Origin of the sequence: Psychrobacillus sp. FSL K6-1415 (assembly GCF_038003185.1) — a bacterium.
Lineage (GTDB): Bacteria > Bacillota > Bacilli > Bacillales_A > Planococcaceae > Psychrobacillus > Psychrobacillus psychrodurans.
This window is the reverse complement of the sequence record NZ_JBBOOQ010000001.1, coordinates 1-115,343: the sequence shown is the minus strand read 5'-3', so window position 1 is coordinate 115,343 and position 115,343 is coordinate 1. Positions and strand designations below refer to the sequence as shown.

At 39.5% G+C, this 115,343-nt stretch carries 88 protein-coding genes, 14 tRNA genes, 12 rRNA genes, 1 other RNA gene and 1 other annotated feature (1 of these 116 running past the window's edge); of the genes, 8 read left to right on the top strand and 107 right to left on the bottom strand.

Features of this window, described 5'->3' with window-relative positions; genetic code table 11:
• The 3 genes in view from MKY60_RS00570 to MKY60_RS00560 are tightly spaced (each overlapping or abutting the next) and all read right to left on the bottom strand, a layout consistent with a single transcriptional unit that may run on beyond the window.
• Nucleotides 1–676, bottom strand: the 5' portion of a protein-coding gene (locus tag MKY60_RS00570; protein ID WP_093495413.1) for an ABC transporter permease. The gene continues 107 nt to the left of window position 1, outside the view; 676 of the gene's 783 nt are visible here — the first part of the coding sequence; the start codon lies at nt 674–676; its stop codon lies off the left edge, out of view.
• Nucleotides 669–1,574, bottom strand: coding sequence for an ABC transporter ATP-binding protein (locus tag MKY60_RS00565; protein ID WP_340878696.1), 906 nt, complete (start codon nt 1,572–1,574; stop codon nt 669–671). Before MKY60_RS00565 ends, MKY60_RS00570 begins: the two co-directional genes overlap by 8 nt.
• Nucleotides 1,571–1,768: a PLDc N-terminal domain-containing protein gene (locus MKY60_RS00560; protein WP_093495415.1), complete on the bottom strand. Its 198-nt coding sequence runs from the start codon at nt 1,766–1,768 to the stop codon at nt 1,571–1,573. Before MKY60_RS00560 ends, MKY60_RS00565 begins: the two co-directional genes overlap by 4 nt.
• Nucleotides 1,769–1,919: 151 nt before the next feature.
• On the opposite strand from MKY60_RS00560, the gene MKY60_RS00555 reads away from it, so the two are divergent.
• Both MKY60_RS00555 and MKY60_RS00550 read left to right on the top strand, forming a co-directional pair.
• On the top strand, nt 1,920–2,492 hold the full coding sequence (locus tag MKY60_RS00555) for a GNAT family N-acetyltransferase (RefSeq protein ID WP_340878695.1): 573 nt from the start codon (nt 1,920–1,922) through the stop codon (nt 2,490–2,492).
• A 13-nt stretch (nt 2,493–2,505) separates the two neighbouring features.
• Nucleotides 2,506–3,408 (top strand): EamA family transporter, encoded by a 903-nt coding sequence (locus tag MKY60_RS00550; RefSeq protein ID WP_090570546.1) that lies wholly within the window; start codon nt 2,506–2,508, stop codon nt 3,406–3,408.
• Nucleotides 3,409–3,495: 87 nt separating this feature from the next.
• On the opposite strand, the gene MKY60_RS00545 is transcribed toward MKY60_RS00550, so the two are convergent.
• The 40 genes from MKY60_RS00545 to MKY60_RS00350 form a co-directional block, all read right to left on the bottom strand.
• Complete coding sequence (locus MKY60_RS00545) at nt 3,496–4,788, bottom strand: alpha/beta hydrolase family protein (RefSeq protein ID WP_340878694.1); 1,293 nt, start codon at nt 4,786–4,788, stop codon at nt 3,496–3,498.
• A 93-nt stretch (nt 4,789–4,881) separates the two neighbouring features.
• Nucleotides 4,882–5,283, bottom strand: coding sequence for a hypothetical protein (locus MKY60_RS00540; protein WP_093495418.1), 402 nt, complete (start codon nt 5,281–5,283; stop codon nt 4,882–4,884).
• Nucleotides 5,284–5,295: 12 nt separating this feature from the next.
• Nucleotides 5,296–7,257 (bottom strand): MMPL family transporter, encoded by a 1,962-nt coding sequence (locus MKY60_RS00535; RefSeq protein WP_340878693.1) that lies wholly within the window; start codon nt 7,255–7,257, stop codon nt 5,296–5,298.
• Between the two features lie 74 nt (nt 7,258–7,331).
• Nucleotides 7,332–8,714 (bottom strand): sensor histidine kinase, encoded by a 1,383-nt coding sequence (locus MKY60_RS00530; RefSeq protein ID WP_340928211.1) that lies wholly within the window; start codon nt 8,712–8,714, stop codon nt 7,332–7,334.
• Nucleotides 8,711–9,385, bottom strand: a complete 675-nt coding sequence (locus tag MKY60_RS00525; RefSeq protein ID WP_340878692.1) for a response regulator transcription factor — start codon at nt 9,383–9,385, stop codon at nt 8,711–8,713. The genes MKY60_RS00530 and MKY60_RS00525 overlap by 4 nt, the downstream gene beginning before the upstream one ends.
• A 971-nt stretch (nt 9,386–10,356) precedes the next feature.
• A 5S ribosomal RNA gene (gene rrf, locus MKY60_RS00520) occupies nt 10,357–10,472 on the bottom strand.
• Nucleotides 10,473–10,657: 185 nt separating this feature from the next.
• Nucleotides 10,658–13,586, bottom strand: a 23S ribosomal RNA gene (locus MKY60_RS00515).
• A gap of 153 nt (nt 13,587–13,739) precedes the next feature.
• A tRNA-Ala gene (locus MKY60_RS00510) sits at nt 13,740–13,815 on the bottom strand.
• Nucleotides 13,816–13,832: 17 nt separating this feature from the next.
• Nucleotides 13,833–13,909, bottom strand: a tRNA-Ile gene (locus MKY60_RS00505).
• Between the two features lie 94 nt (nt 13,910–14,003).
• Nucleotides 14,004–15,558: ribosomal RNA gene (locus MKY60_RS00500) — 16S ribosomal RNA — on the bottom strand.
• 135 nt (nt 15,559–15,693) lie between these two features.
• Nucleotides 15,694–15,769 (bottom strand) — tRNA-Ala (locus tag MKY60_RS00495).
• A 13-nt stretch (nt 15,770–15,782) separates the two neighbouring features.
• A tRNA-Pro gene (locus MKY60_RS00490) sits at nt 15,783–15,859 on the bottom strand.
• Between the two features lie 5 nt (nt 15,860–15,864).
• Nucleotides 15,865–15,941, bottom strand: a tRNA-Arg gene (locus tag MKY60_RS00485).
• Nucleotides 15,942–15,956: 15 nt separating this feature from the next.
• A tRNA-Leu gene (locus tag MKY60_RS00480) sits at nt 15,957–16,045 on the bottom strand.
• A gap of 15 nt (nt 16,046–16,060) precedes the next feature.
• Nucleotides 16,061–16,135 (bottom strand) — tRNA-Gly (locus tag MKY60_RS00475).
• A gap of 17 nt (nt 16,136–16,152) precedes the next feature.
• A tRNA-Leu gene (locus MKY60_RS00470) sits at nt 16,153–16,237 on the bottom strand.
• A 24-nt stretch (nt 16,238–16,261) separates the two neighbouring features.
• Nucleotides 16,262–16,334: transfer RNA gene (locus MKY60_RS00465), tRNA-Lys, on the bottom strand.
• Between the two features lie 6 nt (nt 16,335–16,340).
• Nucleotides 16,341–16,416: transfer RNA gene (locus MKY60_RS00460), tRNA-Thr, on the bottom strand.
• Between the two features lie 13 nt (nt 16,417–16,429).
• Nucleotides 16,430–16,505: transfer RNA gene (locus tag MKY60_RS00455), tRNA-Val, on the bottom strand.
• 24 nt (nt 16,506–16,529) lie between these two features.
• Nucleotides 16,530–16,645: ribosomal RNA gene (gene rrf, locus MKY60_RS00450) — 5S ribosomal RNA — on the bottom strand.
• A 121-nt stretch (nt 16,646–16,766) separates the two neighbouring features.
• Nucleotides 16,767–19,695: ribosomal RNA gene (locus MKY60_RS00445) — 23S ribosomal RNA — on the bottom strand.
• A gap of 235 nt (nt 19,696–19,930) precedes the next feature.
• Nucleotides 19,931–21,485: ribosomal RNA gene (locus MKY60_RS00440) — 16S ribosomal RNA — on the bottom strand.
• Together the 16S, 23S and 5S rRNA genes with 11 tRNA genes alongside form the textbook arrangement of a ribosomal RNA operon.
• A 527-nt stretch (nt 21,486–22,012) precedes the next feature.
• The gene (gene lysS / locus MKY60_RS00435; RefSeq protein WP_340928209.1) at nt 22,013–23,503 is read right to left on the bottom strand and encodes a lysine--tRNA ligase; all 1,491 of its coding nucleotides are present in this window, start codon (nt 23,501–23,503) and stop codon (nt 22,013–22,015) included.
• A 176-nt stretch (nt 23,504–23,679) separates the two neighbouring features.
• The gene (gene dusB / locus MKY60_RS00430) at nt 23,680–24,705 is read right to left on the bottom strand and encodes a tRNA dihydrouridine synthase DusB (RefSeq protein ID WP_340931051.1); all 1,026 of its coding nucleotides are present in this window, start codon (nt 24,703–24,705) and stop codon (nt 23,680–23,682) included.
• A gap of 2 nt (nt 24,706–24,707) precedes the next feature.
• On the bottom strand, nt 24,708–24,875 hold the full coding sequence (locus tag MKY60_RS00425; RefSeq protein WP_336286020.1) for a helix-turn-helix domain-containing protein: 168 nt from the start codon (nt 24,873–24,875) through the stop codon (nt 24,708–24,710).
• Between the two features lie 2 nt (nt 24,876–24,877).
• A complete protein-coding gene (folK, locus tag MKY60_RS00420; protein WP_093496493.1) occupies nt 24,878–25,399 on the bottom strand; it encodes a 2-amino-4-hydroxy-6-hydroxymethyldihydropteridine diphosphokinase in 522 nt (173 codons plus the stop codon).
• A complete protein-coding gene (folB, locus tag MKY60_RS00415) occupies nt 25,396–25,761 on the bottom strand; it encodes a dihydroneopterin aldolase (protein ID WP_340928207.1) in 366 nt (121 codons plus the stop codon). The genes folK and folB overlap by 4 nt, the downstream gene beginning before the upstream one ends.
• 5 nt (nt 25,762–25,766) lie before the next feature.
• The gene (folP, locus tag MKY60_RS00410; protein WP_340931050.1) at nt 25,767–26,624 is read right to left on the bottom strand and encodes a dihydropteroate synthase; all 858 of its coding nucleotides are present in this window, start codon (nt 26,622–26,624) and stop codon (nt 25,767–25,769) included.
• 2 nt (nt 26,625–26,626) lie between these two features.
• A complete protein-coding gene (gene pabC, locus MKY60_RS00405) occupies nt 26,627–27,463 on the bottom strand; it encodes an aminodeoxychorismate lyase (RefSeq protein ID WP_340928205.1) in 837 nt (278 codons plus the stop codon).
• On the bottom strand, nt 27,464–28,054 hold the full coding sequence (pabA, locus tag MKY60_RS00400) for an aminodeoxychorismate/anthranilate synthase component II (RefSeq protein WP_241600563.1): 591 nt from the start codon (nt 28,052–28,054) through the stop codon (nt 27,464–27,466).
• Nucleotides 28,051–29,430 carry an anthranilate synthase component I family protein gene (locus MKY60_RS00395; protein WP_340931049.1) on the bottom strand — a complete coding sequence of 460 codons (1,380 nt, stop codon included), beginning with the start codon at nt 29,428–29,430 and terminating at the stop codon, nt 28,051–28,053. The genes pabA and MKY60_RS00395 overlap by 4 nt, the downstream gene beginning before the upstream one ends.
• Before the next feature lie 195 nt (nt 29,431–29,625).
• Entirely contained in the window at nt 29,626–30,549 is a 924-nt protein-coding gene (gene cysK / locus MKY60_RS00390) for a cysteine synthase A (RefSeq protein WP_093496489.1), read from the bottom strand.
• A gap of 431 nt (nt 30,550–30,980) precedes the next feature.
• Entirely contained in the window at nt 30,981–32,360 is a 1,380-nt protein-coding gene (locus MKY60_RS00385) for a Glu/Leu/Phe/Val family dehydrogenase (RefSeq protein ID WP_093496488.1), read from the bottom strand.
• 119 nt (nt 32,361–32,479) lie between these two features.
• Entirely contained in the window at nt 32,480–33,403 is a 924-nt protein-coding gene (locus MKY60_RS00380) for a peptidyl-prolyl cis-trans isomerase (RefSeq protein ID WP_241600565.1), read from the bottom strand.
• Nucleotides 33,387–34,268 carry an Hsp33 family molecular chaperone HslO gene (gene hslO, locus MKY60_RS00375; RefSeq protein WP_090570851.1) on the bottom strand — a complete coding sequence of 294 codons (882 nt, stop codon included), beginning with the start codon at nt 34,266–34,268 and terminating at the stop codon, nt 33,387–33,389. The genes MKY60_RS00380 and hslO overlap by 17 nt, the downstream gene beginning before the upstream one ends.
• Nucleotides 34,265–35,050 carry a type III pantothenate kinase gene (locus tag MKY60_RS00370; protein WP_093496486.1) on the bottom strand — a complete coding sequence of 262 codons (786 nt, stop codon included), beginning with the start codon at nt 35,048–35,050 and terminating at the stop codon, nt 34,265–34,267. Before MKY60_RS00370 ends, hslO begins: the two co-directional genes overlap by 4 nt.
• A gap of 116 nt (nt 35,051–35,166) precedes the next feature.
• Nucleotides 35,167–37,170, bottom strand: coding sequence for an ATP-dependent zinc metalloprotease FtsH (gene ftsH, locus MKY60_RS00365; protein WP_093496485.1), 2,004 nt, complete (start codon nt 37,168–37,170; stop codon nt 35,167–35,169).
• A 97-nt stretch (nt 37,171–37,267) separates the two neighbouring features.
• Entirely contained in the window at nt 37,268–37,810 is a 543-nt protein-coding gene (hpt, locus tag MKY60_RS00360) for a hypoxanthine phosphoribosyltransferase (RefSeq protein ID WP_090570842.1), read from the bottom strand.
• Between the two features lie 18 nt (nt 37,811–37,828).
• The gene (gene tilS / locus MKY60_RS00355) at nt 37,829–39,220 is read right to left on the bottom strand and encodes a tRNA lysidine(34) synthetase TilS (protein ID WP_093496484.1); all 1,392 of its coding nucleotides are present in this window, start codon (nt 39,218–39,220) and stop codon (nt 37,829–37,831) included.
• 489 nt (nt 39,221–39,709) lie between these two features.
• A complete protein-coding gene (locus MKY60_RS00350) occupies nt 39,710–42,085 on the bottom strand; it encodes a SpoIIE family protein phosphatase (protein ID WP_093496482.1) in 2,376 nt (791 codons plus the stop codon).
• 226 nt (nt 42,086–42,311) lie between these two features.
• On the opposite strand from MKY60_RS00350, the gene MKY60_RS00345 reads away from it, so the two are divergent.
• Nucleotides 42,312–42,385: transfer RNA gene (locus tag MKY60_RS00345), tRNA-Met, on the top strand.
• 7 nt (nt 42,386–42,392) lie between these two features.
• A tRNA-Glu gene (locus MKY60_RS00340) sits at nt 42,393–42,464 on the top strand.
• Nucleotides 42,465–42,584: 120 nt separating this feature from the next.
• On the opposite strand, the gene MKY60_RS00335 is transcribed toward MKY60_RS00340, so the two are convergent.
• The 27 genes from MKY60_RS00335 to metG all read right to left on the bottom strand — a co-directional run bounded on the left by MKY60_RS00335 (nt 42,585) and on the right by metG (nt 69,616).
• The gene (locus MKY60_RS00335; protein WP_241600572.1) at nt 42,585–43,034 is read right to left on the bottom strand and encodes a DinB family protein; all 450 of its coding nucleotides are present in this window, start codon (nt 43,032–43,034) and stop codon (nt 42,585–42,587) included.
• Between the two features lie 132 nt (nt 43,035–43,166).
• Entirely contained in the window at nt 43,167–44,372 is a 1,206-nt protein-coding gene (locus tag MKY60_RS00330) for an EAL domain-containing protein (protein ID WP_241600574.1), read from the bottom strand.
• A gap of 216 nt (nt 44,373–44,588) precedes the next feature.
• Nucleotides 44,589–45,023, bottom strand: coding sequence for a S1 domain-containing RNA-binding protein (locus MKY60_RS00325; RefSeq protein ID WP_093496479.1), 435 nt, complete (start codon nt 45,021–45,023; stop codon nt 44,589–44,591).
• 139 nt (nt 45,024–45,162) lie between these two features.
• Nucleotides 45,163–45,558: an FtsB family cell division protein gene (locus MKY60_RS00320; RefSeq protein WP_090570827.1), complete on the bottom strand. Its 396-nt coding sequence runs from the start codon at nt 45,556–45,558 to the stop codon at nt 45,163–45,165.
• A 19-nt stretch (nt 45,559–45,577) separates the two neighbouring features.
• Entirely contained in the window at nt 45,578–46,081 is a 504-nt protein-coding gene (gene yabQ, locus MKY60_RS21145) for a spore cortex biosynthesis protein YabQ (RefSeq protein ID WP_241600576.1), read from the bottom strand.
• On the bottom strand, nt 46,078–46,380 hold the full coding sequence (gene yabP, locus MKY60_RS00315) for a sporulation protein YabP (RefSeq protein WP_090570820.1): 303 nt from the start codon (nt 46,378–46,380) through the stop codon (nt 46,078–46,080). The genes yabQ and yabP overlap by 4 nt, the downstream gene beginning before the upstream one ends.
• Before the next feature lie 790 nt (nt 46,381–47,170).
• Nucleotides 47,171–47,461: an RNA-binding S4 domain-containing protein gene (locus tag MKY60_RS00310; protein WP_090570816.1), complete on the bottom strand. Its 291-nt coding sequence runs from the start codon at nt 47,459–47,461 to the stop codon at nt 47,171–47,173.
• Between the two features lie 9 nt (nt 47,462–47,470).
• Nucleotides 47,471–48,928 (bottom strand): nucleoside triphosphate pyrophosphohydrolase, encoded by a 1,458-nt coding sequence (mazG, locus tag MKY60_RS00305; RefSeq protein WP_340928195.1) that lies wholly within the window; start codon nt 48,926–48,928, stop codon nt 47,471–47,473.
• A 13-nt stretch (nt 48,929–48,941) separates the two neighbouring features.
• Nucleotides 48,942–50,555 (bottom strand): putative polysaccharide biosynthesis protein, encoded by a 1,614-nt coding sequence (locus tag MKY60_RS00300; RefSeq protein ID WP_340928193.1) that lies wholly within the window; start codon nt 50,553–50,555, stop codon nt 48,942–48,944.
• 1,066 nt (nt 50,556–51,621) lie between these two features.
• Nucleotides 51,622–52,158: a stage V sporulation protein T gene (spoVT, locus tag MKY60_RS00295; RefSeq protein WP_090570896.1), complete on the bottom strand. Its 537-nt coding sequence runs from the start codon at nt 52,156–52,158 to the stop codon at nt 51,622–51,624.
• An 86-nt stretch (nt 52,159–52,244) separates the two neighbouring features.
• Nucleotides 52,245–55,778, bottom strand: coding sequence for a transcription-repair coupling factor (mfd, locus tag MKY60_RS00290; RefSeq protein ID WP_340928192.1), 3,534 nt, complete (start codon nt 55,776–55,778; stop codon nt 52,245–52,247).
• 61 nt (nt 55,779–55,839) lie between these two features.
• Complete coding sequence (locus MKY60_RS00285) at nt 55,840–56,076, bottom strand: anti-sigma-F factor Fin (RefSeq protein ID WP_241600580.1); 237 nt, start codon at nt 56,074–56,076, stop codon at nt 55,840–55,842.
• A 42-nt stretch (nt 56,077–56,118) separates the two neighbouring features.
• Nucleotides 56,119–56,682, bottom strand: a complete 564-nt coding sequence (gene pth, locus MKY60_RS00280) for an aminoacyl-tRNA hydrolase (protein ID WP_093496474.1) — start codon at nt 56,680–56,682, stop codon at nt 56,119–56,121.
• Nucleotides 56,683–56,771: 89 nt separating this feature from the next.
• Nucleotides 56,772–57,371: a 50S ribosomal protein L25/general stress protein Ctc gene (locus tag MKY60_RS00275; RefSeq protein ID WP_241600581.1), complete on the bottom strand. Its 600-nt coding sequence runs from the start codon at nt 57,369–57,371 to the stop codon at nt 56,772–56,774.
• Nucleotides 57,372–57,447: 76 nt separating this feature from the next.
• Nucleotides 57,448–58,407 (bottom strand): ribose-phosphate diphosphokinase, encoded by a 960-nt coding sequence (locus MKY60_RS00270; protein ID WP_093496472.1) that lies wholly within the window; start codon nt 58,405–58,407, stop codon nt 57,448–57,450.
• 22 nt (nt 58,408–58,429) lie between these two features.
• Nucleotides 58,430–59,800 (bottom strand): bifunctional UDP-N-acetylglucosamine diphosphorylase/glucosamine-1-phosphate N-acetyltransferase GlmU, encoded by a 1,371-nt coding sequence (glmU, locus tag MKY60_RS00265; RefSeq protein WP_093496471.1) that lies wholly within the window; start codon nt 59,798–59,800, stop codon nt 58,430–58,432.
• 260 nt (nt 59,801–60,060) lie between these two features.
• The gene (gene spoVG, locus MKY60_RS00260; protein WP_090570788.1) at nt 60,061–60,348 is read right to left on the bottom strand and encodes a septation regulator SpoVG; all 288 of its coding nucleotides are present in this window, start codon (nt 60,346–60,348) and stop codon (nt 60,061–60,063) included.
• A 193-nt stretch (nt 60,349–60,541) separates the two neighbouring features.
• Nucleotides 60,542–60,913, bottom strand: a complete 372-nt coding sequence (locus MKY60_RS00255; protein ID WP_090570785.1) for a RidA family protein — start codon at nt 60,911–60,913, stop codon at nt 60,542–60,544.
• On the bottom strand, nt 60,891–61,742 hold the full coding sequence (purR, locus tag MKY60_RS00250; RefSeq protein ID WP_241600582.1) for a pur operon repressor: 852 nt from the start codon (nt 61,740–61,742) through the stop codon (nt 60,891–60,893). Before purR ends, MKY60_RS00255 begins: the two co-directional genes overlap by 23 nt.
• Nucleotides 61,743–61,797: 55 nt before the next feature.
• Entirely contained in the window at nt 61,798–62,664 is an 867-nt protein-coding gene (gene ispE / locus MKY60_RS00245; RefSeq protein WP_340931048.1) for a 4-(cytidine 5'-diphospho)-2-C-methyl-D-erythritol kinase, read from the bottom strand.
• A gap of 470 nt (nt 62,665–63,134) precedes the next feature.
• Nucleotides 63,135–63,308: a small, acid-soluble spore protein, alpha/beta type gene (locus tag MKY60_RS00240; protein WP_093496470.1), complete on the bottom strand. Its 174-nt coding sequence runs from the start codon at nt 63,306–63,308 to the stop codon at nt 63,135–63,137.
• A 131-nt stretch (nt 63,309–63,439) separates the two neighbouring features.
• Complete coding sequence (gene veg / locus MKY60_RS00235) at nt 63,440–63,703, bottom strand: biofilm formation stimulator Veg (RefSeq protein WP_090570777.1); 264 nt, start codon at nt 63,701–63,703, stop codon at nt 63,440–63,442.
• A gap of 153 nt (nt 63,704–63,856) precedes the next feature.
• The gene (rsmA, locus tag MKY60_RS00230; RefSeq protein ID WP_093496469.1) at nt 63,857–64,735 is read right to left on the bottom strand and encodes a 16S rRNA (adenine(1518)-N(6)/adenine(1519)-N(6))-dimethyltransferase RsmA; all 879 of its coding nucleotides are present in this window, start codon (nt 64,733–64,735) and stop codon (nt 63,857–63,859) included.
• Nucleotides 64,720–65,298, bottom strand: coding sequence for a ribonuclease M5 (gene rnmV, locus MKY60_RS00225; protein ID WP_090570771.1), 579 nt, complete (start codon nt 65,296–65,298; stop codon nt 64,720–64,722). The genes rsmA and rnmV overlap by 16 nt, the downstream gene beginning before the upstream one ends.
• Nucleotides 65,299–65,384: 86 nt before the next feature.
• On the bottom strand, nt 65,385–66,596 hold the full coding sequence (locus MKY60_RS00220; protein ID WP_093496468.1) for a G5 and 3D domain-containing protein: 1,212 nt from the start codon (nt 66,594–66,596) through the stop codon (nt 65,385–65,387).
• Nucleotides 66,597–66,714: 118 nt separating this feature from the next.
• Nucleotides 66,715–67,485, bottom strand: a complete 771-nt coding sequence (locus MKY60_RS00215; RefSeq protein WP_241600583.1) for a TatD family hydrolase — start codon at nt 67,483–67,485, stop codon at nt 66,715–66,717.
• A gap of 184 nt (nt 67,486–67,669) precedes the next feature.
• Complete coding sequence (gene metG / locus MKY60_RS00210; RefSeq protein ID WP_090570762.1) at nt 67,670–69,616, bottom strand: methionine--tRNA ligase; 1,947 nt, start codon at nt 69,614–69,616, stop codon at nt 67,670–67,672.
• A gap of 342 nt (nt 69,617–69,958) precedes the next feature.
• Between metG and MKY60_RS00205 the strand changes: the two genes are divergently transcribed.
• A complete protein-coding gene (locus MKY60_RS00205; RefSeq protein WP_090570759.1) occupies nt 69,959–70,234 on the top strand; it encodes an AbrB/MazE/SpoVT family DNA-binding domain-containing protein in 276 nt (91 codons plus the stop codon).
• Between the two features lie 39 nt (nt 70,235–70,273).
• Here MKY60_RS00205 and rsmI read toward each other — a convergent pair whose 3' ends face one another.
• The 19 genes from rsmI to ffs form a co-directional block, all read right to left on the bottom strand.
• Complete coding sequence (gene rsmI / locus MKY60_RS00200; protein ID WP_093496496.1) at nt 70,274–71,152, bottom strand: 16S rRNA (cytidine(1402)-2'-O)-methyltransferase; 879 nt, start codon at nt 71,150–71,152, stop codon at nt 70,274–70,276.
• On the bottom strand, nt 71,152–71,415 hold the full coding sequence (locus tag MKY60_RS00195) for a GIY-YIG nuclease family protein (protein WP_090570757.1): 264 nt from the start codon (nt 71,413–71,415) through the stop codon (nt 71,152–71,154). Before MKY60_RS00195 ends, rsmI begins: the two co-directional genes overlap by 1 nt.
• Nucleotides 71,402–72,148: a tRNA1(Val) (adenine(37)-N6)-methyltransferase gene (locus tag MKY60_RS00190; RefSeq protein WP_340928189.1), complete on the bottom strand. Its 747-nt coding sequence runs from the start codon at nt 72,146–72,148 to the stop codon at nt 71,402–71,404. The genes MKY60_RS00195 and MKY60_RS00190 overlap by 14 nt, the downstream gene beginning before the upstream one ends.
• A gap of 63 nt (nt 72,149–72,211) precedes the next feature.
• The gene (gene yabA / locus MKY60_RS00185) at nt 72,212–72,565 is read right to left on the bottom strand and encodes a DNA replication initiation control protein YabA (RefSeq protein ID WP_241600587.1); all 354 of its coding nucleotides are present in this window, start codon (nt 72,563–72,565) and stop codon (nt 72,212–72,214) included.
• Between the two features lie 12 nt (nt 72,566–72,577).
• Nucleotides 72,578–73,408, bottom strand: coding sequence for a PSP1 domain-containing protein (locus MKY60_RS00180; protein WP_090570747.1), 831 nt, complete (start codon nt 73,406–73,408; stop codon nt 72,578–72,580).
• Nucleotides 73,401–74,408 (bottom strand): DNA polymerase III subunit delta', encoded by a 1,008-nt coding sequence (holB, locus tag MKY60_RS00175; RefSeq protein ID WP_340928188.1) that lies wholly within the window; start codon nt 74,406–74,408, stop codon nt 73,401–73,403. Before holB ends, MKY60_RS00180 begins: the two co-directional genes overlap by 8 nt.
• Nucleotides 74,409–74,530: 122 nt before the next feature.
• Nucleotides 74,531–74,971 (bottom strand): YaaR family protein, encoded by a 441-nt coding sequence (locus MKY60_RS00170; RefSeq protein WP_090570741.1) that lies wholly within the window; start codon nt 74,969–74,971, stop codon nt 74,531–74,533.
• 24 nt (nt 74,972–74,995) lie between these two features.
• Nucleotides 74,996–75,325, bottom strand: coding sequence for a cyclic-di-AMP receptor (locus tag MKY60_RS00165; RefSeq protein WP_090570738.1), 330 nt, complete (start codon nt 75,323–75,325; stop codon nt 74,996–74,998).
• A gap of 45 nt (nt 75,326–75,370) precedes the next feature.
• The gene (gene tmk / locus MKY60_RS00160; protein WP_090570736.1) at nt 75,371–76,012 is read right to left on the bottom strand and encodes a dTMP kinase; all 642 of its coding nucleotides are present in this window, start codon (nt 76,010–76,012) and stop codon (nt 75,371–75,373) included.
• Nucleotides 76,013–76,014: 2 nt separating this feature from the next.
• Nucleotides 76,015–77,436 (bottom strand): aminotransferase class I/II-fold pyridoxal phosphate-dependent enzyme, encoded by a 1,422-nt coding sequence (locus MKY60_RS00155; RefSeq protein ID WP_340928187.1) that lies wholly within the window; start codon nt 77,434–77,436, stop codon nt 76,015–76,017.
• A gap of 1,618 nt (nt 77,437–79,054) precedes the next feature.
• Nucleotides 79,055–79,170: ribosomal RNA gene (gene rrf / locus MKY60_RS00150) — 5S ribosomal RNA — on the bottom strand.
• Nucleotides 79,171–79,350: 180 nt separating this feature from the next.
• Nucleotides 79,351–82,279 (bottom strand): 23S ribosomal RNA (locus MKY60_RS00145).
• Nucleotides 82,280–82,514: 235 nt separating this feature from the next.
• Nucleotides 82,515–84,069: ribosomal RNA gene (locus MKY60_RS00140) — 16S ribosomal RNA — on the bottom strand.
• Between the two features lie 353 nt (nt 84,070–84,422).
• Nucleotides 84,423–84,680: a pro-sigmaK processing inhibitor BofA family protein gene (locus MKY60_RS00135; protein ID WP_090571073.1), complete on the bottom strand. Its 258-nt coding sequence runs from the start codon at nt 84,678–84,680 to the stop codon at nt 84,423–84,425.
• A gap of 59 nt (nt 84,681–84,739) precedes the next feature.
• Complete coding sequence (locus tag MKY60_RS00130; protein WP_090571071.1) at nt 84,740–84,955, bottom strand: YaaL family protein; 216 nt, start codon at nt 84,953–84,955, stop codon at nt 84,740–84,742.
• A 14-nt stretch (nt 84,956–84,969) separates the two neighbouring features.
• Nucleotides 84,970–85,566, bottom strand: a complete 597-nt coding sequence (gene recR, locus MKY60_RS00125) for a recombination mediator RecR (RefSeq protein WP_090571068.1) — start codon at nt 85,564–85,566, stop codon at nt 84,970–84,972.
• A gap of 12 nt (nt 85,567–85,578) precedes the next feature.
• Nucleotides 85,579–85,899, bottom strand: coding sequence for a YbaB/EbfC family nucleoid-associated protein (locus tag MKY60_RS00120; protein ID WP_093496787.1), 321 nt, complete (start codon nt 85,897–85,899; stop codon nt 85,579–85,581).
• A 14-nt stretch (nt 85,900–85,913) separates the two neighbouring features.
• Entirely contained in the window at nt 85,914–87,662 is a 1,749-nt protein-coding gene (dnaX, locus tag MKY60_RS00115) for a DNA polymerase III subunit gamma/tau (RefSeq protein WP_340928186.1), read from the bottom strand.
• A 150-nt stretch (nt 87,663–87,812) separates the two neighbouring features.
• Nucleotides 87,813–88,080, bottom strand: an RNA gene (ffs, locus tag MKY60_RS00110) — signal recognition particle sRNA large type.
• A 224-nt stretch (nt 88,081–88,304) separates the two neighbouring features.
• Here ffs and MKY60_RS00105 point away from each other — a divergent pair.
• Nucleotides 88,305–88,397 (top strand) — tRNA-Ser (locus tag MKY60_RS00105).
• A 179-nt stretch (nt 88,398–88,576) separates the two neighbouring features.
• On the opposite strand, the gene MKY60_RS00100 is transcribed toward MKY60_RS00105, so the two are convergent.
• From MKY60_RS00100 to MKY60_RS00090, 3 genes are all read right to left on the bottom strand, one after another.
• Entirely contained in the window at nt 88,577–89,245 is a 669-nt protein-coding gene (locus tag MKY60_RS00100; RefSeq protein ID WP_093496789.1) for a deoxynucleoside kinase, read from the bottom strand.
• Between the two features lie 3 nt (nt 89,246–89,248).
• Nucleotides 89,249–89,881 carry a deoxynucleoside kinase gene (locus tag MKY60_RS00095; protein ID WP_093496790.1) on the bottom strand — a complete coding sequence of 211 codons (633 nt, stop codon included), beginning with the start codon at nt 89,879–89,881 and terminating at the stop codon, nt 89,249–89,251.
• 105 nt (nt 89,882–89,986) lie between these two features.
• Nucleotides 89,987–91,123 (bottom strand): glycosyl hydrolase family 18 protein, encoded by a 1,137-nt coding sequence (locus MKY60_RS00090; RefSeq protein ID WP_093496791.1) that lies wholly within the window; start codon nt 91,121–91,123, stop codon nt 89,987–89,989.
• Nucleotides 91,124–91,199: 76 nt separating this feature from the next.
• Here MKY60_RS00090 and tadA point away from each other — a divergent pair, with 76 nt between their 5' ends.
• Nucleotides 91,200–91,673 carry a tRNA adenosine(34) deaminase TadA gene (gene tadA / locus MKY60_RS00085; RefSeq protein WP_090571050.1) on the top strand — a complete coding sequence of 158 codons (474 nt, stop codon included), beginning with the start codon at nt 91,200–91,202 and terminating at the stop codon, nt 91,671–91,673.
• Between the two features lie 22 nt (nt 91,674–91,695).
• On the opposite strand, the gene serS is transcribed toward tadA, so the two are convergent.
• The 3 genes from serS to pdxS form a co-directional block, all read right to left on the bottom strand.
• A complete protein-coding gene (gene serS, locus MKY60_RS00080; RefSeq protein ID WP_093496792.1) occupies nt 91,696–92,970 on the bottom strand; it encodes a serine--tRNA ligase in 1,275 nt (424 codons plus the stop codon).
• Nucleotides 92,971–93,025: 55 nt separating this feature from the next.
• Nucleotides 93,026–93,244: a binding site (T-box leader), on the bottom strand.
• A 23-nt stretch (nt 93,245–93,267) separates the two neighbouring features.
• The gene (gene pdxT, locus MKY60_RS00075; protein WP_241600630.1) at nt 93,268–93,861 is read right to left on the bottom strand and encodes a pyridoxal 5'-phosphate synthase glutaminase subunit PdxT; all 594 of its coding nucleotides are present in this window, start codon (nt 93,859–93,861) and stop codon (nt 93,268–93,270) included.
• A gap of 1 nt (nt 93,862) precedes the next feature.
• Entirely contained in the window at nt 93,863–94,756 is an 894-nt protein-coding gene (pdxS, locus tag MKY60_RS00070) for a pyridoxal 5'-phosphate synthase lyase subunit PdxS (protein WP_093496794.1), read from the bottom strand.
• 101 nt (nt 94,757–94,857) lie between these two features.
• Here pdxS and pdxR point away from each other — a divergent pair, with 101 nt between their 5' ends.
• Nucleotides 94,858–96,270: a MocR-like pyridoxine biosynthesis transcription factor PdxR gene (gene pdxR, locus MKY60_RS00065; RefSeq protein WP_340928185.1), complete on the top strand. Its 1,413-nt coding sequence runs from the start codon at nt 94,858–94,860 to the stop codon at nt 96,268–96,270.
• 30 nt (nt 96,271–96,300) lie between these two features.
• Here the strand turns inward: pdxR and MKY60_RS00060 are convergent, their stop codons facing one another.
• The 12 genes from MKY60_RS00060 to dnaA form a co-directional block, all read right to left on the bottom strand.
• The gene (locus MKY60_RS00060; protein WP_093496796.1) at nt 96,301–97,635 is read right to left on the bottom strand and encodes a serine hydrolase; all 1,335 of its coding nucleotides are present in this window, start codon (nt 97,633–97,635) and stop codon (nt 96,301–96,303) included.
• 142 nt (nt 97,636–97,777) lie between these two features.
• On the bottom strand, nt 97,778–99,244 hold the full coding sequence (gene guaB, locus MKY60_RS00055) for an IMP dehydrogenase (RefSeq protein ID WP_090571033.1): 1,467 nt from the start codon (nt 99,242–99,244) through the stop codon (nt 97,778–97,780).
• A gap of 658 nt (nt 99,245–99,902) precedes the next feature.
• Nucleotides 99,903–100,018, bottom strand: a 5S ribosomal RNA gene (rrf, locus tag MKY60_RS00050).
• Nucleotides 100,019–100,205: 187 nt separating this feature from the next.
• A 23S ribosomal RNA gene (locus tag MKY60_RS00045) occupies nt 100,206–103,134 on the bottom strand.
• A gap of 234 nt (nt 103,135–103,368) precedes the next feature.
• Nucleotides 103,369–104,923, bottom strand: a 16S ribosomal RNA gene (locus MKY60_RS00040).
• 263 nt (nt 104,924–105,186) lie between these two features.
• A complete protein-coding gene (locus MKY60_RS00035) occupies nt 105,187–106,293 on the bottom strand; it encodes an HD-GYP domain-containing protein (RefSeq protein ID WP_340928184.1) in 1,107 nt (368 codons plus the stop codon).
• A 133-nt stretch (nt 106,294–106,426) separates the two neighbouring features.
• Nucleotides 106,427–108,952 carry a DNA gyrase subunit A gene (gene gyrA, locus MKY60_RS00030; protein ID WP_093495577.1) on the bottom strand — a complete coding sequence of 842 codons (2,526 nt, stop codon included), beginning with the start codon at nt 108,950–108,952 and terminating at the stop codon, nt 106,427–106,429.
• Between the two features lie 28 nt (nt 108,953–108,980).
• Complete coding sequence (gene gyrB, locus MKY60_RS00025) at nt 108,981–110,903, bottom strand: DNA topoisomerase (ATP-hydrolyzing) subunit B (protein WP_241598651.1); 1,923 nt, start codon at nt 110,901–110,903, stop codon at nt 108,981–108,983.
• Between the two features lie 93 nt (nt 110,904–110,996).
• Nucleotides 110,997–112,112 carry a DNA replication/repair protein RecF gene (recF, locus tag MKY60_RS00020; protein ID WP_093495576.1) on the bottom strand — a complete coding sequence of 372 codons (1,116 nt, stop codon included), beginning with the start codon at nt 112,110–112,112 and terminating at the stop codon, nt 110,997–110,999.
• 1 nt (nt 112,113) lies between these two features.
• On the bottom strand, nt 112,114–112,341 hold the full coding sequence (yaaA, locus tag MKY60_RS00015; RefSeq protein WP_090567932.1) for a S4 domain-containing protein YaaA: 228 nt from the start codon (nt 112,339–112,341) through the stop codon (nt 112,114–112,116).
• A gap of 347 nt (nt 112,342–112,688) precedes the next feature.
• Nucleotides 112,689–113,825: a DNA polymerase III subunit beta gene (gene dnaN, locus MKY60_RS00010; RefSeq protein WP_090567291.1), complete on the bottom strand. Its 1,137-nt coding sequence runs from the start codon at nt 113,823–113,825 to the stop codon at nt 112,689–112,691.
• 174 nt (nt 113,826–113,999) lie between these two features.
• Entirely contained in the window at nt 114,000–115,343 is a 1,344-nt protein-coding gene (dnaA, locus tag MKY60_RS00005; protein WP_090567294.1) for a chromosomal replication initiator protein DnaA, read from the bottom strand.

Below are 115,343 nucleotides of genomic sequence, written 5' to 3'. Positions count from 1 at the left end.
TGTCAAAACTTCCAGTTAAAATTTGTCCTGCATACATTGGTAACTTCCAAGGTGAAATGGTCCAGTAAGCACCAAGCAGACCATCCACTAATTGCAGGACTACCAACAAAAAAATTGATATAACAGAAGCAATTCCTGTAGGAAAAGCCGAACTGGCACAAATAACAACACTAATTGCAAATAATAACCAGATGCTATACGTTCCTAAGAATCCAATAAACGCAACTGCATCTACTGCTCCATACAAAATATACGTATAATAGACATTTGCTAAAAGACCAATACATGCGCTTCCAATAATTAAGATACACATAATGGCTAGCTTACTAAACACATAACTAGTATAAGCAATCGGTCTTACATATAACATAGTTGCTGTTCCATTTCTGCGTTCTCTAGCAATGATTCCTGCAAATCCAAACGCTACAATTAACATCCCTATAAATTGATACTGACCAATTGTTGACATAATTATTTGTTCAGGTGTGTAATCTGGCAATGGAAACACCATATCACTTGGCATATTTCCAACAGCATTTAAAATTTGCGGTAAATAATGATACATTAATGGTTCGGAAATACCGAATAAGATAAATACAAGTGGTATCCAAAGAATCTTAAAGTTTCGTACATTTTCACGCCACTCTTTTTGAAATAGTATAGAGAAATTATTCATGCTTATTCACCACCTGTAAAAATATTTCTTCTAAGCTGGCTGATGCTCGCTCTACCCTTGATAATCGTAAGTTACTATTAGCAAGTACTTGTAATACCTCATTCATCAGTGGTTTGTTTTCCAAAAGATGAATGTAAACAATCTCATTCTCCTGTCTAGCAGGCCATGGAGCGATTTCGATAAACTTTGCTGCTTCCTCCGAATCCGAAAAGAGAATTTTAAATAATGGATTTGCATACTTGTCTCTTACTTCCTTTAACGATCCTTGCTCCACTAGTTGCCCTTTTCTTAAAAATAACAACTGGTCGGTCATTTCCTCTGCATCATTTAAAATATGGGTAGAATATAAAATGGTTGTATGTTCTTGTAGTTCTTTTAATAAATTCAAAACTTCTCGTCTTCCCACTGGATCCAAGGCAGAAACAGGCTCATCAAGTAAAAGTAACCCTGGTTTATGCACAATTGCTTGGGCTAAACCTAGTCGTTGTTTCATCCCACCAGAGAATGTTCCTGTTTTTTTATTTTTAGCATCGCCTAAGCCAACAAAGTCTAATGTTCTTATTGCTTGTGATTTAGTGAATTTTCCATCTAGTCCACTCAACTTTGCTACCATTTCAATAAATTCAAGTGCTGTTAACCACGAAAAAAATTGAGGATATTGTGGTAAGAATCCTATCTCTTTTCGACTATCTCCTTTTAAGTCCCCATCAATCACTACTGTTCCACTTGTTTGTCTTAATAGTCCGGCTAGTATAGACAGAGTAGTTGTCTTTCCAGCACCGTTTGGTCCAATTAAAGCGGTTGCAGTGTTTTTATTTAGTGAAAAAGTAATTTGATCTACTGCTTTTTCATTCCCGTAATCCTTTGTTAGCCCCTGAACATGAAGTAATGTTTTCATTCATTTCGTCTCCCAACTATAAAATAAATAACAGGTCCAATGATACTGATTAAAATAATAATAATCGCCCACATCCACTTTGATCCATTGGTATTCTTTACGCGTAACAGATCAATCAGTGCTACCACGACTAATAATAATTGAATTATTAGTACAGGTAAGATGAGCAACCAAGGTACTGAATCCCATTCCACTGTTATTCCCCCTCTCTCTTCTATTCTACTACATATAGAACAGAGAAGTTTCAAATATTTTCAAATCTTTCTATTATTATTTACCCTCTACTGACTTTAAGTACTTTAAGAGTCGCTATGGTATAATGAAAAGTTGGAAGGTGAATATATAATGGAAGTATTGATTAGAAAAGCTTACAAAGAAGATGCAACCGAGGCTATCCCACTTATAATGGAGGCTATCGGAGACATCTCGAGGCAGATGACTGGAGAAACAGAAAAAACTGCCATATACAATGAATTTATACAACTATTTACACGTACGGATAATCGACACTCTTATTTAAATACGTATATTGCAGAAATGAATGGACATGTCGCAGGGGTATTGGTATTTTATACTGCCGAGCAGGCAATTATCCTAGATGCAAATTTAGAAGCATACCTTTCTAATAAAAAAGGTACTGCTGTCACAATAGACCCAGAAACTGCACCTGGAGAATGGTATATCGATACAGTTGTAGTTGACCCGACATATCGTGGACATGGTATAGGTACAAAATTATTAAGCTACGCAGAGCAATTAGTGAAAGATTCTGGGGGCGGGAAACTATCCTTGAATGTGGAGCTTGAAAAAGATGCTGCTATCCGCTTGTATAATCGTTTAGGATTTGTTACCCTATGTCCTTGGACAATTATTGGTGAGCCTTTTCATCATATGGTGAAAACCGTTTTCGCAGATTAAAGGAGAAATTTTTATGAAATTATGGATTTATCCCCTAATGGTTGTGTTTGCAGCAAGCAGTTATGGGACTTTATCAACTATGGTTAAACTAGCAATCGGAGATGGCTACACGGCTTCGGAAGCGATTTCTAGTCAATATATCGTTGGATTTCTTTTGGCATTAGTAATATATTTACTAACGCAACGAAAACTGCCTCGTTTATATGGAGGCTTTAAAATTATTTTATTGGCAGGTGTGTTTACTGCTACGACGGGAATCGTTTATGGTATGTCACTTATATACCTACCTGCTTCCCTTGCAGTTGTTATGCTATTCCAATTTACATGGATTGGAACGCTAATCGATTGTATTATTAGAAAAAGACTTCCATCTAGAGCAGAGACGATTTCTCTTATTATCTTATTTTTAGGTACTATCTTAGCTGCTGGAATACTGGATGTCGACTTAAGTGGAATTGACTGGAGAGGCTGGGTTTATGGTTTTGCTGCTGCTGTTTCATTCTCCTTGAATATGAATGTTAACACTAAGCAAGTCGAAGGCATGAATACAACAACTCGTTTATTATTTGTTTCCTTTATAGCAGCACTAATGATTTCCTTCTTCCAAAGTCCGGAAATTATGTGGAATGGAAAACTATTTACGGAGCCATTACTGTTTTATGGACTAGCCCTTGGATTACTAGGTATCATCATCCCAATTTACTTCTTTGTTATTGCAGTACCTAAAGTGGGAGGCGCGGTTTCTTCTATATTAAGTGCCATGGAGTTACCAGTGGCTGTAATCGTTTCAGTACTTGTGTTAAGCGAGGCATTATCATGGCTACAGATTTTAGGAATAGTCGTGATTTTAGTTGGTATGTGTATTCCAACATTAGCCACTATTTCGAAAAACAAAAAGCGACAAACCGCTTTATAAGCGTAAACAAAAAGAGTCTAAATTCATATGCGAATTTAGACTCTTTTTGTTTTTTAATTGTTTCTCATTTTATAATCAACTGTTACTTTATTTCACATGTGCTTGTAAGTAGCTAACTATACCATCTATTAAGCCCTCCGCTAACGGAAGATCCGGATTTGAATAGGCAGCGATATTTCCTTCTCTATCAGCAGGGGCTTCTTTCAACACATGGTTCATCTTATCAACAATGAGTAAATCTGAATCTTCTTTTGCTTGATGTAATAGCTCTGCATCTTTTATGGGGACTTGAATATCTAAATTTCCATTTACTATTAGTACTGACCTAGTAAACTTTTGCAGTTGTTCCGCTGGGTCATATTGAAGCCAGGAAATCATATATGGTTGAACCGATAGGCGGAATACACTTTGCAATTCCTGACTTACTGTCTTTACTTGCTCACCTTGTTTTAATTTTTCAAGAATATTAGTGGATTCTTCCAATAGGTTCTCTGGAAGTTGAGCTTGTAGTTGTTCAAGAAGTATCTGATCAATTGGTCTACCAGCTCCAGCAATGGAAATGAACGTATCTGCATCTGCTTTATGGCTAGCCACCATTCCAATTAAAGAGCCCTCGCTATGGCCAATTACTCCAACCTTTGAAAAGCGTTCATCACCTTTGGCAAACTGGACCCATGCAGTAGCATCATCAATATATTGGTCAAATCGTAAATCTTCTTCCCCGCCCGCTAAGCTCGTATTGATTCCAACTCCCCGCTTGTCATAGCGGATAGTTGCGATCCCATTACCTGCTAACTCCTCAGCAAGCATCTTCAAACTATTATTTTTTCCAGGCAATGCTATCGAGTTTCCGTTTCGATCAGTAGGACCAGAACCAGCAATAATAACCATAAGAGGGAAAGGTCCTTCTCCTTTAGGAATTTCCAATTGACCAGACATGGTTCCATCTTCTACCTTCACTTCTATCAACCTATCTTTTTCTACTTCTTCCTCTTTACTTCCCTTCACCAATTTAAAAGGAAATGCCTGCCCTTGCTGAGTAAATGTTCCCGTTATATTTTCTTGTTCCACTTTACCATTAAAGGTTAAATTCTGACCTTGAATATTCATGCTAAAAAAAACGTCCGATTCATCTAGTTTCACATTTGTTAGTGGGTAATTGCTTACTCCTTGTACTGGAATACTAATCTTCCCTTTATCTAATCCAAACTCAATGATAATTGGTAGGGGTTGATTGGGAGTATCAATGGTCCCTTCCCATACACCTTCTATGTTTTCTAATGAACCCATCTCTGACGCCTCCTCTTTTTCTTTAACACACGCAGTAAGCAATAAAAAGACAATTGCTAACGAACAAAAAACAATTGATAATCTCCTCATACTAATTCCTCCACTTCTGTTATACAACTAATATAACAGAAGTGGAGTGGATGGTAAAGATAGTAAGTTTAAATAAAATTGCAGAACTACAGATTAAATGGCGCTTCTACTTTTCTCTACTTTAAAAGTCACTAAAACAAATATAGCAAAACTAATCAACAATATCGTGCCGCCTACAATATACGTGATCAACGCAAAGGTCTCATCTATTTGGAAAGGGTGTATAAACTGTAAATACATACCCGATGTCAATCCAATTGCTCCTATAATAGCGGTCGTACCATGGATTGCTACTAGCTTAGGAGACTTAATCTTATACAGTTTATAAAATAGCCCATAAACAAACAATGATAACCATCCCACCAATAAAATATGGGCATGTATAGGACGGAGTGCATAAGATCCCGCCCCTGCCATATGAGAACCTAGATAGGCCCCCAGTAAACCAAATAATGCTCCTGCACGTATTAATCGTAAACTCCATTTTTCTTGCATAATCATTTCCCCCTATTTTTTAATCGTGATTGATAATAACGCTGGTAATAATAACGGTCGAACGATAAACGTATCCAACAGTACACCAACTGCGACGGCAAAACCAAATAGTTTAAGCTCCATGACTGGCTGTGATATTAAAACAGCAAATGTACCCGCAAGTATTAATCCTGCAGAAGAAATAACACCTCCTGTTTTTTCAACCGTTTTCGCAATCGCTTCCTGTTCCTCATACTGTTTGCGTTCTTCTTTCAATCTACTCATTAACATAATTGAATAATCTACCCCTAGCGCTACCAAAAATACAAATGTGTAAAGGGGAATTCGATAACTAAAAGACGTATACCCAAAGAAGAAGTCAAAAGTCCATGTGGAGAATCCTAACGCTGCTCCGAAGGACAGTAAAATGGATAACATCATCAACATCGATGCTCGAATCGATCTAGTTTGTAAAGCAAGCATTAATCCGATCAATACCGTCATTAACCCCATTACGAGTGCCGTATCTCTCTTGTTAATATTACGAATATCTACCTGTTTTACTGTCTCTCCACTTACTAAAACCTGTTGATCTTCTAATTTTTCTCTAATCGTTTCCACTTCATTTAGAGCTTCTTTGCTATAAGGATTTACTTTTAATATGATAGAAAACTGTGTGTACTTATTACTTTCTGAAGACGATGGCCTTACCTGACTAACAAGTGGTCTATCTTCTAATTTCTCTTGAACATCTGCAACCACTTTCTCGTCTTTTGATTTTATTAGAATTGTCGTTGGAGCTATTTCTCCTTCTGAAAATGCTTCTCCTAGCTTTGTAAAACCTTCTCTGGAAGATAACTCTTCAGGGAAAGATGCCAGCAAATCATATGAATAAATAATTGTAGTTGAATGCCAAGTGCCAATCCCTAGCAGTAACAGGATCGGTATCGCTACTGTCCATGGTTTTTTCGTACTAACATTACCGGCATTAGCCCAAATTTTAGTTTTAGCTTCTTTCTTTTTTGGTACTTTCACTACCGCAAACAACGCTGGTAATAATGTAAGTCCCGCGATTAACATGATAACTACTGCAATCACAAACACTGGAGCAAAATTACGATACGGTTCATAAACTGCAATAGCAAGTGTTGCAACACCCGCTAGAATAGTACCTCCACTAAACAATATTGTTTCTCTTGTTCGAGCAAGTGCCACTTTCATATCCTGTTCTTCTTTATAACGGGCATAAAGTAGTAGTGAATAATCAGTAACGACGGCAAACAATAAAATCATCATAATTGAGAGTGCCTGGTTTTCAATCGTAATGGATGTGAATTTCCCAGTAAGACCTATTACTCTATCCACTACTCCATACACAATTCCAGCTCCGATAAGTGGAATGATAGCAAGAATGAGTGAGCGATAAATTACGATTAATATGATAAAAATAATCACTACTGTAGCTAGAAGTAATACTACATCAGCCTGCGAAAAAAGCTCGATTGTATCGCTAGCTATGCCAGCGGGTCCCGTATAATAAGTATTAAAATCTGACGGGATTATATTAGATATGTTTTCTTTTATTTCACTTACTTTTTCATGAATCTCTTTGCTTTCTAGCTGTCCTTCTAAAATTAGTGGCACAAAGAAAGTCTTTTTATCTTCGGATACAAAAGAATCTCGTTGCTCCATAGGAATCTTAGAAAACTTCGGAATACTAGAGTAATTTTGTTCCATTAATTCTAATACTCTTTGAATTTCTTCATCATTGGTAGCTTTATTACTTTCAAAAACAATAATTAAAGGTATTCCTTCGTTACTAGAAAAGTTTTCTTTAATAACTTTATCTGCTTGAATGGATATAGCCGTGTCTGGAAGTCCTGCATTTTTTGATGTACTTGCAACTTCTTTACTGGAAGGAGCAAAGAGTGAAAGTAATCCTACTACCATTAGCCAACTAATGATAATAACTAACCAGTTCCGTTTATTTCTCATATCTGTACCTCCTATTGTATTTCCTTATAAGAGGCACTATACAAGTTGAAAGTGAACGGAAGATGAACAGATAATTACAGCTTTTTTAATCGGATGATTACTTTAGTGCCATGAGGTTCTATACTTTCAAAAGAAAGTTCTCCTTCATGTGATTGAATTACTTCCTGTACAATCGCTAAGCCTAGTCCACTTCCCTCAATTTGCGTTGAACGAGCTTCATCCTCCCTATAAAACCTTTCCGTCCATTGGTTGTATTTTGTCTGCTTATTCCCACTGCCAGTATCTTGAATTGTGGCGATTACACATTCTTCACTTTCTTCTAAAGTAATATGTATTTCCCCCGGAGAACGATTATACTTTATAGCATTAGAAAGAAGATTCTCCCAAACATATTCAAGCATTTCACTTTCACCGTATATATTTACCGGTTTTATCTTTATATTAATAGATATTTCTTTTTCATCGAGTAACCATCTAAACTTTTGAATGACTTCTTTTAACTGTATATCTAGTGAAAAGACTTCTTTTTTTGTACGGCTATTTACTTGATCAAACGAAGTAAGAACTAATAACTGCTTCATAACATTGGAGAGTCGTTTTGACTCTTGTTGAATAATCGTAACGTACTTTAAATGATCATTTCCACTTAGCTCTCCACTTTTCAGTAGATGAGCGTAACCTTGTATATTCAATAGCGGTGTTTGAAAATCATGGGATACCCTAGAGATAAATTCTTTTTTGTAACGATCGCTAGCATCCAGCTGCATTGCCATGTTTCGAACGCTATCTGCAAGTTGTCCTATTTCATCACGCTGATAGACTGGTAACTCTGCATGGAAATCCTCATTTGCAATTCTATTTGTCGCTATTGTCAATTTAGTTAACGGATCAATCATTATCTTCGCAACTATCAACATTGCTATCACACTTAAAATAATCATTATTACTACTAATCCGCCTAACAACAGATGAATCTCATTAAATAAGAATTTAATATTCGGTCGTTGGAACAGGGCATACTTTTTTCCTTCATAGGTAAATGGCACACCAACCGTATTCGTTAATTCATTAGAAAAATAACCGGTAATAAATGTTTCTTTAGGGAACTCTCTCATACCGTGGTACGTTTCCCCGTTTATAACATTTTCAACAATTGATGTATTAATCTCCTCAACGCGAAACTCGCCTCCGTAAGCTCTTTCTTCCCCATCCTCGTTTACGATGTATAACTGATATCCAGTATTGCCAATTGAATGGAGAAAGGGGTCCAGTTCATTTATATTAGCCATATTAATACTTTCAACGATTGATTTCGCGACTAATACATTTTTTTCATCATTCTTTTCCTTTAGATTTTGATGGTAGTATGTATTTACTATCATAAATCCTAATGTTCCACTCGATAACATTATGAGCAATGTTATCCAAACGAACTTACTATATAAAGTTCTCATCATATAGACTCTTCCAATTTATAACCAATTCCACGAACTGTAGTAATCTGAATTGCTGTCTCTAATTTAGTTAATCGCTCTCTTATCCTTTTAATATGAACGCTTAATGTTTGTTCGTCTCCTTCAAAATCAACTCCCCACACTGTTTCTATTAATTGATCTCGAGTAAAGACTTGGTTTGGCTTAGAAGCTAATTTGGACAGTAGTTCAAACTCCTTTAAAGGTAAAACTAGTACCTCTTCTCCAACCTGAACCTCGAAGCTTTTCCTATTAATTAACATATTGCCAATCCGAATATTAACATCACTCGTTTTATCATATCTTCTTAAAATAGCGCGGATACGAAATAATAATTCTTTTGGTTCAAACGGTTTTACTAAATAGTCATCCGATCCAGCAATATATCCTTTTTCTTTATCCTCAAGTTTCCCTTTTGCTGTTAAGAGTAATACTGGAATATTATATTGTTCGCGTATTATTTTAGTTAATTGAAAACCATCCATTATAGGCATCATGACATCTATAATTGCTAAATCAGGGAGTTCATGTTCCAATATGTCTAACCCTTCTTTTCCATTTTTAGCTTTAATAACGCGGTATCCAGATTGAGATAAATAAATAGAGATTAATTCAAGTGTATGTATGTCATCATCTACTGCTAATATTACTACCACTTTGTCCCTCCTATATAAATGTAGTTACTTCATATTCTGTCTGTTAAGTTGTAAAACAGCAAGTAATTAAAATAATTTAATAATCGAATAAAGGAGAGTAACAATAGAACAGTTGAAGGAAATTAAAAACTTTAGTAATAGATAAAAGAGCCGTTACCTATCTCGGTAGCGACTTTGTCTTTGGTGCCCAGTGATTTTTCATCTCCTAATGACAGCTGCACTCGTTCGATTCTCGCGTATGTTATACGCTCCGAGTCTCTCTTGCTTGCTTCCTTGAACTCTTTGCCCCTCTACTTTCTCGCATACATTCTTATAGAGATAGACTGCTTATGGCTTATTTCTAAATACAAAAAAGCCGTTACCGATAATTCGGTAACGACTTTTCTTTGGTGCCCAGCGACGTCCTACTCTCACAGGGGGAGACCCCCAACTACCATCGGCGCAAGAGCTTTACTTCCGTGTCCGGGGCTGCAACAGCAGATGGTCAGCAGATTTCTTCGTCAGCCGCTCTCGTTCAATTCTCGCGTATGTTATACGCTCCGAGTCTCTCTCGTTTGCTTCCTTGAACTCTTTGCCCCTCTACTTTCTCGCATACTTTTTTATAGAGATAGACTGCCTACGGCTTATTTCTAAATACAAAAAAGTCTCTACCAATTACTCGGTAACGACTTTTTCTTTGGTGCCCAGCGACGTCCTACTCTCACAGGGGGAGACCCCCAACTACCATCGGCGCAAGAGCTTTACTTCCGTGTCCGGGGCTGCGAAAGCAGATGGTCAGCAGATTTCTTCGTCAGCCGCTCTCGTTCAATTCTCGCGTATGTTATACGCTCCGAGTCTCTCTCGTTTGCTTCCTTGAACTCTTTGCCCCTCTACTTTCTCGCATGCTTCTTTATAGAGAAAGACTGCCTACGGCTTATTTATTTATACAAAAAAAGCCGCTACCAATTCTCGGTAACGACTTTTTCTTTGGTGCCCAGCGACGTCCTACTCTCACAGGGGGAGACCCCCAACTACCATCGGCGCTGAAGAGCTTAACTTCCGTGTTCGGTATGGGAACGGGTGTGACCTCTTCGCCATCATCACTAGACTCATTCGGCTTTCAATATACGGCGCATTGCGTTGTCAACTTCATTCGATCCTTCAGTCACGTACGTTAGTACGTTCCTTCCTTCTCTCACTTGTTTCCTAGCACTGCTTGTATCTTGAAACCCTCATATATAGAGTGTTTGTTCACTCAAAACTGGATAAACGACATTGTTACGTTAAACAAATTTGGTTAAGTCCTCGATCGATTAGTATTCGTCAGCTGCACGTGTCGCCACGCTTCCACCCCGAACCTATCTACCTCATCGTCTTTGAGGGATCTTACTTACTTGCGTAATGGGAAATCTCATCTTGAGGGGGGCTTCGTGCTTAGATGCTTTCAGCACTTATCCCGTCCACACATAGCTACCCAGCGATGCTCTTGGCAGAACAACTGGTACACCAGCGGTGTGTCCATCCCGGTCCTCTCGTACTAAGGACAGCTCCTCTCAAATTTCCTACGCCCACGACGGATAGGGACCGAACTGTCTCACGACGTTCTGAACCCAGCTCGCGTACCGCTTTAATGGGCGAACAGCCCAACCCTTGGGACCGACTACAGCCCCAGGATGCGATGAGCCGACATCGAGGTGCCAAACCTCCCCGTCGATGTGGACTCTTGGGGGAGATAAGCCTGTTATCCCCGGGGTAGCTTTTATCCGTTGAGCGATGGCCCTTCCATGCGGAACCACCGGATCACTAAGCCCGTCTTTCGACCCTGCTCGACTTGTAGGTCTCGCAGTCAAGCTCCCTTCTGCCTTTACACTCTTCGAATGATTTCCAACCATTCTGAGGGAACCTTTGGGCGCCTCCGTTACACTTTAGGAGGCGACCGCCCCAGTCAAACTACCCGCCTGACACTGTCTCCTACCCGGGTTACGGGTATGGGTTAGAATTTCAATACAACCAGGGCAGTATCCCACCGACGCCTCCTCCGAAGCTGGCGCTCCGGGCTCTAAGGCTCCTGCCTATCCTGTACAAGTTGCACCAAAATTCAATATCAAGCTATAGTAAAGCTCCACGGGGTCTTTCCGTCCTGTCGCGGGTAACCTGCATCTTCACAGGTACTATAATTTCACCGAGTCTCTCGTTGAGACAGTGCCCAGATCGTTACGCCTTTCGTGCGGGTCGGAACTTACCCGACAAGGAATTTCGCTACCTTAGGACCGTTATAGTTACGGCCGCCGTTTACTGGGGCTTCAATTCGCACCTTCGCTTGCGCTAAGCACTCCTCTTAACCTTCCAGCACCGGGCAGGCGTCAGCCCCTATACTTCACCTTACGGTTTTGCAGAGACCTGTGTTTTTGCTAAACAGTCGCCTGGGCCTATTCACTGCGGCTCTTCTAGGCTATGCACCCAAAAGAGCACCCCTTCTCCCGAAGTTACGGGGTCATTTTGCCGAGTTCCTTAACGAGAGTTCTCTCGCTCACCTTAGGATTCTCTCCTCGACTACCTGTGTCGGTTTGCGGTACGGGCACCTATCACCTCGCTAGAGGCTTTTCTTGGCAGTGTGAAATCAGGAACTCCGGACATACGTCCTCGCCATCACAGCTCAATGTTACAGAATGCGGATTTGCCTACATTCACACCTTACTGCTTGGACATGCATAACCAACAGCATGCTTACCCTATCCTTCTGCGTCCCCCCATTACTCAAACGGTGGTTTGGTGGTACAGGAATATCAACCTGTTATCCATCGCCTACGCCTATCGGCCTCGGCTTAGGTCCCGACTAACCCTGAGCGGACGAGCCTTCCTCAGGAAACCTTAGTCATACGGTGGACGGGATTCTCACCCGTCTTTCGCTACTCATACCGGCATTCTCACTTCTAAGCGCTCCACCAGTCCTTCCGGTCTGACTTCAACGCCCTTAGAACGCTCTCCTACCACTGATACCAAAGGTATCAATCCACAGCTTCGGTGATTTGTTTAGCCCCGATACATTTTCGGCGCAGCGTCACTCGACCAGTGAGCTATTACGCACTCTTTAAATGATGGCTGCTTCTAAGCCAACATCCTGGTTGTCTAAGCAACGCCACATCCTTTTCCACTTAACAAATACTTTGGGACCTTAGCTGGTGGTCTGGGCTGTTTCCCTCTTGACTACGGATCTTATCACTCGCAGTCTGACTCCCAAACATAAATCATTGGCATTCGGAGTTTGTCTGAATTCGGTAACCCGGGATGGGCCCCTAGTCCAAACAGTGCTCTACCTCCAAGATTCTAACGTTTGAGGCTAGCCCTAAAGCTATTTCGGAGAGAACCAGCTATCTCCAGGTTCGATTGGAATTTCTCCGCTACCCACACCTCATCCCCGCACTTTTCAACGTGCGTGGGTTCGGACCTCCAGTAAGTGTTACCTTACCTTCATCCTGGACATGGGTAGATCACCTGGTTTCGGGTCTACGACCACATACTCATTCGCCCTATTCAGACTCGCTTTCGCTGCGGCTCCGTCTTCTCAACTTAACCTTGCATGTAATCGTAACTCGCCGGTTCATTCTACAAAAGGCACGCTATCACCCATTAACGGGCTCTAACTACTTGTAGGCACACGGTTTCAGGATCTATTTCACTCCCCTTCCGGGGTGCTTTTCACCTTTCCCTCACGGTACTGGTTCACTATCGGTCACTAGGTAGTATTTAGCCTTGGGAGATGGTCCTCCCGGATTCCGACGGAATTTCACGTGTTCCGCCGTACTCAGGATACACTCAAGAGAGAATGAATTTTGGACTACGGGGCTTTTACCCTATCCTGCGGACCTTTCCAGATCGCTTCGTCTAACTCATTCCTTTGTAACTCTATGTAGAGTGTCCTACAACCCCAAGAGGCAAGCCTCTTGGTTTGGGCTATTCCCGTTTCGCTCGCCGCTACTCAGGGAATCGATTTTTCTTTCTCTTCCTCCAGGTACTTAGATGTTTCAGTTCCCTGGGTGTGTCTCAGATGCGCTATGTATTCACGCAAATGTACTGCTCCATTACGAACAGTGGGTTTCCCCATTCGGAAATCTCCGGATCAAAGCTCACTTACAGCTCCCCGAAGCATATCGGTGTTAGTGCCGTCCTTCGTCGACTCCTAGTGCCAAGGCATTCACCGTGCGCCCTTATTAACTTAACCTAAAAGTTAAAAAGTCTTACACGTTGTAATTACGTAAATAATCACAACAGAATTTCTTGTTGTTTATTGTTTCAATGTCGTTTTATCCAGTTTTCAAAGAACAAAGATTTTGTTCCTTTGCGACGAGTAATCGCAGGAGCAAATAATATAATTTGGTGGAGCCTAGCGGGATCGAACCGCTGACCTCCTGCGTGCAAGGCAGGCGCTCTCCCAGCTGAGCTAAGGCCCCGAAACAAAAAAAGGGTATGGTGGGCCTAAATGGACTCGAACCATCGACCTCACGCTTATCAGGCGTGCGCTCTAACCAGCTGAGCTATAGGCCCTCTTTGAATTTCCATATATTAATATGAACATTCAAAACTGAACTGCAAAACGTTAAGATACGAATAAAGATTCGTATTCCGATATTATCCTTAGAAAGGAGGTGATCCAGCCGCACCTTCCGATACGGCTACCTTGTTACGACTTCACCCCAATCATCTGTCCCACCTTCGGCGGCTGGCTCCCGTAAGGGTTACCCCACCGACTTCGGGTGTTACAAACTCTCGTGGTGTGACGGGCGGTGTGTACAAGGCCCGGGAACGTATTCACCGTGGCATGCTGATCCACGATTACTAGCGATTCCGGCTTCATGTAGGCGAGTTGCAGCCTACAATCCGAACTGAGAACGGTTTTATGGGATTTGCTCACCCTCGCGGGGTTGCGACCCTCTGTACCGTCCATTGTAGCACGTGTGTAGCCCAGGTCATAAGGGGCATGATGATTTGACGTCATCCCCACCTTCCTCCGGTTTATCACCGGCAGTCACCTTAGAGTGCCCAACTGAATGCTGGCAACTAAGATCAAGGGTTGCGCTCGTTGCGGGACTTAACCCAACATCTCACGACACGAGCTGACGACAACCATGCACCACCTGTCACCGCTGTCCCCGAAGGGAAAAGCCTATCTCTAGGCCGGTCAGCGGGATGTCAAGACCTGGTAAGGTTCTTCGCGTTGCTTCGAATTAAACCACATGCTCCACCGCTTGTGCGGGCCCCCGTCAATTCCTTTGAGTTTCAGTCTTGCGACCGTACTCCCCAGGCGGAGTGCTTAATGCGTTAGCTGCAGCACTAAGGGGCGGAAACCCCCTAACACTTAGCACTCATCGTTTACGGCGTGGACTACCAGGGTATCTAATCCTGTTTGCTCCCCACGCTTTCGCGCCTCAGCGTCAGTTACAGACCAGAAAGCCGCCTTCGCCACTGGTGTTCCTCCAAATCTCTACGCATTTCACCGCTACACTTGGAATTCCGCTTTCCTCTTCTGTACTCAAGTCCCCCAGTTTCCAATGACCTTCCACGGTTGAGCCGTGGGATTTCACATCAGACTTAAAGGACCGCCTGCGCGCGCTTTACGCCCAATAATTCCGGACAACGCTTGCCACCTACGTATTACCGCGGCTGCTGGCACGTAGTTAGCCGTGGCTTTCTAATGAGGTACCGTCAAGGTACGAGCAGTTACTCTCGTACTTGTTCTTCCCTCACAACAGAGTTTTACGATCCGAAAACCTTCTTCACTCACGCGGCATTGCTCCATCAGACTTTCGTCCATTGTGGAAGATTCCCTACTGCTGCCTCCCGTAGGAGTCTGGGCCGTGTCTCAGTCCCAGTGTGGCCGATCACCCTCTCAGGTCGGCTACGCATCGTCGCCTTGGTGAGCCGTTACCTCACCAACTAGCTAATGCGCCGCGGGCCCATCCTGTAGTGACAGCGAGATGCCGTCTTTTAACATCTCCCCATGTGAGGAAATGGATTATTCGGTATTAGCCCCGGTTTCCCGGAGTTATCCCAATCTACAGGGCAGGTTGCCCACGTGTTACTCACCCGTCCGCCGCTAAATCAGAAGAAGCAAGCTTCTTCGTCATTCGCTCGACTTGCATGTATTAGGCATGCCGCCAGCGTTCGTCCTGAGCCAGGATCAAACTCTCCATAATAGAGAACTTAAAAAGCTCATTTGTTTTGCTGGCATCATCATTAAATGATGTCAAAATTGTTTTGCTATCAGACTAACAAAGTTAGTTGATAGGCTGTATGTCTTAACGTTTTGCATGTTCAGTTTTCAATGTTCATGGTGGAGCCTAGCGGGATCGAACCGCTGACCTCCTGCGTGCAAGGCAGGCGCTCTCCCAGCTGAGCTAAGGCCCCAAAAAGTAATAACTGGTCGGGAAGACAGGATTCGAACCTGCGACCCCTTGGTCCCAAACCAAGTGCTCTACCAAGCTGAGCTACTTCCCGTTATATGGTGCGCTCGGCAGGACTCGAACCTGCAACCTCTTGATTCGTAGTCAAGTGCTCTATCCAATTGAGCTACGAGCGCAATATTTCATAAAAGTGGTGCCGAGGACCGGAATCGAACCGGTACGGTAGTCACCTACCGCAGGATTTTAAGTCCTGTGCGTCTGCCAGTTCCGCCACCCCGGCACTTTAATGAATCTTTGGAGCGGAAGACGAGGTTCGAACTCGCGACCCCCACCTTGGCAAGGTGGTGTTCTACCACTGAACTACTTCCGCTCGGTTATTAAATTAAATGGTGCGGGTGAAGGGAGTCGAACCCCCACGCCTTGCGGCGCTAGATCCTAAGTCTAGTGCGTCTGCCAGTTCCGCCACACCCGCATACATAATTCACTTAAAAAGTGATGAGCCATGTAGGATTCGAACCTACGACCCTCTGATTAAAAGTCAGATGCTCTACCAACTGAGCTAATGGCTCTAAAAATGGTGCCGGAGAAAGGACTTGAACCCTCAACCTACTGATTACAAGTCAGTTGCTCTACCAGTTGAGCTACTCCGGCAGGAGTAAATATATGGTGGAGGATGACGGGCTCGAACCGCCGACCCTCTGCTTGTAAGGCAGATGCTCTCCCAGCTGAGCTAATCCTCCATGGGAAATATAATTTTATTACAAGCCCAGCGACGTCCTACTCTCACAGGGGGAGACCCCCAACTACCATCGGCGCTGAAGAGCTTAACTTCCGTGTTCGGTATGGGAACGGGTGTGACCTCTTCGCCATCATCACTAGACTTGAATACTTTTGAAAGACATGCTTTATTATAACAACTCTGCAGAATTTTTCAAGGGTTATTTAATAAAAAATTTATTCTTTCAAAACTGGATAAACGACATTGTTACATTAAACAAAATTTGGTTAAGTCCTCGATCGATTAGTATTCGTCAGCTGCACGTGTCGCCACGCTTCCACCCCGAACCTATCTACCTCATCGTCTTTGAGGGATCTTACTTACTTGCGTAATGGGAAATCTCATCTTGAGGGGGGCTTCGTGCTTAGATGCTTTCAGCACTTATCCCGTCCACACATAGCTACCCAGCGATGCTCTTGGCAGAACAACTGGTACACCAGCGGTGTGTCCATCCCGGTCCTCTCGTACTAAGGACAGCTCCTCTCAAATTTCCTACGCCCACGACGGATAGGGACCGAACTGTCTCACGACGTTCTGAACCCAGCTCGCGTACCGCTTTAATGGGCGAACAGCCCAACCCTTGGGACCGACTACAGCCCCAGGATGCGATGAGCCGACATCGAGGTGCCAAACCTCCCCGTCGATGTGGACTCTTGGGGGAGATAAGCCTGTTATCCCCGGGGTAGCTTTTATCCGTTGAGCGATGGCCCTTCCATGCGGAACCACCGGATCACTAAGCCCGTCTTTCGACCCTGCTCGACTTGTAGGTCTCGCAGTCAAGCTCCCTTCTGCCTTTACACTCTTCGAATGATTTCCAACCATTCTGAGGGAACCTTTGGGCGCCTCCGTTACACTTTAGGAGGCGACCGCCCCAGTCAAACTACCCGCCTGACACTGTCTCCTACCCGGGTTACGGGTATGGGTTAGAATTTCAATACAACCAGGGCAGTATCCCACCGACGCCTCCTCCGAAGCTGGCGCTCCGGGCTCTAAGGCTCCTGCCTATCCTGTACAAGTTGCACCAAAATTCAATATCAAGCTATAGTAAAGCTCCACGGGGTCTTTCCGTCCTGTCGCGGGTAACCTGCATCTTCACAGGTACTATAATTTCACCGAGTCTCTCGTTGAGACAGTGCCCAGATCGTTACGCCTTTCGTGCGGGTCGGAACTTACCCGACAAGGAATTTCGCTACCTTAGGACCGTTATAGTTACGGCCGCCGTTTACTGGGGCTTCAATTCGCACCTTCGCTTGCGCTAAGCACTCCTCTTAACCTTCCAGCACCGGGCAGGCGTCAGCCCCTATACTTCACCTTACGGTTTTGCAGAGACCTGTGTTTTTGCTAAACAGTCGCCTGGGCCTATTCACTGCGGCTCTTCTAGGCTATGCACCCAAAAGAGCACCCCTTCTCCCGAAGTTACGGGGTCATTTTGCCGAGTTCCTTAACGAGAGTTCTCTCGCTCACCTTAGGATTCTCTCCTCGACTACCTGTGTCGGTTTGCGGTACGGGCACCTATCACCTCGCTAGAGGCTTTTCTTGGCAGTGTGAAATCAGGAACTCCGGACATACGTCCTCGCCATCACAGCTCAATGTTACAGAATGCGGATTTGCCTACATTCACACCTTACTGCTTGGACATGCATAACCAACAGCATGCTTACCCTATCCTTCTGCGTCCCCCCATTACTCAAACGGTGGTTTGGTGGTACAGGAATATCAACCTGTTATCCATCGCCTACGCCTATCGGCCTCGGCTTAGGTCCCGACTAACCCTGAGCGGACGAGCCTTCCTCAGGAAACCTTAGTCATACGGTGGACGGGATTCTCACCCGTCTTTCGCTACTCATACCGGCATTCTCACTTCTAAGCGCTCCACCAGTCCTTCCGGTCTGACTTCAACGCCCTTAGAACGCTCTCCTACCACTGATACCAAAGGTATCAATCCACAGCTTCGGTGATTTGTTTAGCCCCGATACATTTTCGGCGCAGCGTCACTCGACCAGTGAGCTATTACGCACTCTTTAAATGATGGCTGCTTCTAAGCCAACATCCTGGTTGTCTAAGCAACGCCACATCCTTTTCCACTTAACAAATACTTTGGGACCTTAGCTGGTGGTCTGGGCTGTTTCCCTCTTGACTACGGATCTTATCACTCGCAGTCTGACTCCCAAACATAAATCATTGGCATTCGGAGTTTGTCTGAATTCGGTAACCCGGGATGGGCCCCTAGTCCAAACAGTGCTCTACCTCCAAGATTCTAACGTTTGAGGCTAGCCCTAAAGCTATTTCGGAGAGAACCAGCTATCTCCAGGTTCGATTGGAATTTCTCCGCTACCCACACCTCATCCCCGCACTTTTCAACGTGCGTGGGTTCGGACCTCCAGTAAGTGTTACCTTACCTTCATCCTGGACATGGGTAGATCACCTGGTTTCGGGTCTACGACCACATACTCATTCGCCCTATTCAGACTCGCTTTCGCTGCGGCTCCGTCTTCTCAACTTAACCTTGCATGTAATCGTAACTCGCCGGTTCATTCTACAAAAGGCACGCTATCACCCATTAACGGGCTCTAACTACTTGTAGGCACACGGTTTCAGGATCTATTTCACTCCCCTTCCGGGGTGCTTTTCACCTTTCCCTCACGGTACTGGTTCACTATCGGTCACTAGGTAGTATTTAGCCTTGGGAGATGGTCCTCCCGGATTCCGACGGAATTTCACGTGTTCCGCCGTACTCAGGATACACTCAAGAGAGAATGAATTTTGGACTACGGGGCTTTTACCCTATCCTGCGGACCTTTCCAGATCGCTTCGTCTAACTCATTCCTTTGTAACTCTATGTAGAGTGTCCTACAACCCCAAGAGGCAAGCCTCTTGGTTTGGGCTATTCCCGTTTCGCTCGCCGCTACTCAGGGAATCGATTTTTCTTTCTCTTCCTCCAGGTACTTAGATGTTTCAGTTCCCTGGGTGTGTCTCAGATGCGCTATGTATTCACGCAAATGTACTGCTCCATTACGAACAGTGGGTTTCCCCATTCGGAAATCTCCGGATCAAAGCTCACTTACAGCTCCCCGAAGCATATCGGTGTTAGTGCCGTCCTTCGTCGACTCCTAGTGCCAAGGCATTCACCGTGCGCCCTTATTAACTTAACCTAAAAGTTAAAAAGTCTTACACGTCATGATTACGTAAATAATCACAACTTGAATTTCTTGTTGTTTATTGTTTCAATGTCGTTTTATCCAGTTTTCAAAGAACAAAGGTTTGCTCACTTTGCGACGATTAATCGCAGGAGCAAGAGATGAATCTTCATATAAAAATGAACATTCAAAACTGAACTGCAAAACGTTAAGATACGAATAAAGATTCGTATTCCGATATTATCCTTAGAAAGGAGGTGATCCAGCCGCACCTTCCGATACGGCTACCTTGTTACGACTTCACCCCAATCATCTGTCCCACCTTCGGCGGCTGGCTCCCGTAAGGGTTACCCCACCGACTTCGGGTGTTACAAACTCTCGTGGTGTGACGGGCGGTGTGTACAAGGCCCGGGAACGTATTCACCGTGGCATGCTGATCCACGATTACTAGCGATTCCGGCTTCATGTAGGCGAGTTGCAGCCTACAATCCGAACTGAGAACGGTTTTATGGGATTTGCTCACCCTCGCGGGGTTGCGACCCTCTGTACCGTCCATTGTAGCACGTGTGTAGCCCAGGTCATAAGGGGCATGATGATTTGACGTCATCCCCACCTTCCTCCGGTTTATCACCGGCAGTCACCTTAGAGTGCCCAACTGAATGCTGGCAACTAAGATCAAGGGTTGCGCTCGTTGCGGGACTTAACCCAACATCTCACGACACGAGCTGACGACAACCATGCACCACCTGTCACCGCTGTCCCCGAAGGGAAAAGCCTATCTCTAGGCCGGTCAGCGGGATGTCAAGACCTGGTAAGGTTCTTCGCGTTGCTTCGAATTAAACCACATGCTCCACCGCTTGTGCGGGCCCCCGTCAATTCCTTTGAGTTTCAGTCTTGCGACCGTACTCCCCAGGCGGAGTGCTTAATGCGTTAGCTGCAGCACTAAGGGGCGGAAACCCCCTAACACTTAGCACTCATCGTTTACGGCGTGGACTACCAGGGTATCTAATCCTGTTTGCTCCCCACGCTTTCGCGCCTCAGCGTCAGTTACAGACCAGAAAGCCGCCTTCGCCACTGGTGTTCCTCCAAATCTCTACGCATTTCACCGCTACACTTGGAATTCCGCTTTCCTCTTCTGTACTCAAGTCCCCCAGTTTCCAATGACCTTCCACGGTTGAGCCGTGGGATTTCACATCAGACTTAAAGGACCGCCTGCGCGCGCTTTACGCCCAATAATTCCGGACAACGCTTGCCACCTACGTATTACCGCGGCTGCTGGCACGTAGTTAGCCGTGGCTTTCTAATGAGGTACCGTCAAGGTACGAGCAGTTACTCTCGTACTTGTTCTTCCCTCACAACAGAGTTTTACGATCCGAAAACCTTCTTCACTCACGCGGCATTGCTCCATCAGACTTTCGTCCATTGTGGAAGATTCCCTACTGCTGCCTCCCGTAGGAGTCTGGGCCGTGTCTCAGTCCCAGTGTGGCCGATCACCCTCTCAGGTCGGCTACGCATCGTCGCCTTGGTGAGCCGTTACCTCACCAACTAGCTAATGCGCCGCGGGCCCATCCTGTAGTGACAGCGAGATGCCGTCTTTTAACATCTCCCCATGTGAGGAAATGGATTATTCGGTATTAGCCCCGGTTTCCCGGAGTTATCCCAATCTACAGGGCAGGTTGCCCACGTGTTACTCACCCGTCCGCCGCTAAATCAGAAGAAGCAAGCTTCTTCGTCATTCGCTCGACTTGCATGTATTAGGCATGCCGCCAGCGTTCGTCCTGAGCCAGGATCAAACTCTCCATAATAGTTGGCTTTCGATATGCGGCGCATTTCTTCGTCAACTTCGTTCGTTCAGTCGGTCACGTACGTTAGCACGCTCCCTCTTTCACTCACTTGTTTCCTTGAACTACTTGCATCTCGAAACCCAACAAATAGAACTAGTTTAAAAGCTCATTTTGTTTTGCTGGCATCATCATTAAATGATGTCAAAATTGTTTTGCTATCAGACTAACAATGTTAGTTGATAAGCTGTATGTCTTAACGTTTTGCATGTTCAGTTTTCAATGTTCAGTTCGTTATGTCGTTTTGGCGACTTTAATATCATATCAAATCTCGATATCGTTGTCAACAACTTTTTTTAATTTGTTTTTCGTGTAAGTCACTAATGAAAATGACAACTTGATAACTATACCACCTGTAAATAGTTATGGCAAGTGGTTTTCTCAACTTTTTATAAAAAACTTTTAAAGCTCATTATATACACTATATGTAGACGATTATAAAAAGAGAGCCACTACCAATAGTAGTAACTCCCAATTTCCATTCGTCTATCTTAATCTTTATGGCGCATTGTTGGGAATAACAGTACATCACGGATAGATGCTGAATTAGTTAATAACATCACTAATCGGTCTATTCCGATACCAAGACCACCTGTTGGCGGCATACCATATTCCAACGCTTCTAAGAAATCTTCATCCATTTCATGAGCTTCATCGTTACCAGCTTCTTTTTCAACCATTTGTGCTTCAAAGCGCTGACGTTGATCAATAGGATCGTTTAACTCTGTAAAAGCATTTGCATGTTCACGACGTACGATAAATAATTCAAAGCGATCAGTAAATCGACCGTCTTCTGGATTTTTCTTCGCAAGTGGCGATACTTCTACCGGATGACCAAAGATAAATGTTGGTTGCACTAATGTTTCTTCTACTTTTTGTTCGAAGAATTCATTTAATACATGTCCAACTTCCATAGAAGGTTTCACTTCTACTCCATGTTCCTTAGCTAATGCGTGTGCCTCTTCCTTCGTTAGCTCTGCCCAGAAATCAACACCCGTAGTTTCTTTCACCGCATCAACCATATGCCAACGTCTCCAACCTGGAGCAAGATTAATCTGATCTTCTCCGTAAGTCACTGTAGTCGTTCCTAAAACATCTTGGGCTACATGAGCAACTAGGTTTTCGGTTAAATTCATAATGTCATTGTAGTCTGCATAAGCCTCATATAATTCAATCATTGTAAACTCTGGGTTATGACGCGTAGAGACCCCTTCATTACGGAATACTCGACCAATTTCGTACACTTTCTCTAGCCCACCAACGATAAGGCGTTTTAAATGCAATTCAATTGCGATACGCATATATAGTTCCATATCTAGCGCATTATGATGAGTGATGAAAGGACGAGCTGCTGCTCCACCTGCTATTGTATGTAGCATTGGTGTCTCCACCTCTAAATAACCTTCGTTATCTAAGTAACGACGCATAGCTCGGATTATACGACTTCTAGTAATAAACGTATTTTTACTTTCTTCACTTGTCATTAAATCTAAGTAACGTTGACGGTAACGTTGCTCCACATCTTTTAAGCCATGGAATTTCTCTGGCATCGGGCGTAGAGATTTTGTTAGGAAAGTAAATTCAGTTGCTTTTACAGATAGCTCTCCAACTTGTGTACGGAATACATTTCCACGGACACCAACGATATCACCTAGGTCAGCAGTATTAAATAATTCGTATGCATCATCACCAATTGCATCTTTACGTACATAAATTTGAATTTGGCCACCAAGATCTTGAATATGAGCAAATCCGGCTTTCCCTTTTCCACGCTTAGTCATAATACGACCAGCAATGACTACTTCATGTAGAGTTTCTTCTAGTTGTTCTTTTGTATATTGATCGAACTCGGTAACTACTTCATTACTTAAATGTGAACGCACGAATTTACTACCAAAAGCATCTAGCCCTTTTTCTTGTATTGCAGTCATCTTTTGTCTTCTCACCAAAAGTTGATCGTTTAATTCTTCCATATTAGACATATTCGTCACTCCTCCACTACCTATTATCCGCAATTACATTTCACGTTGCATTTATTGTACACAATTTCTGCATTCTAATCATCTTTTTCTAATAGAAGAAAACTTTTTCTATTATTCTGTTATTGAATCGTAACGAAAAAAGCTGCCACCTATAGTGACAGCCCTTTGTTTTACAATTAGATCACGATAGATTTTACATCTTCATATTCTTTAGAAGATTCTTCTGCAAAGAAACGCAAATAGTCTCTTAACTCTTGTGCAGATTCTGTTTGGTTAATCTTGTTTCTTGCTGTTCCATTTCCGCGAATACCTTTTAAGTACCAAGATGCATGTTTGCGCATTTCTCTAACTGCTATATTTTCACCTTTTAAAGCCACTAAGCGATCAAAGTGAAGTAAGCATATGTCCATCTTTTCTTGTACTGTAGGTTCCGGTTTTAGAAGACCAGATTCCAAGTACTCTACCGTACGATAAATCATCCATGGATCACCAAGTGCTGCGCGACCAATCATCACTGCATCTACGCCCGTTTCATCTAGCATACGCTTTGCATCTTGAGGTGTATTTACGTCACCATTTCCGATAACAGGAATATTCACTGCCTCTTTCACTTGACGTATTAAATCCCAATTTGCATGCCCTTCATACATTTGAACGCGCGTACGACCATGTACAGCTACAGCTGAGCCACCAGCACGCTCGATTGCTTGGGCGTTTTCCACCATATAAAGGTGTTCTTCATCCCAACCAGTACGCATTTTAACACTAACAGGCTTTTTAACGTTATCCACTACTGCCGCTACCATTTCATAAATCTTGTTAGGATCCAGAAGCATTCTAGCTCCCGCTTCACATTTAATGATTTTGTTGACGGGGCAGCCCATGTTGATATCAATGATATCCGCTGACGTATGTTGGTCAACATATTTAGCAGCCTCTACAAGTGTTTCTTTTTCTCCACCGAAAATTTGAAGTGACAGCGGATTTTCACGCTCGTCAATATAAAGCATGCTCAATGTTTTTTCGTTTTTTTGTACGATTCCTTTATCAGAGATCATCTCCGCATAGACTAAACCTGCTCCAAATTCTTTTACAGTCAATCGAAATGCAGAGTTACATATTCCAGCCATTGGTGCTAACACTACTCGGTTATCCATTACGTGATTACCTATTTTAAATGGTTTTGTTGATGCATTTGTCATCATTATTCACCTACCTTTGTTTCTCCCTTTAATTCTCCTACTTGTATATGAAGTAACGAGGCAATTTTTTCTAATTGCTCTTCACTCGGTACTCGTTTACCTTGCTCTATTTGACCAAGTATAGACACAGACATATCCATTTCTTTTGCAAGTTCAACTTGCTTTACCATTTTTAACCTGCGAAATGCACGAATGCGCCGACCCCATCGAATGTTTTCCATAAATGGACGCCTTCTTTCTGAACATGCGCAACATCTGATATTAACCGCTTAGATTGTGGATCTACTAAATTAGCTCGTAATTCCACAAGAGGTATAAGCACGAAACCTCTTTCCATCATCCGAGGATGTGGGATAATAAGGTCCGCCGTTTTCATATTCTCTTCATTATACAACAAAATGTCAAGGTCTACGGTTCGAGGTCCCCAATGAATCTCCCTAGTCCGCCCTAGTCCAGCCTCTATTTCATTGCACTTTTTTAATATTTCATGCGGAGTCAATAAGGTTTCGATTTCCACTACCATATTCAAAAACGCCGCTTGCTCCTCATACCCAACCGGGTCTGTCTCATAAACCGAAGATACATTGACTACATTCACCTGTTCGACCTGTTGCAACAAACCTACCGCCTGCTGAAGATACCCAAAACGATTCCCTATATTTGACCCAAGCGATATAAAAACAGTGTTCATCATAATGTCCCTCTAGTAATATCGACAGCTACAGAAGCATAGTGTCCGACAATTGGAGGGTTCGGTTTTACCAATTGGATACGACAGCCACTAACCTTTGCTGCATATGTATGCAAGATAGACGAAGCAATTTTTTCCGCAACTGCTTCTATTAATAAATATGGTCTACCTTCTACTATTTCTTTGCATAATTCAAAAACCTCTGCGTAATTTACAGTTCCCTCTAAATTATCGGTTTCACCAGCTCTTTTTAAATCACACGCTAAGGTGATGGTCACCCGAAAAATTTGACCTAGCTTCGTTTCCTCTGGTAACGCTCCGTGAAATCCGTAAAATTCTAAATCATTCAAATGTATATAATCCATTTAGATTAAGCCTCACTTTCTGTATAGTGCACTTTTCCAGTCAACACGTCCATCATTTTTGTCATACGAGACATTTCTTTTACATCATGTACGCGTACCATATGACATCCAACCTGAATACCATAACAAACTGTTGCTCCAGTTCCTTCCATCCGTTCATTGACAGGAAGATTCAATACATTTCCAATTAATCGTTTGCGCGATGTTGCCAATAGCACAGGGTAGCCCATATCTACTAATTCCTTTAAATGCTGCATCATCAAAATATTTTGTGTTGTTGATTTGGCAAAGCCAATTCCTGGATCAAGCCATATATGTCCATCTGGAACTCCAGCAACTTTCGTTATTTGAATACTCTCTACTAGATCTTGTTTCGCATTAGACCAGAAATCTGTATACTCCTCATTGTCCCTATTGTGCATCAATATTATAGGAACGCCATATTCTGCTGCAACTTTTGCTATTTTAGGGTCTCTCTTCGCTCCCCAAATATCATTTATCACATGTGCACCTGCGATTATCGCAGCTTTTGCAACTGCTGATTTATATGTATCAATGGAGATTACTGCATTTACCTCTGCCCTTATTGCTTTAATGACAGGTACAACACGGGCGATTTCCTCTTCATCAGAGATAGGCGTATAGCCAGGTCTAGTAGACTCGCCGCCGACATCTATAATTTTCGCACCATCCGCTACCATTTGCTTTGCTCTTGTAACAGCTGCTTCTATTTCATTAAACTTACCACCGTCCGAAAAAGAATCTGGAGTAACATTCAGTATGCCCATTACAATTGTTTCCTTGTCGAAGTTTAATGTAACTCCACCTGCTTCAAATCTGCCACTATTATTATGTAAATTCATCATTAAATCCTTTCTGACTGTATGCATCTTGTATAGGCTTCGTGTAACGCCTTATAAACAGCTCCAGTGTTACCCAAAAACCGAATTTCCTCTATTTGCTTAATCGGAATTATTTCTTGTACTGCATTTGTAATGAAAACCTCATCTGCCTTTTCTAATACTTCTTTCGTGAAGAAACCTTCTTCTATTTCAAACAAAGAACAGTTCATCATCCACTCCCGAGTTGTACCCGCTAAAATACCTGTTTCCAAAGATGGAGTATATACCTTTCCATTAGTCGACCAGAAGATATTCGAAGTTATCCCCTCTGCTACAAATCCTTCCGACGTTAGGAAGAAACCTTCACAAGAAGCTAGCGACTCTACTTCAAACCTAGCGTGTACGTTATTGGCATACTGGTGCGATTTATGACGTATACCACTTTCTGGAGTATTTCTTATTGTATCTAGCCAGACCGCAGATTTTTCTGTGCCCCTAGGTGCGATATGTAATGCCTTCCGATATAAAATAACAGTTGGCTTCTTATAATGCGTCGGTTGAAGACCAATGTCATGGATGCCAGCAGAAATATTCAAGCGAAAATAACCATCCTCCATATTGTTCGCAGCTGTGAGTGCTTCTACAGCAGATAATATATCGCGTTCTTCATACGGCATTGCTACTCGAAAATCCTCAAGTGCCCGACACAACCTATTCCAGTGAGCATCCCATAAAAAAACTTGCCCATTGTATGTACGGAATGTCTCAAAAAAGCCAAGTCCATATAAAAAACCATGGTCATATGCAGAGACCACTAAATCCTCCGCCCGGTAAAGCCTTCCATCTTTCCAAGCCTCCATTTATCTACTCTCCTTTGCAGTTAAACTATAAGTTTCAACAAAGTTACGGATAATCTTTTTCCCTTCCTCCGTCATAATCGACTCTGGGTGGTATTGAACGCCCTCTACTGCATATTTTTTATGGCGAAGTCCCATAATTTCTCCTTCTTCTGTCCAAGCTGTTATCTCCAAACATCCCGGTAACGACTCTCTCTCCACAAGTAAGGAATGATATCTTGTTGCCCTAAAAGGATTTGGCATATCGGCATTTACACCTTCGCTATTATGAAAAACAGGGGACACCTTCCCATGCATTAATCTATCAGCACGGATAACCTTTCCACCAAATGCTTGTCCAATAGCCTGATGACCTAAACAAACACCCAATATGGGAATTTTTCCTGCAAAATGGCTGATTACCTCCAAACTAATACCTGCTTCATTTGGTGTACACGGACCAGGTGATACAACGATGATTTGAGGATTTATCGCTTGAATAACGTCTATGGTTAGCTCGTCATTACGGGCCACCTTCACTTCAATTCCTAACTCTCCAATATATTGAACGAGATTGTACGTAAACGAATCGTAGTTATCAATCATTAAAATCATTTGTGCACTCCTTCTGCCATCGCCTTCGCCTGCCATAATGCTTTTGCTTTATTTAAAGATTCCACGTATTCCGCACCCGGTAGAGAGTCAATAACAATACCCGCCCCTGCTTGAATATGAGCTATCCCATCTTGAATAAACGCGGTGCGGATCACAATATTAAATTCTAAGTCTCCTGAAAATCCTAACCAACCAATTGACCCCGTGTATAATCCTCTACGAACCGGCTCTAGCTCTTCAATTATTTCCATTGTTCTAATTTTAGGTGCTCCTGTGATTGTGCCTCCTGGGAACATCGCCCGAATGATCTCTGCGTTAGATGTGTTAGAACGAAGTGTCCCTTTTACATTAGAGACAATATGCATTACATGGGAGTATCTTTCAATAACCATGAATTCATCCACTTCCACTGTTCCATAAGAGGAAACACGACCGAGGTCGTTTCGCTCTAGGTCGACAAGCATAACATGCTCTGCCCGCTCTTTTTCGTTTTCTATCAGTTCATTTGCTAACGAAATATCTTCCTCATTACTTTTACCACGTGGTCTTGTCCCAGCTATTGGTCTCGTAGATAACTCGGTTCCTTTTTTCTTCACTAATAATTCGGGTGACCCAGAGACAACCGAAAATTCCGGCGCTTGTATATAGACCATGTATGGTGAAGGATTGAATGCACGTAGCGCCTCATACATCGTTATAGGACTTACTTTCAATTGCTTTGATTGTCTTACAGATAAGTTGACTTGAAAAATGTCACCTTGCGCTATATATTGTTGGATTTTTAGTACGGCAGACTCAAACTCACTTGAGCTTACCGATACACTTAATTCAGAATTATCTTCCGCTATTTCCATTGCAGCCCCAGGATAGAATAACCTTAAATCTATTCCTTTTTTAGCAGCTTCCATATATTCTTTCTCTAGTTCCACTAAATCCACATCACATGTAGATAACTTCATTAAAGTGACTATCTCTGTTTCAACATCTAACACTGCCCAGCAATCATATAAATGGAAGTAGATATCCGGTATATGCAAATCATCTTTAGCTAGATTCGGCAAAACTTCTATTTTTCTTGCATAATCATAGCTAACAAAACCTATTGCTCCACCTTGAAAGTCGGGTAAGTCCTGCTGAAACGGCAATTTATAATTAGATACAAGCTTTTCTAAATTCTCTAGCGCTTCTCCTCTACGAACTTCTTGCTCTCCACTTCTCCAGTGAATATGCAGATCACTATCTACCGATTTAGCAACAGCTATTGGATTCCAAGCTGCAACAGATAAGCGACCACCCCTGCCACTTTCTAAAAATACATTATACGACTCATCTTTTGTTAGTGTTTTATATGCATAGAAAAAAGCATCTTTCGACATATGAAAAGTATGTGTTTCCAGTTTGATATTCACTTCCTCAAATCCCCCTAAAAACGATTTGACTTCATCTTAACTTGAAACTACTACTTTTCGCCACTAGAAAAAAGGAATTTACTAAAGCTCCACATGACTGTTATACAAAAAGAGAGGAAGCATTAGTTGCTCCCTCTCTTTACATTTTCTATTCGTTTGCTATTAATCTTCGAATTGGTATAGAGGTGTGCTTAAGTAACGCTCTCCATTATCTGGAATAACCGCTAATACTTTCTTACCTTTTCCAAGCTTTTTAGCTAGCTGAAGAGCCGCGTATATTGCTGCACCAGCAGAAACTCCCCCTAGTATCCCTTCTGACTTTGCTACCTCACGAGAAGTTGCATATGCATCATCATTGGTTACTTCAATAATGGAGTCATAAAGCTTTGTATCAAGAACTTCTGGTACGAATCCCGCACCGATACCTTGAATTTTATGAGGACCTGGTTTACCACCAGATAAAATATTAGAATCTGTAGGTTCTACAGCCGCAATATGGATGTCCGGGAAATGCTCTTTTAACACAGCTCCAGCTCCAGTAATTGTTCCACCAGTACCGATACCCGAAACAAAGCCATCTAACTGGTCAAATGCTTCCACGATTTCAGGTCCTGTTGTTAAACGATGTATTTCTGGATTCGCTTCGTTATTGAATTGCTGTGGCATAAACCAGCCATTTTCGTTTGCAAGTTCCTCTGCTTTTGCAATAGCACCTTTCATACCATCGGCTCCAGGAGTCAGTATAAGATCAGCTCCATATGCTCGAAGTAAGTTTCTACGCTCTAAGCTCATCGTGTCAGGCATAACTAAAACAGCGTTATACCCTTTCGCTGCCGCAATCATCGCGAGACCAATACCCGTATTACCACTTGTTGGTTCAATAATTGTACCAGTTTCTTTTAATTTCCCATCTTTTTCAGCAGCTTGGATCATGGCAAATGCAATACGATCTTTCACGCTACTACCTGGGTTAAAGTATTCTAATTTTACGTATACTTCTGCATCCTCAGGGTTTACTACACGGTTTAATTTTACGATTGGCGTCTTTCCGATTAAATCCAATACAGATTGCGCTAACTTCGTCATTTTCCCACTCCCAATCCCTACTTGTCTAATAGGTTTTATTTTTTATCATACCAATGAAATAGAGGAATTGTCAATAAAGTCACATTATAATATTTTAAATATTTAGCCAAATACATCCACTAACAATTTGTTGAGTGATTTATATATAACCAGCATCAAGGATAATCCGTCCAATAGTTTTTTGAATCAGAGGATTTATATATAATCTCATAGCATTGCATAGTGATTTCACATGCTTATGATCTCCTTAAATAAATCGATTGTCATTTTCATCATCGATGTTTTTTTGAAAAGTGTAATGCACAGTTATTGATTATAAAAATAAAATTATAGACGATATCAACCAGTATGCTAACAAAAGCATAGAAAGTACTTTATACTTCACAACAAGAGACCATCTATATTACAAAGATGGTCTCTAGTAAGTGTTTTTAATATAATTTACCTTGTCTATACAGCACCTCTGAAAGTCTGGAGACCGCGTGTATAAAGGCATTTTGACGTAAAGCAAACGGATCGGAAAAGTATTGAGGGAGTATCGTTTCCATCGTTTCGCTCATTTTTTCAAATAGCTTTTGAAAAACATCCTCTTCAGTCATGAACTGTGTTTCTCTGCCTTGTAACCATTCCAAATAAGAGACAATTACACCACCTGCATTCGCAAGAATATCAGGAATAATGACAACCCCTTTTTTCGCAAGTTCCTTGTCCGCTTCCTGGGTGATTGGTGCATTAGCGCCTTCTACTATGATTGGTGCCTTAATGTCTTTCCAGTTATCTTGATGAATTTGATCCTCTAAGGCCGCTAAGAAGAGCACATCTATATCCATTGTCAGAATTGACTCACGCGTATCAACATTTGCTTTAACACCGATAGATTGTAGTTGTTCCTTTGTTACAGGAAGATCTCCTTTATTGTTAGCTGTAAACTCAACTAAAGTCGGAATATCCAGACCGTCCTCATTAATAAGAGTCACATTGCGATCACTAACTGCAATAACTTTATTTTTTAATTTTTCACAACGATACGCCTCTAGTGCAGTAACTGAACCTACATTACCAAAGCCTTGTATAGCCATTGTTAAAGGCTTACCAGCATATTCAAGTGCCGTTTTAGCAAAGATATTATCTCCACTGTTCATACTTGCTTTATTTTTATTCACAAAGTCATGTATTAAATATCGGAATGTAAAGTAGACACCTTTGCCTGTTGCTTCTCTTCGACCAAGTGAACCTCCGTTGGCAACACTCTTGCCTGTGAAACTCCCAAGATAAGGTTGACCATGATTTATTTTTTTATATTCAGCCATCATCCAATCCATTTCTCTTTCGCCCGAGCCTACATCAGGTGCAGGTATGTCTTTATCAGGTCCTAATACATCATTGAAATTACGGACAAATTTAACGGAAAGTATATGCAATTCTTTTTCGGTTAATGCCTTTGGATTGATGACAATGCCACCCTTTCCTCCACCATAGGGAACATTATGAAGAGCGTTCTTTAATGTCATTAGAAAAGAAAGGTTAACAACCTCGTGTTCATTAACCGATTCATGAAACCGAATTCCACCTTTATATGGACCTAACGCATTATTGTGCTGAACCCGAAATGCTGGTATTCGGACAATTTCACCCTTTTCCATTGGCATTCGAATATACGCTTTATGAATCTGATTTGGTGTAGATAAAATTGCTTCCATCGACTTAAATGCTTGTTCTCTATATTCCCCTTTACAGGTTGGAAGAAAATCTTCCTTCTTTAATAATACTCCAAGTGCTTCCTTGACAATTGGATGGGACACTTGACTCATCCTTTCCACCTCCATGAATTATTTATTCACACAAAAGTTATACCCTTCCATTGTTGAATTAAACGGAAGGGTATGGATAAGTCAGCTATTCTTTTAGAAAGATACTATAGTTCTATTAATCATTCACTATAAACCCAGTCTGCATCGAATTCCTTCCAAAAAGCCTCTTGGGTAACCGATTGTGGCAACTGGTCAAGTGCAAGTTCTCTTCGAATATGGTCTTTTACATCGGCATATGAAAAGGATTGACCTTTAAATACACTTTTCACCATTGATACGGCAAATCTACCGTCACTTAAAGCGATTGGTTTACTCCATTTATCTTTGTCTAGATTCTGAATTGCACTAACTAAAGCTTCATCCACCGATTCATTTCCTTCTGACACGTAACCGATGTCCCCACCGAGACTCGCCGAACTTGCATCAGCAGATCGTTCTCTGGCTAGTCCCTCAAATGATGAACCATTTTCTAGCTCATCCACAACTTCGTTTGCTTCAGCTTCTGTATTGACATAAATGATACTTGTTCGATAAGAGGTCGAAGTATTGTAAAGATTTTTGTTATTTTCATAGAACTCTTTGATTGTCTCGTCTTCAATGACAATATCCTTGGCTAATACTTTTTCTAAAATTAAGCGAGAGCGAATATCCTTGCGCACAACCTTCTCATCATAGGATTGTAAGGAAGTCCCCTCTTGTGTAGAACGGATTAAAGCGAGTTCTAAGTCTACTTCCGAATCCGTTACTTTAATCTTATATTTTTTAGCTGCAGCTTCCATAACCTCTGCATTCACCATATCTAGCAATACTTCTTTCCCATAAATCGACTCCATAGAAGCCATCCATTGTTCCTTCGTAATAACTTTACCTTCTACGGATGCCACTTCCTCTGAATCATCGGTCTTATTCGTATCATTTGGTATTAACCATGCGATAAACCACAACAGATTACCTATTAAAAGGATACTCATCACAACTAGTACCGGCTTAGTTTTTAGACGTTTTTTAGTTGTGGCATTATCATAATTACGCGTTGATTTCATCGATAAATGACTCCAATTCATCTACTGAGTAATTGTATTTCTCCATACAGAAATGACAGTGTGCTTCTGCTCCTCCATCTTCTTCAATCATATCGCGAATTTCCTTTTCACCAAGCGTGATAATAGCATTCCCAAATCTTTCTTTGGAACAATTACATTCAAATGATACAGGAGCAGAGTCTAATATTTGCACATTATCTTTACCTAAAATTTCAAATAGTATTTCTTCCGGGGTTAAGCCTCTTTCGATTAGTTTTGAAACAGGTTCCATATTAGACAAATGTTCCTCAATCACTGTAATTGTTTCATCATCTATTCCAGGCATTAGTTGAATTATAAACCCTCCAGCAGCCAAAATAGAGTTGTCCGGGTTTACAAGCACTCCAAGTCCAACAGATGAAGGAACCTGTTCCGAAACAGCAAAATAATAGGTGAAGTCTTCGCCAATTTCACCCGAAACAATCGGCACTTGACCAGTAAAAAAGTCTCTCATGCCCAAATCTTTTACAATTGTAAGTGTACCTTCTGTTCCTACAGCACGTCGAACATCTAATTTTCCATGCTCATTTAAATCGAAGTGGGTTTGAGGATTAGTCACATAGCCACGCACTTCTCCTTTTGCATTACTGTCTATAATCATTGGACCAATCGGACCATTACCTTCTACTTTCACCGTTATCTTATCTTCACCTTTTAGCATAGCGCCCATCATAAGCGCAGCTGTCATCGACCTTCCAAGTGCAGCAGATGCAGTCGGCCAAGTGCCGTGACGTCTTTGTCCTTCTCCTACTGTATCAGTTGTACGAGCCGCAAATGCACGTACGCTTCCTTCAAAAGCTAAAGCTCTTACTAAATAATCACTCATCTATTATTACCTCTTTCATCATTATTTCTTTGATATATCAAATATAAACCCTTCAATGTTAAGAATGGATCAATAACATCCATTATAGTAGTTTCGCCCCCAATTAAGGAAGCCATACCACCTGTAGCTATAACTTTAGGATTTTTCTTAGATACTTTTCTCATGCGATTCACTATACCCTCAACTTGCCCTACATAACCGTACACTATTCCCGCTTGCATTGCAGCAACCGTGTTTTTCCCAATAACACTCTCAGGTGTTGTCAACTCTATACGTGGAAGCTTACTAGCTCTATTAAAAAGGGCTTCTGTTGAGATACCGATACCTGGAGCAATCGCTCCGCCCATGTACTCTCCGTGTTCATTGATAAAACAATAGGTTGTAGCAGTTCCGAAATCTACAATGATTAATGGACTTCCATATTCATGAATTGCAGCTACTGCATTTACTATACGATCCGCTCCAACCTCGCGCGGGTTCTCATACTTAATATTTAGTCCAGTTTTTACTCCAGGACCTACTACAATTGGTTTTATACCAAAATATTTTTTGCACATCGCTTCTAAGGAAAACATAATAGGTGGAACTACAGAAGAAATAATAATGCCCTCTATTTGATCGAAAGAGATAGCAGCATGAGAAAACAACGCTTTAACCTGCATCCCATATTCGTCTTCTGTTTTCAAACGATCTGTCTCCATTCGCCAGTGATGGATTAGCTTATCACTTTCGTAAACCCCTAAAACAATATTAGTATTTCCCGTATCTAAGACAAGTATCATCTAGCTTTTCCTCACTTTTTTGTTGAGTTTCCCACACATCATACCATATAAAGAGACCAAGAAAAAAGCTGATTGCCTCGAGTATAAAGGAGACAATCAGCTTTTATTCTTATCTATTAATCTCTACGTTCTTCTTGAACTGGGCTTTCTACTTCTTTCAGTGAACCTTCTTCTTTTGGCAAATCACTAATAGAAGGATCAGCAGGAGTACCTACTGCATCCGATACTTCCTCTTCTTTTTTAAGCTCAATAGCTGCTTTTTGATCTAACTCATCATATGAGCGTTCAGGAAGTGTACCATGCTCTTCTAGATGTTTAATCTGAGCAGCATCTAGTGTCTCTACCTCTAATAACGTTTTAGCGATTAATGTTAATAATTCACGTTTTTCCGTTAATATTTGTTTCGTACGAGCATATTGATCTTTAATCATTGTTTGCATTTCTTGATCAATTTCATAAGCAATTGCATCTGAATAGTTTTGTTCTGAGTTGAAATCACGACCTAAGAAGACATTGCCCCCTTGCGCTTGACCGAATTGCATTGGTCCAAGCTTGTCACTCATTCCATATTCTGTAACCATTTTTCTAGCAATGCCCGTTGCGCGTTGGAAATCATTATGAGCTCCGGTAGAAACTTCACCGAAAATAATATCCTCAGCTACACGACCACCAAGTAATCCAGATATTTTATCTAGTAACTCTGGTTTTGTCATGAAATAACGATCTTCTTTAGGAAGCATTACTGCGTAGCCACCTGCTTGACCACGAGGAACAATCGTCACTTTATGTACGATTTCAGCATCGTCTAAAGTTAAACCAACAACCACATGTCCTGCTTCATGGTATGCAACAATATTTCGTTCTTTTTCAGAGATGACTTTTCCTGATTTAGCCGGACCTGCAATAACTCTGTCCGTAGCTTCATCAATATCTCGCATATCAACTTTTTTCTTATCTCTTCTAGCCGCTACTAGAGCTGCTTCGTTTAATAAGTTCTCTAAGTCTGCTCCAGAAAATCCTGGTGTGCGTTGTGCAATCGCTTTTAAGTCCACTGACTCGTCAAGTGGCTTATTACGAGCATGTACTCGAAGTACCGCTTCACGACCTTTAACGTCTGGGCGACCTACAGTAATTTGACGGTCAAAACGGCCTGGACGAAGAAGTGCCGGGTCTAAAACGTCTGGTCTATTTGTTGCAGCAACGATAATAATACCTTCATTTGCACCGAAACCATCCATTTCAACAAGTAATTGGTTTAGTGTTTGCTCACGTTCATCATGACCTCCACCAAGTCCTGCTCCACGTTGACGACCAACTGCATCAATTTCATCAATAAAGATAATACAAGGTGCATTTTTCTTCGCATTTTCAAATAAATCACGAACTCGAGAAGCTCCTACTCCGACAAACATTTCAACGAAGTCCGATCCACTTATAGAGAAGAACGGCACACCTGATTCACCCGCAACTGCACGAGCAAGTAATGTTTTACCAGTACCCGGAGGGCCTACTAAAAGAATCCCTTTAGGTATACGAGCTCCAATTTCCACGAATTTACGTGGATCTTTTAAGAAATCTACTACTTCCACTAGTTCAGCTTTTTCTTCATCTGCACCAGCAACATCATTAAATCTAACTTTTTTCTTATCATTATCGTACAACTTCGCTTTACTCTTACCGAAGTTCATCACGCGGTTGCCACCGCCTTGTGATTGGCTTAATAAGAAGAAGAATAAAATAATAATAATTAAGAACGGCAATAATCCTGTGAAGAATTGAACCCAACCACTTGTTTTAGGCGTTTCTTTGTATTCCACGTCTACAGAATTGGATGTTGCCAACGTATAAATTTTCGTTTGTAGTTCTTCGCTATTATAAGGGAGAATCGCTAAATATTTCTCTCCTTCTTTATAGCCTTTCATTTCACCTTCAGCGTAATACACACCCGCATCAGGTTGTAAATCAACAGTTGTTATTTCTCCTTTTTCTAAAGAAGTCATAAATTCGTTAAAACTAATATTTTTGGTTGTTGTATTACTCGTATTAAACGTAGCAAAAATCCCAACGATCACAAAAAATATTAATAAGTATAATATGGCGTAGCGCAATGCTCGATTCATTCCCAGCCTCCTCACAAGGTAAACAAAAAACTAATGATAATCTTATCACACGAATTTTTGGACGTACAATGAAAAGCCTTCCAAACTAGGGTAAAAACTAAAAACTATAAACTTCTTTCTTCAATACGCCTACATATGGTAAGTTACGATACTTTTCTGCATAATCTAAACCGTATCCAACTACAAATGCATCTGGTACTTCAAAGCCAACGAAATCGGCTTTTAAGTCTACTTTTCTACCAGTTGGTTTGTCTAATAATGTAACGATCTTAATCGATTTTGCTTTACGATATTTGAAAAGATCAACTAAGTAACTTAATGTCATCCCACTATCGATGATGTCTTCGATTATTAGAATGTCTCGACCTTCAACACTTGTGTTTAAATCTTTTACAATTTTAACTTCTCCAGAAGAAACAGTTGCATTTCCATAACTAGATACATCCATATAATCCATTTCAATATATGTATCTACACGTTTCATCAAATCGGACATGAAAGGCATTGCACCTTTTAAAATCCCAATTGCAAGTGGGTACTGATCTTTGTACTCCTCCGTTAACAAGGCTCCTAATTCACGTGTTTTTTGATTAATTTGATCCTCAGATAACAAGACTTCTAAAATATCCTTTTCTAACATGGTTAATCCTCCTATGGGTTAATAACTCTTTACGTGTAATACAAAGTTTTGCGTATTTCTATTCTTTTCAAATTGAGACCCGTAACGAAGACCTATTACAGCCATTATATCATTTTTAGCAGATACAAGCATTGGCCAAACCAATCGTTCTTCGGTCGAAACTTTTTCATCAATAAACAATCGTGAAACTTTTTTTTGAGTAGACATCCCTTTTAAATGGATTCGATCTCCTTCCATTTTCGGTCGTACAGAAAGAGGTAAAGAATCATTTTCCAGTTGGATAAACCATTTTTCATCGGAAGGAACCTGCTCGTTTAAGTTTCTAGTCAGGTATATAGAATAACCAGCACCAACTGCTCTCCAACAATCTTCATCAATTATTTGACTTTGAAATGGTAGAGATTGTAGCGGTTTTGAGGAAAACTGGACTTGACTGTAATGACGTATGAGGAAAAAATCTTTGGGCAAATGAATCACTGCATTACCATCCTGCTCATTACAAGCAGTTAAAATGGATTCAATTAGGCGATTATTTAATAGCGTATTGGAGCTATCATACAGATACTTTAATAGTATTAGAATCACTCTTCTTTGTAAAGCAACTGGGACCTCGCTAAACTGTTTTGTATCCATAAAAAAGCTCGATTTGCTTTTAATTGTCACAAGCTGATCAAATTTTTCTTTAGCAAGTGTCTGTAAAAAAGTATCATCTTGTTGTTGTTTTTCTACGAACGTCCGGATACTATCTGCCACATGCAAATTTTCTTGACGTAGAAGAGGTAACACGGTATGACGTAAACGATTTCTTGTGTATGTATGTTTATCGTTACTAGGATCATGTCTGAAGGATTGCTCCTTAAACTGGATAAAATCCAAAATCTCTTCTTTTGTCACACATAGGAATGGGCGAATGATACTTCCATTAGAAAAAGGTCTTGTTATCGGGATTCCTTTAAGAGAAGACGCCAAAGACCCTCTTACTAATGACATAATTATTGTTTCAATTTGATCATCTGCATGATGCCCGAGGACTAACTTATCAAAATGCTCTTGCTTCATAACAGTGTCAAAGTAAGCGTACCGTTCCTCACGACATATTACCTGAACATTTCCACCCTCTAACTCCATTCTAGAACGCACTTCAAGTGTAGTTCCATAGAAAGGTAAGTCCAACCTTGTAGCTACTTGTTCTACGAATTGCATATCTTCGGCAGACTCTTCTCCGCGAAGCTGGTGGTCGGTGTGAACAATCCCTAGCTGTACGTTATATATTTCTTTAAGTTCATGAAAAATAAGAACCACAGCAATGGAATCTGCTCCACCAGAACAAGCTAAAAGAAGACGGTCTCCACTTTGAATCATCTGATACTTATCTATATACTTTTTTACTTTTATAATGAAAGGATGCATCTTTTCACCTCAATTATTGATCATGCTTCTTGTAAATAGTCCGCCAGTACTTGGACTATGCGGACATTTACTCATCACTCGCTTTTTACTTCTCAAGAGCTTAAGATTTTTGGAAAGGCAAAGGACGCCTTTCCACGAAATTCTTCCAGCGCCTGTGGGCCCGCACGATGCGGGTCATGCAGTCGTCGCGACACGATGTCGCGAACTTAGACTGCCTTCCCCTAGTAGGCGCTTCCGCTTTTCTTTTCTGGCCAGCTGCAGGTGCCAGCCTTTCGAGTCGCTTCAGACAGACGGTTAAGGCAAAGAACGCCTTTACCGTTTGTCTTCCAGCGCTTGTCAAGGCTAACAGGCACCTTCCGCTTTTCTTTTCTGGCCAGCTGCAGGTGCCAGCCTTTCGAGTCGCTTCAGACAGACGGTTAAGGCAAAGAACGCCTTTACCGTTTGTCTTCCAGCGCTTGTCAAGGCTAACAGGCACCTTCCGCTTTTCTTTTAGTGTACCATTTTTTCTTGGTATTTGGCTGTTTGACGTGGTGTGAAGAGGGACCATTCTGGTACTACATGCTCTACTTGCATGAAAATAACAGTACGATCGTCCCCTGGTAGTGAGTATGTCTCTTCTAACATTTTCACAAAACGTTCTGCATTCATGGATGGGTCCTGTAATATTTTTTGATAATATTGCTCCTGTTTTTCGACAGTCGTATTCCCTGAGAATACACCATCTGATAGCATGACCAATACATCTCCGTCTTTCAGGTCCATTTTTCTAGCTTCAATCGAGAAGGTCGGCAGGAAACCGAATGGGACGTGTTTGCTTTCTATTTTTCTCATTTCATTTCCACGTATGAGATATGTCGACATACTTCCAGCCTTCCAAGACCATAACTCCCCTTTTTGCAAATCTATCAGCGCCAGATCTACTGTCGCATAACTATCATTGTCGTTTTGTAAACTCATCATGTAATGGAGGGTATGCATTGTTGTTTCTGGATCCATTTTTTTATTTAAACATTCCCTCATAAACTGCATGACACGTCTACTTTCCCGGTGTGCTTCCACATCATTCCCCATTCCATCCGATAAGATAACCGCCATTAAACCTGGGTGTAACGGGAACACCGCGTGGGCATCACCCGAATAGATTGTATTTTTACTAGAGGATGTATACACATCATGCGTAATTTGAAAACGAACGGACGATTTACAGGTCAATTGAATATGTTCATATGGGTGGTGGATTTCTTTCATAGCCGTAATTTCAAACGGTTCATTCCAAAGTTCATATAATAGAGGCACTATTAAACGTTCTCCTACCATTTTTGCTCGTGCTTCAATAGGTAAACAACAAACAATCTCCATTTGTCCAATCTCTATGTTTAATACGTCTATTTGAAAGAAGGGTATATTTGCTTGTTGAAGTTTTTGTTTAATCACTTCCTCATGAGACGAGTACATTGTTATATTATTTTCCAAATTGTTCATTAGTTCACTCATGTGATTGCCCATATCTTTCAGTTTGAGTGCAAACATCTTTTTTCCGTGCTGTAATTCATATGTCAGCTGTTGTTTGGCTTCTTTTTCCTTCAACTCATGCATCACTTGAATTGGTTTTACACATTTATACTGAATTCTAGTCTCTGTTTGCATTCTAGATTTTTTAGGCTGTTCCTCCCACTCTTTTATCAATGCTGGCATACCGTTAGATTTCTCTCCCCAACACTTTTCGTATTGAAAACACGATTGACAAATAGGTAGTGGCTCTGTTTTTTCATCTTTTCTCAAAGCTTTTGAGTCAAATCTTTCCGATATAAATCTGGTAATGAAGTCGACAAAATGCTGGAATTCTTGGAGCTGATGATTTACTTTTTCCGTCATCCACTTTTGTCTTCTTAACAAAACACTTGTTGTATCCGGATATAACTGATTCCTCAATTGCTTAATCCATGAAGAAGGAACAATAAAAAATAATAGTGAGGCGATAACAAGCGATCCTATATAAACAGAGTCTAGAGGTAGTGTACGGTCATATAAAATAAAGAAAAACGTTGCGCCTAGCATACTAAAGGCTTGCCACAGTCTTCCAAATGGCTTATGCAGTCCTGCTAGGAAGCCTGTAACCGCGTAGACTGCAATCATTCCACTAAAGCTAAGTTTAGATATACTTAATATCGTACCTGAAAGCACCGCAACTACAGTAGCAAGTTGTACACCACCAATAGCTGCTGACACTGCAATTACTAGATGGGCTGCCATCAGCGGAATCGAAACATATCCAAATATATACGAAGACATTCCAGTTAAAACAAGTGCTCCTATGAGCAATGCCGCCCCCATTCTTTCTACCGTCCACCTTTTATGCAACAAGTCTGGAAACGGAAGGAATAACTGAAATAAAAATATTGTCATGAATAAACTTAATAAGCCTTCGTATGCAATAGCTAACCAAATAGAAACTGGAATCTCTCCACCATACGAAATAAACTGCCATACAATCTGTATACATACAACATCTAACAGTACAAATATAGGTAAAGGAATTTTATTAATAAATCGATTTTGATAAAATGGAAATATTAATGCCTGAATTGCATGTATAATTACTTGTCCAAACCCTAGAGTAAAACTACCCAGTATAGCACCTACAACTGTCCAAGGTACAAAGCGTTGAAACCTTAGATTAACTAAAGCCCATAGGGGGAGAAAAAACGGAACTGAGGCCTCGAACAATACAACCTGTGCTAGAAAAAATGAGAGTAGTAGGAAAACTATAGAAAAGAAAAGAGTAATTCTTTTAGCTTTAAAACCCTCCGTGATTCTTCTCAACGATATACTGCGTTTTTGTTCCTGTTCATAAATCGTCTTCAAAGCGAATACCTCCTATTCAACTATTGATGGAAGTATACCTATTATCGTCTCAAAAAGTATGTCTGTTTCTGACATGTATCTCAAATAACTTTTCGACGTCATCAGCTAATAAACTAAAAAGTTTAATTATTTGGAACAAACTTTCTTTTAATGTTTATAAAATTCCTTTAAAGAAGCATTGACACTTCGACAAAACGATTGTAATATATAATTTGTTCGGTAAAACGGCGGCCTAGCTCAGCTGGCTAGAGCGTACGGTTCATACCCGTGAGGTCGGGGGTTCGATCCCCTCGGCCGCCATAATTCCGGCCCCTTGGTCAAGCGGTTAAGACACCGCCCTTTCACGGCGGTAACACGGGTTCGAATCCCGTAGGGGTCATCTAATAAAAAGCAGTTCCTAAACCTATGTTTAGGAACTGCTTTTTTATTTTTGGATATATACAATTTGTCGAAGTCCTAAATAAAACCTCACAATCGGAAATCGAGGTTGAATCGCTACTTATACGGAGGAGATTTGTTCTCTGTGATGGTCGTCATGCTCTAAAAAACCGGTGAAGTAACTACGAATAGAGGATTTACTTTCTCCAATGTAAAAGGCTTTGTCCCATTCTATTTCATTCGTTTGCTGAAGCTTTTCGATAATATGTTGACGTTGTTTTTTTGCAAAAGAAAGGGTTTCTTTAAATGCTTGTTCATGCGCAAGGGCTGCGGCTTTTGCGTTAAATGTTTCGAAATCTGGAAACCTTTCAAGCTTTTCACCTTCTTTCATATTAGGCAAACGTTGTTCTAGAGTAAATCGATCCCATTCTGCAAGATGCATTATTATCTCATTTGGTGACCATTTCCCTTTGGCATATGGAGCATTTGCTTTCATTTCGTCTAATGTAGTCAAAGTGTCAAGCCACTGGATATATTCACCATGCGCTCTAAGTAGCTCTTCTTTTTTCACAGGATAACCCCCATTTATTTATATACCTTGGCCAAAAGTATAGTTATATAGTGAAATCTGTACAACGCTCAATTTCGCTTTAGTCAATCCGTATTTTTCAAAGGAGACAAGTAATTATGGAAGCGACTAAGCCTACCTAAAAATATTATGTCTAAACAAATAGTCGTACGATATATCAATAAACAAGTACTCACTATTATTAAGAGGGATTGAGAAAGTACGCATCATTTCGCCCGTAACAATGTCACTATACATGTCCGAAAACTCACCACTTTGGTCATTACGCATTTTTATAATAGTTTTTAAAAAATATGGACGCCAACTCCAGTTTTTATTGACTGCATCTTCTTGCACATCCCATTTTTTGTCGACACGCATAATATTAGGAGAAAGTTGGAATCCGTCTTCATCACAAATATATATTCGGAATGAACAATCATCTAGTTCTTCTGCAAGTAATAATAATTGCGCTACATTTTCGCTATTCGGATTTATAAGCTCAACTGCTTTTTCTAACATATTTTGCAGGTTTTTCAATTCATTGTATTTTTCTTCAAGTAATCGCTTTTCTGTCGTAATAAATTGTTGACACTTCTCTTTGAAATGATCTTTTAGCGAATCTTTTAAAATTATGTCTCTCTGAGCATCCGCTAGATACTTCCCTTGATAATATCGCCCTCCATTTTTCCATGCAAATTGAAGTTGATGCACACTATCAATTCCTTCAAACAACATATTTGCTCCCATTTTACGAGCCAGCGATCCTAAGGAAGCAAATAAGTCATTTTGCGCACTCCACGATTCATAGGTCAGTTTTTCTATATTTACTTTTAATATATTTGGTGACAACATTTTTATATAATCTATATGACTTTCAGAACCTACTTGATTTATAGCTATTTTCATACCGTATGTACGGTAATATCTGAGTATATTACTAAGTTGGCTAAAATCACCTTTATAATCATGTTCTGAAAGGACAAGTACAATTCGTGAAAGTGAATCCTCTGAGACATACTCATTTAAAATATTGAAGTAACTCTCTCCATAATCTAGTATGAGTAAATTTGCGTTGCATGGTAAATATATATCGTAGTCTTTTGTCTTTTCCATTAACTCTGAAAGGGCTAAACGAAGTATTTTATGTTCAATTTCAACACGATACTCTACTGGAATATCCTCATCATATGCTAAAGTGTTTAAATTAATAAGCTTTTCTTTATTAATAAGCTTTCCTAAAACTTCATAAGCAACAACAATATGTTCGTCCGCACTAAAAATTGGTTGATAATATGCTTTTATATGTTCTTTATTCGTTAGTACATCAATTGCATCCAACTTAAAAACCTCCTTGAAAGATCAAAGAATACCTATGTGAGTTAGTCTCATAACAAATTAGTTATGAAATTGATTTATGTTTATATAAATACTAGAGTTCACCTTACTTTAAGGATATGCTGAATCTCATATTTTGTGTACAAAAAAAGGTGTTAGCAAAGCCAAACACCTTTTCATCTATATGACATTTTTTCTACTTTTAAAACAGACAGCAAATTATCCTCTTTTAGCGCCTCTGCCACCGCGCTTAGATTCTGTCGCGCGCTTTAACGTAGACAAACGATCTTCGCTATCCTTCAAGAATCTAGTCATTTTTTGCTCAAAATTCTCTTTCATTGGACGATCGCGATCATTTGGACGATTATTGCCACCACGTGGACGTTGAGGACGTTCGGGTCTCTCTGGTCTTTCCGCTTGAGGCTTTGCTTTTCGAATAGATAATCCGATTTTGCCATCCGCTTCAACATTCATCACCTTAACTTCAACAACATCTCCAACCTTCAGATGCTCATTAATATCTTTTACATAATTGTCCGCCACTTCACTAATGTGAACTAGACCTGTTGAGCCTCCTGGTAGTTCGACGAATGCTCCGAAATTTGTGATTCCTGTTACTTTACCTTCTACCTTGCTGCCTACTTCAATTGACATAAAAAAAATGCTCCTCCTTAAAATTTAAGCGACTCTTTTTCGAACTTATATGCTTTTTACATACAAATCCCTACCCTTATTATAGCTAACAAAAAAAGAGTGTCAATAAGACTACTCTTTTGCTTTTGGTTTTTTAAAATTATTTTTCCTCTTTACCAGGTAAAGTGAATATAATTTCACCCTCCTCTGAAAGGAAATACTGCTTTCTTAATAGTTTGCCAATGTACTCATCGTCGTTCAACTTTGAAATTTGCACTTTAAGCATTTCTTGCTCTTCTTTCACTTGCTCCAACTCTTGAGCCACTTGTTCTTTTTGCAATTGTTTTTCTTCATATGCACTTTTACTGTTCAGTAAGGTAGATATTAACAATCCAACTAGTGCAACAGATAAAATTGTAAACATGAATAATCTTCTCGCTAAACGAACCTTTTTTGCTTTATTTCGATTTTCTTGGCGTTCGATAGAGCGAACATAATCAGTATTAATCGATGCAATTTGTTTCTTTACAGGTACGTTTCTTTGCTTCTCACTCATTTTGCTCTCTCCTATCAAACTATTTCATTTTTTTAGTGTACTTTCTATTATAACGCATGTTTGGCTTTTTCTGAAGGGCCAAATGCCACGTTTTTTGAAATAAAAAATGAAATGGTTTGAAAATAAATGAGATAAGCGTCCATATAAGCAAAAAAGTTTTATTAACTACTAACCAGATGAAACAAATTATCCACCAAATTGGTTGGATGATTAGGCGTAAAAAGATTCTACCAATTAGACGAAACACTGGTTGAAATAATTGATCGTATAAGAGAATACCTACAATTTGTGCAAGCGGATCATAAATTCTCCATACGCCATCTCGTACTTCAAAAAGTACAAAAAAAGAACATAGTCCAAGTGCAATCCAAACAAATATTTCAAGAACAATACGATATTTATAAACGTAGGAACGCCTAGGGAAACTTCCCGTTACAAAGCGCGTCCCTTCGATTATTGCCCCTACCAATATCCCACTAAAGACCATTAGTAACAGACTAAAGAATTGTAATGAGAGTGTCATCCGAATAATTTATGAAGTAATCCTCTAGCGCCGTCTAAACTTTGCTCTTCATCATATTGCATCGCCCGAACGATTCCTTCCAGTGTTAGTAATCCTTTATCAACATCCAGATGGACAATTTTTAAGTCTTCTCCCTTGATGTGAAGTATACCTTGAGAAGTTCTCACATAAAATTCTTGTTGATCGAATCTTTCAATAGATTTTACAGATGTCAGGTCCATACGTTTACGATTTCTAAGAGAAATCAAGTGGTCCCCCGATGGAATTGTGATAGTTTGGTTTTCTGCTTGATATTGCATATATACTCTCTCCTCTCCTTGTCCTACTTTATTGTATGCGCATAAAAAAAAAGCATGACAACTACCATGATTTTTTTCTAATTTTATAAGAAACTATTTAATTTCTATTTGGTATTACTAAAGATTCCATTGCACTTGGAAATTAAGGGATCAATTCTACCGAATATAAATACTTCTGATTTCCATTTCAGGTGGAGCATTCCGAGGGGTGAGATGAGCTATCACCTTCACTAACGCGTCGTTGTGATAGCTCATCTGTTTCACTTATCCCGCCGGAGTCGCCAACTTTCACTCAATCAATCAGTGTGTAATACTCCACTATAAGATATAGCATAGCTTATCACTTAGATAATAAGATTAGTCCAAGTTAATGTAGGGAAAAACCATTTGCGATCATTGTTGACCTAGAAATGCGATTATTTCATGATGAATGAAGGAATCAGACTTTCTTTTTACTAGTGGAAAAAAAGAGAAGCAGTAAGTATTTGCCTCATAAAGAAGCAAAGTAACTCACGAAATTACATCTTCGTGAGCTTCCCCTATGAATAGGCAAGTATCTTATCTCTAGTTATCCAAACATGCACTAACCTGTTTTTTAGCTTTGTAGGATGACAACGGACAGGCAAACGCCATAAGATTACCGAAAAAAAGTGATATTGGATGTGACGGACGTCACAACCAATATCACTAAAAATTCACTCGGTAATCATATAGCAAAACGTTTGTCCAAAGCACTTCGAAAACATTAGAAACAAGTTTTGACCTTAAAGGAGCTAGAGTGTTTTTCTTATTAATCTTCATCATCAATAAATTCTGGATCTACTTTTTCTAATCTCTCTTCTTTTATAATCGTAAACATCAATGAAGCTTCTTCTTTTTTTGCAGAGTCTCTAACCGCATCAACCGTTGCAGTTACCACTTTTTGTCCGAACCTAATTGACAATTCATCTCCGGCTTTCACATCTGAGCTCGCTTTTGCTACTTTTCCATTAATTGTTATTCTACCTTGGTCCGCCACTTCTTTTGCTAATGTTCTACGCTTTATAAGTCTGGAAACCTTTAAATATTTGTCTAATCTCATTTTTGCTCACTACCCCTCTAATTTTTTTGCATCTTTCCAATATTGGTCTAGCTCTTCTAAGGTATAATAGGAAAAGTCGCCTTTTCCGTTCTTTACACTCTGTTCTATAAATTGGAATCTGCTTTTAAACTTCTTATTAGCCTGAATCATAGCTTGCTCTGGAGATAAACTATAAAAACGAGCTAAATTTACAATTGTGAATAACACATCACCTAATTCATCTACTTGAGAGTCCTTCGTACCCTCTGCTAATTCTATCTTCCATTCGTCCAATTCTTCCTCGAACTTTTCCCAAGCACCAGAAACATCAGGCCAATCAAAACCTACCTTCGCAACTTTTTTTTGATAATTAAAAGAAGTAAGTAAGGATGAATCAGTTCGCATTTCCCCTTCTAACAATGAATCCGCAGAGTTTCTATTTTCTTCGGATTTTATTTGTTGCCAATTACGCAGAACATCCTCTGTGTTATCTGCTTTTACATTACCAAATACATGAGGGTGCCTACGAATCATCTTGTCTGCAATAGAGTTCAATACATCCTCCATACTAAAGTATCCGTTATCTTCTCCTATTTGGGCATGTAAAAATACTTGTAACAGGACGTCGCCTAACTCTTCTACTATATGATCATCATCCTCCTCGTCAATCGCTTGCAGAAGCTCATACACCTCTTCTACGGCATACTTCTTTAAAGTTGTATGTGTTTGTTCCTTATCCCAAGGACACCCGTTAGGACCACGCAGTTCTGCTACAATTTGACGAAGAGTTTGCCACTCTTTTAAGCGATTTTCTTTTTCATGAATTGGAGGAACATATAAGGTAGTTAAATTATCTAACTTCATCACTCGGTCCAATTCAAATAATGGAACTTTCGTTAAACTTTCGGCAGTAGATCCTGCAGCAGTGACAATCGTTACTACATAATCATCAGGATATTTTTCCATTAGTGTCAGCTTTACTTCAGATGCACTAAATGCGTCATATACCTGTCCAATAAGCACATGTGCATTCATTTGAACTTCATCACGCTTGAAGCTAGTACCGTCAAGTAATTGAAAACCTTCAATTGGGTCAATTCGCAAAGCACCAAAAATGGGGTCTAGAAAACTTTGGCCACCTTCTATACGAATTTTAACCTTCTCTTGTTTTTCTGCTTCTATTAAAAGCTGGACTGTTTGTTCGGCAACTAACGGATGACCAGGTACAGCGTATATAATTGAATGCTCCTTTGCTAACTCTAGAAGTTGGCGTACAATCTCTTCATAGACACCTTCGAACTGGTCATTTTTTTCATATATAGCATCGAAACTTGTAAAGGATAGGCCTTCTGCTCTTAATTCCTCCAAAACTGGGTGTTGCTCCGTTCGAACATATAAATATTGGGCGGACTTTAACTTTTTATATATACCTAATAGCAACTGTTCTAAATCACTTGCTCCAAGGCCAATTATCGTAATTTCATTCATTTTACTCACAACCTTACTTTTCTTTATTTAACCAAAGCTGAAAAGTAGCCATCCTTCTGCCAAATGGCAATAAAAACCACTCTTTTTCTGCTATCACACGTTTTTTTGCTATGTTTACTAAAAAAACTGTGGCACCGAGCATAACTGCAGTTAGCGAAATTACAATCGATTGAATTCTACTAGAGAGATTATCAAATAATACAGCATCTCCTAATATTATATAAGCTACCACACACACTATCATCAAAATAGATGCTTTTAAAATTCCTTTATAGAAAACTGCTGGAGCAAATTGGATATTCCAAGTCTTTTTAAAATAATAACACATTAACACATAGATAATCGCTAAACTAATATTCCCTGAGATAGCTGCTCCTAATACTCCATACGTAGGAACTAGTATGCTATTTAATAGCCACTTACTCAAGACCCCGAGCAACAAGAAAAGTGTAGGAATCTTTACCATTCCACTACCCTGTAGCATAGCCATTAAAGTAAGGATTAAAGACATCCATACAATTTGAAAAGAAAAAACCATTAAAGTCGTAGATTCCTCTTTTGTTTGAAATAGCATCTCATTGACGTATGGGAGTACAACAATTAGCCCCATCGCTGCAGCAACTCCAAACGTAAAAGCTACGCGATACGTTAGTTGCATGAATGGGACTGCCGTTCTACCCGAACCTTTTCCCATCCGATGTGCTACTAATGGAACGATAGCTAAGGAAAGTGTAGAGGCTATGACGATCCCTAATTGCACAAGCGGTTGCCCTCTATCATAGACTCCTTTTTTCTCCATTGCCTGATGTTTATCCATTCCACTTTCTACAAGAGTCTGAAAAACCGTAAACGAATCGACCAGCTGAAACAGTAAGAATAGTAATGCACTGATACTAGCACTTATACTAATAAGTGTTAAATTTTTTACAATTGTCCAAATTGGAACATCATCTGTTTTAACCGTTTCCTTCTTTGGTCGTTTCAAAGATTTCCAATAAATAGAGGAAAGTAGTATGACACCCGCAAGTTCTCCTGCTACTGCACCGTACATAGCCATACTTCCAGCTTTATATAAATCAAAACTATTGGAAATGATAAGCCACGTACCAAATAAAATGACAAAAACACGAACCGCCTGCTCCACCACTTGCGCATAAGCGACCGGTTGCATGCGCCCATCTGATTGAAAGTCTCCCTTGAGCACAGCAAGCATTGGCATCAGTAAAATTACGTAGGATCCAGCTTTCAATAACTGGGCAAGATTTGCATCACCCATAGCTTTTGCAAGGAACCCAGCTCCCATAAACAATAAAATAAAAAATATAATAGAAATAAATCCAATATAATAAAAAGCTATCCTCTTTACCCTTGGAATAGCGTAGTCTTTCCCAAGTACTTTATAGTCCGACAAAATTTTAGACAAAGCTACTGCGAAACCAAATGAAGTCCAAGTAGTGATAATGCCGATGAACGGATACACTTGTTGATAAATATAAAACCCTTCATCCCCCACTAAATTTTGAAAAGGCACCCGGTAAACGGCACTAAGTAATTTGACGATAATAGCCGCAATCGTCAGCATAGCTGCACCCTTCATATAAGTTTTCATATTCCAGTCATTACCCATAACCAATCCTACTCCCATAATACGATAGGAATATTATACTCTAGAAAAGCGCAAGCGCCTATGTTTGCACCGAAAAGCGTTGGAAGAATGGCGATAAAGGCGTACTTTGCCTTTATCCGACATTCTGAAACGTCTCGAGGTGCAAGGCGCTGGAGACTAGACACTATAAGAAATGCGAAAGGCGCCCGTTTAGTTGTGAAATGCGCTGGAAGGATTTCAGGGAAAGGCGTACTTTGCCTTTCTGAAAACCTGAAGCGACTCGAACAACTGGCGACTGGAGTCTGGACACTACTAGAAAAGCGCAAGCGCCTATGTTTGCACCGAAGAGCGTTGGAAGAATGGCGATAAAGGCGTACTTTGCTTTTATCAAAATAGATAAACCGTGTAAAGAAACCCAGTTTTTTAGTTCAAAATGAATCAGTTTCTTGCGTTTTCGAAGTGCTTTTGGACAGACCTTTGCTATACTATAACCGATTATTTTAGAGAAATATTGGTCATGACTGACGTCATAACCAATATTACTTTTCGCGGTAATTTTATGGCGATTGTCTATGCGTCGCCCTTCTACAACTACAGGAACTGCTTTAGTACATTTTTGTATAATGAAAGAAAAGATACATTCTAATTCATTGAGTAAGCTCTCGAAGATGCAATTTCGTTCGCTATTTCGCTACTTTATTAGATAGACAATAACTATCTCTCTTCCTCCTCCATTACAGAATAGTATCTATAATTCAATAGTCGAATACCTATTTTATTATTATCATCTAAGCAATAGGCTTTGCTAAATCTAATTGTTGGGTTCTACTCATTCCATTGATTGTAGTGAAAGGTGGCGACTCCGGTGAGAACAGCACGAGCTGAAAGCCCCGCAGAAACGTAGTGACGAGGAGATTGAAGCCTTGCCCGCGGAAAGCGTCCAACTGAAACGGAAATCAGTAGTATTTCCCAACGACCTATACTTGCTAGTTCTTTATTTAATTACTTTTCACTTATTATTTCTAAATTAACTTAATGGACCTAAAACAAAAAAAGTCTTCCTCTTTTGTAGAAGAGGAAGACTTTTTTAACTTTCCATTTGTTTTGCCAAAAAGTTTGCAGCTGTTTCAATTGACTTTAGCTCAGATTCTCCAATAAAGTGTACTTTTGAAATAATAAATACAGCTCCTATTGGATCTCCCGAAGCAATAATGGGTGCAATACAATAAGATTTAACTGTTTCTACTACTCCAGGGACCCATTCAACCGAGTTTTCATGTTTCTCCATTACAATAGAGCGCTTACTAATAATGTCTTCTACATCTGGACTTAGTCTGCGATTCAAGTAATCCTTCTTTGATAACCCAGCTGCTGCAATCATTTCATCACGATCACTTATTAATACAGGGGTTCCTAAAGTTTCATATAAAGTATCCGCATATTCCTTCGCAAAATCTCCGAGCTCACTAATAGGTGAATATTTTTTTAAAATTACTTCTCCTTCTCGATCCGTAAAAATTTCCAATGGATCTCCTTCTCGGATACGAAGGGTTCGACGTATTTCTTTTGGAATTACCACTCTACCTAAATCATCAATACGACGTACGATGCCTGTTGCTTTCATGTAATATGCCTCACTTTCGACAGATTGGAAATTAAAGTTCATTTCTGCCATAGTATGCATCATATTACCAAAAAATATGCAAAGAGCTATTTGACGTCTGCTATTTCTTTTTTAGCTTCCGGTAATAATCTAACCATATCTTCTAATACATCGAATGAATTGAATTTACCTGTTTTACGTTCATCTATAGTCAGTACAAGACTGCCATTGTCCATATTAAAGCCAACCGCACGTCCGTATTTCATAGATTCTTCTACCAGTTTTGCTCCATCTATAGCCTTAGTTCCCTCTGCATTTAAAGAAATTGAAATAATTTTATTTATTTCTTTAATAGACTCTACACCAACTGCTATACCCCAAATTTTCATACGTGCAATACGTAGTAACGTTTCTGCCTCGAGAGGTATATCTCCAAATCGGTCTTGTAATTCATCTATGAGGTCGAAGTACTCTTCTTCTTTTTCCATTGCTTTTACTCGTTTGTACATTTGAATCTTTTGATAACCATCCGGGATATATTCATCAGAAATATAAGCATCAGTAGAGAGTGCTATTTCTATGTCTGGTAAATCCTCTTTTTTAATACCAGTACGTTTTTCCGCAATTGCATCCTCCAACATTTGCGTATAAAGATCAAACCCTACTGAGTCTATAAATCCATGTTGTTGAGAACCCAGCAAGTTTCCAGCACCCCGAATAGACAAATCTCGCATAGCAATCTTAAACCCAGAACCAAGCTCTGTAAATTCTTTAACAGCCTGCAATCTTTTTTCTGCCACATCTGTCAATACCTTATCTCGTTGATGCATTAAATAAGCATAAGCAACACGATTGGAGCGGCCTACACGACCTCTTAATTGATACAATTGTGATAGCCCCATTTTATCGGCATCTTGAATAATAAGTGTATTTACATTCGGAATATCAATGCCTGTTTCAATAATGGTCGTAGTAACTAAGACATCGTATTCTCCCTCTATAAAGCTGATAATAATGGACTCTAGCTCCGTTTCACTCATTTGACCATGTGCAAACCCTACTCTAGCAGTCGGTACTAACATTTGTATTTCGTCCACTTTTCTCGTAATATCTTCTACCCGATTATACAGATAAAATGCCTGTCCTCCACGTGCAAGTTCCCTTTCAATCGCTTCTCGAACTAGAGCACCATTTTGTTCCATCACGTACGTTTGAACTGGAAAACGATTTTTGGGGGGAGTTTCAATGACAGATAGGTCACGTACACCAATCATCGACATATGTAATGTACGAGGTATAGGTGTAGCAGTTAAAGTCATGACATCTACATTTGTTTTCAGTTGCTTAATCCGTTCTTTATGTTTTACACCAAATCGTTGTTCCTCATCTACAACAAGAAGACCTAAATCGTGATACTCCACATCTTTAGAGAGAATTCGATGTGTACCTACTACAACATCTACTAATCCTTTTTTCAATCCACTAATCGTTTCACTTTGTTGTTTTTTGTTTCGGAAACGGCTTAGTAAACCTATTTCAATCGGAAAATCTTGAAAGCGCTCTATCATTGTTTCATAATGTTGTTGTGCCAATATAGTTGTAGGACATAGAAAAGCCACCTGTTTTCCTTCCATGACAGCTTTAAATGCCGCTCGTATTGCTACCTCCGTTTTACCGTAACCTACATCACCGCAGACAAGGCGATCCATCGGTCGAGCTTTTTCCATATCTTTTTTCACTTCTTGAATAGTACGAAGTTGGTCATCCGTTTCCTCGTATGGAAATGCCGCTTCAAAGGACTGCTGCATTTCACTATCTGGTTCAAATGCATATCCAACTTCTGCTTCTCGTTTGGCATATAGCTTTATTAGCTCATCAGCAATGTCTTGGACTGCTGCTGAAACCTTTGTTTTGGTCTTCTTCCAATCTGCACCACCCAGCTTATGAAGCTTTGGATCCTTTTCGCCAGATGCAACATACTTTTGAATAAGATCTATTTGATCTACTGGAACAAATAGTTTATCCTCCCCACGATAACGGATATGAAGATAGTCTTTATGAATACCATTAACAAGCAATGTTTCAATTCCAATATATTTCCCAATACCATGGTGTATATGTACAACATTATCTCCAGGTTTTATCTCGGAGTAACTTTTGATACGCTCAGCATTCGTTACCTTTTGAGCTCTCGCTTTTTTCTTATGCTTTTGTTTAAAAAGTTCGGAATCGGTAATAACCGCAATTCGTTGTAATGGAAGTTCAAAACCGGCTTCTAGATCACCCTCCACGATAAAAATACCAGGTGATTTCATATCACCCTCAGTAGCACCAATTTGCGAAGTAATCTCGTAATCTTCTAACACTGCGTGTATTTTTTGGATACGTTCTTTGCCATCTGCAAGTATAAATAAGCGGAACTTTCCTTGGGTAAATCGCTCCATTTCATTTTTTAATAAATGCATTTGACCATGGAAGTTTTGCATTGGTTTACATGAAAAACTAATATTCTTTTTAATCGTAATTCCCGAAAAAGTACGAGAAAACAAAGAAAAGTACAACTTTTCGTTAGAAAACATCTGAATAATTTCTTTAAGACTGAAAGAAGGTTTTACACGGTGTACAGTTTTTCCTTCTTCTAATAAAGAAAGAATCCAATCATTTTCTTCTCTTTCTAGTGTCTCTGTCACTTCTTGAACTCTGCCAAGCTCGTCAAATAAAACCATTCCATTTTCGTTAAAATAGTTTCCTAAAAAACTATTACTCTCTTCCAATAAAGACACATACTTCATATATTCTTTTGGTTGCTCACCTTGCTTTAACAACTCAATATCTTGTTGAATATTTTGATAGAAAAGATCTTTCACTTCAGGAATTTTAACTTTCTCCAAACTCTCCGCTAGTGCCTCTTCTAACTTGTGGGCTAGAAGAATTTTCTTTTCATCGGTTAGTACGTATTCGGTGGCTGGTAAGATTCGTATATCTTTCCTCTTTTCTAACGAGCGCTGATCTTCAGCAGAAAATGTACGAATGGAGTCAACCTCTGTATCAAACAATTCAATACGAATAGGATTTTCTAGGTATAATGGATAAATATCAATAATTCCGCCTCGTAAAGCGAATTCTCCAGGAGCAGTAACCATCGGCTGTCGTACATATCCCATATTCACCAATCTTTGTAAAAAGGAATCTAAACTAATTTCTTCACCTTCCGTAATAGACATGCTACTAGCTTGCCAGTCTTTCTTAGTTGGCATATGCTTTTTAAGACCAGCGATAGGAACAACATAAACACCCTTATCGTGTGTTAACATGTGGTCTAATGCTTCTAGTCTTTGTGCACGAAGTTCAGGACTAGTAATAGATATATCAGCTGCAATTAGCTCATCCGCTGGATATAATCGCACAAGGTCCTCACCAATTAGTTTTACTAAATCCTCAGTCAGTTTTTGAGCATGAAGGAGGTTAGGCGTTACGATCAGTATAGCTTTCTCCCGTGTTCTATATAACATGTTAGTAAAAACTGCTCTAGCACTAGAAGTAAGACCTGTTATTAGCTGTTGGTCTCTACCACTCTCTAACTCTTTTACTAGCTTTTGTATTTGTGTATCTTCAATCAATAAATTACTTAAAGGTTCCATCTGTGTACCCCCAATCTAAATAGAAAAAGGCTTTGTGCACGAAATCGTGCCAAAGCATTACCTACTGTATCCATTTTTTTAACGCATAATAATTTGGGAACTTTTGAAGGGAATCCTGACACTCTTCACAAATACATTGCACAGTGAAATCTCCCTCTGCTCCATTTTTAATATATATATGTTGTTCTTCTTGAGTAATCTCATGTTTTTTTAAAAACTGGTCATCTATGCTATCAAATGGCAACTGCCCGATTTCTGTTTCACAATGGCGACATTTATAACGTATTGGCATGGCCATAAAAACCTCCTTTTTAGGAAGTATAGACCTGTTCTTCACTTTTTATGCACCATTGTATGTATTCATTACATCTAAAAATTTTTTTCCAAACCAATCTTCGCAAGCATCTGCACTATTCTTCACGGCCTGTATCATTTCTATTTTTTCATTTTCGTTAAATTTAGATAGTACATAGTCGGGAACCTTCATCCCATTATTAGGACGGTCCACCCCAATGCGGATTCGATTAAATTCTTGGGAACCTAAGTGTTGGATGATCGATTTAATACCATTATGTCCACCTGCACTACCTTTTTGTCTTAGACGTAGCTTTCCAACCTGTAAGTCTAAATCATCATAAATAACGACTATTTCATCATCATTCACTTCGTAGTAATCCATCATAGGTACAATACATTCACCCGAGAGGTTCATATACGTTAACGGTTTTAAAAGCATAACCTTTTCCGTACCGATATGACCGATTCCAAACATTCCATTAAACTTAGACTGTGTAAGTGGTATATTTAATCGATTAGAAAGTTCATCAATTACATGAAACCCAATATTATGGCGAGTACCTTCATATTGTTTTCCAGGGTTTCCAAGACCAATGATAATTTTCATTTTCGTTCCATTCCTTTATTACAAGTTTTTATTAATCTTACCATATTCAAAACAAAAGAGGTTGCCTTAGGACAACCTCTTTTGTTTAATTATTCTTCTGTTGTTTCTTCTGTCTCTGACTCAGTCTCAGTTTCCTCGGTTTCTGCTTCCACTCGAGGTGCTGAAACTGTAACTAATGTAAAATCGTCATCGTTCGATATTGGATATCCAACTTTATCTCTAACATCTGCAACCGTTAATGTATCTCCAATAGCCATGCCAGACACGTCAATATCAATACTATCCGGAATATCTGAAGGCTTCACTGTAATGGTAATTTCACGATTTGGCTGTTGAAGCATACCACCCTCTGAAACACCAACTGAATCACCCGTCACATTAACCGCAACATTTACTTCTAACTCTTCTTTCATATTGATCGCTAAAAAGTCAGCATGAATCATTTGTCCTTTTAGAATATTCATCTGATAATCACTCAACACGACGTTTACTGATTTACCATCAACATCCAGTTTTATAACACCATTACGACCAACCTCACGAAGTGTTTTTACGAAGTCTTTTTCATTAACTGCAATGGACTGGGATTCTAGTTCAAAGCCGTATACAATCGCTGGGATAAACCCACTGTTTCGAAGCTTTGCATTCTCTTTTTTATCACGCTTTTGTGTTTTTACAACTGTACTCATAATATTCTCAATCCTCCCGAAGTGTGTTCTATAAATATAAATACCCATCTTCGGCAAAATTCAAACATTTCTGAGATCAATCAAATAACGTGCTAACTGATTTCTCTTCGAAAACTCTTACAATTGCATCGCCCAATAATTTAGCAACAGACAATTCTTTAATCTTTGGTGACATTTTATCATCAGCTAATTGAATTGAGTTTGTAATTACTAGCTCTTTAATAACTGAGTTATCAATACGTTCAATAGCCGGGCCAGATAAAACTGGGTGTGTACAGCAAGCATAAACTTCTTTTGCTCCGCTTTCCATCAATGCAGCGGCTGCAATAGAGATTGTTCCAGCTGTGTCAATAATATCATCGATTAAAATAGCCGTTTTTCCTTCTACATTACCTACAATATTCATAACCTCTGCCACGTTTGGTCGTGGACGACGTTTATCAATAATCGCGATCGGTGCCTTTAAACGATCTGCCATTTTACGGGCACGCGTTACTCCACCATGATCAGGAGAAACAATTACTAACTCCGCTGGATCAAAGTTCTTACCTAAGAAGTAATCGGATAATATTGGAGCAGCAACTAAATGATCTATCGGAATATTAAAGAATCCTTGAATTTGAGGAGCATGTAGATCAAGAACGATTGCACGAGTTGCACCTGCAGTTGTTAGTAGATCCGCTACAAGTTTAGCTGTAATTGGTTCACGAGCACGTGCCTTTCTGTCTTGGCGTGCATATCCATAGTAAGGGATTACCACACTAATTGTGCGAGCTGAAGCTCGTTTTAGTGCATCAAGCATAATTAATAATTCCATTAAATGCTCATTAACAGGACCTGAAGTTGATTGAACAATGAATACATCACATCCGCGGATACTTTCTTCGATATTAATCTGTACTTCACCATCACTAAATCTAGTTACTGTACTTTTACCTAGAGGTACTCCTACTTCTTTTGCGATTTCTTCTGCTAATTCCTTATTGGAATTTAGTGTAAAAATTTTCAACTTCGAATTTGCATATTGTTCTGGCATGATAATCCTCCTGGATAATGGGTTATTTTAGATTTAGTTTGTTAACGTAACCATCTTTGTTTTCCTGTCGTGCTCTACCAATTGCAAGTGCTTCATCAGGTACATCCTTTGTAATAGTTGAGCCTGCAGCTATATATGCTTTTTTACCAATCGTTACTGGTGCTACTAAGTTAGAATTACAACCAATAAAGGCATCGTCTTCAATCTTTGTGATAAATTTATTTTTTCCATCATAATTCACTGTAATTGTTCCACAACCAACATTGACGTTTGCTCCAATCGAAGCATCTCCCATGTAGCTTAAATGAGATATTTTACTTCCATTGCCTACTGTGGACTTTTTCACTTCTACAAAGTTACCAATCTTCACATCATCTCCAACATCGGATTGAGGACGAATATGGGCAAACGGACCAATAGAGGTATGGTCTCCAACTTCACTAGATAATACAACTGATGAGTGTATCGTTGTTTCATCACCAATTACACTTGATACGATATGGCTATTCGGACCAATCGTACAGTTCATGCCAATCGTTGTTTTTCCTTCAATGATAACTCCAGGTTGAATAACTGTATCTGCTCCAATAACAGCTTCACTACTGATGTATGTATTTCTCGGGTCGATGATTGTGACGCCTTCACGCATATGATGCCTTGCAATACGTAAACGCATAGTCTCTTCTGCTTGAGATAAAGCAATGCGATCATTTACGCCTAGAATTTCCTCGAAGTCCCTTGCAGCATATGCTGAAATAATTTCATTTTCTTTTTGTAAGATTTCAATTACATCTGGTAAGTAATATTCACCTTGTGCATTATTATTATTAACTAACTTTAATGATTTAAATAGTGCTTCATTGTCAAAACAATACGTCCCTGAATTAATCTCACGTACAAGCTGTTCCTCTGTAGTAGCATCTTTTTGTTCAACAATACTTTGAACACTTCCATCCACAGAACGAATAACTCTACCGTAACCATTTGGGTTTTCTGCAATTGCTGTTAAAATAGTTGCTTTTGCTCCAGTTGCGTTATGATGTTCTAACAAATCATTCATTGTTTTTGCCGTGATAAGTGGCGTATCTCCACAGATAACAATAGTTGTTCCTGTTAGATTTTTTAGCACTTCTTCAGCCTGTAAAACAGCATGTGCTGTCCCTAGCTGTTCTTCTTGAAGAGCATATTCACTTCTCGTCCCTAGTCCACGTTGCACTTCTTCCGCTCCGTGTCCTACGATTGTTACGATTTTTTCCACACCAAGCTGTTCCATATTTGCTACAACATGTTCTACCATTGGCTTCCCACATACAGGATGTAATACTTTATACAAACTAGACTTCATACGTGTACCTTTACCGGCAGCTAATACAACCGCATAAGTATTTGTCATTTTTCAAGTTCCCTCCCGTGGGCTAATTTACTCTTTTGACTATAGCCGAAATGAGGAAAGATTTCAAGGAAATATCTCTTGACAAATACATGACAAAACAAGTACTATAGTTGAATTTCTTGAAGAATCGTCTAAATTATACTTGTTTTTTTAAAGTTCTAGAAAAACCCAGCTTTTTTGGTGTTATAGTTTTTATTATTATTTGATAATTTGACAACAAAAAAACCATCCCTTTTAAAGAAATGGTTTTTACTTTTCCTTTATACAGTAGGTTCTCCGACTTTTTCTTCAACCTCACTACTTAAATGATAGGCATATAGAATAGCTTCTTGAATTTTCGTGCGCGTTCCAACATTAATCGGGTGAGCGATATCTCTAAATTCACCTTCTGTCGTCCTTTTACTCGGCATCGCTACAAACAAACCATTATTTCCATCTATTACTCGAATATCATGCACAACAAATTCGTTGTCCAACGTAATGGAAGCGATAGCCCTCATACGGCCATCAGTCACTACTTTACGTAATCTTACGTCCGTTACTTCCATTCTCTCACCACCCTTTTTCAAAGTTACAAATATCTCTATCTATTTGTTATTCCACAAAAACTTCTTAATTCCTTCTTTCAAATAAGAATATTTTTAATATTTTAAATAATTTATTCTTGCTTGTACAAACCTTGCGCTATAAATAGACAAATAAAAAAGGCGTTCTCCGAGGAAAACACCTTTAAGCTAATCTTTACACTTCTGCGATTACTTCGATTTCTACCTTAACATCTTTCGGTAGTCTTGCAACTTCTACCGCAGAACGTGCAGGTTTGTGACCTGCAAAATGTTTTTCATAAGCATCGTTAAATTCAGCGAAATCATTCATATCTTTTAAAAACACCAAAGTTTTTACTACTTGATTTAAAGACGAGCCAGCTTCTGTCAGTACTGCCTCTAAATTAGCAAAAACCTGCGCAGTCTGTTCTGTAATAGAGCCTTCCACTACTTCTCCTGCTGGAGTTAATGGGATCTGACCTGAACTGTAGAATATTCCATTCACAATCATTCCTTGTACGTACGGACCAATTGCTGCAGGTGCATTAGTTGTTGATACTGCTTTCATCTAAGTTACCACCTTTCTCAAAATAATTCCCTTGTGTTAAAGCAATTGTACCATCTTTTTCATTGACCTCGTGAAGCTTAACTAGAGATAAATGACCATTTACCAATTGTTCCCCTTGATGCTCTGCTTCTACCAGCACAGCAATTCCAGCTAACTCACAATTAAATTCCTCTAATAAACTTTTCATCCCATTAATCGTTCCTCCAACTTTCATGAAGTCGTCAGTGATTAAAACACGTTGTCCCTTCTCCATACTTCTTTTAGAAAGAACCATCGTTTGGATGCGGCGTGCCGAGCCAGATACGTAATTTATACTAACTGTCGGCCCCTCTGTTACTTTACTATCTCTACGCACAATGACTACAGGGACATTTAAATGTCTCGCTATTGCATGTGCTATTGGTATACCTTTAGTAGCTACCGTCATAATCGCATCAATTTTTGCATTAGCAAATGCAGATGCGAATACTTTACCGATTTTATTCATCAGCGATGGATTTCCTAATAGGTCCGTCATATATAAATACCCACCAGGTAATAAGCGATCCACTTTTGAAAGCTGTTCCATTAATTCTTGCGCTATTTCTACGATATCTTCTTCTGTCATTGTTGGTATGAACTTGACTCCACCTGCGGCTCCGGGAACAGTAACAAGTAAACCTCTGCCTCTCTCTTCAAATGTTTCCTTCACAATAGTTAAATCCTCACTTATCGAAGATTTAGCAGATTGATATAAAGAAGCAAAGAATGTCAAAGGGATTAATTTATGCGGATGCTCCATAAGATATTGAGTCATATCTACAAGCCGTTCACTTCTTTTCCATTTCATAGTTTCACCTCCAAATACGAATGTTTTATAGAAAACTTACCACAAACATCCGGATTTAAGCAAGTGGTTCTCTATCACCCATTAAGCGAACTGCATATACCTCGTCGCAAAATCCACGAAGACCATTATATATTCTTTGGACTCTTGTCTCATGATCGACTATCCCAAACACAGTTGGACCGCTTCCACTCATCAATACAGCGTCTGCACCAAATTTTTTCATTTGGTCTTTTAAACCTGCCACCTCTGGATATAGTTTTAGAGTTACATCTTCCAATACGTTTCCGACAGAAGAACACATTAGATCAAAGTCTTTCTGTTGAATAGACTCAATCATTAGAGCAGTGTTTGGATGTTTTATTTCATTTATTTTTAGATTTCCATAGATGTCCGCAGTTGATACCCCAAGTGTCGGCTTCGCAAGGACTATCCAACAATTAGCTGGAGAAGGGAGTTCTTGTATCTTCTCTCCTCTTCCTGTTGCTAAAGCAGTTCCTCCGTACACACAAAACGGTACGTCCGAACCTATTTTAGAACCTATTTCAGCAAGTTCATCCAAAGAAAGCCCTAACTTCCAAATTACGTTTAATCCTTTTAACGTGGCTGCTGCGTCACTGCTACCTCCAGCTAGCCCAGCTGCTACGGGAATGTTCTTTTCGATTGTAATAGAAACTCCTTTTTTCACTCGATAGATGTCTTTTAGAATCTTTGCGGCTTGATATGCTAGATTCCGATGATCATTTGGAACAAAGCGATCCACAGATAAAATATGTATAGCTCCATCTTCTCTTACCTCTAATCCTATACGGTCTGCTAAATCCACAGTAGTCATAATCATTTCTACTTCATGGTAACCGTCCGGACGTTTATGTAGTACATCTAATGTTAGATTTATTTTAGCAGGTGCTTTTACGTAATACATTCCATCTGCTCCTTTTCCCAAATATGTTGTCCCCTATTTTAACACAGTGCATTAGGTATGCGGAAGTGAGATTCAGCTTCCCTAACTGGTAAAATAATTGAACTATTACAGAGATAAAGCATAGCTTATTAATAATCTATATTGGAAATCTATAAGATTACCTCTCCATAACCTTCTATAAATTTCATAAACTAGAAAGGGCCTTAAAAAAGTAACTAGAGAAATAAACACCAGAAGTAAAAATTTCTGGTGTTCTCTTTTTGTATTAGATTAAACACACATTAACTTAATTATGGCGTTAAGCTATGCTAAATTTTATTGGGCTACACCTTATATTTAATCCAAATACCACGCACAAAAATTTTAAAAAGAGAAGACGGATTGCTCCGTCTTTCTTTGTGCTAGTTGTTCTTTAGTTTTGTCTCTCGTGTGCATTAGTACTTCTATGAATACTGATGGAATATGCTTCTTTACTTTGGTGATTTCGTTTGCTGTTCAGCCATTTCAATTGCTCGTTTTACCATATTACCTGCATCACGTGATTTAATTCCTCCCCAGCCCTCGGTTTTGACTACCTCATAAAATCCAAGATCTTTGGCTATCTCTTCTTTTAATTCTTTAGACATTATCCCTTTTCTAGACATAGGTGAATCCTCCTTTGGAACAACTAGCTTTTTTAGTATGTCCGCAATCCAAAAGAAAACCCCTATTCTAATAAAAAATTAGAAAAGAGGTTTTTAAAATTATAAAAATAAGAAATAAAAGTTCTAAAAAATCATTTTACAACTATCAAATTATTTGCTTCATCAAAAATAGTGATTTCTACTGCTTCGGTCAAAACATCTGCATAACTATAAGATACACGTTCAAAAGAGTTTTCATCTTGATCCAAATCGATAACAAATACTGCATGATATGTCTCTCTAAGTACACCTGCACGCTCTATTGTTTTCTTCCGTCCTCCGTTTGCTTTTAATTGCAAACGTTTGCCTAAATGATGATCTAATGACTTCTTAATATCAGCTAAAGTTTTTGGCATTTCGCATACACCTCACTGATTACTATGTTACCACTGTTTTTAAATTTTGTCAAACAAAATATTTTATCAATCATTCTATACAGTTGTCAACGTTTTTATTTAATAGCTATGCTCACTTTTTTATAAATATTACTTATTTTGTAACAAGTAAAATTAATGAAATTCTTCATATAGTTCATTTGATAATTTTCCGAACTCTTCTATACTTAATGTTTCTCCACGTCTTGTTGGATCAACGCCTACTTTTCCTAAAGCTTGTATGATAATATCTTTTTTCGATTTCCCGTTAGGTAGTGATGATTGTAGATTATTAATAATTGTTTTTCTTCTTTGAACAAAAGAACCACGAGAAACTTTAAATAGGAATTCTTCATCGATTACTTGAATTGGCGGTACTTCACGGCGAGTAAGTTTAATAACTGCTGAATCTACGTTTGGTTGTGGCATAAACACTGCTTTAGGAACAATCATTGCTATTTCCGCCTCCATATAGTACTGAATAGCAATAGACAAAGAACCATATGCTTTAGTTCCAGGTGATGCAGTGATTCGGTCTGCCACCTCTTTTTGCATCATAACAACCATACCACGTATAGGTAGACGATCCATCAACAGTTTCAACAATATTGGTGTCGTTACGTAGTATGGTAAATTTGCAACTACCATAACATCCTTATAGTTTTGAAGCTGACTTTCAAACATTTGTTGAACATCCACTTCTAAAATATCCGCATGAATAATTTCTACGTTGTCGTAAGGTGATAAAGTATCTGCTAAAACAGGTAACAGTCTTTGATCAATTTCAAAGGCTACTACTTTTCCTGCGGTTCTCGCTAAATGCTCCGTTAATGCTCCAATACCAGGTCCAATTTCAATTGCAGCAGATTCTTCCGTAAGTTCCGCATGACTTACAATATTACGTAAGATATTCGGGTCAATTAAGAAGTTTTGCCCTAAGCTTTTTTTGAATGAGAACCCGTATTTCTTTAGTATCTCTTGTGTACGTATTGGTGTTGCTATATCTTTTTGCATATATTATTTTCCTCCAAATTGAGTTGTGCAATTGCTTCTTCCACTTGTTGTTGACTAATTTGAAAAATAGATAGTCGTTTCTGTAGCTGTTTTCCATTGGTATATCCAATTTTCAATAGTTCTCCCAACCTTGTTCGTCTTTCCTTCGAATGGGGATGACCAATTAATTGCCCATCAACTAATATCGAAAGAGGTATTTCGATAAACGTTTCTTTGTCTGATTTTGGGGTATAAACATTAGAAAGAGCAGCGCGAATATCTTCGTCCTTTGCGTGTTCGATCCCTAATCCTTTTCCATTTTTTGCTATCGTTTTTTCTTTGGACAAAAATGCGTGTTTCACACCCGGAACCTGCTCTTCAATAATAGCGCGAATTCGTCTTCCTGGGTAATCTGGATCAGTAAATACAATGACACCACGTTTATCTTGAGCATGTTGGATTTTTATAAGTGTTTCTTTAGATATAGCTGAACCATTCGTTTCAATAGTATCTGCTTCTACAGAACGTTTTATAGCTGTTGTATCATCTTTTCCTTCAACAACTATTATTTCTTTTATTTGCAACTGGTTTTCCTCTTTTCCGTTTTTCCACTATATCTATCATAACGCAAAAAAGCTTTCCCAATCAACGAAAGGGAAAGCTATTAAAGTTAGTTTAAAACTTTCACGCGTACTTTTTGACGACCAAAGTCATATGCCTTCGATTTAGAGGGCATAAATATGTCAATCTTATTTCCTTTGATAGCTCCTCCAGTATCTCCAGCTACCGCATAACCATAGCCTTCTACCCATACTTTTGAGCCCAGTGGAATAACACCAGGATCTACTGCAATAATCTTCAAATTTGGATTAGATTTCAAGTTAACCCCTGTTGCAGTTACGCCAGAACAACCGTTACAACTAGCAGTATAAGCAGTTGCAGTGACATAAAATTCTTTCCCTGTGGATGGAGTTGCTGACGAATTTGCTCCACGTGAAACACTAGCAGTCACGACTTTCGTTCCGACTGCCACCACTTTTTTGGTTGGCTCTTTAATAGTCTTCTCGCTCACCATATTACGAGAGACCTCTTTACCGTTTTCTTTCACTACTTCATAAGTCCGTGAAACAGTTCCATTTACACCATCTTGTACTACTTTTTCTTTCCCTTTTAGTAGCGAGTCTTCTTTTTTCGTTTCTACCGCAAAGTTTGTTTCTTCCTCAACTACATCGGTGACCTTTTCTACTCGCACTACTTGTATTTCAGAATTCGGGACTACTAATTCATCCATTTTCTGTTTTACTCGGTCGAATTCACTCAATTGAATGTTATATAGTTTTAAAAAGTCAGCGACCGTAGTCGAAGTGGACCATACCTTCTTCTCTTCATTACCATCTAAAAGCGTTACTTCAAATGCTTTTTCAATAGCAATTTTGTTTTTAGGTCCAACCTCTGCATCTGCAGCAGGTGTTATCGCATCATGTTCAGTAACTGAAACATTTGCCTTTGCGAGTATTTCTGAAACTAAGTCATCAGTAGTTGTAAGTGTTTGAATTTCACCATCTACTGTGATTTCTATTTGTCTTGCCTGCTCCCACTCAATCGACAAATTATTTTCGATTGATGTGTTCACTGAGGGATGTAAAAAGTCTTCCTTGGCTACTACTATTTGATGACTATCTAATAATTCACCAACTGTATTTGCATGTGTTAATATATCTTGTTGTTCACCATTAACTGTTAAAGCAACAGTTTTCTTTGTTCCTTCGAATAAAACGAAAGAAACTACTGCAAGAAACAATAGTAAAGATACTACAGTTACTATGGTTTGCTTGCTCCTCAATGAATGAAAGAACAGGTTTTTCATGGAATTATTTGACATGAAAAACGCCTCCTTGTTCACTGAAGTGATTATATAGAGTCCCAAAGAGGTTGTCAACAGTTAAGGTTTTTTTTGAAATTTAGGACATATAAAATATCTTCTTAATATTAGTATTTTTTTATTCCGTTATACCAAAGAATAATTCCGCATTTTTAGTAGTTACTTCTGCCACCTCTTCTACTGAAATTCCTTTTAGACGTGCTATTTCTTCCGCAACTAGTGTCACAAGAGCTGGTTCATTTCTTTTTCCTCGATAAGGGTGCGGAGCTAAATAAGGTGCATCTGTTTCAATTAGTAAATTTTCTAATGGAATTTTTGTTGCTACCTCTTTTGGTTTCTTTGCATTTTTAAAAGTTACCGGTCCACCAAGGGAAATCATAAAATTCATCTCTATACATTGCTTTGCCGTTTCAACACTCCCTCCATAACAATGCATGATACCTCCTGTAATATGTGCTTCTTCTTCTTGTAGAATACGAATCACATCTTCAGTTGCATCACGATTATGGATAATAATCGGTAATTTTACTTTCTGGGCTAACCGTATTTGTTTTCGAAACAATATCTGTTGAACATCTTTAGGAGATTTGTCCCAATGATAATCTAGGCCCATTTCCCCTATACCAACAACCTTTTCGTGTGCTGCAAGTTCTTCAATCCATTTTAAGTCCTCTTCTGTACAATCAATTGCATCCACAGGATGCCATCCCACTACAGCATAGATAAAAGAATACTGCTCTACTAACTTCATAGCTCTTTCAATCGTGATACGATCAAAACCAATAACGACCATTTTTTTTACATTAGCTTCTAGTGCACGATTAATCACTTCTTGCAAATCTTCCTCGTACTGATCTGCATTTAAATGTACATGTGTATCAATAAACATTTTATCTTCCCCTTACCTATTAGTGGTTATTTTATATTCTTTGCAATACTATTAAAAGAATACCTATTTGAATTTATTCAACTTTAATAAGGTTTAGTTTTATAAATGACCTGTAAAATAGTATTTGAAAATATTATTTTAAATCAAAAGACCTGTCTGTAATACGACAGGTCTATTTTAACGATTATTTCACTTGAGCACCATTTTCAAGTTTTTCATCCACTGTAGCAAGTGTCAAATATCCATCTTTTTCACCTGCAAGAATCATTCCTTGAGATAACTCTCCTCTTAACTTCACAGGTTTTAAATTTGCTACTACAATTACTTTTTTACCAATAACGTCTTCAGGCTTGTAATGTTGGGCAATCCCAGAAATTACTTGACGCTTTTCATATCCCATATCTAGTTGCAGCTTTAGTAATTTATCTGCTTTAGGTACGGCCTCACACGATAAAACAGTTGCAACGCGTAAGTCCACCTTGAAAAAGTCATCGATTGAAATTTCTTCTGTTTGAGATTCTTCCTCTTCCTGAGGTGTTTGAACAGAGCCCCTCATTTGTTCACGAATATAAGCAACTTCTACATCTACATCTAACCGTGGGAAAATAGGAATTCCTGTTTTTATTACTGAAGTACCATCTTTAATAACATTAAATGAACCTAAATAGTCCCATTGCAAATAATCTACTGTAAAACCAACTTGTTCTGCAATTTGTTTCGGACTATTCGTCATAAATGGTTGGGCAAGTGTTGCAATTTGTCGAAGACTTTCTGCTAAATGTGTCATAACTGAAGCCAGTTGCCCTTTAGTTGCTTCGTCTTTTGCAAGTACCCATGGTTGAGTTTCATCAATATACTTATTTGTACGTGATACTAAAGCCCATAAATCCCCAAGCACTAAACTAAACTGCATTTTTTCCATATTTGCTTCATATTTATCAATTGTTTCCTTTGTAAATCCCTGTAACGTTTCATCAAACTCTGTCGGTTCGCTTTGACTTACTGGAATTTTACCATCGAAATATTTATTAATCATTGAAACAGTTCTATTCAACAAATTCCCTAAATCATTTGCAAGGTCAAAGTTTGTTCTCTCTACGAACGATTCAGGGGAAAATACTCCATCTTGACCAAAAGGAAGTTCACGCAGTAGGAAATAACGTGTTGCATCTAATCCATAACGTTCTACTAACATTTCTGGGTATACAACGTTTCCTTTCGATTTAGACATTTTACCGTCTTTCATCATGATGAATCCATGAGCAAAAACCTTCTTAGGCAATGGTAAATCTAATGCCATTAGGAATATAGGCCAATAAATTGTATGGAAACGAACGATGTCTTTCCCTACTACATGGACATCTGCAGGCCAAAACTTTTGGAATAGAGAATCATCATCTGATAAATAACCAAGTGAGGTAATATAATTAGTTAAGGCATCCACCCATACATAGATTACATGCTTAGGATCTCCTGGAACTTTAATACCCCAATCAAAGGACGTTCTAGATACTGACAAATCTTCTAAGCCCGGTTTAATGAAGTTATTGACCATTTCATTTTTTCTAGATTCTGGCTCTATAAATTCCACGTTTTGCTCATAATATGCCAATAAACGGTCCGCATATTTTTTCATATTAAAGAAGTATGATTCTTCCTTCACTTTTTGAACAGGACGACCACAGTCTGGACAGTTTCCTTCTATTAACTGTGTTTCAGTAAAGAAAGACTCACAAGGTGTACAATACCACCCTTCATATTCTCCCTTATAAATGTCCCCATTATCCAAGAACTTCTGGAATATTTTCTCTACTATTTTTGTATGACGTTCTTCTGTAGTTTGGATAAAATCATCATAAGAAATATCCATTAAAGCCCATACCTTTTTGGCCGCTTCTGCAATTTCATTTACATAAATTTGAGGCTCTTTTCCTGCCTCCTGTGCTTTTTCTTGAATTTTTTGACCGTGCTCGTCCATTCCTGTTAGGAAACGAACTTCATATCCCCTAAGTCTTTTATATCTGGCCATTGCATCGGAAGCAACGGTTGTATACGCGGTTCCAATGTGAAATTTTCCACTCGGATAATAAATAGGCGTTGTTAAATAGAATGTTTTCTGTTGATCTTTCAATGTAAAGATGCCTCCAATGTTGATTCTCTTTATTCTTTATTCTATCTAAATGAAGAGTTTGTTTCAATCAATTCATTTATTCATGTTTGTCGAATGAAAATTACCAAACAACAAACTTCAAAAATCTAGATAATATATCAAAATAATTCCTATTTCCCTTTAAAAGAATGGATTTTTTATTAAAAACTAATTTAAATATCAAATTAATATTATATTACTCTCTTTCGCTAAAGCATTAATTATTGACGAAAATGGCAGTACTTGGTATGATATATTACATAAAAGAGGTTTATGTCGAATCTTGGCGAAAAATATGCACTCTTGAGGGGAGAATAATTTTTTATGAAATCTACAGGTATTGTACGTAAAGTTGATGAATTAGGTCGTGTAGTTATTCCAATTGAATTACGTCGCACGCTGGGTATTGCTGAAAAAGATGCATTAGAAATTTATGTAGATGATGATAAAATCATCCTAAAAAAATATATGCCAAATATGACTTGTGCTGTAACTGGTGAGGTATCAGATGACAACCTACGTCTAGTTGGCGGAAAACTGATTCTAAGTGCAGAAGGTGCAGAATTACTAATTAAAGAGATTCAAAGTAACTTAAAATAATTAGAAAAAAACCGTAAACTTTATAAGTTTACGGTTTTTTTACTCTACATGATAATTTTGATAAACTTCTCTTTTAGATAAACCTCTTTGGATGGCTACTTCTTTAATAGCTTCCTTCGACGTACACTGTTTTTCTTCTATTAAATGGTCCACATGTTCTTCTAGTGTTAGTTCTGCCCACCATGGTGTTTCTTCATTCGTTTCTACCTCATCTTCGTTTCCTTCTAATACTATACAGAATTCTCCTCGAATCTCAGCCTGCTCCACCCACTCTACAGCTTCGTCAATCGTACCTCTTAAAAACTCTTCAAATCTCTTTGTTATCTCACGTGCTAGTACAATTTTGCGTGTCCCTTCAAAAATAGATTGTAAATCACGTAATGATTCCTTTAAGCGATGTGGTGATTCATATAAAATAATGGACTCCTGTCTTTTTTGGAGTTTTTCAATTTCAAGTTTTCTTTCTTTTTTATTGCGACTTAAAAAGCCGTAAAAGAAAAATGGCTGTGTTGAAAGTCCAGATGCAATTAGAGCACTTAGTGCAGCGTTTGCTCCAGGGATCGGTACAATCGCAAATCCTTCTTTTACTGCTTTAGCAGCAATATCTGCACCAGGATCAGATATACAAGGGAGACCCGCATCACTTACTAATGCTATTTGTTTACCCTCTCTTAACAATTCCATCAGCTTTTCTCCGCCTGACTGCAGGTTATGATCATGATAACTAATAAGAGGGGTAGAAATCTCGAAGTAGTTACACAATTTTTTTGTATTTCTTGTATCTTCTGCTGCAATAATATCAACTTCTTTTAGTATTCGAATAGCCCTCATCGTCATATCTTCTAGATTCCCAATGGGCGTTGCAACTAAATACAAGCAGCTGCTTTGTTCATACTCGATTGATTTCTGAGATTTCATCATTTACTTGTCCCCATATAATTTATTTTTTGTTTTCTTGTTAGCTGTTTAAAAGCGTACTCTGCTTGCATTGCCTCTTGCTTTGTTTCGTACAGTTCACTATATATACAACTAACTGGTCGCTTGGCACGTGTATACTTTGCTCCCTTTCCTGCATTATGTACATTTATTCTTTTAACTAAATCATTCGTATAACCCGCGTAATAGGACCCATCCTTACATTCTAACACGTAAAAAGTATGCTGTTTTTCATTCTTTTCCATACAACATCTCTTTTACTTCTTGTGTATATTTACCATCATCTCCGTACACATATAAAGGAGGTAATATCTTCAAGTCTGGCTTTCCATCTTTTATACCTTCAATCAGCAATGTATTTGCTTCCTTTCCTTCTTTTGGATAGACAAAACGAATTCTTTTAGGCTCTAAACGATTAGCCCTCATCGAAGTTACGATATCAAGAAGTCTACCAGGACGATGAACAAAGGAAGCCTTTCCACCTTGTTTTAATAATTCGCTGGCAGATTGCACTGCCTCCTCCAAGGTAAGATGAATTTCATGTCGAGCAATTGCCAAATGCTCTTTTAAGTTTTTCTCACTTGCCTCATGAGCTGGAAAATAGGGCGGGTTACAAGTAACAACATCAAATTTTTCAGAACCAAGCTTTTTAGCAATACCCTTTACATCCGCTGTCATCATTGTAATTTGTTCTACAAGGTTATTGAACTGGACACTTCTTGTAGCCATATCCGCTAGCCTTTCTTGTAATTCAACACCTATGATTTCGGCTTTTGTCCGAGCACTTAGAAATAATGGAATTGCTCCATTTCCTGAGCACATATCTACAATTTCCCCTTTTTTAATCGGGACATATGTAAATCTTGATAGCAATACTGCATCCAAAGAAAAAGAGAAGACAGAAGGACTTTGTATGATACGTAAATCTTCTGCCAATAAATAATCAAGTCGTTCGTCATCCTTTAACCATAGTTCCATAATTGTTACCCCCAAGGAAAACAAAAGACTGACCCCACTTATGGAGTGGCATCAGTCAATTGTTTATGTGTTTTGTTTGTTTAAAAACGATAGACAAAATAGACAATCTTCTTCTTTACGAGAACTTCCAAAGTGAACATGACACACATGGTAGCCTTCTTGATAGAGACGAGCAAGATTATCATGGCCCTCTCCTACATCCAACTTGTTCAATTTCTCATCTCGCAATTTTTCAATCATTAATTCTTTTTCATGCATTTCATCGAGTCGTTGTCTTAGATGATTATTCTCTTGTTGTAGCGCTTCACGTTCTTCAACCATTATCGCCACAAATTCTTTTAAAGCGCGAAATTGCAGCTGCGTGGACTCTAATTGTTTTTCAAAATCTATAATTGTATCAAAAAAATTGCGGTCCATCACACATTCACCTCATTGCCCCGACCATTGCACCTGATTTGTTGCATGGTTTGTAATTTCTTCTAACGTATAATCTAGAACACGTTGTGGATCAGGTAATTCTATACGTAAAATTCGCTCCAAAATATTCATACTTACTACTCTACCCAGCCCATCAGGTGTTTCAACTTTATCACCAATATCTGGCATTTGTTCTCTAGCAGTTTCATATTCATCGTTCTCATACTTTAAGCAGCACATAAGTCGGCCGCAAAGACCAGATATTTTAGATGGATTCAACGATAAATTTTGATCTTTTGCCATTTTTATAGAAACTGGCTCAAAATCACCTAGAAATGTAGAACAACAAAGCATACGACCACAAGGACCTATACCACCTAACATTTTAGCTTCATCACGAACTCCAATTTGTCTAAGCTCAATTCGAGTTCTAAATACTGACGCTAAATCTTTCACCAAATCTCGAAAGTCTACACGACCTTCTGCAGTAAAATAAAAAATAATTTTGTTTCGGTCGAATGTATATTCAACGTCAACTAACTTCATTTCAAGATTTCTTTCGATAATCTTGTCAGTCCCAAGTGCAAGAGCTTGAGCTGATTCTAATCTATTTTCCTCTACTTGAATACGATCTTTATCCGTAGAAGGTCTTACTACTTGTTTTAAAGGAAGTACAACGTCATGTTCCTCAACTTGCTTGATCGGAACTACTACTTTACCGTACTCCACTCCTCTTGCTGTTTCGACGATTACATAATCATCTTTCTCTAAAGCAAAATCCACTGGATCAAAATAATATATTTTACCCGCTTTTTTAAAGCGGACTCCTACCACATTATACAAAAGTAAATCCCTCCTGCAGGTTAAGCATTAACTGCTCCATCATCAGTGTCCGATTCATATTTTTATGCAAGTTTTGTTTTGCATGTAAAATCATTTCTAATTGCTTCGATAATTGCTCATACGTTGTTTGTAGGGCAACCTGTTTCCAATAAGAATTCATATCTGGAAAAGTACAATCTGCGATGGGACTTGCTTTTATAGCTACTATATCACGATATGCGAATAGTAGTAAATCTAACGCTTGTTCTGCCTGCTCTTTCTCTTTGAGCAATGTTCCAAAATCTTCATGAATACACATCAATGCATCTTGAACACTTCTTCCATTTGCTTCAACCAATTTTAACACTGATTTCCTTACAAGTCCAAACTGCTCATCTTTCGCTAAATTAATTGCTTCTTCTACTTGATTCGTCATTTTACAAACAGTAGAAGCCATAGATTCAGTGATTCCCTCTTCTATTAACTTCTGCTTTAAAATAGCAGTTGGCATTGGAGATAAAGTTAAGTGTTGACATCTGGATCGAATGGTTGGAAGTAAAGCATGCATTCTATCGGTTAATAGTATGGCCGTAATCTCACTTTGAGGTTCTTCTAAAAACTTCAATAACGTATTTGCAGCACTTGCATTTAATTGGTCTGCATGATGTATTACATATATTTTTCGTTGTTTTTCAATAGTAGTTTTACTTAACGTATGAACCAATTCATCTACTTGTCCCTTTTTTATAAACTGACCATCAGGTTCCAGTTGCATAAAGTTAAGGTGATTGAAGGACTTTAATCTTTTACATGATCGACATGTTTCACATGGAACATTATTTACTGGATTTTCACAATATATGAGCTGAACAAAAAATTGCATAACTTTCTTTTTTCCAGTTCCTTTAGCTCCTTCTAGAATATAGGCATGTCCGATTCGATTTTTAGATACAATTGTTTGAATTTGTTTAAATACTTTCGGTTGTAATTTTTCTACGCCCTCAATCGACCAGTTTTCCATCTCCTTCACCTCTTTCTAAGAAAAGTACAAGCATTTTGTCCGTGCAAAAATGATACTGAGTTTATAATATATGCTTTTTTTGAAAAATCCCGCGTTTCGCATTATGCGAAAACACGGGAAACTTACGTGTATAAGTTAATAAGTAAGCCTTTTATCTCTCCAATTTTATCTAACAAGTCTATAGAACTTTTTTCTTGATTTAAAATTTCTTCTGCTAATTCAACTAATTTTTCATCAATTGTTTCTACTAGTTTCAACTTTCTTCCTTCACCAAAACGGTTCCATGTATGAGATTGTTTTAATCCCATTCCAAAATCGACGGCTTCGTGTAAGAACTTTCGAATTAGCATTTTAAACTTTGCCATGTCACGTAAGTTTCGTGATCGCGCCAGACGATCCCCTGCTGTAGAAATATCTCCGAGAAGTCGTGTCATCACATCTGTTTGCATGCGCTGTTCCTGTTTTGTAATCATCTGACCAAATTTAACAGACTGATTTCCATTCTGCATAGAGTCTTTTCGAATATTATCTATACCAACGCGCATATCTTGATTTATCTTCAATAGTTACTACTCCTTCCTTCATTTTTAAAAATGATGGAATTGTTCAATTGGAAGTACAAATACAGTAGCTCCTCCTACCTCAACCTCCACTGGATAAGGAATATAAGAATCTGCATTTCCACCCATTGGAGATACTGGTGCTACCATTTGCTCTCTTGCTCTACAATTATCTCTTATTAATTCCAAAGCAGAAGCTACTAGAGCATCATCAGTACCGATTAGAAATGTAGTATTTCCGGAACGTAAAAAACCACCTGTACTTGCCAGTTTTGTTGCTCTAAACTTTGCCTTTGTTAATGCATTAGACAACCGATTACTATCCTGATCCTGCACTACCGCTACTATCAATTTCATCGATACTCACCCCTATTAGTATTTTTTCTTTTATTATACCATGAATTATCTAATAATTTCTAATTCCCGTTTGATGACTCTGTATGTTTCTTCTAATACCTTTTCTAATGGCTGAGAGGCATCTATTACTTGTATACGTTCTGGGTATTTTTCAACTAACGATAAATAACCAGCTCGTACTTTTTGATGAAACGCTAAATTTTCCACATCTAATCGATTTTTTTCTCTATCCTTATGTGCGTTAATTCTTGATAGACCTACTTCAGGATCAACATCAAATAGGACTGTTTTTTCCGGCATCGTTTCACCAATTGCAAACTTGTTAATAGCCCATATTTCCTCTACACCAATACCACGAGCAAAACCTTGGTATGCCAATGAGCTATCAATAAATCTATCGCAAATCACAATTTTTCCAGCTTCTAACGCAGGTAGAATCTTCTCTACTAAATGTTGTCTTCTAGCAGCTGCATATAATAACGCTTCAGTACGACTTTCCATCATTGTATGCTCGTTATTTAAAATTATGTTACGAATCTTTTCGGAAATCATAATACCTCCGGGTTCTCTTGTCATAACGACATCGTAGCCCTCTTCGATTAGTTGTTCTCCTAATAAATTCATAACAGTTGTTTTCCCAGCACCTTCTGGACCCTCGCTTGTTATAAAGTACCCTCTTTTTTGCACAGTTACTCCTCCACCACATATATTAACTTTTCTTCTAGTCGATGTTCTCCTTGAAACAATGCACCTTTTTCAATCCACTCTTCTAATTCCGTAAGAATGGGAACCGTAATTTTCTCCCCTGGTAAGATTAGCGGAATACCAGGAGGATAAGGAATAATTATCCCCTTAGCTATCCTCCCAATTGTCCGTACATAAGGAATCCATTCCCCTTGTTTCTCACTTAGTTGCTCCATACTCATCTGTAAGATAGAAATAGATCTTTGTTCCATATGAAATACATTATTCTTTATATCTGGGCTTTCTTTTTTTAAATTATCTACGGCATGTTTTATTCGCTTTCTAATTTCTGCAAATGCATATTCATGCTCCACTTTTAGCAATGGGAGAATTAGTAAGACTTGGTGTGGATCCGCTAGCTCCACATATATATTTTGTTTCTCAAAAGCTTGCTGAACTTGAAACCCAGAATACTTACCAACTCGTAATAATAGTTTTAAATGATCGTCTACTTGAACTACTTTAATTAATGGAATAGTTTCTAAAGCTTGTATAAACACTTCTCTTCTATCCATCAACTGTTTAAAATCCATTGGACTATATCTTTCCACATAACTTCTTGCATCATCAAGAGAAGCTAAAATTAAATAAGAAGGACTACTCGATTGCAACATTCTTAAGTATTTATTTACCTTTTTGCTATCAATAAATTGAGAACGAATATGTAAAAATGAACCCATTGTTAACGCTGGTAACGTTTTATGTGCTGATTGTACGACGATATCAGCCCCATATAATAACGCTGACTTTGGAAATCCTTTATGCGATTGAAAATGTGCACCATGTGCTTCATCTACTAACACAGGCATTTGTAGTTTATGACATAGTCTAATGATATTCTCTAAATCCGGAGAAGAAACTCCATAATAGTTTGGATAGGTTAAGACAACCGCTTTGACAAAAGGAAATTGTTGAATTGCTTCTTCAATTACCTCTAATGATACATAGGACGCCGTTTTGGATTGTTCATCCCATTTAGGGGATACAAAAATAGGCTCTGCCCCAACCAATTCAATAGCGTGAAAAATAGATTTATGAGCATTCCGTTGTACTATAATTTGCTCTCCATACTGGCAGGTTGCATAAATCATAGCAAGGTTTCCAATAGTCGTGCCATTCACTAAAAAGAAACTTTCGTCAGTGTTATATAGTTTGGTAAGTAATTGCTCTGCTTCCTTTATAGCTTCATCTGGATGATGGTAATCATCCAACCCATTTAGTTCTGTCAAATCGTATTGCATTGAATCTCTTATTAGTTCTGGTAAATTCGATAAAAGTCCATTTTTATGTCCAGGTACATGAAAAGAAATAGGGCTATTTTTATGAAATTTTTCTAATGCCTCAACCAACGGTCTTTTCTCTTGCATTATATTACCTCACTATACGTTCTAATATCTTTCTTCTATTATACATGAATAGTATCAAGTACAGGGTGATAGGCAACTTATTTCTGTCTGGTTTTCCTATTAAATAGAAGTATCTTTTGGTAAAAGTCCATCTATAATTGAACAAAATTATTTTACTGAAATCTAAATTTAAGTAACAATAATCAAAAAACTATATTAAGAAAACCTCAAAAAAATGCCCAGTCCTTTAAGTTCAAAACCTACTCTTACGATAGAGGCCAGCTTTTTTTTTATCGTATCCTTTTCTACTAGTTGAAGAAATACTTAAGGAATGCCCTTTTAAGATGCTGATAACAAATCCAGAGTCTCTACTTTGCATGCAATATCATAAAGTACCAGAAACACTGACTTTGTGTAATCAAGAAACATATACATTCCTATCTATTATGAATGATTCACCCCTATTTTATCTTTACTTGCTCTCAACTATTGATTACTTGCTTCCATCTCTGGCTTACTTGCGGTCATGAATGATTTACTTGCTCTAAGTCTATATTTACTTGCGGTCTTTTGCCTTTTACTTGCGGAAAGGAAAATTTTCCCAAAGTTCTTTATTCATTCAAAACCTTATTGTGTAGAATTGAATTACTACTAGTTGTTTTCTACTCCTGGGTCGACTGCAATGTATAGTGTCTTTAGAAGGTCCTGCATATTCATCTTTCAAAAAAGCCGCTACCGATTAAACTTGGTAACGACTTTTTCTTTGGTGCCCAGCGACGTCCTACTCTCACAGGGGGAGACCCCCAACTACCATCGGCGCAAGAGCTTAACTTTCGTGTCCGGGGCTGCGAAAGCAGATGGTCAGCAGATTTCTTCGTCAGCCGCTCTCGTTCAATTCTCGCGTATGTTATACGCTCCGAGTCTCTCTCGTTTGCTTCCTTGAACTCTTTGCCCCTCTACTTTCTCGCATGCTTCTTTATAGAGAAAGACTGCCTACGGCTTATTTATTTATACAAAAAAAGCCGCTACCAATTTCTCGGTAACGACTTTTTCTTTGGTGCCCAGCGACGTCCTACTCTCACAGGGGGAGACCCCCAACTACCATCGGCGCAAGAGCTTAACTTCCGTGTCCGGGGCTGCGAAAGCAGATGGTCAGCAGATTTCTTCGTCAGCCGCTCTCGTTCAATTCTCGCGTATGTTATACGCTCCGAGTCTCTCTCGTTTGCTTCCTTGAACTCTTTGCCCCTCTACTTTCTCGCATGCTTCTTTATAGAGAAAGACTGCCTACGGCTTATTTATTTATACAAAAAAGCCGCTACCAATTTCTCGGTAACGACTTTTTCTTTGGTGCCCAGCGACGTCCTACTCTCACAGGGGGAGACCCCCAACTACCATCGGCGCAAGAGCTTAACTTCCGTGTCCGGGGCTGCGAAAGCAGATGGTCAGCAGATTTCTTCGTCAGCCGCTCTCGTTCAATTCTCGCGTATGTTATACGCTCCGAGTCTCTCTCGTTTGCTTCCTTGAACTCTTTGCCCCTCTACTTTCTCGCATGCTTCTTTATAGAGAAAGACTGCCTACGGCTTATTTATTTATACAAAAAAAGCCGCTACCAATTTCTCGGTAACGGCTTTTCTTTGGTGCCCAGCGACGTCCTACTCTCACAGGGGGAGACCCCCAACTACCATCGGCGCTGAAGAGCTTAACTTCCGTGTTCGGTATGGGAACGGGTGTGACCTCTTCGCCATCATCACTAGACTTATTCGGCTTTCAATATACGGCGCATTTCGTTGTCAACTTCATTCGATCTGTCAGTCACGTACGTTAGTACGTTCCTTCCCTCACTTGTTTCCTAGCACTGCTTGTATCTTGAAACCCCATATATTGAGTGTTTGTTCACTCAAAACTGGATAAACGACATTGTTACGTTAAACAAATTTGGTTAAGTCCTCGATCGATTAGTATTCGTCAGCTGCACGTGTCGCCACGCTTCCACCCCGAACCTATCTACCTCATCGTCTTTGAGGGATCTTACTTACTTGCGTAATGGGAAATCTCATCTTGAGGGGGGCTTCGTGCTTAGATGCTTTCAGCACTTATCCCGTCCACACATAGCTACCCAGCGATGCTCTTGGCAGAACAACTGGTACACCAGCGGTGTGTCCATCCCGGTCCTCTCGTACTAAGGACAGCTCCTCTCAAATTTCCTACGCCCACGACGGATAGGGACCGAACTGTCTCACGACGTTCTGAACCCAGCTCGCGTACCGCTTTAATGGGCGAACAGCCCAACCCTTGGGACCGACTACAGCCCCAGGATGCGATGAGCCGACATCGAGGTGCCAAACCTCCCCGTCGATGTGGACTCTTGGGGGAGATAAGCCTGTTATCCCCGGGGTAGCTTTTATCCGTTGAGCGATGGCCCTTCCATGCGGAACCACCGGATCACTAAGCCCGTCTTTCGACCCTGCTCGACTTGTAGGTCTCGCAGTCAAGCTCCCTTCTGCCTTTACACTCTTCGAATGATTTCCAACCATTCTGAGGGAACCTTTGGGCGCCTCCGTTACACTTTAGGAGGCGACCGCCCCAGTCAAACTACCCGCCTGACACTGTCTCCTACCCGGGTTACGGGTATGGGTTAGAATTTCAATACAACCAGGGCAGTATCCCACCGACGCCTCCTCCGAAGCTGGCGCTCCGGGCTCTAAGGCTCCTGCCTATCCTGTACAAGTTGCACCAAAATTCAATATCAAGCTATAGTAAAGCTCCACGGGGTCTTTCCGTCCTGTCGCGGGTAACCTGCATCTTCACAGGTACTATAATTTCACCGAGTCTCTCGTTGAGACAGTGCCCAGATCGTTACGCCTTTCGTGCGGGTCGGAACTTACCCGACAAGGAATTTCGCTACCTTAGGACCGTTATAGTTACGGCCGCCGTTTACTGGGGCTTCAATTCGCACCTTCGCTTGCGCTAAGCACTCCTCTTAACCTTCCAGCACCGGGCAGGCGTCAGCCCCTATACTTCACCTTACGGTTTTGCAGAGACCTGTGTTTTTGCTAAACAGTCGCCTGGGCCTATTCACTGCGGCTCTTCTAGGCTATGCACCCAAAAGAGCACCCCTTCTCCCGAAGTTACGGGGTCATTTTGCCGAGTTCCTTAACGAGAGTTCTCTCGCTCACCTTAGGATTCTCTCCTCGACTACCTGTGTCGGTTTGCGGTACGGGCACCTATCACCTCGCTAGAGGCTTTTCTTGGCAGTGTGAAATCAGGAACTCCGGACATACGTCCTCGCCATCACAGCTCAATGTTACAGAATGCGGATTTGCCTACATTCACACCTTACTGCTTGGACATGCATAACCAACAGCATGCTTACCCTATCCTTCTGCGTCCCCCCATTACTCAAACGGTGGTTTGGTGGTACAGGAATATCAACCTGTTATCCATCGCCTACGCCTATCGGCCTCGGCTTAGGTCCCGACTAACCCTGAGCGGACGAGCCTTCCTCAGGAAACCTTAGTCATACGGTGGACGGGATTCTCACCCGTCTTTCGCTACTCATACCGGCATTCTCACTTCTAAGCGCTCCACCAGTCCTTCCGGTCTGACTTCAACGCCCTTAGAACGCTCTCCTACCACTGATACCAAAGGTATCAATCCACAGCTTCGGTGATTTGTTTAGCCCCGATACATTTTCGGCGCAGCGTCACTCGACCAGTGAGCTATTACGCACTCTTTAAATGATGGCTGCTTCTAAGCCAACATCCTGGTTGTCTAAGCAACGCCACATCCTTTTCCACTTAACAAATACTTTGGGACCTTAGCTGGTGGTCTGGGCTGTTTCCCTCTTGACTACGGATCTTATCACTCGCAGTCTGACTCCCAAACATAAATCATTGGCATTCGGAGTTTGTCTGAATTCGGTAACCCGGGATGGGCCCCTAGTCCAAACAGTGCTCTACCTCCAAGATTCTAACGTTTGAGGCTAGCCCTAAAGCTATTTCGGAGAGAACCAGCTATCTCCAGGTTCGATTGGAATTTCTCCGCTACCCACACCTCATCCCCGCACTTTTCAACGTGCGTGGGTTCGGACCTCCAGTAAGTGTTACCTTACCTTCATCCTGGACATGGGTAGATCACCTGGTTTCGGGTCTACGACCACATACTCATTCGCCCTATTCAGACTCGCTTTCGCTGCGGCTCCGTCTTCTCAACTTAACCTTGCATGTAATCGTAACTCGCCGGTTCATTCTACAAAAGGCACGCTATCACCCATTAACGGGCTCTAACTACTTGTAGGCACACGGTTTCAGGATCTATTTCACTCCCCTTCCGGGGTGCTTTTCACCTTTCCCTCACGGTACTGGTTCACTATCGGTCACTAGGTAGTATTTAGCCTTGGGAGATGGTCCTCCCGGATTCCGACGGAATTTCACGTGTTCCGCCGTACTCAGGATACACTCAAGAGAGAATGAATTTTGGACTACGGGGCTTTTACCCTATCCTGCGGACCTTTCCAGATCGCTTCGTCTAACTCATTCCTTTGTAACTCTATGTAGAGTGTCCTACAACCCCAAGAGGCAAGCCTCTTGGTTTGGGCTATTCCCGTTTCGCTCGCCGCTACTCAGGGAATCGATTTTTCTTTCTCTTCCTCCAGGTACTTAGATGTTTCAGTTCCCTGGGTGTGTCTCAGATGCGCTATGTATTCACGCAAATGTACTGCTCCATTACGAACAGTGGGTTTCCCCATTCGGAAATCTCCGGATCAAAGCTCACTTACAGCTCCCCGAAGCATATCGGTGTTAGTGCCGTCCTTCGTCGACTCCTAGTGCCAAGGCATTCACCGTGCGCCCTTATTAACTTAACCTAAAAGTTAAAAAGTCTTACACGTTGTGATTACGTAAATAATCACAACTTGAATTTCTTGTTGTTTATTGTTTCAATGTCGTTTTATCCAGTTTTCAAAGAACAAAGGTTTGCTCACTTTGCGACGATTAATCGCAGGAGCAAGAGTTGAATCTTCATATAAAAATGAACATTCAAAACTGAACTGCAAAACGTTAAGATACGAATAAAGATTCGTATTCCGATATTATCCTTAGAAAGGAGGTGATCCAGCCGCACCTTCCGATACGGCTACCTTGTTACGACTTCACCCCAATCATCTGTCCCACCTTCGGCGGCTGGCTCCCGTAAGGGTTACCCCACCGACTTCGGGTGTTACAAACTCTCGTGGTGTGACGGGCGGTGTGTACAAGGCCCGGGAACGTATTCACCGTGGCATGCTGATCCACGATTACTAGCGATTCCGGCTTCATGTAGGCGAGTTGCAGCCTACAATCCGAACTGAGAACGGTTTTATGGGATTTGCTCACCCTCGCGGGGTTGCGACCCTCTGTACCGTCCATTGTAGCACGTGTGTAGCCCAGGTCATAAGGGGCATGATGATTTGACGTCATCCCCACCTTCCTCCGGTTTATCACCGGCAGTCACCTTAGAGTGCCCAACTGAATGCTGGCAACTAAGATCAAGGGTTGCGCTCGTTGCGGGACTTAACCCAACATCTCACGACACGAGCTGACGACAACCATGCACCACCTGTCACCGCTGTCCCCGAAGGGAAAAGCCTATCTCTAGGCCGGTCAGCGGGATGTCAAGACCTGGTAAGGTTCTTCGCGTTGCTTCGAATTAAACCACATGCTCCACCGCTTGTGCGGGCCCCCGTCAATTCCTTTGAGTTTCAGTCTTGCGACCGTACTCCCCAGGCGGAGTGCTTAATGCGTTAGCTGCAGCACTAAGGGGCGGAAACCCCCTAACACTTAGCACTCATCGTTTACGGCGTGGACTACCAGGGTATCTAATCCTGTTTGCTCCCCACGCTTTCGCGCCTCAGCGTCAGTTACAGACCAGAAAGCCGCCTTCGCCACTGGTGTTCCTCCAAATCTCTACGCATTTCACCGCTACACTTGGAATTCCGCTTTCCTCTTCTGTACTCAAGTCCCCCAGTTTCCAATGACCTTCCACGGTTGAGCCGTGGGATTTCACATCAGACTTAAAGGACCGCCTGCGCGCGCTTTACGCCCAATAATTCCGGACAACGCTTGCCACCTACGTATTACCGCGGCTGCTGGCACGTAGTTAGCCGTGGCTTTCTAATGAGGTACCGTCAAGGTACGAGCAGTTACTCTCGTACTTGTTCTTCCCTCACAACAGAGTTTTACGATCCGAAAACCTTCTTCACTCACGCGGCATTGCTCCATCAGACTTTCGTCCATTGTGGAAGATTCCCTACTGCTGCCTCCCGTAGGAGTCTGGGCCGTGTCTCAGTCCCAGTGTGGCCGATCACCCTCTCAGGTCGGCTACGCATCGTCGCCTTGGTGAGCCGTTACCTCACCAACTAGCTAATGCGCCGCGGGCCCATCCTGTAGTGACAGCGAGATGCCGTCTTTTAACATCTCCCCATGTGAGGAAATGGATTATTCGGTATTAGCCCCGGTTTCCCGGAGTTATCCCAATCTACAGGGCAGGTTGCCCACGTGTTACTCACCCGTCCGCCGCTAAATCAGAAGAAGCAAGCTTCTTCGTCATTCGCTCGACTTGCATGTATTAGGCATGCCGCCAGCGTTCGTCCTGAGCCAGGATCAAACTCTCCATAATAGTTGGCTTCCGATATGCGGCGCATTTCTTCGTCAACTTCGTTCGTTCAGTCGGTCACGTACGTTAGTACGCTCCCTCTTTCACTCACTTGTTTCCTTGAACTACTTGCATCTCGAAACCCAACAAATAGAACTAGTTTAAAAGCTCATTTTGTTTTGCTGGCATCATCATTAAATGATGTCAAAATTGTTTTGCTATCATACTAACAAAGTTAGTTGATAAGCTGTATGTCTTAACGTTTTGCATGTTCAGTTTTCAATGTTCATGTTGTCTGCCAGAATGCTTTACCTCTTGGCGACTTCTACAATATTACTCTCTTTATATTATAAAGTCAACACATTTTAAAAACTTTTTTATACTAATATAGAAATTGCCACAATGGAGATTACTCCAGGTATGCCTAATGCTGCTGCGACGGCACCTGTGAACAGATTTACAGGGATCGCATAACCCATTGAACCAAGTAATAAATGCACTCCGTATAATAAAAGTACAGAAAAACCTAAACGAAATAACAAAATAGATACACCCTCAAAAAACTTAGGAAATGAATTTCGAAATAATAAAAAAGATAAAAGCACTAGCGAACATATAATGATAATGAACTTCATGAGTTATTCCCTCCGTAAAATCATATCTATCATTATATGTGGCTAGGACATCTATTATGCTATTTTAGAACGACATTTCGAATCCTTGCTTCTTTATATAAATAGAAGTGGATACTTTCTGCTATTTTCCTTTTAGCAACTGCTTCTAAATCATAGTCGTTTAAATAATCTTCTATTAATTGAGCTTGTTGCCAATTTTCTTTTGTTTCTATCATGAGTTTTACAAATTGATCATCGAATTCTTTTTTTAATTTCCCTTTTTTAGAAAACATCACACTAACCTATCCCCCTATAACTCTCGGCGACCTTCTAGCGCTTTAGACAGAGTTACTTCATCTGCATACTCTAGGTCTCCGCCTACAGGTAATCCATGAGCAATTCTAGTTGTTTTAATACCAGACGGTTTTACAAGGCGTGAAATATACATCGCCGTTGCTTCTCCTTCTATTGTAGGATTAGTAGCTAGTATTAGTTCTTCTATTTCTGTATCTTGTAATCTTTTTAAAAGCGAAGGTACATTAATATCTTCCGGACCAATTCCATCCATTGGGGAAATTGCACCGTGAAGTACGTGGTACCGTCCATTGTAATCTCTCATCTTTTCCAAGGCAATTACATCTTTTGTGTCTTGAACCACGCAGATTAAAGAGGCATCTCTTTGTTGATCCTGACATATATGGCAAGGATCAATATCTGTTATATGCCCGCACACAGAACAAAAACTTAAATTACGTTTGGCGTCTACTAAAGCCTTCGCAAAGTCTAAAACAGTATCTTCTTTCATGGTTAAGACAAAAAAAGCCAGACGGGCCGCTGTTTTCGGCCCTATTCCCGGCAATTTCATAAAACTATCTATTAGTTTTGATATCGGTTCAGGATAATGCATCTAATATTCCCCCTAGAACATGCCAGGAAGGTTCAATCCCTTCGTGAATTGACCCATTGTGGAGTTCGCTGTATCTTCTGCTTTTTTTATGGCTTCGTTTGTAGCAATAACGATTAAATCTTGAAGCATTTCAATATCATCTGGATCTATAACAGCTGGATCTAGTTCTACTTCAAGCACTTCTTTTTGGCCAGAAACTACAACTTTCACCATGCCACCGCCAGCTACTGCTTCAAATCGTTGAGTAGCTAACTCTTCTTGAGCCTCAGCCATCTTCTTTTGCATTTTTTGCATTTGTTTCATCATACCTTGCATATTTCCCATTCCACGCATAATTATTTTCCTCCTCAGTCATCTTGTACTTCTACAAATTCTTTTCCAAACAATTTCTCAGCTTCCACTACCAACGGATCCTCTGATACCTGTTCAATCGTTTGTAATAGTTCCATCGATTCTGTTGGTTCTGACGGATTTTCTTCCTCAGTATCCGTATTACCTTGTTTCAAACCATTTTGCCGAATGAACTCTTCTCGGATCTTCAACCAATTTTCCTCTGGTACGTATAAAACTTCATACATCGCCCCTGTCAGGTTAGCAATTAACTGGGGAAATGAAGTGGAAAATGTTTTATTCTCCATAGCCATTTGGCAATGTATATCATACTTGAATTTTAACACAAATGCATTAGAAGATGCTGCTACTGGCTCAGCATCATTTAATAATGCCGCATGTGATTTCTGTAATTGTTGTAAAATATTTGCCCACTGAGATTTAATCGTTAGGATATCAGTTTTCGTGGCTGTTTTTAGGATTTCTTGTATTCGACCACTTGACACTTTAACGCCACCAGATGATTTTTGTCGTTGACGTTTCGGTTGATCTTGTGTTCCAGTGTTTGCCTGCGGTATCATTCCTTGACTTAATTGTTGTTGCAACTGTTGTAGTTGAGATTCTAGTACTCTTACCTTTGTTTCTAACTCCGAGTTACTCTCATTTGATAATGTTCCTTCTATTGGCACATGTGCCAATCGGATTATCGCCGTTTCTAGATACACTTTTGCATGATTAGAAAAACGCATTTCTTGTTGTGTATTCGTCAAGATGGAGATCCCTCTATATAAGGTATCTACTTGAAACTTAGAAGCAAGTTCTAAAAACGTAGAATCCCCCGTCGCTATTTCCAACAAATCAGTTTGTTCTGGAGCAACAAGTAAAACTAGTAAGTCCCTATAGAATGTAATAAAGTCCTCCGTTAACCGAACTGGATCCTTGCCATCTTCAATTAACTTTTCTATGCACGCTAGCGCTCTTGCTATATCTTTCTCTATCAAAGCATCTGCTAATTGAAAAAAGACATCCTGTCCAATCGAACCAGTTACAAGTAATGCATCTTCAATCGTCATTTTATCTTCACTAAACGACACAACTTGATCTAGCATACTAAGTGCATCACGCATACCACCCGCAGCGGCTTGTGCAATAATTTTCAGTACGTTTTCATCGTATTCAATTTTAGCATCTGTTAAAACTTCTTCCATACGAGAAACGATATCAGAAGATGTTATTCGTTTAAAATCAAAACGCTGGCACCTAGAGATAATAGTAAGTGGAATTTTATGTGGCTCCGTTGTTGCCAATATGAACACTGCATGTGCAGGCGGTTCTTCTAATGTTTTCAATAACGCGTTGAATGCACTCGTTGATAGCATATGCACTTCATCAATAATATACACTTTATATTTAGCATTAGAAGGTGCAAATCGGACTTTTTCAATAATATCACGCATTTCTTCTACACGAGAGTTAGAAGCTGCATCAAATTCAATCACATCAGTATTTGAGCCTTCAGTTACACTTTTACAAGTTTCACATGTATTGCAAGGTTCTTTTGCTGGTCCATTTTCACAGTTCAAAGCCTTCGCAAAGATTTTTGCTGCACTTGTTTTACCTGTTCCACGTGGCCCTGAAAATAAATACGCGTGTGTTGTTTTGTTATAAAGGAGGGCATTTTGAAGGGTTTGCTTGATATGAGTTTGCCCGGACATTTCCGCAAACGATTGTGGACGATAAGCACGGTAAAAAGCTTGATACGACACAAATTTCCCTCCTTCTGATTTCTGTCTGTTATGATTCCTATTATATCATAAAGCAAAATAGACTTCGCTTATTTATGTATAGTAAATATTTTTTCCAAATAAAAAACTCACCTGTCTATTAGACAAATGAGTTGAAATTAAAAATTAATACCGTGCACCCTCCTTCGATTGAAACACATAAGCGGCACCTTTGTCGTTAACTCGGTTTAGGCGACCCCGCGGCACATGAGTAAACACCACTTAATGCTGCTTCCTTCCGGACCTGACATGGTTCATGGGTACCCATTGCGCAGGACCCAAACGTCAACATCACGTGCAAATACCAGACCCTACATGTATTCAACCTCAGAGAAGGAGTTCAGTCTCGCTAGAGCGGATTGCGAGTTACAAGACACCGCTACCTTCCCACCTAGCACGGCATTTATAAGTATACTTTTTTTATAGACAAAAATCAATGATAACGCGCATTTAAATTTTATCTGAGTTACTAAATTATAGAAACTTGCAAGGTAAAGTTTTAAGTTTTCGCTCTCTTTATCAAGAGAGTTTGTAATACCATCACATAAAAAGTTATATAATTGAAAATTATTATAAATATGTTGACTTTCATTTTTATCCATGATAAATTAGTTCTTGTACTTCGGAGGAATACCCAAGTCTGGCTGAAGGGATCGGTCTTGAAAACCGACAGGCGGGTCATACCGCGCGGGGGTTCGAATCCCTCTTCCTCCTCCATTTTATATACACACACGCATAAATTTGAGATTGAATTCGTTGCATTGGTAACGAATTTTTCTTACACTATCGTGTTCAGAATATTAAGAAGGTAACGAATTCCGCTACCTTCTTTTTTTATTTTCACGGATTACTCCTTACATAAAAATCCTCCTGAATAACATACAGGAGGATTTTACTTATTTACGAATAATAGCTGTTTGTTCCATAAAATGTCCAATACGTTCTAAAATCGCTTCGACATCATCTGGGTTTGCTATAATATCATAATCATTAATATTTAAACGAAGGACTGGGCAACCATTAAATGCATCAATCCATTTTTCATAACGTCCATGCATTTCTTCCCAATAAGATATAGGTGTTTGTTGCTCCATTGGGCGACCTCTATCATGAATTCGATCAATAATGTCATCCATTGATCCCTCTAAATAAATAAGTAAGTTTGGATGTGGGAAATATGGTGTCATTACCATTGCTTCAAACAAACTCGTATACGTCTCATGATCTACGGGATCCATCGTGCCTTTCTCTTTATGCATTTGTGCAAAAATTCCAGTATCCTCGTAGATAGAACGGTCTTGTATAAATCCTCCACCATACTCAAACATTCTTTTTTGTTCTTTAAAGCGCTCCGCTAGGAAGTAAATTTGTAAGTGGAAGCTCCATTTAGAAAAATCCTCGTAGAAACGATCTAAATAAGGGTTTGTATCTACTTTTTCAAAAGACGTTTTAAAATTTAAAGCTTCTGCTAATGCTTTAGTCATAGTTGATTTCCCTACGCCTACAGTTCCTGCAATCGTAATAACTGCACTAGCAGGAATGCCATACTTCTCTCTTAAACTCATTATTTAATAACTCCCTTTATGTAATGTTACATCTACTTTTTCTAATATTATTTGTAAGTCCTGTCCATTTTGAACAAAATCTATTTCATCACCATTAAATCGAAGAATGGGTACTTCTGGATGCTTTTTCTCGAAGTTATCGATAAACATACGATAATCGACTGAGAGCTGCTCCAAATATTCAGAGCTGATTTTTTTTTCGAAATCTCTTCCCCGCTTATCAATTCGAGCGAGAAGTACATCTATACTTGCATCTAAATATATGACCATATTAGGAACGGGCATATCTTTTGTCAAAATTTGATAGATCGATTCATATTTTTCATATTCTATTTCACTCAATGTACGTTTCGCGAAAATTAGATTTTTGAAAATATGATAATCTGCAACAACTGGATTTTCTTTCGATATATATTTTTTCTCTATATCACTTAATTGTTTATAACGATTACAAAGAAAAAACATCTCTGTTTGGAAGCTCCATTCTGCTATATCTTCGTAAAACTTATTTAAAAAAGGATTTTCATCCACAATTTCTTTTAATAATTCAAATTGATATTTAGTCGCAATAGCTTTGGCCAAGGAAGTCTTTCCAACCCCGATTGGACCTTCTACAGTTATAAATGGAATGGACATAAGTTTAACCTCACTCTAAGATTTCAAGTCGTACCTTCTATTTTAGCACACGCTGAAAATGAAAAATAGAGCAAATCCACCTTTCCAAGGAAAGGCTAATTTGCTCTATATTTTCTTCACCTGGAACATTTCGTGAAGTAAGTACCAATTTTGAGGAAAATCAAAACCACTGTGCCAATATGCAATTCCTAGTAACTGCAATTCCTTCAAAAGCTTGAACTTAGCCTGAATAGATCGTGCATCTTCAAACCAAACCTCATGTTCAATACCATCCTGCCAATAGTGAAAAAAAGGAGCCTGTGCATTTTGATCATACTCAATTGCTGCATTTCTATCTTTTGCTAGTTGAATAGCCTGTTGTGGACTTAATGCTTTAGCAATCGGGTTTCCTACTTTATATGGTAAAGTCCAATCATATCCATACAAATTCTGCCCCATCAAAATTTTACTTGGCGGTATCTCTGTTTTTGCATATTCTAATACTCTGCGGACAGGTCCGATAGGAGAAACTGCCATCGGAGGACCCCCACTATATCCCCATTCATAAGTCATAATGACAACAAAATCTGCCACTTCTCCTATCGCCTTATAATCAAAAGCTTCATACCATCTTCCTGGTTGATCAGCACTTGTTTTAGGAGGAAGTGTTACGGATATAATATACCCTTTTGCAAATTCTTTAAATTCCCTTATAAAGTTCACATAGTTTTCTCTGTCACTAGCATCCATATACTCAAAATCAATATGAATATGATTCGTTCCTCTTTTTTCTGCCTCTGCCACCGCTTGTTCAAACAAATTCCTCTTAACTACTTCATCCGTTAAAATGGTATGAGCTAGTGAGCTATTAAACGCATAATCCTCAATATTTGCTATCACAATAACTGCTTCTACTTGTTGCTCTTTAGCTATTTCACTTAACGTTCCCCAATTCATCTCCGTTAATGATCCATCTCGCAACACTTCATACGAAAAAGGCATCATATACGTTAAATTTGAAGCCACCTTCTCTACTTGCTCCAACACTCGTTCGGAAGGTACTTCTGTATACCATTCAACATATAAATTCGTTTCAATAGTAGGTCTATTTGGACTTGGGGTAGATGGTAGAACTATGGCCTGCCCTACTACTAATACATCCGGATCAGGAATTTCATTTATAGAAACTATACTTTCTACTGTTGTTCCGAACCTTTTGGCGATTGCATATAAACTATCTCCCTGTTTAACTATATGGATCAATGCATCACTCCTTCATCATAGAATATGCAAGTTGATAAAAAAACATGCTACACTATGCAAAAAGGAGTTGATTTAGATGGATGAACATTATATGAATTTAGCCATAGAAGAAGCTAAGAAAGCTGCCGCCATTGGTGAAGTTCCAATAGGGGCTGTTATAGTACATAATGATAAAGTTATCGCAACCGGTTACAACTTAAGAGAAACAACCTTAAATGCTACTACACATGCGGAACTACTTGCTATTCAAGAGGCATGTAAAACTTTAAATAATTGGAGATTAGAAGAAACTACTCTATATGTTACTTTAGAACCTTGCCCTATGTGTGCAGGAGCTATTTTACAATCCCGTATCCCTCGAGTCGTCTACGGGGCAAGAGATGCCAAAGCAGGCTGTGTAGATTCCCTTTACCGACTATTAAATGATGAACGTTTTAATCACTGCTGTGAAGTGACAGAAGGTGTTTTAGCAGAAGAATGTGGCAATATACTCACTCAGTTTTTTCGTAATCTTCGCGAAAAAAAGAAGAACCAGAAACGCGGTTTATAGCGAATCTGGTTCTTCTTTTTAATTATTTTATAACTGTTTTTCCACCCATATAAGGAACCAGAACCTCTGGAACTAATACTGTTCCATCTGCTTGTTGGTAATTTTCTAATATAGCTGCCACTGTGCGTCCTAGTGCTAATCCACTACCATTTAATGTATGCACGTACTCTGGTTTTCCTCCAGCTTCACGGCGGAAACGAATCCCTGAACGTCTAGCCTGGAAGTCTTCAAAGTTACTGCAAGAAGAAATTTCTTTATATTCACCATAGCTTGGTAACCATACTTCTAAATCATATTTTTTCGCAGCTGTAAATCCTAAATCTGCTGTACACATATGAAGTTTACGATATGGAAGACCTAACAGTTGTAATACTTTCTCTGCATGACCAGTTAAAAGTTCTAACTGCTCATAAGAATCTTCTGGCTTCACAAAGCGAACTAACTCTACTTTGTTAAATTGATGCTGACGTATTAAACCACGTGTATCGCGACCTGCAGATCCTGCTTCTGAACGGAAGCAAGCGCTATAAGCAGTGAATGCCTGCGGAAGTTCTGCCCCATCTAATATTTCATCTCTATAAAAATTCGTTACAGGTACTTCCGCTGTTGGTATTAAGAAGTAATCCTCTTCTCCAATTAAAAATGCATCCTCTTCAAACTTCGGAAGTTGCCCCGTACCTGTTAAACTTGTACGGTTTGCTAAATATGGTGGAAGCATTTCTTCATAGCCATGCTCTTCTGCATGCAAATCCATCATAAAATTTAACAATCCACGTTCTAATCTAGCCCCTAATCCACGGTAAAATGCAAAACGACTTCCTGTCACTTTTGCAGCACGTTCAAAATCTACTAATTTTAATTCTGTCGCAATGTCCCAATGTGCTTTCGTTTCAAAATCAAAGGAAGGAACTTCTCCCCATTTAAGTATTTCTACATTATCATCCTCAGAGTCACCTATTGGTACACTGTCGTGTGGAACATTAGGGATACGCATCATCATATATTCAAACTTTTCTTCAACATCTCGTAACTCATCATCTAATGCTTTTATTTCATCGCCTACTTCACGCATACGTGCAATAAGATCATCCGCATTTTCTTTATTTCGTTTCATCAAAGAGATTTTTTGAGAAAACTCATTTCTTTCAGCCTTTAATACTTCCGTTTTCGCTATCAACTCACGACGCTTTTGGTCTAAAGGTTGGAATTGGTCAAACTCTGAAATATCTTCTCCTCGCTTAGCAAGTTTTGCTTTTACTGTTTCATAATTATCTCGTACAAATTTTACATCTAACATATATAATTCCTCCTTTAAATTTTCTAAAAACGACAAAAAAGCCCCCATCCCATGAAAAAGGGACGAGAGCATACCCGCGTTGCCACCCTGATTGATCCAGTCATAAACAGAATCCACTTACTTGTACTGTAACGGCTTTTCAACCGGCACGACTTACTAATCATTCAGCCGCACAACTCAAAGGACGGATTCACAAGTGTTTATATCAGCTTGCACCACCCGCTGACTCTCTATAAAAAACGTGCTTGTTACTGCTTCCTATCATCGTTTTTGATTCATGAAATTACTCATACTTTACTATACGTGCAACTCATTTGCAAGACTTTCCTTCACCATCTCTATAAAATATGCCGTTATTCGTTGATCAGTAGTTAACTCGGGATGAAAAGAGCATCCTAACAAATAACCTTGTCTTACCATTACGATTCTATCTCTATACGTTGCAAGTACTTCAACATTCTCCCCGACATTTACGATATGAGGTGCTCGTATAAATACCGCTGGAAAATCCGCTGCAACACCTTTAATATATAAACTTACTTCAAAGCTATCGACCTGTCGACCGTAAAAATTGCGTTCAATAGTAGCTTCAAGAGCACCTATATGTGAATAATCGTATCCAACTAATTCTTTTGCAAGTAGGATTAAGCCTGCACAAGTTCCAAACATTGGTTTACCATTCAATGCAAATTGTCTTAGTGGTTCTAACATTTCAAATCGATCAATTAGCTTTCGCATAGTTGTACTTTCTCCTCCAGGGAGTATTAAACCATCCACTAAAGCTAAATCATTTATATTTTTTACCATTAATGCATCTGCTCCACTATTTTCAATGGAACGAATATGCTCGCTAACTGCTCCCTGGAGTGCTAAAACACCTATTTTAACCATATTACCAACCTCTATCTTGCATACGTTCAACTGCAGATAAACGAGAAATTTCAATTCCTTTCATAGGAATTCCTAATTCCTTTGAAATCTCTACCAGTAATTTATAATCCCGGAAATGTGTTGTAGCTTCCACAATAGCTTTTGCAAATCTCTCAGGATTTTCTGATTTGAAAATACCAGATCCTACAAACACACCATCTGCTCCAAGCTCCATCATTAGAGCTGCATCTGCTGGTGTTGCTACCCCGCCTGCTGCAAAGTTCACAACTGGTAATTTGCCGGCATGCTTAATTTGCAATAAAACATCATAAGGTGCACCTAAAACTTTTGCTTCTGTCATTAATTCATCTTCACTCATATGTACTATTTTGCGAACCTGTCCATTTACTTTACGTAAATGACGTACTGCTTCTACAATGTTCCCTGTTCCTGGCTCGCCTTTTGTACGAAGCATCGAAGCTCCTTCTCCAATTCTTCGTGCTGCTTCTCCAAGATCTTTACAACCACATACAAAAGGTACTATAAATTCATTTTTACGTAAGTGATACTCTTCATCTGCGGGAGTTAGCACTTCTGATTCATCAATATAATCTACACCCATTGCCTCTAAAATGCGTGCTTCAGTAATATGACCGATACGCGCTTTCGCCATCACTGGAATTGTTACCGCTCCCATTACCTCTTCCATAATATGTGGGTCCGCCATACGAGCTACTCCCCCAGCTGCCCGGATATCGGAGGGTACTCGTTCTAATGCCATCACTGCAACTGCACCTGCTGCTTCTGCAATTTTTGCTTGCTCTGCATTAATAACATCCATGATAACTCCGCCCTTTTGCATTTCAGCCATTCCTCTTTTTACTCGATCTGTCCCGATTAAACTTGTAGGTATCATTATTTTCCCTCCATTATCTTTATTAAGTTTAGTATAATAAAATATGACCTTATGAAAAGTATCAGAAACAAATTAAATAAAGTGGTCAGATTGGAGAGACTATGGATTTTTTAATGTTTCAGCTTGTACAAGAATCGAAAACTCCACTATATGAACAACTATATCGTGCTATAAAAGAAGCAATTATAAACGGTACAATTGAAGAGGGTATTAAGCTTCCTTCTAAAAGAAAATTGGCTGATTATTTAGCTGTCAGTCAAACGACTATTGAATTTGCTTATAGCCAATTAGTTGCTGAAGGGTTTATCTCCTCTGAACCCAGACGTGGATATTTCGTTCAAAACTTAGAGGAACTAGCTATTATCGAACAGGACACTTCCTTCATAACACAGGAAGCAAACAACACACCTAACTTTTCTGTGGATTTTTCACCCGGGAAAATTGATACAGATTCTTTTCCTTTTGCAATCTGGAGAAAGTATGCAAAGGACATTGTACACGATGATAATAAAGACTTGCTTCAGTTAGGACATCCTCAAGGAGATTATGAGTTGAGACAGCAAATCTCTTCTTACTTGTTCCAATCAAGAGGAGTGAAAAGTACTCCTGAACAAATTATTTTAGGCTCAGGTACTGAGCAAATTATGCCACTTATTATTCAGTTACTTGGAGATAAAACTGTGTATGGATTTGAAAATCCCGGGTATCCTCTTACGCATCATTTATTTTTTAAAGATAGTAGGATGTCAGTACCTATACCAGTAGATAACGACGGGGTCATAGTTGCTAAATTAGAACAGACCTTTGCAAATGTCATGTACGTAACTCCCTCCCACCAATTCCCAACAGGGGCGGTACTATCAGCAACCCGGCGAAGCCAGCTACTCGCATGGGCATATCAGCAAGATAACCGATATATTATTGAGGATGATTACGATAGTGAGTTTAGGTATACAGGTAAGCCTATTCCTTCCTTACAAGGTATAGATCAAAATGAACGTGTCATCTATTTGAGCACATTTTCTAAATCATTAATGCCTTCTTTACGCATAGCCTATGCAATATTACCAAAGTCACTAATCCTGCAGTATAAAAAGAGGTTTTCCTATTACTCTGCTACAGTTCCTAGAATGGATCAGCATATTCTAGTAAACTTTATGGAAGAAGGATACTTCGCTAAACATTTAAATAGAATGAGAAAGATTTATAAGCGAAAACTAGAAATTATTACGAAAACTATTATGGAATACGAACCAACTGTTACTATATCTGGGGAACAAGCAGGTATGCATATACTATTGACAATTCGTACAACTAAAACAGAGACTGAACTAGTAAAACTTGCAGAGCAATCAAATATTCGAATATACGGTCTTCTGGAATATACCTCAGCAGAACTAGATGATAAAATGAATCCAAGGTTAGTATTAGGATTTGGAGGTTTAAAAACAGAGCAGGTTGTTTCCTCCATTCATCAATTAATGCATGCATTAGAAATAACAAAAGCACCGTAACTCAAAAGAGCTACGGTGCTTTTGCCTATTTTAAAATAATCCACCTATAAAGTCTGTTGTGCTATTCCATAAGTTTCCGAAAAACTTTCCAATACCTTGGAACATTAAACTAAACCAGCTAGCACGTTCTACAGCCTCGGTAGTCACTACTTCCGTTTCTGCTGCTTTATCAATTATATAGCCATAATCAGTTCCTTCGGATTTTTCTAAATGAACTTTACCAACAACTGTATCTTTTTTAATATCTGCTTCAAGCTTCTCTTTGTTTTCTGTAAATACAGGCTTGTACAATTCTTTTTCATTTGTCTTAATGACCATAGAAATAGGGTCCTTCACAGCTATTGCTACTGTGTCCTCTTTCCCTTTTTCAACTTCTAATGTCTCATGTTTTGGAATTTTATATCCTGCTGGTACAATTTCTTCTTTAGAAAATTGGGAAAACCCATAATCTAATAATGCTCTTGTTGCATCAAAACGTGCTTTGTACGAACCATTTCCATCTGCATCAACTGCTTTCATTACGACAGAAATAACACGCATTCCGTTCTTTTGAGCAGTTGCAGTAAATGAATGACCTGCAAATTCTGTTGTTCCAGTTTTTAACCCATCTACGCCTTCGTATTCATATATTAATCCTGGTAACATCCAGTTCCAGTTACTCATCTCTATTGCATCAGAGGTTCCTTTGCGGAATGTTTTTTTAGCAATCTTCGTTGTTTCTAAAACCTCTGGAAAATCTTTCATTAAATAATATGCAAGAATTGCTACCGATTTTGCGGGCATTACGTTTTCATCAGAAGCATTAGTACTTGCTGGATGCATTCCTTGTAAGTCTCCATTGTTTAGTCCAGAAGAATTGACAAATTTATATCCCTCTAATCCCATTTCAGCTGCTTTTTCATTCATCAGCTTAATAAAATTATCTTCGGTTCCTGCAATTGTTTCAGCAATAGCAATAGTTGCTGCATTTGCTGAGTATATAGCCATTGCTTCATAAAGCTCTTGAATAGAATAGCTACCATCTTCACGTAGTGGTACATTACTTAAACGACGATCTTGAGAAATTTTGTATGTATATTCAGTTACATTGTATTGTTGATCCCATTTTACTTTGCCTTCTTCTATTGCTTCAAATAACAAATACTCCGTCATCATTTTTGTCATACTTGCTATACCCAGTGCTGTTTCAGAATTCTCTTCATATAGAATTTTCCCTGTCTCTGCATCAATTAAAATTGCTGCATCTACATTTAAATTCAAACTTTCCTCTGCTTTTGTTGCAGCAGGCATACCACATACTACTGACACAAGAAACATCGGAAGTACTAGCCACTTTATCATTGATGTCATCCAAACCTTCTTCACTATCGTACCTCCACCTTTTGTTATTATCATTGCTCATTTTATCACACTTTAGCATGCTAGGACACTTGTAGACAAAAAAGCACCCATTCGACCTAGTTTAAGACGTCGAATGAGTGCAAAAGTTTCTAAATAACGCAGTTACTTATGATAGAGAATAGTTAGGAGCTTCTTTCGTGATTTGAACATCATGAGGATGACTTTCACGTAATCCTGCACCCGTCATACGGATAAACTGTGCATTTTCTCGTAGATCTTCAAGTGTTCCAGTTCCACAATACCCCATGCCTGCACGAACACCACCTAGTAATTGGTGAACAGTATCAGAAAGTGGTCCCTTATATGGAAGACGACCTTCAATGCCCTCTGGTACTAATTTTTTTGCATCCTCTTGGAAGTAACGATCCTTTGAACCTTTTTCCATAGCTGCAATAGATCCCATTCCACGGTAAGTTTTAAAACGTCTACCTTGGAAAATTTCCGTTTCTCCGGGACTTTCTGTTGTACCAGCTAGTAAGCTACCTAACATAACTACATGTCCGCCGGCAGCTAATGCTTTTACGATATCACCAGAATACTTAATACCACCATCTGCAATGATTGTTTTACCAGCTTTGCGAGCCTCTGTTGCACAATCGTAAATAGCTGTAATTTGAGGAACCCCAACACCTGCCACCACACGAGTTGTACAAATAGAACCTGGTCCAATACCAACTTTAACTACATCTGCACCAGCTTCAAATAAAGCTTTTGTTGCTTCACCAGTTGCAACATTACCTGCGACAATATCTAATTCTGGATAAGCATTACGAATATCTTTTACCGTATCCATAACACCTTGAGAATGTCCATGTGCAGTATCAATAACAATCACATCTACTTGTGCTTCTACAAGTTTCTGTACTCTTAGCATCGTATCTTTTGTAACTCCTACTGCAGCACCTACTAACAATCTTCCAAGATGATCTTTGGCAGCATTCGGGAATTCAATCACTTTTTCAATATCTTTAATAGTGATTAAACCTTTTAGCATTCCATTTTCATCAACAATCGGTAACTTTTCAATTTTATATTGTTGAAGGATTTTCTCAGCATCCTCAAGAGTTGTTCCAACTGCAGCAGTAACTAACTGTTCCTTGGTCATAACATCATCAATTTTTAAAGAGTAATCTTGAATAAAGCGTAGATCACGGTTAGTGATAATGCCAACTAATTGTAAATCTTCTTCGTTATTTACAATAGGGACACCAGAAATTCTATATTTTCCCATCAAGTGCTCAGCATCATATACCTGATGTTCTGGAGTTAAAAAGAATGGATCCGTTATAACACCATTTTCAGAACGTTTAACTGTTTGAACCTGCTCAGATTGTTCCTCAATACTCATATTTTTATGAATAATACCAAGTCCACCCTGACGTGCCATCGCAATAGCCATTTTTGCTTCCGTTACTGTATCCATACCAGCACTAATCATTGGGATATTTAATTTTACTTTAGACGTCAACTGCACCGATAAATTGATATCCTTTGGTAATACTTCTGATTGAGCTGGAACTAATAAAACATCATCAAATGTTAAGCCTTCTTTTTTAAATTTAGATTCCCACATTTCGCTGAATTCCTCCTCGTTAAATAAATATTATTACAAGGTTATCAGCGCTTCTTGTAAGTGTCAAGATTCCTTAAATAGTATGTTTATTCCGACTTTTCTAAAGCGATAAGATCTAACGAATCCTGTATTCAATTTTACTTGTTTAGTATTAGTATAAATTAATAAGTTAATAGGATATGAGACCATCCTAATTCCTTTATAAACAGGTAAACAATAAAAGTTGATCTCTATTATAAGAATTAGATTGAAGCACTCTTAATTAGTATTTGAATCTTTAGAGACGCAGATTAATAGATGATACTTTAATATTTAAAACCATACAAAAAAGCCGCTACCGATTGCTCGGTAACGACTTTTTCTTTGGTGCCCAGCGACGTCCTACTCTCACAGGGGGAGACCCCCAACTACCATCGGCGCAAGAGCTTTACTTCCGTGTCCGGGGCTGCGAAAGCAGATAGGCGGCAGATTTCTTCGTCAGCCGCATTCGTTCAATTCTCGCGTATGTTATACGCTCCGAGTCTCTCTCGTTTGCTTCCTTGAACTCTTTGCCCCTCTACTTTCTCGCATACTTTTTTATAGAGATAGACTGCCTACGGCTTATTTCTAAATACAAAAAAGTCGCTACCAATTACTCGGTAACGACTTTTTCTTTGGTGCCCAGCGACGTCCTACTCTCACAGGGGGAGACCCCCAACTACCATCGGCGCTGAAGAGCTTAACTTCCGTGTTCGGTATGGGAACGGGTGTGACCTCTTCGCCATCATCACTAGACTCATTCGGCTTTCAATATACGGCGCATTGCGTTGTCAACTTCATTCGATCTGTCAGTCACGTACGTTAGTACGTTCCTTCTTTCTCTCACTTGTTTCCTAGCACTGCTTGTATCTTGAAACCCTCATATAAATAGAGTGTTTGTTCACTCAAAACTGGATAAACGACATTGTTACGTTAAACAAATTTGGTTAAGTCCTCGATCGATTAGTATTCGTCAGCTGCACGTGTCGCCACGCTTCCACCCCGAACCTATCTACCTCATCGTCTTTGAGGGATCTTACTTACTTGCGTAATGGGAAATCTCATCTTGAGGGGGGCTTCGTGCTTAGATGCTTTCAGCACTTATCCCGTCCACACATAGCTACCCAGCGATGCTCTTGGCAGAACAACTGGTACACCAGCGGTGTGTCCATCCCGGTCCTCTCGTACTAAGGACAGCTCCTCTCAAATTTCCTACGCCCACGACGGATAGGGACCGAACTGTCTCACGACGTTCTGAACCCAGCTCGCGTACCGCTTTAATGGGCGAACAGCCCAACCCTTGGGACCGACTACAGCCCCAGGATGCGATGAGCCGACATCGAGGTGCCAAACCTCCCCGTCGATGTGGACTCTTGGGGGAGATAAGCCTGTTATCCCCGGGGTAGCTTTTATCCGTTGAGCGATGGCCCTTCCATGCGGAACCACCGGATCACTAAGCCCGTCTTTCGACCCTGCTCGACTTGTAGGTCTCGCAGTCAAGCTCCCTTCTGCCTTTACACTCTTCGAATGATTTCCAACCATTCTGAGGGAACCTTTGGGCGCCTCCGTTACACTTTAGGAGGCGACCGCCCCAGTCAAACTACCCGCCTGACACTGTCTCCTACCCGGGTTACGGGTATGGGTTAGAATTTCAATACAACCAGGGCAGTATCCCACCGACGCCTCCTCCGAAGCTGGCGCTCCGGGCTCTAAGGCTCCTGCCTATCCTGTACAAGTTGCACCAAAATTCAATATCAAGCTATAGTAAAGCTCCACGGGGTCTTTCCGTCCTGTCGCGGGTAACCTGCATCTTCACAGGTACTATAATTTCACCGAGTCTCTCGTTGAGACAGTGCCCAGATCGTTACGCCTTTCGTGCGGGTCGGAACTTACCCGACAAGGAATTTCGCTACCTTAGGACCGTTATAGTTACGGCCGCCGTTTACTGGGGCTTCAATTCGCACCTTCGCTTGCGCTAAGCACTCCTCTTAACCTTCCAGCACCGGGCAGGCGTCAGCCCCTATACTTCACCTTACGGTTTTGCAGAGACCTGTGTTTTTGCTAAACAGTCGCCTGGGCCTATTCACTGCGGCTCTTCTAGGCTATGCACCCAAAAGAGCACCCCTTCTCCCGAAGTTACGGGGTCATTTTGCCGAGTTCCTTAACGAGAGTTCTCTCGCTCACCTTAGGATTCTCTCCTCGACTACCTGTGTCGGTTTGCGGTACGGGCACCTATCACCTCGCTAGAGGCTTTTCTTGGCAGTGTGAAATCAGGAACTCCGGACATACGTCCTCGCCATCACAGCTCAATGTTACAGAATGCGGATTTGCCTACATTCACACCTTACTGCTTGGACATGCATAACCAACAGCATGCTTACCCTATCCTTCTGCGTCCCCCCATTACTCAAACGGTGGTTTGGTGGTACAGGAATATCAACCTGTTATCCATCGCCTACGCCTATCGGCCTCGGCTTAGGTCCCGACTAACCCTGAGCGGACGAGCCTTCCTCAGGAAACCTTAGTCATACGGTGGACGGGATTCTCACCCGTCTTTCGCTACTCATACCGGCATTCTCACTTCTAAGCGCTCCACCAGTCCTTCCGGTCTGACTTCAACGCCCTTAGAACGCTCTCCTACCACTGATACCAAAGGTATCAATCCACAGCTTCGGTGATTTGTTTAGCCCCGATACATTTTCGGCGCAGCGTCACTCGACCAGTGAGCTATTACGCACTCTTTAAATGATGGCTGCTTCTAAGCCAACATCCTGGTTGTCTAAGCAACGCCACATCCTTTTCCACTTAACAAATACTTTGGGACCTTAGCTGGTGGTCTGGGCTGTTTCCCTCTTGACTACGGATCTTATCACTCGCAGTCTGACTCCCAAACATAAATCATTGGCATTCGGAGTTTGTCTGAATTCGGTAACCCGGGATGGGCCCCTAGTCCAAACAGTGCTCTACCTCCAAGATTCTAACGTTTGAGGCTAGCCCTAAAGCTATTTCGGAGAGAACCAGCTATCTCCAGGTTCGATTGGAATTTCTCCGCTACCCACACCTCATCCCCGCACTTTTCAACGTGCGTGGGTTCGGACCTCCAGTAAGTGTTACCTTACCTTCATCCTGGACATGGGTAGATCACCTGGTTTCGGGTCTACGACCACATACTCATTCGCCCTATTCAGACTCGCTTTCGCTGCGGCTCCGTCTTCTCAACTTAACCTTGCATGTAATCGTAACTCGCCGGTTCATTCTACAAAAGGCACGCTATCACCCATTAACGGGCTCTAACTACTTGTAGGCACACGGTTTCAGGATCTATTTCACTCCCCTTCCGGGGTGCTTTTCACCTTTCCCTCACGGTACTGGTTCACTATCGGTCACTAGGTAGTATTTAGCCTTGGGAGATGGTCCTCCCGGATTCCGACGGAATTTCACGTGTTCCGCCGTACTCAGGATACACTCAAGAGAGAATGAATTTTGGACTACGGGGCTTTTACCCTATCCTGCGGACCTTTCCAGATCGCTTCGTCTAACTCATTCCTTTGTAACTCTATGTAGAGTGTCCTACAACCCCAAGAGGCAAGCCTCTTGGTTTGGGCTATTCCCGTTTCGCTCGCCGCTACTCAGGGAATCGATTTTTCTTTCTCTTCCTCCAGGTACTTAGATGTTTCAGTTCCCTGGGTGTGTCTCAGATGCGCTATGTATTCACGCAAATGTACTGCTCCATTACGAACAGTGGGTTTCCCCATTCGGAAATCTCCGGATCAAAGCTCACTTACAGCTCCCCGAAGCATATCGGTGTTAGTGCCGTCCTTCGTCGACTCCTAGTGCCAAGGCATTCACCGTGCGCCCTTATTAACTTAACCTAAAAGTTAAAAAGTCTTACACGTTGTGATTACGTAAATAATCACAACAGAATTTCTTGTTGTTTATTGTTTCAATGTCGTTTTATCCAGTTTTCAAAGAACAAAGGTTTGCTCACTTTGCGACGAGTAATCGCAGGAGCAAGAGATGAATCTTCATATAAAAATGAACATTCAAAACTGAACTGCAAAACGTTAAGATACGAATAAAGATTCGTATTCCGATATTATCCTTAGAAAGGAGGTGATCCAGCCGCACCTTCCGATACGGCTACCTTGTTACGACTTCACCCCAATCATCTGTCCCACCTTCGGCGGCTGGCTCCCGTAAGGGTTACCCCACCGACTTCGGGTGTTACAAACTCTCGTGGTGTGACGGGCGGTGTGTACAAGGCCCGGGAACGTATTCACCGTGGCATGCTGATCCACGATTACTAGCGATTCCGGCTTCATGTAGGCGAGTTGCAGCCTACAATCCGAACTGAGAACGGTTTTATGGGATTTGCTCACCCTCGCGGGGTTGCGACCCTCTGTACCGTCCATTGTAGCACGTGTGTAGCCCAGGTCATAAGGGGCATGATGATTTGACGTCATCCCCACCTTCCTCCGGTTTATCACCGGCAGTCACCTTAGAGTGCCCAACTGAATGCTGGCAACTAAGATCAAGGGTTGCGCTCGTTGCGGGACTTAACCCAACATCTCACGACACGAGCTGACGACAACCATGCACCACCTGTCACCGCTGTCCCCGAAGGGAAAAGCCTATCTCTAGGCCGGTCAGCGGGATGTCAAGACCTGGTAAGGTTCTTCGCGTTGCTTCGAATTAAACCACATGCTCCACCGCTTGTGCGGGCCCCCGTCAATTCCTTTGAGTTTCAGTCTTGCGACCGTACTCCCCAGGCGGAGTGCTTAATGCGTTAGCTGCAGCACTAAGGGGCGGAAACCCCCTAACACTTAGCACTCATCGTTTACGGCGTGGACTACCAGGGTATCTAATCCTGTTTGCTCCCCACGCTTTCGCGCCTCAGCGTCAGTTACAGACCAGAAAGCCGCCTTCGCCACTGGTGTTCCTCCAAATCTCTACGCATTTCACCGCTACACTTGGAATTCCGCTTTCCTCTTCTGTACTCAAGTCCCCCAGTTTCCAATGACCTTCCACGGTTGAGCCGTGGGATTTCACATCAGACTTAAAGGACCGCCTGCGCGCGCTTTACGCCCAATAATTCCGGACAACGCTTGCCACCTACGTATTACCGCGGCTGCTGGCACGTAGTTAGCCGTGGCTTTCTAATGAGGTACCGTCAAGGTACGAGCAGTTACTCTCGTACTTGTTCTTCCCTCACAACAGAGTTTTACGATCCGAAAACCTTCTTCACTCACGCGGCATTGCTCCATCAGACTTTCGTCCATTGTGGAAGATTCCCTACTGCTGCCTCCCGTAGGAGTCTGGGCCGTGTCTCAGTCCCAGTGTGGCCGATCACCCTCTCAGGTCGGCTACGCATCGTCGCCTTGGTGAGCCGTTACCTCACCAACTAGCTAATGCGCCGCGGGCCCATCCTGTAGTGACAGCGAGATGCCGTCTTTTAACATCTCCCCATGTGAGGAAATGGATTATTCGGTATTAGCCCCGGTTTCCCGGAGTTATCCCAATCTACAGGGCAGGTTGCCCACGTGTTACTCACCCGTCCGCCGCTAAATCAGAAGAAGCAAGCTTCTTCGTCATTCGCTCGACTTGCATGTATTAGGCATGCCGCCAGCGTTCGTCCTGAGCCAGGATCAAACTCTCCATAATAGAGAACTTAAAAAGCTCATTTTGTTTTGCTGGCATCATCATTAAATGATGTCATTTTGTTTTGCTATCATACTAACAATGTTAGTTGATAAGCTGTATGTCTTAACGTTTTGCATGTTCAGTTTTCAATGTTCATGGTGTTGTAATGTCGTTTTGACGACTTCTATATAATATCAAGTTCTTAGGAATATGTCAACACTTTATCGCAAAATAATATTAAACTCTTTCCCCTACTAATAAAAGACGAAAGAGTTTTGATCAATTTAGCTGATAACACTTTCTATATAAACAGATCTTTTCGCAGCTAAATCTATTATTTGTCCACTTTCAGTTAACCGAATCATTGGACGCATTGGAGTATCCCTGTGTAAGAAAACTACTTCTCCTTTTTCTCCAGTTGATAGAAGAACACGAGTTGAAATAGGTAAAGACCCTACTAACTCTATTAATTTATTTACTACTTCTATATTATACTTTCCAAACTCTTCTTCTCTAATCATTTCTAAGACTCTAAAAGAAGAACTTTTCGCACGGTAAATACGTTCTGATGTCATCGCGTGGTATACATCTGCTACTGCTATTATTTGAGAGTAAACAGAAACATCATTCAATTTATCACTTTTTGGATAACCACTTCCATCTAAACGTTCATGATGCTGAAATATCGCTAATTTCATTTCAGGTTTTAGTAAAGGACTATCTTTAATCATTTGAAAACTATAAATAGTATGTTTTTTTATCTCTGAAAAGTCTGTTTCCGTCAAAGTAGACTTTTTGTCCCGTATTTTTGGATCCACCTTTGCCATACCTATATCAGCCATTAAACCAGCTGTAGCCATTTGCGTTATTTGACCAGAAGGATAATTTAACTTCTTAGCTATTGCCCCAGAAATAATTCCAACAGCTATAGAATGATGAGCAATATATTTATCCATCTTTGAATACATATTCAACAGAGAAAATACTTGTTTTTCTTCCATTGCTTTTTCTACTAAAGGCATAATAATATTCCGTAGTTTTGCCACATCTACTTTCATGCCCGCTTCCCAGCTAATAAATTCTTTATAGAAGCTATCTACAGCATCTTTATATAGTTGATCAAAACTCGTCGTCACTATTGATTTTTCTTCTGTTTGAAGAGATTCTGTTTTATTTTCATTTAACTTTTTTATCTCTTCTTCTGATCTATTAAAAACATTTTCTAATATAATAGGTACTTTAGTTATATTAAAAGCACGAAGTACTTGAATAAGTTCCCTCGTTACTTTTGACTCTTTATGAATAATAGGTGAATTAGTATTAACTAATATATCTTCTGCTATTATTGCACCTAATTTCAATTCTTCTAAATTAATGAGAGTTTGGTTCACTTAATATTCCCCATTTCCAAACATTTCTTTAATTATACTAAATTCTCATATTGAAAGTATATGGAAAATATCTATTTAAGTACGTATAAAACACCCTTAAACAGAATAAATCGTTTAAGGGTGTTTGCTTTTTTTATTCGTTTGGATCTTCAGTTAGCGATGAATCTGTTTCGATTGCAGAATCTTCATCTAGATTAGCTACAATTTCTACATTTTCCTCATCGTCGTCTTCTTCTTTTTCAACTTTAGCTACAGTAGAAATTAGTTCATCTTCTGCTAGCCTCATTAAACGGACGCCTTGTGTACTACGACCAGTTCTAGAAATATCTTTTACATCCATACGGATAAGCATTCCATTAATCGTTATAAGCATCAAGTCTTCTGTACCATTAACTGCCTTAACAGCTGATAGAGGACCGTTTTTGTCTGTAATTTGACAAGTTTTCACGCCCATACCGCCACGACTTTGTAAACGATATTCTGATTCAGGTGTTCGTTTACCGTATCCGTTTTCTGTAACAACTAGAATTTCTTGTTCAGGTTCAATAATTTCCATGCCAACTACATAGTCATCATCTTTTAAACGAATACCTCTTACTCCTCCAGCCGTTCTACCCATGGAACGTATGTCGATTTCTTCGAATCGAACCAATTTACCTTGACGCGTGCCAATGATAATTTGTTTGTTACCGTCAGTTAAACGAACCGCAATAAGTTCATCTTCTTCGCGCAATGAAATAGCAATTAATCCGTTTGCACGAATATGTGCAAATCCAGTTACAGGAGAACGTTTAGTTACCCCGTGCTTCGTTGTAAAGATAAAATAATTTTCTTCTTCAAACGATGCCATTGGAATCATTGCAGTGATATGCTCATCTTTTTCTATACCCAATAGATTTATAATTGGTAGGCCTTTTGCTGTACGACCGTATTCAGGGATTTCGAATCCTCGTGCTCGATAAACTTTCCCCTTGTTTGTAAAGAAGAGAATTGTATCATGTGTTGATGTGTACAATAGATGTTCGACAAAATCATCTTCATTTGTACCCATCCCTTGAACTCCACGACCACCTCTTTTTTGACTTTTATACGTATTAGCAGGTAAGCGTTTAATATAGCCTTTGTTTGTTAAAGTAAGTACAGAGTTTTCTACTGGAATCAAATCTTCATCCTCTAAAACTTCTGCTCCTCCAGCAACAATTTCAGTTCGACGTTTATCCGCATAACGGTCTTTAATCTCAGAAATTTCTTCTTTAATTATTTCAATTACACGATACTCATTTGCCAAAATGAATTTTAATTCTTCAATTAGTTTTAGTAAGTTATTGTACTCTTCTTCGATTTTATCGCGCTCTAAACCAGTTAATCGTTGTAAACGCATATCTAAGATAGCCTGTGCTTGTCTTTCAGATAAATTGAATGTTTCCATCAAACCATTTTTTGCTTCTTCACCTGTTTGGGAGGCACGGATTAATTTGATGATTTCATCGATATGATCTAAAGCAATACGTAGTCCTTCTAGAATATGTGCGCGATCTTCAGCTTTGTTTAGTTCAAACTGTGTACGACGACGTATTACCACTTTTTGATGTTCTAAGTAATAATAGATCATTTCTTTGATGTTCAAAACCTTTGGTTGGTTGTCTACTAATGCAAGCATATTAACCCCAAAGCTTGATTGTAATGCCGTTTGTTTATATAAATTATTTAATAATACGTGAGAATTTGCATCTTTCCGTACTTCAATAACAATTCGCATTCCATTACGATCAGATTCATCCGCTAAATGGGTAATTCCATCAATTTTTTTATCGCGTACTAATTCAGCAATCTTTTCTATTAATCGAGCTTTATTTACTTGATATGGTAATTCTTTAACAAGAATAACTTCTTTACCACTTGATTTTACTTCAATCTCTACTTTTGCACGAATTAGTATTGAGCCCCTACCTGTTTCATAGGCACGACGAATACCACTGCGTCCTAAAATAATACCACCCGTTGGAAAATCAGGTCCCGGTATAATAGCCATCAATTCTTCAATCGTAATTGCAGGGTTCTCAGCTAATGCTAATACTCCGTCAATTACTTCTCCTAGATTATGTGATGGAATATTCGTAGCCATACCAACAGCAATTCCAGAAGCACCGTTGACAAGTAAATTAGGATATCTACTAGGTAATACAACTGGTTCTTTTTCTTGGCCATCATAGTTGTCTTTGTAGTCGATCGTATTTTTATTTATATCTCGCAATAATTCTAAAGCAATTTTAGACATACGTGATTCCGTATAACGCATAGCAGCTGCTCCGTCACCATCGATAGAACCAAAGTTTCCATGTCCGTCTACTAGCATATAACGATAACTAAAGTCTTGAGCCATACGCACCATTGCTTCATAAATAGAGGAGTCACCATGTGGATGATATTTCCCCATTACGTCTCCTACAATACGAGCTGATTTTTTATGAGGTTTGTCTGGCGTATTCCCCAACTCCTGCATACCATATAAAATCCGACGATGCACAGGCTTTAACCCATCACGAACGTCTGGTAAGGCACGGGATACAATAACACTCATCGCATAGTCTAGAAATGAAGTTTTCATCTCTGTACTAATATTTATACCCTTTACGCCTTTATTCGGTATTTCTGACATCCTAAAAGACCTCCAGTCACACACTTTCTTATATATCTAAATTTTTCACGTATACAGCATTTTCTTCGATAAATAGGCGTCTTGGTTCTACTTCCTCACCCATTAATTGTTCAAAGATTTTATCTGCTTCCATCGCATTATCTAAGTTAACTTGTAGTAATGTACGTACTTCTGGATCCATTGTCGTATCCCAAAGTTGATCCGCATCCATTTCTCCTAAACCTTTATAACGTTGAATATTAGGTTTTGAAGTTTTCGGTAATCGATCTAAAATTTCTTTTAACTGTTCATCATTATAACAATACTCGATATGCTTCCCTTGTTTTACTTGATACAAAGGTGGCTGAGCAGCATATACATAACCTGCTTCAATTAAAGGTCTCATAAAGCGGAAGAAAAATGTAAGTAGCAATGTTCGGATATGAGCTCCATCAACATCAGCATCTGTCATAATAATAATTTTATGATAACGCGCTTTTTCTAAAGTAAACTCTTCACCAATACCTGTTCCAAGTGCTGTAATCATAGCACGAATCTCTGCATTTCCTAAAATTCGATCCAAACGGGCTTTTTCTACGTTCAAAATTTTACCACGTAAAGGAAGGATTGCTTGAAAATGACGATCACGACCTGATTTAGCAGAACCTCCTGCAGAATCACCCTCTACGATATAAAGTTCACTTTCTGCTGGAACACGAGAAGAGCAATCTGCTAATTTACCAGGTAGACTAGAAACCTCTAATGCTGATTTACGACGTGTAAATTCTCGTGCTTTTTTAGCAGCTACGCGAGCTCTCGCAGCCATCAAGCCTTTCTCCACTATCTTTCTAGAAACTTGAGGATTTTCTAATAAAAATCGATCAAACCCTTCAGCAAACAGACTATTAGTAATAGGACTAACTTCGGAGTTACCTAATTTTGTTTTTGTTTGTCCTTCAAATTGAGGATCTGGATGTTTTATGGAAACAATTGCAGTTAAACCTTCCCGTACATCATCACCGGATAAATTAGTATCTGCCTCTTTTAACAAACCATTTTTTCTTGCATAGTCGTTGATGATACGCGTTAATGCTGTTTTAAAACCAGATTCATGAGTTCCACCTTCGTACGTACTAATATTATTAGCAAAAGATAAAATATTTGAAGAGTAACCAGAATTATATTGCATGGCAATTTCTATTGAAATTCCATCCTTTTCACCTTCAACAAATATTGCTTCTTCTGTTATAGGCTCTTTGGATTCGTTTAAATCTTCTACGTATGACTTAATACCACCCTCGTAGTAATATTTAACCGTTTTTTCTTTTCCTTCTCTTTCATCTGCAATCGTTATAGATAATCCACGGTTTAAATAAGCGAGTTCACGTACACGATGTTCAAGAATCTCGTACTCGTAGACAGTAGTTTCCGTAAATATCTCAGCATCTGCTTTAAATCTAGTAGTTGTTCCAGTAACATCCGTTTCTCCAATAACTTCTAAAGGAGAAGATACTGCCCCGCGCTCAAATTTAATTTGATGAATTTTTTCATCACGTTTAACATATACTTCTGTATATTCGGATAGGGCGTTTACTACTGAAGCACCTACACCATGTAGTCCTCCGGATACTTTATATCCTCCGCCTCCGAATTTACCACCTGCATGTAGAACAGTCATGATTACCTCTACTGCTGGCTTACCCATTTTTTCTTGTGTATCAACTGGTATACCACGACCGTTGTCTTCTACTCGGATCCAATTATCTTTTTCAATTGTAACAATAATATGATCACAGTGTCCTGCTAGTGCTTCATCAATACTGTTATCAACGATTTCCCAAACAAGATGGTGAAGCCCTTTTGAACTTGTCGTACCAATATACATTCCTGGACGCTTTCGGACAGCTTCTAACCCTTCTAATACTTGTATCTGATCAGCATCATAAGATTGATTTATGTCTTTTTCTTCCATTGCCAACTTGCTCACCCACTCTTTCATTCCTTCAATTATGGTGGTTCAATTAAAAACTTAATTTGTTTGAACATTTGCGTTCGTTACATACTTTTATTGATCTACTATTGCCCCTTGTTCCACATGAAACAATTCTGCCTGTTGGATAGTTTCATGTGCAATTCCTTCAACACTTGTAGTCGTTACAAATGTTTGGACATCTCCTTGAATGGTATTCAACAAGTGAGATTGTCTATAGTCATCTAGTTCGGATAAAACGTCATCCAGTAATAAAACAGGAGATTCACCAACCTCCTGTTTTATTAATTCAATTTCTGCGAGTTTCAAAGACAATGCTGTTGTACGTTGCTGTCCTTGAGATCCATAAGTTTGTACATCGTAATCATTTACAAAAAATTGTAAATCATCACGATGAGGACCGATTAAGGATACTCCACGATAGAGTTCCCTACTCTGACTATCTGTTATTTTTTTTTCTAGGTGATTTTTCATTTCATTTGCTGTCCACTCTGGTTGAATTCCAGTTGAAGAATTATAAGAAATTCTCAATTTCTCTAAGCCTCTAGAAATCCCATAGTGAATTGGTTCCGCCCATTGTTGTAACAATTGCATAAAATGAAATCTCTTTTGAATTACTTTTACGGCTGCATCTATATATTGTTCTGTATAAACATCGAACATCACATCATTTAACATAGGCTTACCTTGATGTTGTTTTAAAATATGATTCCGCTGCTTCATTATTTTTTGGAAATGAAGTAAATCATGTAAATAGATAGGGGAAATTTGACCGATTTCCATATCGAGAAATCGTCTTCTCACTTGTGGACTTCCTTTTACTAAATATAAATCTTCAGGTGCAAACATCACTACATTAAGCTGACCGATATAATCACTTAATCGCGTTTGTTCCAGATGGTTTACCTTGGCTTTTTTTCCTTTTTTTGAAAGAATTAATTCCAATGGTAAATGCCCGTACTTTTTTTGAATATCCCCTTTTATTTTACCATAGTCTGCTTCCCAACGTATCAATTCTTTATCGTTAGAAGTTCTATGAGACTTTGCCATGGATAATACATAGAGAGATTCCATTAAATTTGTTTTACCTTGTGCATTTTCACCTATCAACACATTAATCTTAGAGGAAAAGTTCATTTCAATTGAATCGTAATTACGGAAATCTTTTAACTCTAATCGTTCAATATACATATTAATCCCCGTTCTCAGGTCCAACCAATTGAAATCTTCCTACTCCTGGTATGTTCACTATATCGCCGTGACGTAATTTACGACCTCGTCTTTGATCCACTTCTCCGTTAACATATACCTCATGCTCACTTAAAAACCATTTGGCCATTCCACCGGAGCTAATCGCATCTGTCATTTTTAACAATTGCCCAAGTGTGATAAATTCTGAGTCAAATCGAATTTCTTCCAACAATAACTCAACCTCTTCTCCTAATCATTATCCCTTTATTTTACCTTAAATTACGAAATAAGCAAAGAAAAGTAGAAGTGGCTAGTTATGCCTAGAAAAGCTTCCTGTGGCTTTATACTACAATTTTTGGCTGATTCGGGTGAATGGAACAAAAAATTGACATATACGAAGTAAATATTAGTTGTTTTTATTCCTAATAAAAACAGGATTGCTTTGACAAATAACCTAGTTAACGAGGATACCACACGATAAGGTGACAGTTTTAGTCCTTGTTCTTTGTAATCACACGAAAAGGAAATCAACGACAACAAAAAAAGATAGCCACAACGTGACTATCTTTTGAAATATTAATAAGTTCTTACTGGCAAAATCAGCTGTAGTATTGAATCGTCATGCACAGATTTTAATATAAAAGGTCTCATAGCCCCTGTGAATAAAATCTTTACATCTTGCCCATCAATAGCTTTTAAAGCGTCCATCATATATTTTGCACTAAATGAAATTTTTAACTCTTCACCATCTATTTCTTCTGCCTGAATCTGTTCTTCTACATTACCTATTTCGGGAGAGTTAGAAGATACTTCTATAAGTCCATTTCCTAAAGTGGAAAAGCGAACTACGTTATTACGTTCTTCACGTGCAAGTAAAGAAGCTCTATCAATTGCTTGCAATAAAGATTTACTGTTTACCAATATAGTTGTTTTACTCTCACTTGGTATTAATCTGGAAGTATCGGGATAATTCCCCTCTAGTAATCGAGAATAAAATAGGACATCACCAGTTTTAAATAGAATTTGTTGTTGAGTCATCACAATTGCTACTTCCGATGATGTTTCCTCTAAAATTTTATTTAATTCATTTAAACTTTTCCCCGGAATTACTATACTGTATTCCTCATTTGGCAAATCTTTAATACCTGTCTTTCTTTTAGCTAATCGGTGACTATCTGTAGCTACACAGTGAAGTTCCCCTTCCTTGACCTGCCAATTGACACCTGTTAAAACAGGACGGCTTTCAGAAGTAGATACCGCAAATACAGTTTCTTTAATAATAGATTTAAGCAAATCAGATGGTATAAAGAATTGTCTTTCTTCTTCAATTTCAGGTAGTAATGGATATTCAGATGCATCCAATCCGATTAGATTAAATTCAGATTTTCCTGATCTAATATGAGTTTGAAATTGGTTTGTTACTTCTATTTCTACATCATTTGTTGGTAACTTACGTACAATTTCATTGAATACTCTTGCTTGTAAAACGATAGAGCCTGGTTCTGTGATACTGATAACTTGTTCTCCATTTTTTTCAACAGGTATAAAAGTTTGAATTGTAATATCTGAATCACTACCAGTAATATAAAGTCCTTTATTAGTTACTTCTAGTTTCAATCCAGTGAGGATTGGAACTGTTGTTTTGGAACTTACCGCTTTTATAACATCACTTAATCCCTCTAATAAACTATCTCTCATTACTTCGAATTTCATTCTTATACCTCACTTATATAATTATTATTTATTTAAAAGAATAATAGATATAGTACTAGGGCTTGTGGATATGTTGATAAGCCTTGTTTTACTTACTCTGCGTTACTTGTCCACATGTGTATAAGTTGTGTTTAAGTAATCTAGTAAACTATGCGTTTATCCACAAACTCTTTTTTATCTTCCAAGAATAGATTTAATTTGTTTTAAATCATCTTGAAGATTTGTATCATCTTTTAACATTTTGGAGATTTTTTCGTGAGCATGAATAACTGTTGTATGATCACGTCCCCCAAATTCTTCCCCTATTTTAGGCAATGAAAAATCAGTTAACTCCCTTGAAAGATACATTGCAACTTGTCTTGGAAATGCAATTGACTTTGTGCGCTTTTTAGCAATAAAGTCTTCCAATCTAATGCGAAAATGCTCTCCGACAACTTTTTGGATATCTAAAATAGTAATAATTCTTGGACGAGCATTTGGCAGGATATCTTTAAGCGCTTCCGCTGCTAAATCGATATTAATATCCTTATTTATAAGAGAAGAATAGGCTACTACTCGAATGAGAGCACCTTCTAGTTCACGTATATTGGAATCTATTTGATTTGCTATATATGCCATTACATCATCTGATATATCTAATCCATCAGCACGAGCTTTTTTGCGTAAAATAGCAATACGAGTTTCTAAATCTGGTGGTGCAATATCTGTTATTAATCCCCATTCAAAGCGAGAGCGTAAACGATCTTCTAAAGTAGGAATTTCCTTTGGTGGACGATCACTTGAAATGACAATTTGCTTGGATTCTTCATGCAAGGCATTAAAAGTATGGAAAAATTCTTCTTGAGTTGATTCTTTTCCTGCAAGGAACTGAATATCATCTATTAGTAGAACATCTACATTTCTATATTTATTACGGAAATTGACCGCTTTATTATCTCGAATGGAGTTTATAAATTCATTTGTAAACTTTTCAGAAGATAAATAAACCACTTTTGCATTTGGATTGTGTTCTTGAACATAATGACCAATCGCATGCATTAAGTGGGTTTTTCCTAGTCCAACTCCTCCATATATGAAAAGTGGATTGTACGCTTTAGCAGGGGCTTCGGCTACAGCTAAAGATGCTGCATGCGCGAAACGGTTACCAGATCCAATGACAAATGTATCGAATGTATTTTTAGAATTTAGCATTCCTGGTGAAAAATCTGGTTGATCTCCGTTATTTGGAGGGATTTTTGGTTTAGGAATGTCGAAATCATCCATATCCTGATTTTTTGGTACGACAAATGATATAAGTAATTCATTACCAGTTAACTCAGTTAATATACCAGCTATTAAATGGACATAATGATTTTCTAACCAATCCCTAGCAAAGGAATTGGGTGCAGCTATCGTTACAGTTTCTCCTTGATATGAAAGTAGTTTGGTCGACTTCAGCCAAGTTTCAAAACTCGGTTTAGATGTTTTCTTTTCTACTTCAGAGAGAACTTTAGCCCAAAGTTCTTCTAAATGTTCCAA

What these genes read in the sequence shown, in the direction of transcription:
- folB (WP_340928207.1), bottom strand. Translation starts at nt 25,761, where the DNA reads ATGGATTATATACATTTGAATGATTTAGAATTTTACGGATTTCACGGA.
- hpt (WP_090570842.1), bottom strand. Translation starts at nt 37,810, where the DNA reads ATGTTAGAAAAGGATATTTTAGAAGTCTTGTTATCTGAGGATCAAATT.
- MKY60_RS00285 (WP_241600580.1), bottom strand. Translation starts at nt 56,076, where the DNA reads ATGGCCATGCCAATACGTTATAAATGTCGCCATTGTGAAACAGAAATC.
- MKY60_RS00385 (WP_093496488.1), bottom strand. Translation starts at nt 32,360, where the DNA reads ATGAGTCAAGTGTCCCATCCAATTGTCAAGGAAGCACTTGGAGTATTA.
- pdxR (WP_340928185.1), top strand. Translation starts at nt 94,858, where the DNA reads ATGGATTTTTTAATGTTTCAGCTTGTACAAGAATCGAAAACTCCACTA.
- folK (WP_093496493.1), bottom strand. Translation starts at nt 25,399, where the DNA reads ATGATGAACACTGTTTTTATATCGCTTGGGTCAAATATAGGGAATCGT.
- tilS (WP_093496484.1), bottom strand. Translation starts at nt 39,220, where the DNA reads ATGCATCCTTTCATTATAAAAGTAAAAAAGTATATAGATAAGTATCAG.
- dnaN (WP_090567291.1), bottom strand. Translation starts at nt 113,825, where the DNA reads ATGAAATTCGAAGTAATGAGAGATAGTTTATTAGAGGGATTAAGTGAT.
- lysS (WP_340928209.1), bottom strand. Translation starts at nt 23,503, where the DNA reads ATGTCTAATATGGAAGAATTAAACGATCAACTTTTGGTGAGAAGACAA.
- holB (WP_340928188.1), bottom strand. Translation starts at nt 74,408, where the DNA reads ATGGAAAACTGGTCGATTGAGGGCGTAGAAAAATTACAACCGAAAGTA.
- recF (WP_093495576.1), bottom strand. Translation starts at nt 112,112, where the DNA reads ATGTATATTGAACGATTAGAGTTAAAAGATTTCCGTAATTACGATTCA.
- pdxT (WP_241600630.1), bottom strand. Translation starts at nt 93,861, where the DNA reads ATGGTTAAAATAGGTGTTTTAGCACTCCAGGGAGCAGTTAGCGAGCAT.
- yabA (WP_241600587.1), bottom strand. Translation starts at nt 72,565, where the DNA reads ATGGACCGCAATTTTTTTGATACAATTATAGATTTTGAAAAACAATTA.
- MKY60_RS00220 (WP_093496468.1), bottom strand. Translation starts at nt 66,596, where the DNA reads ATGTCAAATAATTCCATGAAAAACCTGTTCTTTCATTCATTGAGGAGC.
- MKY60_RS00195 (WP_090570757.1), bottom strand. Translation starts at nt 71,415, where the DNA reads ATGGAAAAGAATGAAAAACAGCATACTTTTTACGTGTTAGAATGTAAG.
- yabP (WP_090570820.1), bottom strand. Translation starts at nt 46,380, where the DNA reads ATGCAATATCAAGCAGAAAACCAAACTATCACAATTCCATCGGGGGAC.
- MKY60_RS00300 (WP_340928193.1), bottom strand. Translation starts at nt 50,555, where the DNA reads ATGGGTAATGACTGGAATATGAAAACTTATATGAAGGGTGCAGCTATG.
- pabC (WP_340928205.1), bottom strand. Translation starts at nt 27,463, where the DNA reads ATGGAGGCTTGGAAAGATGGAAGGCTTTACCGGGCGGAGGATTTAGTG.
- pdxS (WP_093496794.1), bottom strand. Translation starts at nt 94,756, where the DNA reads ATGATACCTACAAGTTTAATCGGGACAGATCGAGTAAAAAGAGGAATG.
- hslO (WP_090570851.1), bottom strand. Translation starts at nt 34,268, where the DNA reads ATGAGTGATTATTTAGTAAGAGCTTTAGCTTTTGAAGGAAGCGTACGT.
- MKY60_RS00120 (WP_093496787.1), bottom strand. Translation starts at nt 85,899, where the DNA reads ATGCGTGGAATGGGAAATATGCAAGGTATGATGAAACAAATGCAAAAA.
- MKY60_RS00380 (WP_241600565.1), bottom strand. Translation starts at nt 33,403, where the DNA reads ATGAAATCAACGCGTAATTATGATAATGCCACAACTAAAAAACGTCTA.
- veg (WP_090570777.1), bottom strand. Translation starts at nt 63,703, where the DNA reads ATGCCAAAAACTTTAGCTGATATTAAGAAGTCATTAGATCATCATTTA.
- guaB (WP_090571033.1), bottom strand. Translation starts at nt 99,244, where the DNA reads ATGTGGGAATCTAAATTTAAAAAAGAAGGCTTAACATTTGATGATGTT.
- MKY60_RS00275 (WP_241600581.1), bottom strand. Translation starts at nt 57,371, where the DNA reads ATGAGTACAGTTGTAAAAACACAAAAGCGTGATAAAAAAGAGAATGCA.
- MKY60_RS00240 (WP_093496470.1), bottom strand. Translation starts at nt 63,308, where the DNA reads ATGTCTAGAAAAGGGATAATGTCTAAAGAATTAAAAGAAGAGATAGCC.
- pabA (WP_241600563.1), bottom strand. Translation starts at nt 28,054, where the DNA reads ATGATTTTAATGATTGATAACTACGATTCGTTTACGTACAATCTCGTT.
- cysK (WP_093496489.1), bottom strand. Translation starts at nt 30,549, where the DNA reads ATGACGAAGTTAGCGCAATCTGTATTGGATTTAATCGGAAAGACGCCA.
- MKY60_RS00255 (WP_090570785.1), bottom strand. Translation starts at nt 60,913, where the DNA reads ATGAAAGCAGTATCAACAACTAATGCACCTGCAGCAATTGGTCCGTAC.
- MKY60_RS00095 (WP_093496790.1), bottom strand. Translation starts at nt 89,881, where the DNA reads ATGTCCATTCCATTTATAACTGTAGAAGGTCCAATCGGGGTTGGAAAG.
- rsmI (WP_093496496.1), bottom strand. Translation starts at nt 71,152, where the DNA reads ATGAAATCTCAGAAATCAATCGAGTATGAACAAAGCAGCTGCTTGTAT.
- MKY60_RS00325 (WP_093496479.1), bottom strand. Translation starts at nt 45,023, where the DNA reads ATGTCAATTGAAGTAGGCAGCAAGGTAGAAGGTAAAGTAACAGGAATC.
- MKY60_RS00540 (WP_093495418.1), bottom strand. Translation starts at nt 5,283, where the DNA reads ATGCAAGAAAAATGGAGTTTACGATTAATACGTGCAGGAGCATTATTT.
- folP (WP_340931050.1), bottom strand. Translation starts at nt 26,624, where the DNA reads ATGAATTTACATAATAATAGTGGCAGATTTGAAGCAGGTGGAGTTACA.
- MKY60_RS00155 (WP_340928187.1), bottom strand. Translation starts at nt 77,436, where the DNA reads ATGCAAGAGAAAAGACCGTTGGTTGAGGCATTAGAAAAATTTCATAAA.
- MKY60_RS00215 (WP_241600583.1), bottom strand. Translation starts at nt 67,485, where the DNA reads ATGTTTATTGATACACATGTACATTTAAATGCAGATCAGTACGAGGAA.
- MKY60_RS00530 (WP_340928211.1), bottom strand. Translation starts at nt 8,714, where the DNA reads ATGATGAGAACTTTATATAGTAAGTTCGTTTGGATAACATTGCTCATA.
- pth (WP_093496474.1), bottom strand. Translation starts at nt 56,682, where the DNA reads ATGAAAATTATCATTGGTCTTGGAAACCCTGGAAAACAATATGAAGGT.
- gyrB (WP_241598651.1), bottom strand. Translation starts at nt 110,903, where the DNA reads ATGGAAGAAAAAGACATAAATCAATCTTATGATGCTGATCAGATACAA.
- MKY60_RS00190 (WP_340928189.1), bottom strand. Translation starts at nt 72,148, where the DNA reads ATGGAACTATGGTTAAAGGATGACGAACGACTTGATTATTTATTGGCA.
- dusB (WP_340931051.1), bottom strand. Translation starts at nt 24,705, where the DNA reads ATGACAAATGCATCAACAAAACCATTTAAAATAGGTAATCACGTAATG.
- MKY60_RS00270 (WP_093496472.1), bottom strand. Translation starts at nt 58,407, where the DNA reads ATGCCAGAACAATATGCAAATTCGAAGTTGAAAATTTTTACACTAAAT.
- mazG (WP_340928195.1), bottom strand. Translation starts at nt 48,928, where the DNA reads ATGAATGAAATTACGATAATTGGCCTTGGAGCAAGTGATTTAGAACAG.
- yabQ (WP_241600576.1), bottom strand. Translation starts at nt 46,081, where the DNA reads ATGACACTCTCATTACAATTCTTTAGTCTGTTACTAATGGTCTTTAGT.
- MKY60_RS00535 (WP_340878693.1), bottom strand. Translation starts at nt 7,257, where the DNA reads ATGAGAAATAAACGGAACTGGTTAGTTATTATCATTAGTTGGCTAATG.
- MKY60_RS00320 (WP_090570827.1), bottom strand. Translation starts at nt 45,558, where the DNA reads ATGAGTGAGAAGCAAAGAAACGTACCTGTAAAGAAACAAATTGCATCG.
- MKY60_RS00545 (WP_340878694.1), bottom strand. Translation starts at nt 4,788, where the DNA reads ATGAGGAGATTATCAATTGTTTTTTGTTCGTTAGCAATTGTCTTTTTA.
- MKY60_RS00425 (WP_336286020.1), bottom strand. Translation starts at nt 24,875, where the DNA reads ATGGTAAAGCAAGTTGAACTTGCAAAAGAAATGGATATGTCTGTGTCT.
- MKY60_RS00205 (WP_090570759.1), top strand. Translation starts at nt 69,959, where the DNA reads ATGAAATCTACAGGTATTGTACGTAAAGTTGATGAATTAGGTCGTGTA.
- MKY60_RS00550 (WP_090570546.1), top strand. Translation starts at nt 2,506, where the DNA reads ATGAAATTATGGATTTATCCCCTAATGGTTGTGTTTGCAGCAAGCAGT.
- MKY60_RS00100 (WP_093496789.1), bottom strand. Translation starts at nt 89,245, where the DNA reads ATGAGTTTAAGAGAGAAGTATGGCATTCCTGCTAGTGCAGTTATTACG.
- spoVT (WP_090570896.1), bottom strand. Translation starts at nt 52,158, where the DNA reads ATGAAAGCAACAGGCATCGTACGTCGTATTGATGATTTAGGTAGAGTG.
- recR (WP_090571068.1), bottom strand. Translation starts at nt 85,566, where the DNA reads ATGCATTATCCTGAACCGATATCAAAACTAATAGATAGTTTTATGAAA.
- tadA (WP_090571050.1), top strand. Translation starts at nt 91,200, where the DNA reads ATGGATGAACATTATATGAATTTAGCCATAGAAGAAGCTAAGAAAGCT.
- MKY60_RS00135 (WP_090571073.1), bottom strand. Translation starts at nt 84,680, where the DNA reads ATGAAGTTCATTATCATTATATGTTCGCTAGTGCTTTTATCTTTTTTA.
- rsmA (WP_093496469.1), bottom strand. Translation starts at nt 64,735, where the DNA reads ATGCAAAAAGATATAGCAACACCAATACGTACACAAGAGATACTAAAG.
- spoVG (WP_090570788.1), bottom strand. Translation starts at nt 60,348, where the DNA reads ATGGAAGTAACGGACGTAAGATTACGTAAAGTAGTGACTGATGGCCGT.
- purR (WP_241600582.1), bottom strand. Translation starts at nt 61,742, where the DNA reads ATGAAATGGAAAAGAAGTGAACGGCTTGTAGATATGACTCAATATCTT.
- ftsH (WP_093496485.1), bottom strand. Translation starts at nt 37,170, where the DNA reads ATGAATCGAGCATTGCGCTACGCCATATTATACTTATTAATATTTTTT.
- MKY60_RS00370 (WP_093496486.1), bottom strand. Translation starts at nt 35,050, where the DNA reads ATGATACTTGTCTTAGATACGGGAAATACTAATATTGTTTTAGGGGTT.
- mfd (WP_340928192.1), bottom strand. Translation starts at nt 55,778, where the DNA reads ATGGAACCTTTAAGTAATTTATTGATTGAAGATACACAAATACAAAAG.
- ispE (WP_340931048.1), bottom strand. Translation starts at nt 62,664, where the DNA reads ATGTATTACGTAAAAGCACCTGCTAAAATAAATCTAACATTAGATGTA.
- MKY60_RS00555 (WP_340878695.1), top strand. Translation starts at nt 1,920, where the DNA reads ATGGAAGTATTGATTAGAAAAGCTTACAAAGAAGATGCAACCGAGGCT.
- glmU (WP_093496471.1), bottom strand. Translation starts at nt 59,800, where the DNA reads ATGACAAATACTTATGCGGTTGTATTAGCTGCCGGTAAAGGTACACGT.
- gyrA (WP_093495577.1), bottom strand. Translation starts at nt 108,952, where the DNA reads ATGTCAGAAATACCGAATAAAGGCGTAAAGGGTATAAATATTAGTACA.
- MKY60_RS00395 (WP_340931049.1), bottom strand. Translation starts at nt 29,430, where the DNA reads ATGTCGAAAGATGCTTTTTTCTATGCATATAAAACACTAACAAAAGAT.
- MKY60_RS00310 (WP_090570816.1), bottom strand. Translation starts at nt 47,461, where the DNA reads ATGAGATTAGACAAATATTTAAAGGTTTCCAGACTTATAAAGCGTAGA.
- MKY60_RS00165 (WP_090570738.1), bottom strand. Translation starts at nt 75,325, where the DNA reads ATGAAATTGATAGTAGCGGTAGTGCAGGATCAGGATAGTAATCGGTTG.
- MKY60_RS00565 (WP_340878696.1), bottom strand. Translation starts at nt 1,574, where the DNA reads ATGAAAACATTACTTCATGTTCAGGGGCTAACAAAGGATTACGGGAAT.
- serS (WP_093496792.1), bottom strand. Translation starts at nt 92,970, where the DNA reads ATGTTAGATGTAAAATTTGTACGAGATAATTATGAAACAGTAAAAGCA.